Raw genomic sequence first — 115,343 nt, 5'->3', positions numbered from 1 at the left:
ATGGGCTTCCGGCTTGCAGCTTCATAAGAGACAGGTAGGACGAGTCTCATCTATCCAAGTTATGACCTCATCTTCAAACCAGCCAAAATACGCTTTTAAGATCGTACCTATCGGCAGATGATCCGCTAGTGGTGTTACCAGTTGCAGGCGCAGAGTATTCAACCTCCCTGTAAGGGGTAGCATCTCCGCGACGCAGAAGTCTGGTCGCCCGTCGATCTCAGCAGCGAGAGCCTTAAATACTGCTTCCTTGGCAGAAAAGGCGATTGTGATCAGCTCCGTTTGCCGAAGTAGCGGTTCTCCCTCCAACCAAGTACGTTCATTTGCGTTCAACGCAAGTGATGATACGGCCTGCAGTTCTGTCCCATGTAAGATTTCCTGGACATCCACCCCCAAGCGGCGGTTTCGTACCCCCTCAATTAATGCCACACTTTGAGCGATATGACTGATGGCACCTGTTCGGCCAACAGGCCAGACAGGTGCACCAGTTGCTCCACGCGGCAGTTTATGAATTCCGATTGCGCAACGCGCCAAGCAACGCCCTGCATAGAATTCAATCTGACGTTTCCGTACCGCATGAGAGAGACCAGCTTGAGCAATGATTTGATTGAAACCTTCGGCAGTGGTGTCAAATCGGTCAGCATCGAACTGCGCAAAACACAGTGTAACATCAGGCGAAATAGAACCTAGAAAAAGTGATGTGAAAAAGGGCAACGAGTTCTCACACGCCTGCTCTCTCATAGGAACGAGAATATCGGTTAGGATGTGCTGATGGACTTCAATCATATATATCTCGAACACTTGCCGATAATTTTTCTCTAAGCGCTCTTCGAGACCGTTAGGTCAATGGCTGATGAGGTTACCCCTTTTCGCCGTTAGCAGAGTGCCCGAATGACACTGGAGTGCGCCATTAGGCCGAACCCAGTGTGTTGCGCTTCAGAATTTGGATTCTGGCCGGTGGATACAACTCATCGATGACATCGAAAGCATCAAGGGTCTTGATCGGGAACTTGTGGGCGTGCATGAGCATGCAGTTATAAAACAAGCTGCCTATCAGCATGGGACCGACGCCACCGACTACAGGGGCAAAATATCCTGCCTTACCCTTAATCGCTGCCGCATTGACAGAGCCTTTTAACAACGGCAGCTTCTTGTCCGGATTCAATGGGTGGTAGCGTTCTCCGACCATGCTGGCAAGAAAGTCGACCACAATTGCTCCAGGCTTAATCCAATTATCGTCGAACCAGTGAATCTCGCGGCTAGTAACAAAGATTCCGTCAGCTGTCTGGCATATTCGTCGCGCGTCGGAGTAATCAGGCGCAATCAACGAAATTGTTGAGTTAGGAGGCAGAGCACCGACGGATGCAGCGCGAATATTAGTGCTGGCTATAATGTCGCTTTCGGACAACTCAGTCTGCGCAAGAATGACCCAATGTTTGCCAGATTCATAAAGTCCGTAAGCACTGAGGAGGAGTTTCAGTGCTTGTGGAACGCAGATGTCAAAATCGAACGATTGGAGGCTGGTCGGAAAAAGGCGGGCAAGGTTAGTAGGGTGCAGACCCTCAGCTTCCTTCTCCGGAAGGATCGTATTTATCACCGAGACGACGTCAATTGCGACCGGCAACGGTTGCAACACCAAGATCGCTGTAATGCTCTTGCAGACATTTAACTCGCTAATGCGAGAGCAAAGTTGTTTCTGGGACGTGTCGTCCGGGAGATTGATGTTTTCTATGTCACACCCGGCACGACTAGCGCAAATTCTATGCAAATCCAACGCGGTTTCAGTCATCAAATTGCCATTGGCAATGGAAACAATTGCCAGCCGAGGCCGGGAACCGAATTGATTGAAAATTGTATCGTTTTGCTGTTTGACCATTTGCAACAGGTCGGTCGCAATCTTGTTGCCGTCTAGCGTAAGGGTCATTTTAAAATGTCCTTTTTCTTCGGCCCAACCACTAAATTGGCGATGAAGATAGCGGCGGCGGCCAATGGCACCTGAACGACTGTTCCAGCCAGAAAAGCCAGTACTGCTTGGGGCAGTGTCATGAGACCAATATTGACAGTGTGCCATGCGAACAATCCGCCCAACGGCAAGATCAAGACAATCGCACTCCAGAAGCCAGGCGAGATTTTGTGAAACACTGGCACGGCAAGGACATGAAAAAGCCCATTGGCGACGATAGCAGCAAAGGCGAGGGTAAAAAGTAGGAGAGCGGTAGTCTTGCCTGAACAGACCGCTATCAAAGCGACAGTACTGTAAGCGATCCAAAGCAGGAAGGTCGCTATGAAGAACGGTTTTTTCCTATAGCGTTGCGCGATCCGCGGTGGAAATTTTGCTGCCATCCACCCTTCGATGCCGACGGTTTCTTCAATATTGTGGATGGCAAAAACTATGATTGATACAATAATTAAATTGATAGAAAACGGATCCAGCATCATAATATAGCCTCCGTGTGTGGCTGTTTAGTGAGCGGTTGCCACAGCCAATCGTCACTCAACAAAGCACGGAATTTATCTCGAGCTGACGCGATGTTCTCAGGTATCGTAAAGGCGGTATAATGATCGCCAGGTAGGTTTTCGATCCGCAAATATCCAGTAATATAATTCTGCCAGGCACTGTGTTCTACCGGAGCGATGCCGAGATTCTGCAGGATCAGTGGGCATTCTGACACTCCGACGTTGAAGAGAACAGTATTGACCGGGGCAGGATCGCGACGGCCAGGACCGCACAACATGGAATGGTTGACGACCCAAATTTGATAAAATCGAGCGAGATCATCAGCTTGTAATCCGATGGGAACTATACCTTCGGCGAGCAACCTATCTATCGCCGCATCCAATGACAGCCCACGATAGCTTTTGGCAATATCTTCTGTCGCAACAGTGAAACCACCGGTACGTATCATTACAGAGTGTATAATTAACGCAAATGTCTCGACCAGTTTTGCGTCACTAACCAGACTGGTTCCGTACGCATGCGGCGGATGGCTGTCAAACAGCATAATATTAGGCGAGTAACCGTATCTATCGGCAAAAATATGAGCCATTTCATAAGCGACATTCCCGCCAAAGGAATAGCCGCCCAGTATCAAGTTCTCCACTTTGAGGTTTTCATGGATAGCATCGACATAGCGGTGGGCGAGATCGGTGATTGTAAGATTGCCCGGCGAGACTAAAAAAGCTCGCGGGAACGGAATCCCATAAACGCTATACTCCTCTTCGCTGATCGTCTCGCAGAGATCAACATAGGTTGAAATCGTTCCACCTGCTGGATGCACCAGCACTATGCTGCGCCTTTTCTGACTAGGAACGATGCAAACAAGCTTCGCCCGCACTTCACTCGCCCCAGTGTCAGCAGGCACGGCTTTGGTCAACAATTCTGGAGGTGAGTCAGATACTTGAGAAAGCCGGTGATCCAGCTCCCTTGCAATGGCAGCCGGAGTGCCTAGTTGCATCGCTATGGATACGGGAATTTCGATGCCAAAACGCTCCTGTATATCGAACAGAAGGTCGATAAGCATAATTGAATCGCCGCCTTGCTCCGTGAAATCGACATGCGGCTGAATTTTTTCAGCACCAAGTCTAATAGTTGCAAGTTCCAGGAGGCTTGCCAGCGTGCCGCCTTGTGGGACTAGCTTTTGGCTGACCGGCTTATCTTTGTTGGGTGTGTCCGTGTCGTCCGGCTCAATCCAATATGATTTACGATCAAAACCATAGCCCGGTAAGGGTAAGCAAACTGTCGGGCATTCAGCGAACAATGACATGAAATCAGCGTCTGTACCACGGCACCAACGGGTGCCAAAAGCGGTAAGCGTGTCCGTCGTATCCGAAGGTACTCGCAACAAGAGTTGTTCCACCGATCGCAACTGGGTGAGCAGGTCATCAAGTGTTTGGGCAACAAATGCAACACGAACAGGCCAGAATGTCCTGCGGCATGCCAACGTGTATGCAATATCGATGAGCCGCCACTCATTATTCTCGATTATGGACGCTGTGCGGTTAGCAAGATCAAAAAGAGCTGTTTCACTTTGGGCTGAGAGAAGAAAAAGCTCACATCTATTACAGGGAGGGTATTGCCTGCGTGGAGGGGAGGCCATCACGATATGTGCATTCGTGCCACCAACACCAAAAGAGCTAACGCCAGCATGGCGAATGCTATGCTCTTGCAACATAGAGCCGCTCACTATGAGAAATCCCTTACCTTCCAAATTGAGGTCAGGATTTGCCGTGTCAAAGCTGGCCGCAGCAGGTATGGCTTGCCGGTCAAGCACCATAGCAGCCTTGATAACACCGGCAATGCCTGCTGCTGCATCAAGGTGACCGATGTTTGGCTTTAACGTGCCCAGTCGAACCGTGTGCCCCTTTCTGCCGGATAAGGCCATGGCAAGTGCCTCGGCTTCAACCATGTCTCCCAACTTTGTTCCGGTACCATGAGTTTCGATATAATCCAGTTCATCGACCGCAATTTCAGCCACCTCAATCGCCTCGCGAATGACTGATGCTTGTCCCCGGACTGTTGGAGACATGAAATTTGCCTTTTCACCGCCATCGTTATTGATGGCAGTAGCCCGGATCACAGCAATGATCTGATCGCCATCTGCGACAGCAGCTGTATACGCTTTGAGCAGTATGACACCGCAACCATTGCCCTTAACAGTGCCAGCAGCGTCGGCATCAAAGGCCCGACAACTCGGCTGATCGGAGAGAATACCTCCGGGTTTGTGGATATGACCGGCATCTTGTGGCAGGCTCAGACTAACACCGCCAGCAAGTGCCATCTCACACTCACCAACAAGAATGCTTTGGCAGGCGAGATGGGTGGCAACAAGCGAACTGGAACATGCTGTCTGGATCGTAATTGCGGGGCCGCGCAGATCAAGACTATATGAAACCCTGCTGGCAAGGAAATCTTTATCGTTATGAATCAGTATCTGGTAGTTATCCGCTGTTTCTCGCTGACAACTCTTGAGAATGTTATTGAAAAGGTATGTACTGAAACTCGTCGAGCCGAAAACCCCGACAGCGCAACCGGCAGTATTTCCAGCATATCCACCGTTCTCTAGCGCCTGATAGGCACATTCAAGAAACATGCGATGCTGCGGGTCGGTTAAAGTCGCTTCATACGCTGACATTCGAAAAAAGGGTGCATCGAAAAGGTCAATATCAGGAATTGGAGTCTGAACATCTACAAACCCCAACTGGGTTCCGTTTATTCGACCAGTCGGACGCATGACAGAGTGCCGCTTGGTTAGAAGTTTCCAGAACTCGTCAACAGTTTCAGCTTCAGGAAAACGACATCCAATTCCAATAATAGCTATTTCATGAGAAGTTGTGGTCATAGCAATCCTCCGCACTTTCGAGAATGGTGTCGCCGTGACAGTCGCTGCTGGGCTCTACTCTCAATCGCAAGGGATGTGTCACATAGAGTACTTAAGCTACGAATAAGCTCTACCTGGGCATGGATCGTAGGGCGGTCCAGCAGCATTGCGACATTCAGCTGTTGAGCAATTTCTTGAGGTAGAAGTTCCCGCAGACGTGGTGTGAGTATATTCATCATTAATGAATCTCCCCCCGCATCAAAAAAGCCGGTTTGGTGCGAAGGTACGTCATGGCCGAGCACAGCGCTCCATATTGACGCTATTTGCAAAGCCAAATCATTATTCTTGGCGGATGGCATAGAAAGCGTGGACTGCTTTAAGGACGCAAAAAAATCAGCCTCAAGATAAAGCTGATCTATTTTACCGTTTAAAGTCATGGGCAATTCGTTCAGCGCAACGAAATACGCTGGGATCATATAGATTGGCAGATGTCGTCTCACCCTCTCGCGTATATACGCAGGATCAAACCAACTTTTGGTAACATAGTGAGCGACCAGCCTCTTCTCACTATTGGGAAATGTAAAGCAGTTAACACTGCATGCTCGCACGCCAGAAATCAGAAGGAGCGCGGTCTCAATTTCCGACAATTCGATCCGATAACCACGCAATTGCACCTGTCTATCGCGACGACCAATATAATGAACCGTACCATCCGCAGCGTAACGAGCGAGGTCTCCTGTGCGATACATCAATGAAAATCGTAAAGGCTCGACAGGATTTGGAACGAACACATTGTCCTGATACTGTGGCTTAACCAGATACCCTTGACTGACACCGGGGCCTGCCACCGCAATCTCACCGACCTGATTGATTTGAGCCAAAGTACCGGCATCATTTATAATATATAGGCTGAGATCCTGAATAGGGCCGCCGATATTACTGATCGATCCGGCGATATCGGTTATTGTAATGTCATGATGGGTGACATGAATCGTTGTCTCGGTAATCCCGTACATGTTTGTGAGACGCGTACGTTCCAGGGGGATACTTTCAATCCATTCCGCCAGAGTATTCGGATTGAGCCTTTCCCCGCCAAAAATCACCTGACGCAACGCCATTTGGTTAATCTTCGGATGAGACAAAATACTCTTTGAGAGGTGAATAAAAGCGGTTGGTGTCTGATTCAGCACCGTCACACCCTCAGCAATCAAGAGACTGGAAAGACTGTCGCAATCTTTACAATCATCAGAGTCAGCGATGACAAGTCGGCCACCAAAAAGAAGAGCGCCGAAAATCTCCCAAACAGAAAAATCAAAAGCATAAGAGTGAAATTGCAGCCAAATATCCTCTTTTCCAAAACCAAATCTGTTCGCAGTTGCAGAGAAAAGCCGTGTGACATTCCCATGCGAAACCTGCACACCTTTCGGGCGGCCAGATGATCCGGAAGTGAAGATCACATAAGCAATGTCTCCAGGCGTTACAGCGGCAGAAACGTAGCTCTCAGCAGCCAAGTTCTCAAAAAGAAAGACATGATCTCGCGGCAGGCTGGCGAATTTCTCCCAAAAAGCAGATTGTGTGACGACGGGAGGTAGATCTAAATCTTCGAGAATATAATCCAGTCGGTCTGTTGGTGTTAGAGGCTCTACCGGTACGTAGGCACGTCCGCTTTTCAAAACACCAAGGATTGCGGCGATCTGTTCCGGCCCGCGATCCATACATATGACCACTTTGTGCTGATTTGAACTCAGATGCGCCGTCAATCCTGCCGCATAACTGTTAGCGAGTTTATCGAGTTCACGATAAGTAATGTGCCGTCCCCGATGTGTCACCGCAATCAAGTCAGGGGTGCTCACAACCTGACGTGAAAACACATCAGGTATGGTTTCTGTCGGGCTCTGTTCCTGAGCGAAAAACTGCTTATGGAACGAATTCACTGCACCATAAAGCAATATATCGTCGATACGCGTACATGCACTAAAAGCAATTGCAACTGACCGCACATGCGCTTCCAAATCGGCAGCTTGAAAAAGTACGCTAGATGAGTTGATTTCGATGTGAATGTTATCACCAACATCCCAAGTGACCCAGCTAATCGGATAGCTAAAATTGGGAGAGGCTAGCGGTAATACTCGCGTGGTTACCTGTGGGAAAAATGGAGCCATTTCGCTGGAATAATATGTGAAGACTGCATTATAGATTTGTCGCAAAGCACCAATGTTTTTTTCCTGGAACAATTGGTCAGCATGATCTTCAATCGTTATGTGCTGATGCCGCATGAGGAAGCGCAATTGACAATCAATACTGGCACAAAGTGCCTCGATTGTCTCACTAGCATCAAGATCGACGAACAGCGGTAATACGTTCACAAAGCAGCCGAGAAAATTCTTGTTATTCCGAGTACGACCGCTAAAGGGCAATGTGATCACAAATTGCCGCTGTCCGCGCACACGTGCGCGGACGAGTGCAAAATAAGCAAGGCTTAGAGTGCTCTTTCGGATATGAAGGCGCTCAGCACAGTCGCAAAAAGCGGTCTTTTCAGTTTTATTCAGCAACACAACTGTTCGGCGACATGACTCAACATTTGGTGCATCTGCATCTGCATTGAGCACACCGCTTGTCGCTCCATTGATAAATTTTCGAAGAGCTTCAACAGACCGCGCAATACTATCCGGTTTCGTCGCGTCCTCATCTGTCTCGCTGGCAATGTACGGGTTGATTAGAGCACCCGTTTTTCTTGCAGTGTAGACTTCAACAATTTTTCTAAAGTGAGAATAAGCGCTAAAGGCATCTCCGATAGAGTGATGGAGAACAAAAGCGACATAGAAGCTTTGTGAACTATGCCAATAGAAACGCAACCGAATGAGAGGGTCGTTGGTTAGATCGAAACGTTTTTTAAGTAAAATTTGTGCATCCGAAGTCACGAATTCATCTGCATCGCGTTCATAAAGCTGAGATATATCCATATCATCAAATTGCAGCCGTAAGCGATCATTCCGTTCAATCTGAACTATATTCTTACCATCAAGAACAAAGTTTAAACTATATATGGGTGATGCGCTGATAATTTCTATTACGCTTTCCTTGAACATCAGTAGATCGAGTGGGCCGCAAAAATGTAAGCACAACCCCATATTGTAGGTGGGATCGTCTTGATGCGACAGAGAATAGTGAATGATCTTTTCTTGAATGGTTCTTATACGCATGGCTGCGCCTCCCAACGGCATCCATTCGCTTTCGTTGAAACCTTTCCTCTTTTTAAAAAGGCATGTGATGAAGAATATACAGCATCTTTGACGGTATAAATATTGAATGAAATAGGGATAACAGGATTGCGATGTTAGTCGCACCACCTCTAAGGATAAGCTGAAAATACGTGTAAAACCGGTTCAATAACTTACGTTTGGAAAACCCGACCGGGTTCAATTGAGACAGCTAAACATACCATTTAGCCCTCAGCCGGAACCGACCCCACCAACGCTTCATTTTTCCTTTTCGCAAGCATATTTTCCATTACCTGTGCAATATATGCACAGTGAGGTTCCGCAGGCTGCCACGCAATCTTGCCAAGTCTTGTATTGACAGATTGCTGGCTTAGCGGCTTCCGGCTTTTCTGTCGTTGCCAGATGAACGATGGTCTCAGCTGGATCAGACGATGGTAATGTGGACGCGCTCTTTAATGCTGTGTTTGAACCCGCATAAGCAGTTGAGGCATTCATTAACACCAATCCAACAACAACCAAGAGTGAGTACGGTTTCATGATGGTCTCCTTATACTGTTTATGGGGAGTCCCCGTTCTCATATTATGCGCTCATTGTTGTGCGAACACACACCCAAGTCTGCGTGCCGCGTGTCGCCGCAGCCTAGCTGACCACCACTTTACCGGCTGCATCAGGCTTTCAGCCTGCGCGTTTTGTGAAATGCCCTGTTTGCAACAGAACCACTGTTCAGCAGACACTGCGAATGCAACCGTACGACGATCAGCAAGGCGGTTCAGCAGGGGCGACAGCGTACAGAGACAGCCATCTTGCCAACCGAGCCGCTTGTGCAAATGGTTTCGGCTATTTTGTGGGGTTTGACCGAGAATAACAGCAAATTCGTGCACGGCAGAAAACGGGTAAGGGAAGACATTCAGTATCTAATTCAGCGCCAGTATGCAGGCCGAAAACTAAATAATTGCAATTACCGTTTAATTTTCAGCGGTGAAACCGAAGCTGATTTGAAAGAACAGATTGACGAAATTTTTACTGAGATCAACCGTTTGGCTGACTGACGGGAAAGTTGGGCGGAAGAAATGCAGGTTGCGTTGGAGTGCCACGGTGTGGGGTAGTTGGTTGATCATCGGACGCTGGAGGTACAGCGAGACGAGGCGTTTGATCGGGCGCAGGGCGATGAACGCACGGAGCTTCAACAGACGGTGCGAGCACTGTCACTGGACCGGAAACCGTTGCCACAACTGCCCAGTAGGCGTGGTATCTGAAGGAGCGCGGCGACGATGTGGAATCCGTTGTCGAATGGCGGCGTGTCCGACAGGCCGCACAGGAAATCAAGGGCAGCGCAAGGCATGGACATTAGCGGCTATAGTGAGCGCGCCCGCGATCTCGCGCAAGGGTTTCGGAGCGGAGATCGGGCTGACTTGCGCGAACAGCAGGAGGCTGAAAAGCAATGCCAGAAGCAGATCGAGTAGGAGCGCGAACGGCTGGATTTTGATCGTGGGCTGAGCCTATGACTTGTAGCAAGCGATTCCCACAGTGCGGCCCTACAGCGCGATATTTAATGGCGTGGGGCCGCCTATTTGGGGGTAAATTGGGGCCACTAAAATAGGATGTTTTAGAAATTGTATGACTGCTACTCTTCCGGGGTGCTTAATCTATATTGGGAGAGAAATATGCGTGAATTGACGCTTGAAGAAATGATGGGGTTGTGTTGCAAACTTTTCATCAATGGATGAACTGATGGTATCTTGGCTTTTAGTTAGCTGAGTATTTTGGATGTTTAAAGGTCGTCATTTTGATAAGTCTGTCATTCTTCTATGTGCGCGGTGGTACCTGGCTTACAATCTGAGCCTTCGCAATCTGAAAGAAATGATGGCGGAACGTGGCCTCTATTTGGATTATTCAACCGTCCATCGTTGGGTCATCTGCTTCAGCCCCAAACTGCTTGAGCGTTTCTATCAGAAGAAGCGTCAGGTCAGAGGCGAGTGGCTGTACTCATATCGTGCGATCGACAGCAACGGGGATACGGTTGAGTTCTACTTCAGCAAGGAACGTGATTTAATCGCCAAATGCTTTATACGCAAGGCGCTGGCCCGCTACGGCAGGCCAGTGCGCATTACCATTGATGGTAGCCAAACCAACAGAACAGCTATTCTACAATGTGATGCAGAGAACCAGCTCAGTCAGGCTGGCAAGCCTATTGCCGTTCGCTCCAGCAAATATATGAACAACACGATTGAGTAGGATCATCGCCGCATCAAACGACGCACTCGCTCCATGCTAGAGCATTTCCTGTTTTTCTTGAACCATTGGAAATGCTCTATCTCTTTGTTTTTTCGCATTATCCGACGCAAAACCGCTTCGCACTTTTGCTGGAAATGCTCTAGGTTTCAAATCCCAAACCGCAGCCAGCATCACGCTCTCTGGCATTGAACTCATTCACATGATGCGCAAACAACAAGGCATCTTTCCAGCTGCGGCGGCGCTCTCAATCAAACAACAGTTCAAAGCACTCGCGGCATAATTGCCTCCAGAGTTAAGCCATGCTGCATTCAAATCAAATTTTTGCAACACAACCGTGCGGCAATGATGCATGAACCATTGAATTTTATTTTTTCACGAATTATGGCTCGAGTTGACGACCCATAGACATGCATTGGCTCGCGGCGCTGTATGCATACTTTCAGCCGGTGATCACCTTAACCTCCGTAAAGTCTTCAAATCCCCATTTTCCGCCTTCACGACCGTTGCCGGACTGCTTGTAGCCTCCAAACGGGCTGCCGGAACCAAGCGTGGAGCCGTTGATATGCACCATGCCAGCGCGGAGATTCCGCGCAAGGCGTTTGGCGCGATCAACTGATCCGGTTTGCACATAAGCGGATAAACCATAAAGCGTGTCATTCGCGATAGTGGTGGCCTCCTGTTCGTCGGTAAAGGGAATGATGACCAATACTGGACCGAATATCTCTTCGCGGGCAATCGTCATATCGTTCCGTACATCCGCAAATATGGTCGGGCGGACAAAGTTGCCAGCGTTAAACCCGTCGGGATGACCGAGGCCACCCGCAACCAGACGGGCGCCCTCATCAATGCCTGCTTGGATTAGACTTTGAACTTTGTCAAAATGCGCTCTCGATGACAGCGGCCCGATATGGTCGCCTTCGAGAGCTGGATCACCGACCTGCGTCTTATTGGCGGCATTAGCGGCGAGCTGAACGACTTGATCGTAGACCGAATTCTCGACCAGCAATCGGGTAGGGGCATTGCAGGATTGACCAGTATTGTTGAAACATTCAGCAATGGCACGCTCTACCGCGCTTTCGATGTCACTATCCGCGAAAATCAGATTGGGGGACTTTCCTCCGAGTTCGAGCGAGACGCGCTTGACCGTGTCTGCGGCGCCGCGTGCGACCGCTGTGCCCGCACGGGTCGAGCCGGTGAACGACATCATGTCGATGTCCGCGTGGCGTGACATGGCTTCGCCCACGATCAGACCGTCACCATTGACAAGATTGAATACTCCTTTGGGGAGCTCTGCTTCGTGAATGATTTCGGCAAAAAGCATCGCTGACATGGGCGCAATTTCGGAGGGTTTCAAAATTACCGTGCAGCCGACTGCGATCGCGGGAATAACTTTCAAAGCGATCTGGTTCATTGGCCAATTCCATGGAGTAATCAAACCGCAGACGCCAATTGGTTCGCGCACGATCATGTCGCTGGAATTATCTGTTCGTCTTTCTTCAAAATCGAAGTTTTCTAGCGCCTGGGTGAAAGCATTGATGTGATACAAGCCTGCAGCGGCCTGTTGATCGCGGGCCATGGTGATAGGCGCACCCATTTCCAGCGAAATGGTTTTGGCCATATCTTCGAGACGCGCCTCATATATTTCTGCGATTTTGCGCAAGAAGCGGATGCGCTCCGCAACCGGGGTTTCGCTCCACGAAGAGAACGCCGTACGGGCGGCCGCAACCGCTCGATCAACATCCTGAGCAGTGCCTGCTGAAATTGTTGCATACGGCTGCTCATTGGCAGGGTTGACGACGGCAATGGTGTCGGTACCGAAAGGTTTGGTCCAAGTGCCATCGATATAAAAGTCAGTCTTGATGACATCATTTGCGAGCTCAACATTTTGAAGCATCTTATTCGCTTTCTGGTGATAGCGGCGACGTCTATTTGCTGGTTGCAAGGAGGACCGCCGAAGTGACTGGTAATTGTTCATTTTGCAGGCTGACCTTGAATATAACGGTCTCCGCCGGGCACGATCTTGTTTCAGTATCCGAGAAATTGCACCGGCTGCTTGCTCGGGAAGTTGCGGATGGCGGCCCGGAAATCCTGCGTATAAGTGGCTTCCATGAAGGCCGCCTTTTCTGCCTCAAGTTGAGCCGCCAACGAAAGATCGGCAGCAAGCAGTTGCTTGAACAGTCCAAAGGCTCTTGTTGGGCCAGAAGCAATTTTTTGTATCAGGGCGGAAAGCTGTTCCTGGTAACTGCTATCCTCAACCACGTCGTTGACAATCCCGATTTCTCTGGCCTGACTGGCATTGAGTTTGCCACCCTTGAGCATAAGGGCAAGGGCAGCACGCGGCCCCAGCTTTTGCCGAAGATACCAGGTGCCGCCGCAATCGGGGACCGTTGCCAGTCGATCATAAGCAAGAATGAACTCCGCTGATTGACTGCAGATGGCATAATCTGCCGACAGAACCATGCTCAATCCGGCACCAGCTGCCGGTCCGTGTATTGCAGCGATGACAGGCACAGGCAATTGCTGCAGGATTAACAAAGCTGGGTGCATGTGGCGCAATATGCGCTGTAAGACAAGATCAGCCCGATCCGGGTCAGCTGCAAAAGCTGCCACATCTCCACCCGCCATAAAAGCTTTGCCTGCGCCTTTGAGAACGACACAACGTATGCTCTTGTCGGATGCTATGGCTTGCACGGCCTCATGAAAGGCTGCTGCCATCGCCTCGTCGATAGCGTTGTATTTTTCCGGGCGGTTGAATGTGATAGTGCTGACGCCGGTTTCTTTATTTCGGTCGACAAGGATTGGGGTCGTCATTTGTGGGTCCCTTGTTACACTTCTGCAGATTCGGTTGCGGATCAATGCGGCTGGTTTTGATGGTCAATGTGACGCTGCCCAGAATGATGAGTGTGCCGAGAATGGCATTGAGACTCGGATGAATGCCCCAAAACAGCCAGGTGACTGTAATCGACCAGATCAGCCCCGAATAACCGAAGGGGGCGAGGAGGGCAGGTGATGTCATGCGGTAGGCTATGGCGCTCAAACCTATGCCCATGCTGGAGAATGCCGCCGCAGCACCAAACTGGGCAAGGTGCGGGACTTGTAGTCCACGCCAATGCTCAATGGCGAACGGGGCGACAAAGAGCGCCGAAAAGAACGCGCCGAAAAACGAGATCGTCCACAGGTTGTCTTCGGACGGAATCCAACGCGAACTGATAGCATTGATGGCGTAAAACACGCTCGATGTACCAGCCAGTCCCATAGCGTAACTGAAGTTGGATGCCCGTGGATTGATCGCCACAACCACGCCGAGGAAACAAAAGCAGATCGACAACCAAGTGCGAAAGTTGACATTCTCCTTGAGCAGAAAACGAGACATCGCGGTGATAATGACGGGGGTCATGAAGAGAATGACTGTAGCCTCAGCCACAGTCAGAGTTTTCAGGGAAGCGATGTATAAATAGGCGGCGATCAAGCCAAAAGCTCCCCGCAACGCATGGAGACCAATTCTGGCCGACCATATCTTGCTCCGACCGGTTGACCGCACATGAAACAGATAAAGAATTGGCAAAGCCATCAAGCTGCGGATCAAAATGATCGATGATACGTCATAGTCGCCGATGAGAAACTTGGTCGTCGTGTCATTCAAGGTAAAAGCAAGACTGCTTACACAAAGAAGGACGGCACCAAAGAAGCGCAGTGGGATCATGCTGCCCCCTTCAAGCCGGTCGCGATCTGAAAGTATCCGCAAGAACAGCGCTTACGGTAGGGAAGGGCTGTCGCGCCAAGTTTAGTTGCGGTGGTAGGTACGTCACCCATGCCGGTGAGCCATAACCGCGACAGGTTGCCGCTCTGGAGACCACCCCCGAATTATCAAACCCGCTATCTGCGATAGGAGATTCGGGGTTCTTACGTGCTGGTCCGGGGTTGGTAAATTCGACGATGTGAAGCTGTATTTTACACTACGCCATTGATATGTCGTGATCTTTCGCGGTTTCATGGTGTTCGCCTCTCCAACTGGCCCTCTTCATGGGACCCTGACGAAATCATCGTGTTATATCTGCATGTTAATAAAAAGTTGGACGTTCAGCAAATTTTTTGTTTGACTTAATCCGCAGCGAATTTCAGTATCTAATCATGAGGTTTGATTGCAGCAGGGAGTGGCGCGTGAAGACCCGAGTAACTGAGCTATTGAAGACAAAATACCCGATCATCCAAGGTGGAATGCAATGGGTAGGTCGCGCCGAACTTGCATCAGCCGTATCGAATGCTGGCGGCCTTGGAATCCTAACAGCATTGACACAAGCCAGCCCGAAAGCGCTAAGCGAAGAGATCGCTCGCTGCCGTCTAATGACCGACAAACCATTTGGGGTCAATCTCACCATTCTCCCCACCACAGCGCCTCCGCCTTATGAAGAATATCTTGATGCGGCGCTGCAATCGGGTGTGAAGGTGATAGAGACGGCTGGACGCAGCCCGAAAGAGTTCATTGAGAAAATAAAGGCGGCCGGTGCGGTTGTCGTTCACAAGTGCACGGCTGTACGACATGCACTATCAGCGGAACGGGCTGGTGTCGACGCTATCTCCATCGACGGATTTGAAGCGGCTGGACACCCGGGTGAAGACGATATTGGCGGTCTGGTCCTTTTTGCTGCTGCAGCCATGCAGGTAAAAATTCCATTGATCGCCTCGGGCGGTATCGGCACCGGCGAAGGCATGGCAGCCGCTTTTATGCTCGGTGCCGAAGGCGTGAACATGGGTACGCGCTTTTGTGCCACCAAAGAAGCTCCCATCCACGAGCATATCAAACAGGCGCTGGTCAATGCTGGTGAGCGGGACACCAATTTGATCTTCCGAACATTCAGAAACACCGGACGTGTTTTGAAGAATGCAATCTCCGATGAGGTCGTCGCTATCGAAGGTCGGCCGGGTGGTGCGGAATTTACAGATGTTCGACCGCTGGTTTCGGGAGAGCGAGGTCGTCACGCGTTGACAACCGGTGAACTGGACAGCGGCTTGGTCTGGGCAAGTCAGACCCTCGGGCTGATCAAGGATATTCCCAGCTGTCAGGAACTTATCGAGCGCATTGTCAGCGATTGTCACCTTGCTATGACAAGGGGGCTACACGCATTTTCCAACTGACTTTTGTCAGCGGAATACCGAAGAAGGTGCTTTGGAGGAAGTGCCTTTGCCGGTTGTTGCATACAAAAAGACGCGGCTATTGAGCCGCACAGGGAGGAGGAACAATGAAAAAGACATTCATACTGGGTGCAGTGCTTGCCATGGCAGCCGGTTCGGCTGCGGCTGAAGAAAAGGTCAGTTATGCGTCCTACGGCGGCGCTTATCAGGAAGGTGTGCGAAAAGCCATTCTTGACCACTTGCCCCAAGACCATGGCATGACCGTAGTCGATTACGTTCTGGCTGGTGGTATCCGCGATATCCGTACCAAGGTACGTGCAAATGCGGTCGATATCGATGTGGCAGAACTCTATGGCGGTCTGTGTGATCTGGCCGGTAAAGAAGAGCTTCTGGTTCCACTCGATTATTCAAAAATTCCCAATGCTGCCGGGATACCGGAACACCTGCGCTCAAAATATTGGGTAGGCTTCACTGCTTATACGTCGGTCCTTGCCTATAACAAGAACGTTTATGGTGACAAGGGACCGCAAAACTGGACTGACTTCTTCGATACGGAAAAGTTCCCCGGCAGTCGCGCTATCTCGGGCAATTCGCCAGCGACGAATATGGAAATTGCCCTGATGGCCGACGGTGTGGCCAAGGACAAGATCTATCCCATTGATATGGAGAGGGCGATGGCCAAATGGTCTACGCTGAAACCGAATATCAGTGTTCAGTGGGCCACGGGCGCACAGGCGACCCAGCTCGCAACTTCCGAAGAGGTCGATATGTTGGCGATCTGGGCAGCACGTATAGACGCTGCCATCAAGGAAGGCGCACCATATACCTATAAGCTTGATGACGCGGTGATGGATGTGGAATGCCTGGTCATTCCCAAAAATTCACCCAATCCAGAAGGTGCAATGCGCCTGATCAACCATCTGCTCGATCCCAAATATCAGGCGAACCTGCCAAACTATATCGCCTATGGGCCGATGAACCAGGATGCGTTCAAACAGGGGCTTGTGCCACCCGAAAAGGCGGCAAGCATTGTCACGAGCACTGAGAATATCAAGAAGCAGCTCATCACCAACATGCCGTACTGGGCCGAAAATCATGAAAAGGCGCAGACCATGTGGGACAAGGCAATGATGCAATAGCCGGTTATGGTGGATTGGAGGCTTTGGCCTCCAATCCGGGAATTTTCTTCATGGAGCCCAAGATTACAATCTGTAGCTAACACCGCTGCGGTGTCCTGTTGTGCGCTGATGGAAAGCAGAAATGAAACACTCCTCGACGACGGCTTTGCCGGTTACGATCCAATCACTGTCCAAACATTACGGTTCGGTCCGGGCGGTTGACGATGTATCGCTGGCGATTAAAGCCGGTGAATTTCTCACATTGCTCGGCCCATCCGGGTCCGGAAAAACAAGCCTTCTGATGATGATTGCGGGCTTTTCCCGTCCGACGGATGGTTCGATCAGGATTGGTACACAGGAAATCGTGCATCTCCCGCCCCATAAGCGCAATATTGGCATGGTTTTTCAGAACTATGCCTTGTTCCCGCATATGTCAGTATTCGAGAATGTCGCATATCCGCTGCGTTTGCGTAGGGTCGGCCGTGCCGAGATCGAGGAGCGGGTCAGGAAAGTGCTCGATCTGGTGCAGCTCGGTGGCTATGGCGAGCGCAAGATTACTGAATTGTCCGGTGGTCAGCGCCAGCGTATAGCCCTTGCGCGCGCTATCGTGTTCGAACCGCGCATTCTGCTGATGGATGAACCCTTGTCGGCGCTTGACAAGCAACTGCGCGAAACCATGCAGATCGAAATCCGCAAACTGCATGACCGTCTGGATATGACGACCATTTCCGTCACGCATGATCAGCGTGAAGCGCTCACCATGTCGGACCGGATAGCGGTATTTTCGAAGGGCAAACTGGCCCAGATCGCGTCGCCGACCGATCTTTATGAACACCCGGAAAGCCGCTTTGTTGCTGAATTCATTGGAGAAACCAGTTTTCTGCCGCTCCGGCGTACAAACGCAGGTGTCAGCTATGGCGATCAGGGCGTGAACTTGTCGGATGATGTTGGCGAACTGCACGACGATATGTTGCTGAGCATGCGCCCCGAGCGCTTGCGTTTCGCCACAGATGAAGCAGCTGCGCGAGCATCGGGAGCCAACTTGTTTTCCGGCCAGGTTGTGACGGCCATTTACCAGGGTGAATGTCTGCTCTTCGAGGTCATGCTGGATGGTGGCAATAAGGTATTCACAAGGATTGCCAACCGATCGGAAAATCTGCGTGCGGTGCCTAAGGTTGGTGAACGCGTGGCGCTGCGTCTGGAACGGGCGGACGCGCGGCTTGTACGCGCGGAGGCTTGATGATGACAAAAGCTGTTGTCTCTTTTCCAGTTGCAGACCCCAAGCCGGTGACGCGAGCCGAACTGAATGAAAACCGCCGCGCGCTGAACCGCCAACAAAAATACGAAAGCTGGTCGATGGTGCGCCTCACCATCCCTGCGCTCGCTATCGTTGGCATTTTGATGGTGGCACCGCTGTTGTGGCTGCTGTCGATGTCTTTTGTCGACGTCAATGGAGAATATGGTCTCGGCAATTTCCGACTATTCTTTTCGGAACCTGTCTATATCGAGATGTTTCTCAATACCTTCAAGATCGCGCTCATCGTCACCGTTATCTGCCTGCTGCTCGGCTATCCGGTTGCCTATCTGATGTCTATTCTGGCACCTAAATGGGCAGGATTACTGATGTTGGCAGTGCTGGTGCCTTTCTGGACTTCCGGGCTGGTGCGCACCTTTTCATGGCTGATCATTTTGCAGCGCAACGGCGTGGTCAACAAGTCATTGCAAGGCCTTGGCTTGATTAATCAGCCGCTTGCATTGGTCAACAACACGACCGGTGTGGTCATCGGTATGGTTCATATCATGATCCCGTTTCTGGTGTTGCCGCTTTATGCTTCGATGAAGGCCATTGACGCCAATCTGATGCGCGCTGCCGCCAATGTGGGGTCGTCACCGACGCACGCTTTCCTGCGTATCTTCTTTCCGCTTTCAATGCCTGGATTGGTCGCCGGCGCCATAATGGTGTTCGTCATGTGTCTCGGCTTTTACATAACGCCCGCACTGCTCGGCGGTGGCAAGGTGAAGATGATCGCGCAGCGCATTGAGGAGATGATCTCGCTCTACCCGACATGGGGCCCTGCGGCGGCTCTTGCGGTATTGCTCCTGGCAATGACGGCTCTTTGCTTGTGGATCAGTCTGGTGCTGGTGCGCCGGCTGTCGTCGGATCGATAGGTGGTATGATGGAAGCTCACGTTTCTCACCGTGCACGTCTCTGGCTCTACATTCTTGTCGGACTGGTGCTGTTTTTCCTGATCGTTCCGACCCTGATCGTCATTCCGGTCTCGTTCAGTTCAACGACCTCGCTCATGTTTCCACCACCAGGCTGGTCTACACGCTGGTACGCATCATTTTTCGGTCAGGAAAAGTGGATCAGCTCGCTGTGGGTATCGTTGCGGGTTGCATTTGGGACCATGATCGTTGCCACTGTTACCGGCGTGGCAGCATCCTATGCCCTTAATCAAGGTCGCATCGCTGTCCAGGGCCTCTTGAAGACGGTGCTGGTTGCGCCGCTGGCAGTGCCTTCGATCCTGATCGCCGTTGGCATTTTCTTTGTCTATGCCAAGATCGGTATGCTGCTGAACACCATTTGGGGCATGATCCTCGGCCATTCCGTGGTTGCGATGCCGTTCGTGATCCTGACTATGCTTGCGGGCTTCAGCAGTTATGACTCATCGCAGGAAATGGTGGCACGCAGTCTCGGTGCCAATAGGCTAAAAGCTTTTTTGACTGTCACTTTGCCACAGCTCAAGCTTTCAGTCGCCACCTCGATGCTGTTGTCATTCCTGATCTCTTTTGACGAATTGATCATTTCGCTGATGGTGGCATCGGGGCCAATGTCGACATTGCCGAGAGTTACCTTCTCCACTCTGCGTGATGATCTCGATCCTACATTGGCGGCGGTTTCAACACTTATGCTGATCGTCACATCGCTACCGCCGCTCCTGCTGCACATTTACAGCCAGCGAACAGCAAAGAACGGTGGTTGATATGATTGCAGAACTTAACCGAGAAATGGATGGCTTTGTTCATCTTGAGAGGCACGGACCCGTACTCGAAATCCGTATGGTCAAGCCAAAGGTCAATGCGATCTGCCGCAGTCTAAGCCGCAATCTGGAGAAAGCAGCGCTCTATCTGCAAAACGATCCCGATCTGCGCGTCGGTATTTTGTCGAGCGGGTCAGAGCGTGCCTTTTCAGCTGGCTATGATTTCAAGGAAGGAACGGATCAGAACACTGGTGCGAGCATTAAAGGCGCAAAAGAGGGCGGCTTCGGCGGCATCACGACGCTATGGTCGCTCAAAAAGCCGCTGATCGCTGCTATCAACGCCCCTGCTATTGGCGGAGGTCTCGAAATATCGTTGGCTTGCGATATTTTGTTAATGGCAGATGACGCCTTCATCCAGTTGCCCGAGCTTGAGCGGGGACTGCTGCCCGACGGTGGGGGACTGCAACGCCTGCCGCGCCGCATTCCTTATTATGTGGCAACTGCAATGATCTGGACCGGCGAACGCATGAGCGCACAGGAAGCGCAGCGTTGGGGTCTGGTTTATCGCACCGTGTCACGAGAAAATCTTATGCCGATGGCATTGGAAATAGCCCGGAAAATTGCGTGGTCCGCACCACTGGCACAACAGGCGTTGAAAGAAGCGCTGCGTGCCGTGGACGGCATATCAGACCGTGATGCCATGCAATTGCGAGCCGATGACAATCCGGAGCTGTCCACCTTTGCCGCTATGCTGTCCTCGGAGGATATGATCGAAGGCCAAAAAGCCTTCCTCGAAAAACGACCACCGCGCTGGCGCGGACGCTGAACCAATAACTGAATGACAATTGAGACTGCCCAATCCTTGGGGCTGGGCAGAAAGGGAGAGCTATGTACAAATTTCTGGAAATTGAACGTCATGACGCGGTGGGCGTTATAGCGCTCAACCGGCCGGAGGCGCGTAATGCGCTCGGTATGGGGATCACCATAGAACTGCGCAAGGCACTAAAGGAAGCGGCTGCTGACCAAAGTCTGCGCACCCTTATTCTGGCTGGACGCGGTGGTGCCTTTTCAGCTGGTGCAGACGTGAAAGAATGGGCGGCGGGCAGAACGGATTGGCCGGATATGAACTGGGTGGAGGAGTCGCTGCGACTGGTTCAGCAGGTTCATGAAATGCCCAAGCCGGTTATTGCCATGATTGACGGTGCTGCCGTGGGCGCCGGTCTTGATATGGCTCTGGCCTGCGATTTCCGCTACGCATCCGAAAAGGCCAAGTTTATCTGTTCCTATACCAATGTCGGTTACAACCCCGACTGTGGTGGAACCTGGTTGATGCCACGCGTGATCGGTCTCGAGGCTGCAAAGCGTTTTGCCTATACGGGCGAATTATGGACCGCGCCGGTCGCGCTTCAGAACCGGCTTGTCACCCATGTCAGCAGTTCGGACAATCTATGGCAGGACACGCTCGCCTTCGCTCGTCAATTGGCAAGCGGGCCGACGGTGGCCATTGCCCAAACCAAGAAACTGCTGAACAGCGCCCATGCGCGCAGCCTTTCCGATCAACAGCTGGAAGAAGTAGCTGCGGGCAAGGTCTGCGGACAGACAAAAGATCACAAAGAAGGCCTGGCTGCTGCCAATGAGCGCCGCGCCCCGAATTTCATCGGCGCGTAAAGGGGGAATATCATGGATTTTGCATTAAGTTTCGAACAACAGGCGCTCATCGACTCGTTGGAAGAGTTCTGCAAGCGGGAACTTTACCCGCACGAGAATCTTGTTGAGGAACTCCGGTATGTTCCTGAGGAGATCAAGAAAGAAATTCAGCAAAAATCGGTCGAAGCGGGCTTTGCCGGGATGAACCTGCCGGAAGAATGGGGCGGCCCGGGTCTCGACAAGCAGACCAAGATGCAGGCTGAACGCGTACTTGGCAAATCGAGCGCCGCGCTCACCATGTGCATGAACCGCGGCGTTACCGGCATCCTTTTCAAATGCAAGGGCGAACAGATTGAAAAATATCTGAAGCCAGCCATCCGTGGTGAACGTAAGGATGCCTTCGCTCTCACAGAACCGGGTGCGGGGTCGGACGCTCGCGGCATTACGACCAAGGCCGTGCGCGACGGAGATCATTGGGTCATCAACGGAGTGAAACAGTTCATCTCTCACGCCGATATTGCAGATTTCATCGTTCTCATTGCCGTTACCGGCGTGGATGAAACGCCGCGTGGACCACGCAAGCGCTTTACAGCCTTTCTCCTCGACAAAACTTTGCCGGGACTGCGTGTCGAACCGATGAAGTCGATCGTCACCCGCGGCTATAATCCGACGATGGTCTATCTCGAAGATGTTCGCGTTCATAGCGATGATATTCTGGGCGAAGAGGGCAAGGGCTTCGACACTGCCAATGAGTGGCTCTACGATGGCCGGGTTGCTTTGGCCGCCCATTGTGTCGGTCGTTCTGAACGCATCTTCGAAATGACCAAGGAATGGGCCGGAACCCGCAAGGCGTTTGGCAAAACAATTGGCGAATTCCAGGGGGTCGGTTTCAAGGTTGCCAATATGGCGGTTGATATAAAGCTCGGCGATCTTATGGTGAAAGAAGCCGCGTGGAAAATTGAGAATCAGACGATGAACCGCACTGAAGCGTCAATGGTGAATTACTGGTGCTCGGAAATGGTGTTCCGGGTTGCGGATGATGCCGTGCAAATCTTTGGTGGCATGGGTGTCATGGAAGAATTCCCCATCCAGCGTTTCTGGCGAGATGCGCGTATTGAGCGTATTTGGGAAGGTACCTCTGAGGTTCATCAGGATATTATCGCAAAGGATCTGTTGAGACCGTATCAACAATAAGTGTCGCCGTTAGTTATCGGCCTTCGAGAAGGTAAAGAATGCGGAAAGCTGTCAAAAAGAGGCAAACCAACGAAATCAGACGACAGGATCTGATCCTTGCGACGCTGAATTCAATAGTCAAACATGGTTATCTGAATTCAACGATCAACACGATCAGTGAAGAATCTGGTTTTTCACGTGGATTGATAAACCACTATTTTGACAGCAAGGAAGATCTGCTGACTGCAGCACATCGCTATTACCTTCAAAATGGGGACGATTATTACCGGCACCTTGTATCATCGGTGAAGACCGGGAATTTCGATACGCTATACTTTGTTGCCTGTGGGCCATTTTTCCACGGACGCGGATATCAGCAGGTTCATATTCACTACAACAGTGCCGCCTGGATTGTTCCAGAAATCATGGCACTGCACCGCGAACTTTGGGGCAAATATCGGGCGTTTCTGGGACGCCGGCTTGCCAAGGTCGCGGCAGAAAAGAATATGGAAATTGATGTCCGCCTGGCGGCCATCGCTCTTACGCAATTGGCGGACGGGCTATGGCATGGCTGGGCCATGGAAGAAGCCTATTCGGCCGAAGATTGCTGTATCATCATCCGCAAATGGCTATGCGATCTGTTTGGCGAAAATCCAGCTGATCATCCGCTGCTGCCCGATTTTGATGTGGAGAATTTCCCGACGTCTGCACCTCTTACCAGTCAACTTGGAACAAGCGCTGCCGTGGAAGATTAAGCCCGCTGGGTTGGCAGTGCCTTAAGTTAAGAGGCAGAAGAACATGCTACAGGTGAGTACGAGCGTGGAGGAGGGCCGTATCAGCCCTACGCTGCGAGAGAATTTTGCTCGTCTTCTCGCGCCCCGCACCATGGCTTTCATTGGTGGTGGCCAGGTCGAAGCAACATTGAAAACCTTGCGACAGCAGGACTATGCCGGGGACGTCTATGTGGTGAACCCCAAGCGCAGCGAAATTGCCGGATATAAATGCATTTCGTCGATTGCTGATCTGCCTGTTTCGCCCGATGCGGTATTCCTGGCCGTTAATGCCGATGCGACCATTAATGCGTTGCGTGAATTATCGGCCATGAAGGCAGGTGGTGTCGTTTGCTATGCTTCCGGTTTCTCCGAAATTGGCGCGGCGGGTTTTGAACGCAATCTGGCTTTTGTCGAAGCTGCCGGGAACATGGCGGTGGTCGGCCCGAACTGCTATGGCCTCGTCAATTACGTCAATCACGGCACGATCTGGCCAGCGCTTTACCCGAAACTACAGAGCAGCCGGGGTGCGGCAGTCATTTCACAGAGTGGCAACGTTACCGGGCATCTGGTCTCCAACGGTCGTTCGGTGCCTTATTCCTATCTGATCAGCGCGGGCAACCAGGCCGTTCTCGGCTTTGAGGACTATATTGATTATCTCATTGATGACCCGAACGTGACCTGTTTGGGTCTGTTTATGGAGGGCATACGCGATGTGGCCGCGTTCTCGCAGGCCGCCTTGCGGGCGCGTGTAAAGCGTATTCCGGTCATCGTCTGCCGTTCCGGGCGTTCAGAACTTGGTGCGGTGATGGCTGCCAGCCATACGAGTTCGCTGGCCGGGCAAAATGAATATTATGAAGCATTGTTTGCCCGTCTTGGCGTGATCGAGACCGATACGGTCCCGCAATTCCTCGAAATGATGAAGCTTGCTTCGATCGCTGTGCCACTTGAAGGCGAGCGCATCACCGTGTTTTCCAGTTCCGGCGGCGATAACGGCCTGGCTGCGGATTATTGTTCCTTTGCTGGCCTGCAATTGCCGCAGCCAAATCAGCAACAAAAAGATATCATCAAGCCGACGTTGCCTGACTTCGGCCATGTGTCCAACCCGCTCGATTTCACTGCAGGCTATTGGGGCAGTGAGGAACTGTTGACACCCATGTTCACCACCATGCTGAACGGAGACTACGATGCCGCCATGCTGGTGATCGATTATCCGCCGGTCGGATCACCCTATAAGGATAAATCGGCGCATCAGGCTATGGATCGTGCTCTGGCTGCTGCTGGCAAGGCTGCGGGCAAGCCGGTATTCCATGCGTCGGTGAATACGGAAAGCATACCGCCAGAAGATGCCGAAGCGCTGATCGCGCAAGGGATCGTGCCATTGAATGGCCTGCATGATGCTGCGCAGGTCGTCGCGAAATGGGCGACCTATTGCAAAATGGTTGGGCGCGACAAGCGGCAAGGCGATGCTACCTTGGAACCCAAAGTCCCTTTTGCAGTCACCGCTTTGCCTTCAAACGGCGTGACAGTGAATGAAGCGGAATCCAAGCGGCGATTGAGTTCTTATGGACTTAATGTGCCAAAAGGCAACATATCGTCCATCGAGGCGATCCGCGAACTGCCGGAAATCTTCAATGCCCCGATAGTTCTGAAAGTTCTGCACGATCAGTTGGCGCATAAGACAGAAGTTGGCGGTGTTGCTCTCAATATCCGTAGCCGATCCGATGCTATCACCGCAGCCGAGCGCATGGTCGTATCGGTCAAACAGCATGATGCTTCAATCGAGCTTACGACATTTCTGATGGAGCCGATGCAAGCGGCCCCGCTTGCTGAACTGATCGTCGGTGTGAAACGCGATCCGCTGTTCGGATTAGTTCTCGTCATCGGCGCGGGCGGTATTCTGGTGGAGCTGTTGAAGGACGCCACACCCCTGCTGTTACCGGTGAGCCGTGCAGACGTTGAAAATGCACTGCGCGGACTGAAAAGCTTCGCGCTCCTCGACGGTTTTCGCGGCAAGCCAAAGGTGCAACTGGAGCCGGTTATCGATGCGATCATGGCGATTGCCGCCTATGCTGGCGATCATCGGCATAATCTGCTCGAACTCGATGTTAACCCGTTGATGCTGGGAGCCGACAGCGCCGTCGCAGTGGATGCCCTCATCATAGAGATAGAGCATCGTTAGAATGAAGCCGCTGGCCGCCGTCCTCGTATGGCGGCCATGTTCACTCAAGTCCGACTGGAAACATTATGAACAGACCGCATCTTACTGGAGCGGAAGCGCTCGTCCATAGTCTTGTTGCCGCCAAGGTAGATACCTGCTTTGCCAATCCCGGCACGAGTGAAATGCATTTTGTCGCGGCGCTCGATCGGATACCCGGCATCCGGTGCGTGCTGGGTTTACAGGAGAATGTGGTGACCGGTATGGCTGACGGCTATTTCCGCGTCACGCAGCGCCCGGCAGTAACACTGCTGCATTGCGGTCCGGGCTATGCCAATGGCATTGCCAATATTCACAATGCTCGTCGTGCTGGCAGCGGCATGCTTAATATTGTTGGCGACCACGCAACCGATCATGTTGCGTATGACAGTCCGTTGACCGCTGATGTGGAAGCGCTCGTAGGTGGTAGTTCTGAATGGCACCGCTTCGGCACAGAACCCGCATCGATCGGTGCCGATGCCATGGCTGGTTTGAAAGAGGCCGCTTATGGATATGGCCAGATCGCTTCTCTGGTCCTGCCAGCGGACGTGTCATGGAGCGAGGGAGGTGAAACGGCTGAACTCGAAAGCGTCGAAGGACCATATCCAGTTGACCCGGCCGTCGTGATGCAAGTTGCCGATGCACTGAAATCTGGGCGCAAGGCTGTCATCATTCTCGGTAATCCGGCTGTCGTCGAAGAGTTGCATCCTTTACTTAAGGGCATCGCCGATCAAACCGGCGCTGAACTGATGGGAAGTTCAACTATTTCCAATATGCCGAAGGGCAAAGGACGGCTGGTGCTGCCAGCCGTGCCTTATGTGGTAACGGAAGCGCTACAGTGTCTTGACCCTTATGATCTGGTTGTGCTGGTCAATTGCCCACCGCCAGTCGGTTTCTTCCGCTATCCGGGTCTGCCGAGCCTGCTGCATCGCGCCGATGCCGAGGTTCTGACTCTGACGACCGCTCATCAGGACGCGAAGGGCGCGTTGACTGCTTTGGCCACAGCGCTCGGGGCTCGTGAAAGCGACATCGCCATCCAGAATGGAGAGATCGAGGTGCCGGTGGATGGTCCGGTAACGCCGAATTCTTTGGCCCAGATTGTAGCGCGTCAGATTCCGGAGAACAGCATCATCGTCAATGAGGCGCTGACCTCAGGAGGTGGTTTTGCTGCGGTCATGCCATTGGCTGCTCCATGTTATTGGCTGACTGTGACAGGCGGTGCAATCGGAGGAGGACTGCCGCTAGCAACGGGCGCTGCCATAGGGGCGGAAGCTGTTGGCGACAAGGGACGACGGGTCATCGCTTTGCAGGCTGATGGTTCCGCCGCCTATACGGTACAGGCATTGTGGACGCAGGCCCGCGAAAACTTGCCCGTCACCACATTGTTGCTCGACAACCGCTCCTACGCCATTCTGCTCGGAGAATATGCCAAGGTTGGTGCTGAACCGGGCCCGACAGCGCTCGACATGATGAGCTTGGTTCGCCCGGAAATTGACTGGGTATCGATTGCACGGGGCTTTGGCGTCGAGGCGGTGACGGTGACGACCAATCGCGAACTGGATTTAGCCTTGAGCAAAGCTCTGGCCGAGGACGGGCCGGTGCTCATTGATGTACGACTGGACTGAGATGACGACATGCAGAATCTGATAGCAAAAGTCGCGGGTGCCGAGGCAACCGGAATAAAGAAAGTCGGGATCATTGGAGCAGGCGCCATGGGTGCGGGTATTGCAGCGCAGTTTGCCGATGCCGGTATTGCGGTTGAACTGCTGGATATTGCCCGCGGCGACAACCGTATCGAACCAGCGGAAACCGGAATTTCCCGCCAGCTTAAATTGGGCGGGTTCACGACGCCGGACGCTGCAGCCCGAGTACGTCCCGGCAATATTGACGATCATCTCGCCCGGTTGCAGGATGCCGACTGGGTCATTGAGGCGGTGGTGGAAAAACTCGACGTTAAACGCGCGTTGTTCCGGAAAATCGCACCCTGTCTGAAACCGTCGGCAATTCTTTCATCGAACACATCGACCATCCCCCGTCATGACATGGTAGCGGGTATGGAAAGCAGTCTTGCACGCCGTTTTGCTATTACGCATTTCTTCAATCCGCCGCGACTGATGCCGCTTCTGGAAGTTGTTGTCGACGATCAGGCTGAGCCTGAACTGCGCGATCGGTTGCATCAAGCGGCCAGAATATTGCTGAGCAAAACCCCGATTGATTGCCATGACACTCCTGGCTTTATTGCCAACCGTATCGGCTGTTTCTGGATAGCAGTGTCGGTTACGGAAGCTTGTCGTTTTGGACTGGATATCGAAACCGCCGACGCTGTGCAGACGGTACTCGGTGTTCCAAAGACCGGTGTTTTCGGGTTGCTCGATCTGATCGGTATTGACCTCGTGCCAACCATCTGGGGCGGATTGATGCAGGCGCTGCCGACAGATGATGCTTTGCAGATCTATAATCTGCCGGGCAATCCGCTCATCACTGAGTTGCTGGCGAAAGGATCGTTTGGGCGCAAGGCGGGCGGCGGGTTCTATCGCAAGACGGCCGATGGACAGTTTGAAGTGCTCGATACAGACAAATTGCTTTATCGTGCCCCCCGTCCGGTACAATTGTCTAGGGAACTGCAGGAACTGCTCAGCGAACAAGGTCCCGTCGGGAACTATGCGCGTTCGGTGTTGCGCAAGCTGATTAGCTACTGTGAGACACATCTGTCTGAGATTGCATCGGATGCCAGTGCAATCGATACCGCTATGCAGCTTGGCTATTCCTGGCGCGAAGGGCCCTTTGCACTTGCAGCCAAAGCTGTAGAAATCATCGAATGTTAATGTGATTTACCCCAGTTCTCATCAACCAGACCAGAGCGAGATGTTCGCATAGACGGTAGCCGTCCAGTTGGTCCCGATTGTGTCTGGTGCCGGTGGAATGGGGCAGAAAAAATTCAAAGGAGTAAGGAATGAAAGTCCTTGTCGCAGTAAAGCGGGTTGTAGATTACAACGTAAAGATCCGTGTTAAGGGAGATGGTTCGGGCGTTGAGCTTGCGAACGTGAAGATGTCGATGAACCCTTTTGACGAGATTGCGGTTGAAGAAGCGATCCGTCTGAAGGAAGCTGGCAAGGTCACGGAAATCATCGCGGTTTCGGTCGGTCCGGCACAGGCACAGGAAACGCTGCGCACAGCCCTTGCCATGGGTGCTGATCGTGCGATCCTCGTGAAGACCGATGACACCGTTGAGCCGCTTGGCGTTGCCAAGGTGCTGAAGGGCGTGGTCGAGGCCGAACAGCCGGATCTCGTTTTCCTCGGCAAGCAGGCCATTGATGACGATGCCAACCAGACCGGCCAGATGTTGTCCGCATTGCTCAACTGGAGCCAGGCGACGTTTGCCTCGAAGGTGGAACTGGGTGACGGTTCGGCCAAGGTAACGCGTGAAGTCGATGGCGGTCTTCAGACCATTGATGTGAAGCTTCCTGCCATTGTCACGGTTGACCTTCGTTTGAACCAGCCGCGCTATGCATCGCTGCCAAACATCATGAAGGCGAAGAAGAAGCCGCTTGATGAAAAGTCGCCTGCCGATTTCGGTGCTGATATTGCGCCGCGTCTCAAGGTCCTGAAGACCGAAGAGCCGGGTGGCCGCAAGGCTGGCGTGAAGGTCGGTTCGGTCTCCGAACTGGTCGAGAAGCTCAAGGCCGACGGCGTATTGTAAGAAATCGGAAGGGACAAACACATGGCTATTCTTCTTATTGCCGAACATGACAATGCAAGCCTTTCCGATCAGACCGCAAAGGCACTGACAGCCGCCGCTCAGATCGGTGGTGATGTTGATATTCTGGTTGCAGGCAAGGGTGCAAAGGCTGCGGCTGATGCGGCTGCAAAGCTTTCTGGCGTGCGCAAGGTTCTGCTGGCTGAAAGCGATGCGTTGGAAAATCGTTTGGCTGAGCCACTGGCTGCAGCCATCGTTGAACTCGCAGGAAACTACGACACGATCATTGCACCAGCCACCACGTCGGCCAAGAATGTGCTGCCGCGTGTGGCAGCACTTCGATGTGATGCAGTTGTCGGAAATCATGGAAGTGGTGTCCGCTGATACGTTCAAGCGTCCGATCTATGCGGGCAATGCGATCCAGACTGTGCAATCGACCGATGCCAAGAAGGTCATCACGGTTCGTACCGCTTCGTTCCAGGCCACCGGCGAAGGCGGCTCGGCTTCGGTTGAAAGCGTGAATGCGGCGAGCGATCCGGCGCTGTCGAGCTTCGTTGAAAACGCGCTTTCGGGCGGTGATCGTCCGGAACTGACTTCGGCCAAGATCATCATTTCGGGCGGCCGTGCGCTTGGTTCGTCAGAAAAGTTCCAGGAAGTGATCCTGCCTGTGGCTGACAAGCTTGGTGCTGCGGTCGGTGCCAGCCGTGCGGCAGTTGATGCGGGCTATGCGCCAAACGACTGGCAGGTTGGCCAGACCGGCAAGGTGGTTGCACCGGATCTTTACATTGCAGTCGGCATCTCGGGTGCGATCCAGCATCTTGCGGGCATGAAAGACAGCCGCGTGATTGTTGCGATCAACAAGGACGAAGAAGCACCGATCTTCCAGGTGGCTGATTATGGGTTGGTTGCTGATTTATTCCAGGCTTTGCCTGAAATGGCTGACAAGGTTTGAGAAAGTTCATCATGAAACGTTCAGTGGTTATTGCTTCCGGGGTTCGCACGCCAATCGGAGATTTTGGTGGCTCCCTTGCAGGTATTCCTCCGTGTGAACTGGGAGCCGCAGTGGCTCGCGAAGCGATCACGCGTGCTGGCATCAAGCCCGATCAGGTTGAGCAGACAGTCTTCGGCAATGTCATTCATACCAGACCGGAGGATATGTATATTTCGCGCGTCGTTGCGGTTCGTGCCGGGGTTCCTCACACCTCACCTGCGTTGACTTTGAATCGCTTGTGCGGTTCGGGCCTTCAGGCTGTCGTTTCCGCCGCCGAACAGATTGAGCTCGGCAAAGCCGATATCGTGCTCGCTGGCGGTGCAGAAAGCATGAGCCGCTCTGGCCATTTATTAACGCAGGCGCGCAACGGTCAAAAGATGGGCGATGTAACGGCTATTGACATGATGGTGGGCGCTTTGACTGACCCCTTCGGTCATGGTCACATGGGCATGACTGCCGAGAATATTGCCGAACGGTCTGGTATAGATCGGGCAAAGCAGGATACCTTCGCGGTTGAATCGCACCGCCGCGCGGCTGCGGCGATCGCAGATGGCCGCTTTAGCAGTCAGATACTGCCAATTACCGTCAAAAACGGTCGGACAGAAAAACTGTTTGATACGGATGAACATGTGCGCAGCATTGTTTCCCTTGAGGATATGGCCAAGCTGCGTCCTGCTTTTAGCAAAGATGGCACCATAACGCCGGGCAATGCTTCGGGTCTCAACGATGCTGCAGCGGCTCTGGTACTTATGGAGGAGAGTGTCGCTAAGGCCCATGGCGTCAAGGCATTAGGCCGCATTGTCGCAACCGGCCTCGGTGGTGTCGCTCCAGAGGTCATGGGGATGGGGCCTGTTCCAGCCAGCCGTCAAGCTTTGCAGCGGGCAGAATTGACCGTAGCCGATATGGACGTTATCGAATCCAACGAGGCGTTTGCGGCGCAGGCCTGTGCGGTTAGTGCGGAATTGGAATTTCCAGAAGAGAAGGTCAACCCGAATGGTGGTGCAATTGCTCTCGGTCATCCGGTAGGGGCGTCGGGAGCCATCATCCTCATTAAGCTTTGCTATGAACTGCAACGTATCGGTGGCCGTTATGGGTTGGCAACAATGTGTATTGGTGGCGGGCAAGGTATAGCGATGGTGATCGAGCGGGTCTAAGAAACAAAGTCGGAAGCGAGGAGGCTTTCCTCAACGACGACCAGTTCTGGTCTGAAGGCAATCCATGACAGAAAAACATTCTCATCGCGGGCTTGTTGTCGCCGCGATTATGGCAAGCATGGCCATGATCGCCGTCGAGGTAACGATTGTGTCGACCGCAATGCCACAGATTGCGGCGCAACTGGGCCAACTCAATCTTTATTCCTGGGTTTTTTCGTCATTTCTTTTGACTCAGACAGCGACGACCGTTGTGTTTGGAAAACTTGCGGATATCTATGGTCGTAAACCGGTCCTTGTTTCAGGTATTGCCTTGTTCCTTGCCGCTTCGATACTGGCGGGCTTCGCTTGGTCGATGCCTTCGATGATTGTCTTTCGATTGTTGCAGGGCATCGGGGCAGGGGCGATTCAGCCCGCCGCCATGACGGTGGTGGCGGATCTTTTTCCAGGGGCACAGCGCAGCAAGGTTCAGGGATATCTTGCCAGTGTCTGGGCATTATCAGCGGTTGTCGGCCCGTTGCTTGGTAGCCTAATCATTCACAACTTGAGCTGGGCTTGGGTGTTTTGGATTAATGTGCCGGTTGGTATTCTGGCGGCATCGGGCTTTCTTCTCTTCCTGCATGAAGAGAAGCGGACAAAGCCGGTATCGATCGATGTGCTTGGGGCAGCACTTTTCGCCGTTTCGATTTCCTCCATGATGATTGCGCTCACGCTGATGGAGCGCGCGGTTTCGCTCGAGGGAATTCTCGCGTTCATTCTCTTTGCTCTTTCACTGATTGCCTTCATCTGGCAGGAACGTCGGGCGAAGGAACCCATGGTCGCACCGGACCTGTGGCTGAAACGCCCTATCGCTTTCTCCAATCTGGCAGTCTTTCTGGCCAGCATGTCGATTATGGGACTGACGACATTTCTGCCGATGTATGTACAGACAGTCCTCGACCGTTCTCCTGTAGTCGCGGGATTTGCCCTAACTATGCTTTTGCTGGGCTGGCCCTGCGGGGCCACGATTGCATCACGGCAGTTTCTGCGGTTCGGATTGCGCCCGATCATGATTGCCGGAAGCATTTTTATCCCGGTTGGCACCTCTCTTCTTGTCATGCTGACCCCGTCAAGTTCAGCCATACTGGCTGGGATCGGTTCCCTGGTCATGGGCTTCGGCATGGGACTGCTCAACATTGGGGCGCTCATCCTGACACAGGATAGCGTGAGTTGGTCGGAGCGCGGCAGCGCCACGGCATCAAATGTCTTCTCGCGCAATTTGGGCAGTACGCTTGGAGCGGCCATTCTGGGTGCAGTACTGACCTATAGTCTTGCCAATGCCAATCATGGCGAAGCGATTACGTCAGACCAGCTGCGGGACCTGCTGAATGGTGCGGAGATGTTGATTGATCAGCGTGAGCTTCGGTTGGTGCTTCAACATGCGCTGCACGCAACATTCGTAGCGATGATGCTTATCGCTGTTTTGATCGTGCCAGCCTGCCTTTGTGTGCCAAACACCAAGAAAGAGTACGAGAGCGACTTGCAAGAGGTGTAAACCTAACCTTGAGATTGCCAAACCTTTCAGGTTTTACGGTTCTGTCTTCAAGTCTCAACATCTTGGGCGGCACGCGGTAATTTTGAAATTGCGAAGCGATATACGGTCTATTGTTTGGAGTGCACTGAGATGCTTGATTTCTATTGGACAGACGGTATCGAAGATTCTGACTGACAATCAGTCGACCATGCCGAGCGCTAGCCAATGACCATTTTGCACCTTCACCATTTCGGTGATGGGCTTACCTCATGAGTTTTGGCTTATTTTGAACCGTCATCAGGTGATGCAGATCAACAGGCTCAGCGCAAAAATCCGGAACATTCCAGTTTTCCGTGGAACAAATTCGAGAGGCGACTCACAAATTAAGATGACTTCAAAATTATCCTACAACACGTTACGAAGATGTATTTGTTCATCTACCTTTGCTGATTTGCGGCTATTGTTTTCCTCGTGCCACGCTCGGTAGCGTCGCAAAGTTTTGAGACGTGTAGAAATGTCGTTATTTCTGTACGCAGTTATGCTGCGAGTTCCGCAAAGATTTGGAATGGTGAGCGATTATCGTTGTCGAATTGGTTTTTGCGGATCATGTGAGCCATTTCAATCCCTGCGAGCGTGGCTGAAACGGAGTGGGAGGCTTGAAAACCCATCATCGGCTTGGTGATCCGTTTGATAAACCGATTATCCTGCTCAAGGACGTTATTGAGATACTTGATCTGCCGGATTTCAATCATAGCATCCGTTCCAGTGAATTTCAGGATCGTGTTTACGGCCTGCAGCCCAGCCAGATTGGTTCCACTCATTATCAATGAGGGCCTTCTCTGGAACACCATTGGTTGCAATGGCTCGGTACAGATAGGTCCATTTACCTTTGATCTTTATATAAGTTTCATCAACACGCTACGAACCGGTCGTGGGCCGCTTAGGCGTCTGAGCCAGTATGACGATCTGCGGTGAGTAACGGACAACCGATCAGTTCAGGGTCGCATGATCGACGGATAGGCCGCAGTCTTGCAGGATTTCCTGAAGGTCACGATAGGAAACTGCTCGCCCTTGAAATCCACCGTCATCCGCTTCCGCCTCACCCAATTACATGCACTGACTGGAGCAGAACTCACCAGAAGTGAAAATTTTGCGACACTACCCACCACCAGTCAGATCTAATATTTAAGGTAATGGTGTCCGATCTGCACATGAATACGCATTTTTTTGACTAGACAACCCTATTAAGCGATACATAAAGACGCCCGCAATGAAGGAAATTGATACGGAAATTACCATAAATATATATAATAAGTCCCATTAATGGCAATATTGATTGGTTTAATAAGACAAGTACAGATGGTGTGCTTGCATAATTAGATCTTGGGATTATCTCCGTACGGATTATTCTAAATATATTTCCAGTAAATACTTTTCCTATTATAGAATGGCGGGCCTGATTGAGCCAAGCGAAGGACATATCCTTCTGGGGGATACAGATATCAGACAAACGGGCTTCTGAACTACAGAAGGCAAATCGCCACGGTATTACAGGATGATCAGCTGTTTGCCGGAACCATCGCGGAGAATATTTCCTGCTTCGATACTGACGCCGATCAGGCATGGATTGAGGAATGCGCCCAGATAGTTGCGATGCGTGATGAAATCATGTCCACGCCCATGCGCCACAATTCACTTATCGGCGACATGGGGAGTTCACTTTCTGGTGGGCAGAGCAGCGGTTATTTCTGGCACCTGCTCTCTACCGACGGCCTTCAATCTTATTCCTCGACGAAGCCACACGTGCGCTTGATGAAGCGAACGAAAACCGCATTAATGCCGCTGTTTCAGCTTTAAGGATTAGCCGTATCCTCGTTGCTCATCGACCATCTACAATTGCACAGGCATCAAGACACATAGTGTTATGAACGCTTGAAGATGGAGCAGGCCTTAACTCTGGACACAGTTATACTGTGAGAGCTTCGAATTGCTGTTTGAGGGATGGCACCTATGGTGATGAAAAGGTGCCCTGATACTTTTATCAGTGAACCACTGTACAATAGAATACTAGTATTACGATGAAAATGCTTCTTTGCGATTCATCCTCTCAACAAGAGAAATTAACACTATGGGCAATAAAAAGAGCCAAGATCTTATCGATTCTAATCATCCTAGAACTGTCGGCGCAGATAGCAACCTGCAATGGAACTCGATAGTGTTTGATAGCATGTCGCCGCAATCCGTTGCTCAATTGGCAGGAAACGGCTTGAATATGTTCAAGCTGACACTTTTCTTGACCCCCGTTCATGATAACGGCGCAGGCGCAAAAACCCCCGTTTATGTTTCTCCTGAGGACTTAAGGCAATCAATTACCTTGATTGATTATGATCAGTCGCAAATCACGGCTCTTACATATTTGCCTTCAGCGCCGACAATCGAGAACCTACCGCGCTTTTCTGGTTGGGCTTATACGGATGGGCCCAATGATTTTGTTGTTAATCCATCTTCTGGATTTGATTTGGCAGAAGAAGCTACAGGATCTGAAGCTGACGCGAGTGGTCAACAGGCGATAACATTCTACGTCATGTGTAAAAGCCAGACAGACAGCAATATTCGGATCGGCTATCAGATTCAGCCGACGGATGGTGCGAAGATCAGCGACTATATTAATGGAACCAATGGGTTTAAGGGGCACTATGTTGAGGCGCAGGCGTCAGCAGAGGAACATTATACCCAGAACGACCTCACAGCTACACCGCAATATATGCCGCATCCTGGCGATGACGATGATTTCTCAGCATCAACGGAGATGCCTGACGGATTACGCTGGCGACAATACAACTACACTATTGATATAAATCAATATTCAGGCCCTATCTATTACACGGTATCCCCTACAATATCATACTATAGCGTTGATGATATTGATATATATCAAAGTTGTAAAAGTATAAATAAAAATGGATACCTTTCGAGCCTATACATATGGAATGCAGAAATGTCTGGCATGCAATATGTCCCGATATCTAACGTTTCCGATGGCCACCAGATTGATATTGGTGAAAACCCGAGAAATAGAACATTCATAAGAATAACGGTTATATTTAGCAATCTGATTGGCAGCTATTATCCGTCCTCAACTGATAATAACAATATTATTACATTTTATGATTCAACGGGGAAGTCAGGCCAATTCTCGATATCGACAGAATTACCTAATTATGTCCAATTACGATATCCACAACAGGATAGTTCAAGTTGGAATCCGATTGCACCACCGCGAGGAGACCAAGAGCCTACAACAGCGGATAATGCGGGCAGTTACTATCTAATATCGGACTCATTGACATACCTTGGGTGTAATGCTGACAATTCAGTCGTCATTATAAACAACATAACAGACAAGAACGTAAATACATCATTCTACAGCTTAACTGATGAATTAATAAGGTGTGTCAAAAACGACTATTACTTATGCATATCGAACCCATATCAAGATCAAACCAATTTCCCCGGATCATATGAGATCATTTCTGCATATCAAATAACTAATAGCTCCAATTATATTAAATTTACATTCAAACCGATATGGAAATTACAAGCTTTCGGTATATTTAGCAATGTACGTCCCTTATATCTGGGTATTGATACGGTTAATGCAACGGGAACGAACGGGCAGTATCAGGCATATCTGGGCTCCCCTTCCGCTGCGAGTTTCACCAGTAATTCGGGCAACAATAACAACTCAAACAATCCCGGCACTGTTGTCCAAGGAAACATGATCTGGCACTTGAGCGCGCGCAACTGAGTTATACTCTCCAAGACGACCGCATACTTATAGTCTATTTTAATGCGAACGTGTTTAGCGGCCAATGCTGTTGTTCGGCTGGGATAACATACTGCTATTCCCTGCTTATCTTTTTGACGAGATTTTTTCATGAACACACCGAGCGCCTTTTTTTCACTTGCCTATAATTTTGCCAGTGCCGTCGCTGGTGGTGTTGATCCGCGAACCGGACAGTTTAACATCACGCTGACCCTTGCCAACCTTACATCTAACAACGGTCTGGGCCCATCAGTGCCGATTGAACTAAACTATTCGCCAAGCTCCGGAACCGACATGGGGTTCGGGGTTGGTTTCGACCTCGGGCTGACAACCTATAATGCAGGATCGGGGAACCTGAGCCTATCGACCGGCGAGCAATATCAGGTCTGGGCAAGCCAGAATAGCGGGGCAATGGGCATTCAGCAGACGACACTGAAACATGTGTCGATCCAAAGAACTCCCGACGGTCAATATTATCAGGTGACCTATCGTGATGGTACAATTGAGTTACTCGATGGCCCCAACAACGCGGGTGATCTGAAGCAACTCAGGCAGATTATCTCTCCATCAGGGCATAACCTCTATTTCCAGACAGATGCAGCGGGGCGTCTTTCAACGATTAAAGACGATGATCTAAAAGTTCTGGTTTCTATCAGCTACTCGTCTGCACGATCTGTAAATCCGATTATTTCCATCCTACCCGGCTGGTCGGAAGGTTATGACGTTTTTCTGGACCTGCAAGGCAAATATCTGGTGGGTATCAGCAGCAACGCGCTCGGCGCGGCTGACACCTCGCTGAAATGGCTGATTAATTATACCGATATGAGTTTTTTGGGTCCCTGGGGGTTATGGGCGACAAAGCTAATCGCGCCGGGCGGGCTGGTTGAAGAAGTTGCGTACAGTCCCAACGCGGATTTGGCGCATCGCTATGTGGAATCAGCCTCGGATATGCGGTCAGTGCGTATGCCCTATGTCGTGCAGTTGACGACAACACCAGGGGGTGGACAGCCCGCAATTTTACAGAATTATGCCTTCAGCTCCGCCAATTTCTTAGGCTGCGGGGCCGGTACGAATTGGAATCCTGCACTTGATCCGCTTTATGATTGCAGTTTCGACTATAAGTACAAGTCAACAGTCACGCATATTGATGACGCAAACATTGAGACCGCGGTTGAGCGCACCTATAACTGCTTCCATCTGCAGGTAAAGGAAGCAACGCGACGCGACGATCATGTGATCATCGAGGAAACCACCTATTATGCAACGCCAGGCATGGGTTTTGCTGCTCAGGATCCCCGGTTCCAGCTTCCCCGCCTGCAAACAATCAGCTGCAGTTCTGGCACCTTAGAGCCTGATGGGCAAGTATCACGCAAAGCGCAGATCCAATACAACTATGATCTGTTCGGCAATCAATTGTCGCAAGCGAAATATGTTACAGACGATAATGGCGCGCTGATTGCGCAAGGCGCCATCAGTTGGGACTATTATCCGGCTGCGGGGCTGGCGAACGATATTGTTAATGGCTTTGGCTGCCCGCCAGATCCGAATACTTATAACCGGCAGAATAGCGTTCCACGCTTCATCAAAAGCATGACGACGACACCGGCGCAATCCGATTACGGCGACGAGCCGATAGTTGTGACACGCTATCGCTACCAGCAATATGCTTACCCTGCCGGTATCCCGGCTCTTGCCGGGGCTTATACAGTCTTCAACTGTGAACAAAGGGCTTTCTCCGACACACACGTGACGGCAAGAACGACCTTTCAATATGCTGCTGCCAGCCAGGGCCATGAGTTCGGGCGTCTTGTTGCATCAAGCCGCACTCATTACCCTGACGGGAACCCTGATCATGGATATACTACCACCAGCACAATGACCGCGCAGCTCTCTGGCGAAAAGCTTACACGCACCACCACTCAGGTTACGCATGATAGCATCACGACGACAGCCTCCAAGATCACCTCGCGCTTTACCGGGCGTGTTACAGAAACCATCAACAATCTGGGAGTTAAAAACACCGGGAGCTACGACAAGCTTGGCCGCTTGACCTCCGTGACTACAGCTTCAGGCACCGACTTTGCCAATACGCGTGACTTTGCCTATACGATTGGTTCGGCTGCGACGGCACCTTACATTATCATGGCAACCGACGCGCTTGGTAATCAGGTACGAACCAGCTTCGATGGTATGAAAAATGCCCTCAAGGGCGAGGTTCAGCTCAAAGATGGCAGTATCTGGCAAATACTTCAGACCAGAACATATGATAACGCCGGGCGCCTTCAAAGCACAGTCAGTCAGGACTTCAACAGCAATACCAGCACTCCTTATGCATCGCTTTCTTCAGACCTACATTATGACAACTGGGGTCAGAGCGATTGCGCGACCGGCCCGGATGGTATTCAAAGCTTCAACATCAAAGATCCGGTTCTGTTGACAAACACGGCCTATGATCTGAGCGGGCGGCCCGATCCGGCAACTGGTCAATTGTTGCAAACGAGCAGGACTGTTCAGTCCTATGACGTAGCGCGTCGGACTGTAACGACAAAGACCTATGCCGCCGGAAGTGCTATCGATAGCACGCCATACAGTACAACCAGTGCCAAATATGACGGGCTTAATCGCCTGCGCAGCATGATTGATGCATTGGGGCGGGAAACGAGCTACGTATACGATGCCTTTGGCCGTGTCATAACGGCAATCCTGCCGAAAACCTCGAGTCAGCAAGCACCAACCGTTGTTGCCCGAATTTATAACGACGACACGCCGTCCGCTGTAATGGTCAATATCACGGTGGATGATGTTTCCATGGGTACGCGTATAGTTGATGGTATGGGGCGTATCACGCAGCAAGATGTGGGTGGGCATCTCTGGCAAGCAGAATACGATCCTGTTTGCGGCAGCCTGACCTCGCCCTCGTCCATCACCTCACCTTATGGTGTGACTGTCAATTACAGCTATCAGCCTGAGTTGAACGGCAAACTCATCAGCAAGAGCGTCGGACCCGATCCGGTACGCGGCACGGTCATCAACCATGATAGTCTATCCCTAAGTTACAATGCGATTACCGGGAAGCTGGCTTGCGCTACCAGTTTTGCAAGCTCACGTGCTGTCAGTATTGCCAATACGTTCGATGTTAACGGGCGCTTGTCTGCGGAGACATTCTCGCAGGGTGGTGGGACAACCAGTTACCAGTATACGACGGCAGGCCAGATCAAAAGCTATACTGACGTCACCGGAGCCAAGCGGGAAGTCACGGCACGCGATGCCTACGGGCGCCCCACGCAGGCCAGCGACCGGGACGTGCAGCTTGATGTGATCTATGACGTATTGGGCCGTCTGTCCAAATGGATCGCAACGGATCTGTCGAACACCTCACACCCAACATTGACCACCACAATCACATGGGACGATCTGGATCGTGAAGCCTCCCGCAAGGTAGAAAGCAGTCATGGCAGTGCGTGGATTCTGGAACAGTCCTACTATAAAAGCCATCAGCTCCAGAGCAAAACTCTCAAACGTGGCACAACGGGAACCACTGAAAGCGGTTTTACGATCGCACGTCAGGAAAGCTTTCAATATGACGCGCGTAACCGTCTGATTGCCTATGAGGCCGAAGGGCCGGAACTGCCAGCCAACTCTAAAGGAAGGCGGCTCAAAAGCCAGCGCTTCGTCTATGATGCTTATGACAACATCACTAGGGCCGACACTGTCTTTGACGATGGTTCCAGCGATATCATGACTTGCCTCTTTACCCCCAAAGATCCTTGTCAACTAAGGATTATCAGGCATACGCATAGTGACTATCCGCTTAAAACGACACTGACCTATGACGCTGCAGGCAATATTATCAATGATGGCCAAAGCCGCAGCTTCAGTTATGACCACGCCATCAATTGCGGCTATCTGCGATCCGTGACGCAATATAACGAAGATGGCATCCGTACCGCCACAAGCGGTTTTTTCTACGATCCTCTGAACCGCATGATCGATGAGAATGGTACAAATCTGTTCTATCGCGGATCCAGACTGGTTAATCAGATCAATGGTGACAACAAGGTGCGACTTGTGCCTGGTCCAACGGGAAATCTGGCGCAGGTTCGCGAGGGTGCTCATACCGGTATTTGGTTGAGTGGCGTCGATGCCAGCGGATCAGTCCTCAGTCTTAACAATGACGACACCCGGCAGACCATGGCTTATGGCCCACATGGCGAACAACCGGCCGACGATGATCAGACCAGTATTCTTGGCTATAATGGTAGGCGCAAAAGCGCAGTTCTGGAAGGTTATCATCTGGGCAACGGATACCGGCTCTATAGTCCTGAACTACGACGCTTCATGGCGCCTGACAGTTACAGCCCTTTCGGGAAGGGCGGCATCAATCCTTATGCTTATTGTGCAGGCGACCCAATCAATAACACAGACCCCACAGGGCACTCATGGAAAGGGGTTCTAAAATTTAGGCATGAGGTTATGCATGTAGCGACGAAGCCATTACATCTTGCCGAAAAAGGTATTCATAAGGCTGAGGTCGCTATAATGCCTTCAAAGATCGAGCGGATAATCGTGAATACTGCCATTGTAGTCGTGGCATCCATTGAAGATCCAGTTATAGGAGCCGATGCCGCGGAAACTGCTGGCGATGATCTTCTCGCAAAGGGCGGAAAAGACGCCGTAAAGGGTACAGAGGATATTGCTATCGACGCTCCAAAGACGGTTGAACCATCTGCTCCACCCATGGAAGGACCGTCAGCACCGCCATTGGAACATGAGTCACTACAGGGAGCCGGAGAACAAGCACCTCAACATGCATTACACGAAATATTCGGATCAGAGCCTGACCTTGATGATTTGATAGGACATCGAGAAGAAGAAGAGAATTTGGAAAGGTTCAGAGACGCGGATGAGGACGAACTCGAAGAACAGATTAGAGACCGTTTTCGTGAAAGTGTTCGCCTTGATCGTCGGATGCGCGCAAACGCGGAACTTCGCGAGCGTATGATGAATGAGATGCCGGACGAAGGTTACTCTGAGGATAACGATGACAATACCAGAGGAATTGTTGCAGACAGACAAGCAATGATCAATAATATTTTTGAAGAAAATAGAGGATTAAGAATAATTAGAAACAGGTTAGATAGAGAGAGGTATATATTAAGCGGATATCGAAGAGATCCATTTTAATATTAAGATAAACATTTGGGTTCGCCACAGATTGTGAGTATTATAAAATACCGTATTCTTCATTCCTGAAATTGTAGCACGGCTTGACACCGACGCATCTGCCGCGCGTGCCCGAGCCCGTCTCATCGCTTAAGTTTGTCACAAGAGATGGGACGCTTCACGACAGGTGGTTATTGCCATTCTCGCTTCTGAGCATACTTTTACGATTATGCTCATGTCCACATTCTTTCCCCTAATCTGGACGACTGAGATTCGTTCCAGCGCGTATGTACAAGTCGGATCGAAACAGCTCAGTCTGGCAGGGGGTCTGGACAGACGTTCGATGCCTGAAAACGACTACTGTGGGCCATTCGCTCGCGCCGAGTTCTAGGCCGTGCACTCATGAATAGGCTAGTTATTTGAGTGGATTAATGATTCTAATGCCTCTGAATAAGAGCTCTTTGATGTCACGACGCCGCTGTGAACTCACAGAACGGGAATGGTCGATTATTGCCCCCCTGTTGCCGTGCAAACCGCGCAGCATTCCCCGGGTCGATGATCGTATGGTTCTCAATGGTATTCTGTGGTGCTTCCGCACCGGGTCATCATGGTCAGAAATCTCTGAACGCTATGGTATTGCAACAGCCTGTTACAACCGGTTTGTTCGCTTGCGTCGTGCTGGTGTCTGGGATCGTCTGCTGGAGGCTGTCTCTCAGGCCTATGATGGCGACATCGTGATGATCGATAGCACCTGTGTTCGTGTTCAGCAGCACGGATCCGCAGGAAAAAAGGGGGTGTTGACGAACGTTTCCGAGGACGTATCGTGACCTGGCGGTCAAACTATCTGCCTGAGGGTAAGATGAGCCGGTTGGTCGTTCATCAGGCTCTGGGATCACTAGGCTTATGCTGCGCCGACCTGTGCTCGGCGATGGTTATTCTAAAAGCTGCCGTTTGAGCAGGGTTTCGAGCCAATTGGTAAAGACCTGCAAGCGCCGCGAGAGGTGCTGCCGGTGGGGATAAAGTAATGTCATGGGCATGGGTTCGGCGCGATGATCTGGCATGACTTCGATCAGTTCCCCAGCCTCAAGATGGATACGCACGTCATAAACTGGGATCTGGATCAGTCCGAGCCCAGCCAGGCAGCATGCGATATAGGCTTCGGCGCTGTTAACAGTCACGCGCCCACGTAACGACATAGTACTGAGCACCCCGTTTTCGATCCACTCCCAATCCTCGACGCGCCCACTGGACGGTGAGGCATAGTTGACCGCCCAATGGCTTCCGAGATCATTGGGCGTGCAAGGCGTTCCGTGGTTCCTCAGATAATCGGGGCTCGCAACATTGATGAGCGGTAGTTTGCCGATTGGTCGCGCGATCAGTGCGGAATCGTTTAAAGGGCCAACGCGCAGCACACAATCGACGCTGTCTTCCACCAGATTGACTGAACGATCGGTCACACCAAAATCGATATCAATCTGCGGATAAAGTTCGAAAAAATCGGGTAATGCTGGCGCAATGATCAGGCGTCCAATCCGCCCCGGAACATCGACCCGCAGGCGGCCTGATGGCTGTGCTGCAGTCTGGCGGAACAAGTTTTCTGCGTCCTCGACATCGGCGATTACGCGCAGGCAGCGTTCATATAAGGCGGCACCATCCTGCGTCGCCGAGACCTTGCGCGTCGTGCGATGGAGTAGCCTCGCACCAACACGCCCCTCCAGTTCCTGGATTGCCGCCGAGACGGAGGAACGCGGTACACCGAGCGTATCGGCGGCGCGGGTAAAGCTCGAACATTCGACGACACGGGCGAAAATGCGGAACAGGTCTATGCGGTCCAAAGTGTGGGGCTTTCCAATTGTGCAGCGTTTCTGACAAGTGATGTCAGAATGGGCGTCTTTATCATGCAATCCTAGGCGATAAAGTTTCAAGTTGAAAGCGGTCGCCAATGCGATCGCATGCCGGCGAAGGAGCCCCCATGACCGACCACAGCATTAAAGGAAAAACAGTCATCATCGCTGGAGGTGCAAAAAACCTTGGTGGTCTGATTGCACGCGATCTTGCAGCTCATGGCGCGAAAGCCATTGCGATCCACTACAACAGTGCAGCGTCCAAACCGGAGGCGGACGCGACTGTTGCTGCGGTCAAAGCGGCAGGTGCTGAAGCCATTGCGTTCCAGGCGGATCTGACCACGGCGAGTGCCGTCGCCAGGCTTTTCGCTGATGCGGTCGCCGCTATTGGTAAACCGGACATTGCCATCAACACGGTCGGCAAAGTGCTAAAGAAGCCGATCGTCGAGATTTCCGAAGCTGAATATGATGCGATGAGTGCAGTCAATGCCAAGACGGCCTTCTTCTTCATCAAGGAAGCGGGCAGACATCTCAATGATAATGGTAAATTGGTGACACTCGTCACATCACTGCTCGGTGCATTTACTCCATTTTACTCGAGCTATGCTGGCACCAAAGCACCAGTCGAGCACTTTACGCGTGCTGCATCCAAGGAATTTGGCGAGCGGGGTATTTCGGTGACTGCGATCGGTCCCGGACCAATGGACACATCGTTTTTCTATCCAGCTGAAGGCGCGGATGCAGTTGCGTATCATAAAACTGCAGCTGCTCTATCGAACTTTTCGAAAACAGGTCTTACCGACATTGAGGATATTGTGCCGTATATCCGATTTATGGTTTCGGATGGATGGTGGATGACTGGTCAGACTATTCTCGTCAACGGCGGTTATACCACGAAGTAAGAACAGATGATCGGCTTTCCAGCTCGGGCAGGCCGTTCATCACATCATCGCGACAACGGGGATGCGTTCATGCATATGTTGCTGGTCATCTGCGGGGGCATTGTCCTTTTGGGTGTGTTTGCTCTATTTGGAAAACTCTGGGGCGGCGATGCGGCTGGTATCGCGACGGGACTGAAATTCTTTATCCCGGTCTGGCTGATGATCTCACTTGCCAATATGTGGGTTGGCGTTGCCAAAGCCGGTTATACGGTTGCGCAGGAATTACCGGTCTTGCTTATTGTCATAGCTGTCCCGGCAGCGCTCACGTCGATCCTCGTGGGGCAACTGACAAGGAGCTGAAAATGGCTGTTGAAACGGTTTCTCACGCCGCTTAAGCCGCTGCAGTCCATACTCTAGTCTGGACCCATTGTCGTATTGCTGGGGGCGTCAGTCGCCGTTCGTGATCATCCTGCATGACCGGCTAATGCCGAAGTTGACTCCGTCCATGGAAGGTGTCGAGGCCGCAGGAAGTTGAGGGTTCTTTCAGTGGCGTGTCGGGGTACATATTATTTGTCCGAGACGATTATGACGCGTCCGAGGATGGATGTATTTTCGGCATAGGCGTGGGCTGCAGCGGCGTTTGCGAGTGGGAATATCTTGTCCACAACCACCTCAAGATCACCAGTCGCTGCCAGCTCCAGCATCCGGGAGATCGTGGCATGGACCTCTGGCTTTTCCAACTGAGTTCCCATAAATACGCCGAGAAGCGATTGGTTCGCCTGCAGTGCTGGCCAAAGATCGATGCTCAGTACCGAACCACCCGCGTTGCCGACAAACACCAAGCGCCCCTCCGAGCGAAGCGCCGCAAGGGAGTTTTGCAGTGTCGCGCCAACCGGGTCGATGACCAGATCAACGCCACGCCCACCAGTTAGGCGCATGACCGTATCGATGACGTCGACCGAATGGTGATCGATAACATAATCCAATCCGAGACCGATAAGACGTTCGGCTCTTTCAGCGCCAGACACCGTCGCGAGCACCGTCGCGCCTGCTCGGTGCGCGAGTTGGATGGCAGCGACACCTACTCCACCTGCGCCCGCCTGAATGAGAACGGTTTCGCCGCGATTTAAATTACCTCGTGCGAACAGGCAGTGATGAGCAGTTCCGAATGCGATAGGCAACGCAGCAGCGGCAGGCATGTCGAGGCCTTCCGGCACCAGCCAGGTCCGGCTCGCGGCAACCGCACGTAACTCCGCGTGTGATCCGGCGAGATCAAAACTTGTCACCTTCTGGCCCACATGACGATCTGATACGTTTTCTCCAATCGCAATAATTTCACCAGCGGCCGCAAACCCAACGATGAAGGCTGGGTGAGGTGGCTGCGCAGACGCGCGATTGATCAGGTCACCGCCCTCGATAGCGGCGGCCGCTACACGGATCAAGACGCCATTGCTTGGACAAATTGGGTCAGGCACATCAGAGTAGCGCAGGACTTCTGGAGGGCCAGGATGGTCATAGATGGCTGCTTTCATGATTATCTCACTGTAAGATTGCTCACTTTGGGATGAAAGGTGCAGCTGACGTATTTCATATTCACTGAAATCTGAGTGCGCCACTAACGAGGCGGCGGAACATCAGCTGACGTTTATGATGGTCCTTCTCATCAAGAGAGAAACTGCCGGATGGGGCAGCAATTGTACGTTTGGGCAATAGCGCCATTAGCAAATATCTCACTCCCAGCCATAATGCTGCGGCTGAGCGGCAGACTAACTGTGAAAGTGGGAGGTATTGAGTATTGCGGGGCCGCAGGTGGGATCACGGGTAATCGCGCACATGATCGGGGTTGTTTCGTTAGATAGCTCCCAGTGAGGCGAGGGCGACGAGCGCCAACAAACAGGCGTTTCAACCCTCGCCGAAATGTTTGCCATGCCGGTCGAGATCAGCCAGTTACGGGCGTGTTGAGAAGCTGCTGTTCCCAAAGATACGCAATACCGCTGCCACCGAAATGTTGGATGAGAATCTCGGTCAGTGCATCGACATGTTCGGTGCGGGCCCAATCGCGTTGCCATTCACCAGCGAGTGCCATCACGGTCATCACGTTTGCACCAGCCACAATCATCCGCTGGATGGCAACTTCGTGAGACTCCTTGGAAATCCCACCCGACGCGTCGGTAATCACGGTCACGTCCCAGCCTTCGCCAGCAGCCTGGATCACGGGCATTGCGACGCAAACCTCGGTCCATAGGCCTGCGATGATCAGCTGCTTGCGGCCGGTCGCCTTGACGACGTTCACCACATTCTCGTCCTGCCAGGTGTTCACCCAGGTGCGATCAATGACTTCCTGGTCCGGAAATACGTCGGTGATCTGCTTAAAGAGAAGTCCGCCGCGCCCCGCGATCACGCTGGTCATAATGGTCGGAACATCGAAGGCTTTTGCCAGCTTCGCCAGTGCGGTTGTGCTGTTGACCACAGCTTGCGGGTCGTGGCTGTTAAGGTTGGCCAACTGGTAAGGCTGGTGATCGATCAGCACGAGGACCGAATCTTCGGGGCGAAGAAGAGAATCGAGGCCGTTACGAAGGGTCATCAAGACTTCCTTTCTCTGCCGTCATGAACGGCGATGGGTTCAAGTGAGACACGCGTCAATGGGTGACGTTGCCTCGACGCAATTTGCTGTTCCTTTTGGGAGGGTGGTAGTGCCATAGTCCGGCAAACTGTGTCGCGAAACAAGGAACGTCGAAATGGACATCGAAGATCTACAGACATTTGTTGCAGTAGCCGATGCCGGGGGTATATCTGCTGCTGCGCGTCGTCTCGGTGTTTCGAAGTCGATTGTCAGCCGACGGCTCTTTCGAATTGAAACGGAGCTTGGTGTGCAGCTTCTTGCGCGAACGACTCGTGGTGCAGCGCTTACGGAAGCAGGTGTGACATTCAGAGACCATGCGGCCAGAGCAAGCGCTGAGATCGATACAGCCAGGGAAACGATCCTTCCTGCTGGTGAGTTGCGCGGCCGCTTGAGGGTTGCCATGCCGCTTACCTTAGGTGCGACCCACTTTGCCCCCGTGCTCGCCGAAATGGCGCGTCTGCACCCAAAACTTCACATCCACACTTCCTATAGTGATCGCTTTGTCGATCTCATTGCGGAGGGTTTTGATTGCGCAATTCGAGGCGCTTACCTTCAGGACTCCAATCTTATCGCGAGGCGCGTTGGGCCGATCCATGGAAAGCTTGTCGCAAGCCCGGATTATGTCGAGAAAAACGGCTCACCTGAAGCCCTTGATGAGCTCGTTAACCATCAAGCCCTCATGCAGGGAACAGAAGCCTGGCAGTTCATGGATGGAAGCAGGATTGTTACGGTCCAACTACAAGGCAGATTCAAGGCCGACAGTGCTACGGCGCTCGCCGCAGCCGCTGCGGCGGGTCTGGGCATCGCCTGGCTCCCTGATTGTATTACACATGAGTATGTGGCCGCCGGTGCACTGGTTCCAATCATGACACGCTATCCAGTCCCCCCGGGGGGCGCCTATGTCGTGCGCCCGCCAGGCCAGCATCCCACGCGCAAAGTGCGGGTGCTCACAGAAATGCTGACCGAGCATTTTAAACGCAACCCCGAACTTTGGGGTATGGATGACTAGGCAAACATTGGTGGGCCTTGTGAGGGACCGGTTTGTAGCGGTCGTTCGATAGGGAGGGATCGGGCCCGCGTTCCGCTTGCTTTGTAGAAACCTCATCGCTCTTAGTACACAGGAAGACGTCTGAAGTGATCACACGTTTCCAAATCACCGTAGGCTGGCTCCTCGGGATCTTTTCCCGGCAGCTTTTTTTTGGGCATATAATTAGTCAGCGCGCACGTTCTGCTTCTGTGTGCCGAGGCCTTCAATGCCGAGTTCGACAACGTCGCCAGCCTTGAGGTAGCGCGGTGGTTTCATGCCCATGCCAACGCCGGGAGGCGTGCCGGTGGAGATGATATCGCCCGGCTGCAGTGACATGAACTGCGAGAGATAGGAAACCAGATGACGCACGCCATAGACCATGGTCTTGGTCGAGCCGTCCTGCATGGTTTCGCCGTTGACCTTGAGCCACATGCCGAGGTTCTGCGGATCGGCAACTTCGTCCTTTGTCACCAGCCATGGACCTGTCGGACCAAATGTGTCGCAGGATTTGCCCTTGGTCCACTGACCGGCACGCTCGATCTGGAAAGCGCGTTCAGAGACGTCATGCAGCGTGCAGTAGCCCGCGACATAATCAAGTGCATCATCTTCCGAAACGTATTTCGCGGTCTTGCCGATGACGATACCAAGCTCGACTTCCCAGTCGGTCTTTTCCGAACCGCGTGGGATCAGCAGATCGTCGTTCGGGCCAACGATGGCCGAGGTTGCCTTCATGAAGATAACTGGCTCTGGTGGCACAGCCATGCCGGATTCTGCTGCGTGGTCGGCATAGTTGAGGCCGATGCAGATGAACTTGCCGGTGCCTGCAACGCATGGGCCGAGGCGTGGGTTGCCTTCGACCTTCGGCAGCGCATTGACATCCAGTGAGCCGAGCTTGGCGAGCGCTTCAGGGTTGAGAGCCGCGCCGGAAAGATCGCTGACATGGGCAGACAGATCACGGATAGTGCCGTCGGCATCGAGAAGGCCCGGCTTTTCCTGACCGGTTTCGCCATAGCGAAGAAATTTCATGAGTTTACTCCTTGTGGGGATGCTGAATTAGTAACGATGGAGCGCCTAGGGTAGTTGAGATTCTGGTTAAAGGTACATGAGCACCGGAAGCGCAGAAAAGTGCCATTTGCAGGCCGCCAGAGCCTGAATATCGACTACCCTAGATCGTCCAGCCTCCATCAATGTTATAAGCCTGACCGGTCGTGTAAGTTGCACCCGCGAGATAGACCGCAAGATCGGCGATTTCTTCCGGCTGACCGATACGGCCAATTGGCTGACGCGCGATGAAGGCCGCGCGCTGCTCTTCATAATCGCCCTGTGCGCGCAGACGGTCCTGCAGCGATGGGCTTTCAACCGTGCCGGGGCAGATGGCGTTGCAGCGGATGCCCTTGGCAACATAGTCGGCAGCAACAGCCTTGGTCAGACCGATGACAGCCGCCTTGGTGACGCCATAGGCAAAGCGGTTCGGCACGCCCTTCACGCTCGAAGCGACCGACGCCATGTTGACGATGGCACCGTCCTTGCGTTCCAGCATGCCCGGCAACACGGCCTGAATGGTGCGGATCATCGCCTTGACGTTGAGATTGACGGCAAAGTCGAGGTCTTCGTCCTTCATCTCAAGGATTGAGCCGCCATGGACAACGCCTGCGCAGTTGAACAGGATATCGACTTGACCGATCTCGGCAACGAGTACCTTCACTTCTGCCTCGTCAAGCACATTGAGCTTGCGCGTGATAATGCCGGAGACGCCTTCGAGTTCCTTGAGCGCTGCCTCGTTGATGTCGGTCGCATAGACCTTGGCGCCAGCTTCTGCAAAAGCCAAAGCACTTGCACGGCCAATGCCCTGAGCAGCAGCCGTGATGAGTGCGGTTTTTCCATCAAATCGTATCGTCATGACAAACTAACCCGCATAACCACCATGCCACCAGTGTTCCAACGGATTGGAATGCAATATACGTTCGATTGTGCTTTCGCTGATGCGAGGCAGATTTGTTCCCTCAATCTGATCGTTGATAGAACGAAGCCCCTGAATGGATTCTTCAACGGTTGTCCAAGGAAAATCGGTGCCCCAGAAGATCTTGTTACGTTCTGTGATCAGATATTCCTGCGCACAAACCAGGATATTGTAGAACTGCCAGGGGCGATAATAGAGTGCGGAGACTTCGCAATAAACATTGGGTTGTTTGCGAGCCACGATGATGCATTCTTCATACCAGGGGTGCCCCATATGGGCCATTACCATCTTTAAATCCGGATAACGTGCCGCGATTGTGTCGACGTCGAGAGGGCGGCCATATTGAACAGGCGCATTGGCACCGAACGTTGTTCCCATGTGCATGGTGAGAGGCAAATTTTTGCGCTGTAAATATTCGTAAACCGGTTCCAGACGTGGATCGAGCAAAGAAACACCATTGTAGATCGGTCCGAACTTCACGCCTTTGAGACCGAGGTCTTCAATCGCATGAACCAAAAGGTCCATGAAGTCCGGGCGACGTGGATCCATAGCGGCAAAGCCGATAAACTTGTCGGGATATTTTGCCACTGCGGCGGCGGTAACTTCGTCGTCGCCGTCAACGCCGATAGCATCTTTGTATCGAAGCGAGAATATGATGGCCTTATCGACGTCGGCCATAGCTTTGTAAATTGTATCTGCATCAGCAGCCATTCCCATCGACCCGGGACGCGAGCTCGGCGTCAGGCTATGGAACAGCGGCAGTGTTTGTTCCGGGTTGAATATGTTCACATGGCAATCGACGATCATTTTTGGCTCCCATTTGATGACATATAACGTTAAATATTCTTGGCAAATTTCTGTCAAGTATTAGCCGCATTAAATTTGGCAGACGGCGACGTATGCAACTTAAAACAGAATTTATTGGACCATATTGACATCATTTCCAAAAACCGATTAGCTATATATAACGTTAAATGTAATTATAAGAATTTTCGGGAACTCATCCATGGACACAAAGAGAGAACTGCGCAGTTCGCAGTGGTTCGGTACAGCCGACAAATATGGGTTCTACGCCCGCAGTTGGATGAAAAATCAGGGTATTCTCCCGGAAATGTTCGATGGGCGTCCGGTGATCGGGATATGCAATACCTGGTCGGAGCTCACTCCATGCAATGCACATCTTCGCGGGCTTGCCGAACACGTCAAGAAAGGTGTTCTGGCCGCTGGAGGACTTCCGCTCGAATTCCCGGTCATGAGCCTTGGAGAGTCCCTGGTGCGACCAACGGCGATGATTTATCGCAATCAGGTCAGCATGGATGTGGAAGAAACCATACGGGCCAACCCGATTGACGGGGTTGTGTTGCTGGCGGGTTGCGACAAGACCACGCCAGCGCTCTTGATGGGGGCAGCCAGTGTCGATGTTCCCGCAATCATGGTTTCTGGTGGCCCGATGTTGAACGGGCGGTTCAGGGGACGTCAGCTCGGGTCCGGAACCGACGTCATTCGCTTTGATGAAATGCTGCATACCGGAGAGATGTCCACGGCAGAGTTCCTCGATGCCGAGGCCGCGATGAGCCGGTCAGCTGGCTCATGTATGACGATGGGAACCGCATCAACCATGGCATCTCTTGCCGAGGCCATGGGTATGGCGTTGTCGCAAAATGCTGCAATCCCGGCAGTAGACAGTCGTCGCGCTGTTCTCGCTGCGCAGTCTGGCAAGCGTATTGTTGAGCTGGTGAAGAACGATATCCGGCTCTCGCATATCTTGACCAGGCAGGCACTGGAAAATGCGATTATCGTGAACGGTGGCATTGGCGGTTCAACCAATGCGGTGGTGCATCTTTTAGCTATCGCCGGGCGATTGGGTATCGACCTCACACTTGACGATTGGGATCGTCTTGGAAAAACCGTGCCTTGTCTTCTCAATCTGATGCCATCTGGCACATATCTGATGGAAGATTTCTACGATGCAGGCGGTTTGCCTGCGCTCATGCGAGAGTTGCTGCCGTTGATGCACGGTGATGCGATGACCGTTTCCGGGCGCACGATCGCGCAGGAAGTAGCAAATGCGGCTTGTTACAATCAGGATGTCATTCGACCATTTGAAGAACCCTTCAAGGCCCGTGGTGGAATTGCGGTTCTACGTGGAAATCTTGCGCCTGACGGTGCAGTTATCAAACCCTCTGCGGCGTCGCAAGAGCTGATGCAGCACCGGGGCAGGGCGGTGGTATTCGAGGATATGCGGGATTTCAAGGCCCGGATAGACGATCCCGAGCTTGACGTGGATGAGAGCTGCATTCTCGTTCTCAAACATGCAGGCCCGGTTGGTTATCCCGGCATGCCGGAGGTTGGCAATATGACATTGCCGAACAAGTTACTCCGCAAAGGCGTGCGTGACATGGTCCGTATATCGGACGGGCGAATGAGCGGCACTGCTTTTGGAACTGTCGTTCTTCATGTTGCCCCTGAATCTGCAATTGGCGGCCCTCTCGCCTTCGTGCGCAATGGTGACATGATTGAACTTGATGTCGAAGCGGGTCGTCTTCATCTGGATATTACGGATCAGGAAATGGTGGCGCGCCGGGCCGAATGGCAGCGGCCTCAGCCCCATTACGAACGAGGCTATGGCCGGATCTTCATCGACAATGTGATGCAGGCCGACAAGGGAGCCGATTTTGGCGTTTTGGTGGGCTCCAGTGGCAGTGCCGTTCCAGCGAAATCCGTTTGAAACAAAACTACTATCAATCAACCTGAAGAGAGAAGATTATGACAGCCAAGAAACTTCCGGATAATTACCACCTGCTTTTTTCAGCATTGGTTTCCGATGCGCTTGATGCAGTGGGCGCGCGCGATTGCGCGATGCCTTCCTATATACGCCCACTTGATGAATCCCTTCAGCTTTGCGGACGTGCGCGCACTGGAATCTATATGGAGGTCGCTCATGTCGAAGAAGGTGTCAATCCATATGAGCTTGAAATAAAGCTGGTCGATGATCTGAAGGTCAATGATATTGCAGTGCTCGCCTGTGGTGGGTCCGGCAGGATTGCTCCATGGGGCGGATTGCTGAGCACTGCCACCGTAGGCCGAGGGGCTGCTGGCTGCATAACCGATGGCTTCGTTCGCGATATCAAAACAATCCGTGAGCTGAAATTGCCGGTTTATCATGGCGGCATAGCACCACTTGATTCCAAGGGGCGTGGTCAGATCATGGCCATCGATGTTCCGGTAATCTGCGCAGGCGTACGCGTGAAATCTGGTGACCTGATCATTGGTGATGCTGACGGCGTCGTGGTCGTGCCGCAAGAAATTGAGGATGAGGTGCTGGCTGTCGCGTTCAACAAGCTGGAGGGGGAAGATCGTTCAAGCTCGGAGCTTCGCAGTGGCGGCTATCTTCGCGATGTCTATGCGCGATACGGCGTGCTTTAGAACGAATTGAAGTCCCCGGTTACGGGGTTCGACAAATAAAGCAGTATCACCTCGTCGGGATACGCTTCAAATTATCGATATGCGGACATGAAGGCGCTGTGATCGCGTCTTGGCACTTCCGGCAGCCAGCTGTCCTTGACTGCTGCCGGAATTGTTCCCAGAGAGGCATGATATGCAGAGCAATCGAGACGACAAACTTCAACAAGCGCTGCCATTACTAGAGCAGCTACTTGGTGATCGGGTCACCACCGCTCATGCTGAGCGAGACAGGCATGGACGAGGAGAGGCTTATCACCCCGTCTTCCCACCCGATGCGGTGTGTTTTCCTCGTTCAACCGCAGAAGTCGCGGAAATTCTCCGCATATGCCATGCAATTGAGCTGCCCGTTATAGCTTTCGGTGCAGGTACTTCGCTCGAAGGTCACGTTGCAGCATTGCATGGAGGATTAAGCGTCGATCTTTCCCGTATGGATGCGGTACTTAATGTCAGCGCTGGCGATCTCGATGCTACAGTTCAGGCAGGGGTTACCCGGCAACAGCTAAATAGTTACTTGCGTGATACCGGACTTTTCTTTCCCGTAGACCCCGGTGCTGAGGCGACCATTGGTGGTATGGTTGCCACCAGAGCATCCGGAACAAATGCTGTGCGTTACGGCACTATGCGCGAGAATGTCGTGCGACTAACCGTTGTACTGGCTGACGGCCGCATCCTGCAAACAGGAAGCAGGGCGAAAAAATCTGCAGCAGGCTATGATTTGACGCGCCTGTTTGTCGGTTCCGAAGGTACGCTCGGTATCATCACCGAGATCACTGTCAGATTGCATGGTCGCCCGGAGAGTGAAGCAACGGCCATATCTGCGTTTCCTACGACACAAGCGGCAGTTTCGGCGGCCATTTTGATTGTGCAGTCGGGGATTGCAGTTGCACGAATGGAACTGGTTGATGCTAATGGCATCATTGCTTCGAATAAATATTCGAAAACAACGTTCAACGAGACACCGACACTCTTCTTCGAGTTTCATGGCACGCAGGTTGATGTTGATGATCAGGCTGAACGTGTTCGTAAAATTGTAGTGGAAGAAGGAGCAACGGACTTCGTGTGGGAACGCGATGTTGAAGCCCGTGAAAAGCTCTGGCATGCTCGTCACAACCTACATTACGCTATCAGTAACATGCGCCCAGGTGCCAGATTGTGGGGTACAGATGTTTGTGTCCCGATTTCCCGCCTCGCTGATTGCATAGCACTTGCACTCGAAGACAGCCGCGAGATGCCATTCTATGTCGCCGTTGTGGGGCATGTCGGCGACGGCAATTTTCATGTGACCTATGTCATTGATCCCGGGAAAAAGGACGAGATGCGCGCCGTTGGCGTGCTGAGCGAACGCCTCGTACAGCACGCCATTGCTGCTGATGGAACCTGTACCGGAGAGCATGGTATCGGCTACGGGAAAATAAAATATATGGAAGCGGAACACGGCGCGACAGCGGTAGATGTCATGCGAACCATCAAGCAGGCACTCGATCCGCTGAACATTCTAAACCCCGGCAAAATTCTGCCTGAAGGTTAGCGTGTATCGATCTGATTAAAGCAGATCAACACTCTTGAACATATATATTCTGGAAATCGGCTTATGCGTATAAAGGCTTCGGATCATATGACCCGAAGCCTTTTGGAAAGGCGGGTATCGCGCTATAGCTCCCGAAAAGTGCGAAGCGGTTTTCGGAAAAAGATGCGCGTAAAGACACATGGATTGAGCTTTTCCAATGGTTCAATCAAAACAGGAAATGCTCTAGCCATCTTGTTTGGGCGATGAGGTTCTTGTTTTCTTCAGTACGGCAACAAGTCCGAGCAATGCCACTGATCCGAATGTAAGAAGGGTTGAAACGGCAGCGACAACGGGCGAGACATCGAAATCCAGATCCTCGAAAATTTTGCGTGGCAGAGTTTTGTCGCGCACACTGGAAAGAAAGAAAGACACCACCGGCTCATCGAAGGATACAATGAATGCGAAGATGCCGCCTGCAAGGAGCCCGGGCAGTATCAGTGGTAGTGTGACATGGCGAAATGCGTTCCAGCGAGAGGCCCCGAGACTCATCGCGGCAAGTTCCAGATCCCTGTCCGTGGCGGCAAGAGCAGCAGATACTGTTATGATCACGTAAGGTGCTGCAAGTGTGGTGTGTGCCAGAACGAAGGCCACAGTCGAACCAGCCATCCCCATTTGCGAGAACATCAGATACATGGCGACACCAACAACGATGTTGGGCGCAATAATTGGCGCAAGCATTCCCATTGAGATCAGTTGTTTCCCCGGCAGGCGTCCCCGTGAAAGCGCCAATGCGACCATGGTGCCGAAAACCGTTGAAATGACGGCTACGGTGATCGCAATCTTGAAGGAAAAGAGGGCGGGCCCAAGCCAGGCAGGGTCCGCAAGAAGCTCCCTATACCAATCAAGTGTGAAGCCGCGTGGTGGAAAACGCAGATAACGGTCAGGACCGAAAGAGATTGGTATAACGATCAGTGTCGGCATCAGCAGGAATGCGAGGCCGAAGATGCCCGCCACCCGCGTCAACAGGACAGGCAGCGGCAAGCCCGAGAGAATACGGTTCATTATCGTTGATCCAATTGGTTCAGCTTCATGAAGCGGTTGAAAATCGCAATCAGTACGAGAACGGCAATGAGCAAGATCGCGGAAAGTGTCGCGCCCCGTGCCCAGTCGAATTTCTCGGTAATTTCATTACTGATTGCCGTCGCAAGCATCATCGTCCGAGGTCCGCCAATGAGAGCGGGTGTCACGAAAGCCCCGAGCGATACAATAAAAACGATCAGGAAGCCCGCGGTAACCCCTGGCCGTGCAAGTGGCCAAATAACATGGCGAAATACTGAACCATGTGAAGCGCCAAGGCTGAGTGCAGCACGCGGCAATTCTTCAGGAATGGCGCGCAGGGATTGATAGATGGGCATGACCATGAAAGGTAGCATCACATGGGCCTGAGCGACGATGACAGCGGTTTCATTGTATAAAAAGCCTATCGGTGCATCCGTGATTCCCGTCCACTGCAGAAACGTATTGAAAACACCATTGCGCTGTAAAAAGACAGTCCATGCAAAACTGCGAACCAGAACACTGGTCCATAGCGGTATCAGCACACATGCTCCAATGATGGTCGCTCCCATAGGGGATGCATTTCTCATCAGGTTCGCGATGGGGAACCCTATAATCAGAGCCAATGCTGCAACAAGAAAGCTGACCTTGAACGTACGCCAGAAAATGATCAGCGTGAAATCGTCTGAAAGCACGGCTTGATAATGACGAAGTGTGAAATCAGGATCGAACAGGCTGGTTGCTATCAATCTTAGGATCGGCCAGAGAAAAACCACGAGAAGAATGAGTAGCAATGGCAAAACAAGCATCAGGCTTGATGACAGAGACAAGCTTCGACGGTTAGTTTCAGCACTCATTGCGTGGCGCCTTCTTTAAGAAAGCAGGTGGCGCGGCCTGGCTGGACTGCCAAGAATACCGTCCCATCGCTCGGAATATTCGCCGCCGCGTCCAGCCCCAGTCGGGCTGTAATACGCACATTGGCTTTCGTCCGGCTGGTGACTACGATTGACGCCCCGGTAAAACTCTTGGAGACGATACTGGCTTCGAATGTTCCCGGCGATGCGTTGGACGATGCGATGATATGTTCCGGCCGCACGAATATCTCGACAGCAGAGCCTTCGTTTACGGAGTTGCCTGAAGGTAATATCGCCTGCACATCGCCGCCGCCATCTAAGGCCACGAGTACAGAGCCGGCTGAGTTTTGTTTTACAGTGCCCGGCAGGCAGCTTGTTTCGCCAACGAAACCTGCCACGAACCGGGTGGTCGGTTCACGATAAAGCATGTCGGGAGCTGCAATCTGCTCGATCCGCCCATGTGTCATCACAGCAATACGATCAGACATCGTAAGTGCTTCTTCCTGATCATGTGTGACGAATATAATGGTCAAACCCAGCTTGCGTTGCAGTTCTTTGATCTCGATCTGCATCTCTTCCCGCAGTTTCTTGTCCAATGCAGAGAGTGGTTCATCCATAAGCAACAGCGGTGGACGAAAGGCGATTGCACGGGCTATCGCAACACGTTGTTGCTGGCCGCCGGAAAGCTGATCGGGCATGCGATCGGCGAGGCCAGAGAGCCTGACTGTAGCCAGCGCTTCTTCGACAACGGCGTCGGATTCAGCCTTTGCCATACTGCGCATTTTCAATGGAAAACGTACATTCTCGCGCACACTCATATGGGGAAAAAGCGCATAGCGCTGAAATATGACCCCGATCTCACGCTTGTTCGGTGGTAATGCGGTTACATCCCGCCCACCGATGTCAATCGTTCCGGAGGTTGGAACCTCAAATCCGGCGAGACACATCAATATCGATGTTTTCCCCGAACCACTCGGCCCGAGCACCGACAGAAACTCTCCTGCATCTACTTTGAAATTCGCATTATCAACCGCTGTAACATTGCTTCCATATCGCTTGACCAGATTTGTGATCTCGACCTGGGCACCCATTCTAGACATCAAAATTCTCCGGATTGAGCCTTGTCAGGCACATGAGAGCGGTCCACTCAACGTAGAGCCGTGGGAACCGCTCTAATTCGATTTTCCATAACTGTGATGTTTCTGGATTTATCGACTGAGAAACTCAATCATGCGTTGACGCATTGCAGCATCATTTTCTGCAATCCATTTCCAGTCAGGATCGATTTGTACAGCCATATTGGCCGGGTCTCCGCCACGCGTTTTCCGCTCTTCCGGACTGATCAGATCCAAAGCCTTGCTGTTCGGCGTCTCGAAGGGGAATTCTTTGGAGAAGGCTACGTGTGCTTCAGGGTTGGCGAGGAAGAAATTGATAAACCTGATCGCGCCCTCTTTGTTTTTCGCATTTTTGAGGACAGCCCACATGCCGGTGTCCTTGATGCCCTGATTCCAGGTAAATTTGATAGGCTCGCCGCTGGCGATCAGGGTGGAGGCGCGTCCGGATCCCATCATCGACATGACGACTTCACCAGTACGCAAGATATTTTGCGACTGGTCTGCGGTCTTCCACCACACGACAATATTGGGTTTGATCTGTTCGAGTTTTGCGAATGCCCGTTCGACGTCGAGCGGGAAGAGCTTGTCCTTAGAAACACCATCGGCTTCAAGTGCAGCAATCAGCAACCAGGGCCAGTAGCTGGCGTCAGGCATTGCGCGGGGGCCAGGGAATTGTTCCACATTCCAGAAATCTGCCCAATTCTGCGGCTGCTTTCCGTCAGGAAAACTGTCCGTGTTCCAATCCAACACATTCGCACCCCAGGTGCGCAGGACAGCATGACCCATGCATGTTCCCTCGATAGCAAATTCTGCCGCGTTCGAGAGTTGATCGCAAGTGATCGGTTCCAGATATTGCGCTTGGGCAAAATTGTCGTTGGGCAGCGCGGTTACGATGTCCCACTCCGCTTCAGGCAGGCTGGCCATTGCTTTGACTTTGGCCCACTGGGCTCCCAGGCCCGATGCGACGGAGATAACTTCGATGCCGGTTTCTTTTGTAAATGGCTCGAAGAAGTTCTTCTTCATCGCTTGTTCGAATACACCGCCGGCTGTTACGACAACGATTGACTTGTCATCCGCAGAAGCTCCGGCCACCCCCAGAAGCAGTCCGGCGGCCAGCACCGCGGATGCGGCAATTCCATGCATATGTTTCCTCATGCAGAGTTCCCCTATTTTTTGAAATGAACCTACTCTTTTCGAAGGTTATATTTAACGTTACATATTGCGTGTTGCCTGTCAATTTCCAATATTAGATGGATATGTGAGCCAGATTGTTTCTCCATATTGCTTTTTTCTATTTTACGTTATAGTTCCATGGCTTGACGCTACGCCGCTTTGCGTGCTCCCTTGCCTGCAGGTTGAGGTTGCATTCAGCAGACAAACAAAAGCGGATATCGCCGCCAGCGTTGAGATGGCTGTTGAGCGGGAACTATGGAAGAAAAGCAAAAATGACATCCGGCCCTGCAGACACAAGAAGACGTCGTGTAACCATCAAGGATGTGGCAGCAGCAGCTGGCGTCTCACCCATGACCGTTTCCAATGTCATTAACGGCAGACACAAGTTCGTCAGTGAAAGCACGCGCAAAACCGTTGAAAAAGAAATCCTACGCCTGAATTATCGCGTGCAAGAGAGTGCACGTGGCTTGCGCATGGCGCAAAGCAGGGCAGTTGGCGTTATTATCGTCGATGAAACGCGCTCATTCTTATCGGATCATTTCAATGCGCATGTTGTGGCAGGACTGAGCAACGTCTTGAGCAATCGCGAGCACGCCCTGACACTGCAAGGCATTCCATTGGAACAGTTCAGCAAGTCATTCGCTGTCCGCAATTTTTCCGTAGACGGTTTCTGTGTCATCCTGTCTGGCCCGGAACAAAAACGCCAACAGATCATCGAGGATCTGATCCGTATGGACCAACCTGTTGTGTTGTTACAGGAACCAGCGCGCATCAATGGTGATATCTGCACGATACGACAGGATGACTATCGCGGCGGGCAGATGTTGGCCGATCATTTTGCTGCGCGCAGGTTTAAGCGGATACTTATCATCAGGCCGAAAACGGATTGGCCAGCTGTAGAAGCGCGTATTGCCAGCTTTTCTGCGGAAATCAAACGGCTGTCTCCGGAAGCGTCCGTTGATATCATCGACTCGCCTTCTGAAGATTTTGATACGGCGCAGAAGGCGCTGACCGAATATCTCGATCATAATCCACTTCCGGAAGCCATTTTTGGTGCCAATGATCGTCTGGCGATAGGCGCGATGTATTTACTTCAATCAAGAGGGGTCTCGATCCCCGGTGAGGTTGCGATTGCAGGCTTTAACGGGTTTGAGTCACGACGCTACGCGCGCCCTTTGATTACGACCGTCATATCTCCCGCCTATGCAATCGGTGAAACTGCCGGGCAGCAATTGCTGGACCGGTTCAGTAACGGTTATTTCAGCGAAGCTGAAATTGTGCTTCCGGTTTATCTCGAGACAGGCGAGACGACATAGAAATTCTTTTCAAGGGCTGCCGAATTAAGCTTTATTACTTTTTGGAAGAAGCCATCTCATAGATGGGGTAACCGACATGGCGGCCCATCCAGATGATCTCAAAGGGGTATCATGTGATCCCCAGTTGCGGCCTGCTCTATGAAGCGGCGCAGGTTCTGCTGGCGTGAGTCACGAGGTGGTCGACAACCTTCTCATCCGCTGTTTTTCAGCGAGCCTGATTTCTCTCAAAGGCGGTGATCTGAGGCAAAAAAGCCAATTGTAGGGGCACGTTTACTGTCATTACAAATCAAGGGCCGATATCATGAGCTCCACTGCTGACGATATTGGTGCTATAATAGGAATTTCGAAGCGAGATCGCAGATATTCGGCTGCTTCACCGAGAGGGCCTCCACCGATTATGACAGCTTGTGCCCCGTCAAGAACACAAAGGTTTACTGCCTTCTCCAATTCCTCACACAATTGATCGTTGTTGCTGGCAAGCTTTTGCGGATCGCCGAGTGTGCAACGTATTCCTGTGTAGAGCTGCGTCAATCCAAGACTATCTGCCCGAGCAGCTATTGCATCCGCAAGGTCTGGAGTTACGGTCGCCACGCCAAACTTGCGATCCCTTCCTGCTGCCGTGATCATCGAAGCTTCGCAGATGCCGATCACAGGTACGGACAATTTGTCCTGCAAATGTGTGACCCCCGGGTCTCCGTAGGCGCTGACAATCACCCCGGCACATGCTGAGGCATGGTTGATGCCAATTTCTATAACTTGCGCTGCAGACGCTATCAGTTGTGGTTCATTGGTGATCATTGGTGGACTGCGGTCTGCCGTGGCGGCTTCAAGCTGAAGCCGCCCGGCGGCCGTGCGCCGCGCAATATTAAGCATCATCCCCGTCGTGGCTTCTGAACCGTTCGGGTTGATCAGCAAAACATAAGGAGACAATGCCATTATTGTTACGCCTGTTCTTTCGCAGTTTTAAGTGTTGTTGAGTGAGGGGTATCTGCTTCCGCAGGCTGAGTCAGATCCTCCATGGAACGACGATAGGTCTCTGGTCCGAGCTGGATGCAGAATGCAAAGACGGCGTACATCGATGCCGCCAGACTAAACACACCAATCATTCCGAAACTGTCAAACAGTGCTCCGGCAATGGTTGGAACGAAGGAGCCTGCCGCCGAACCGCTCGCCAGGATCAGAGCCACACCGAAACCGCGGATGCGGGTCGGATAAAGTTCCGGCGCATAAATCCAGATTGAGGTATTGAGAAGCAAGACGAAAAATTGGAACACCGCGCCGAAGAAGAGTACTAAATACAGGCTTGTTCCAAGATAAATGATAGCAAGTGCCGCTACGCACGCACATACCGAACCCAAAGTGAGAACTTTCTTACGCGGGAAATAATACCCGAACGCCGACGCTGCAATCGCGCCCAGAACGCTGCCGCTTTGGATAATCATGCTGTAAAGAAGGCTGCCTGAAAGCGTATATCCCATTGAGATAAAAATCATGGGCATGAGCGTCAGAACGGATAGCTGAGCGCCGTAGCTCATGAGGATGGCAATTGCCACCGGGATAGTGCGGCCGATAAATGGAGGGTGGAAAAGTTCCTTCCAATTGCCTTTTGTCGACTTGACTTCGCTCGCTTCCTGCGTAGAAAGATATTCTTTCACTTTCAGATTCCTGGGCCTCAATGTGCCCGACGCCAAAATTGAAAGTACTTTGTTGGCTTCCTCGATCTTGCCTTGCGAGGCCAGAAATCGCGGAGTTTCAGGAACATAGCGTCGGAAAAAAACCACGAGGAAAGCAGGAATTGCAAGAACAGCGAACAGCCAACGCCAGCTGTTTTCCCCAGGGAATAGTGTGAATACCAGTAGGCCGAACGCGGGAGCGAGGAAGTTCCCAAACCCTCCAGCGCCGACATTGACAAGTCCTGCAGCTGTTCCACGAAATTTCGGTGAGCAGAATTCGGCCAACATTGTCACCGCTGTTGAAATTTCTCCGCCTACACCAAAGCCCACAATCGCACGCGCCACGCACATCCATCCGAAGCTTGGCGCGAGAGCACACAAGGCTGAGCCCAGAGTAAATAGCAGCAGATTGATGCTGAGCATCACACGTCGGCCATAACGATCTCCGAGAATACCGGACAACAGACGACCCGCAGCAGCGCTTGCAAATGTGATTGTGTTCAGAAAGCCGATATCTGTTCCCGACAGACCCCATTGTTCCCGTAGGATTGGCCCAACCAGGCCAATGGTGTTTTGTTCGAAGCTATCGAAGAGACATCCAATCAAAACGAGTAGCAGAATTTGCTTGTGGGCACCCGTGACACCAATCGTCCCGAGGGCCTCCTCCATCTGCCGGTTTGCTGGCGACGTTGCGCCAGATTGTATCATTTGTTCCCCTGCCATAACGGTCTAACTCCTTTGTTCAGCCGTATGAAATTATTTTTTCATATTGAAGCACAGGAAAATCAATTTTGACAACAATTTTTTTATTATTTGAAATCAAATGGATAGCCGTGCCAGCGTTTGATCAAAAAGAATGCACTCTCCTTGAAAATCTGCTAATAATTCAGGCAATCTGAAAACTGGATTTCAACTTGCACTCATGAATGCTGCCCCACGATCATTCCTCTCGCGCGTGAGAGATGTACTCAAGGATCTGCCTCCAGCGGAGAAGAGACTGGGCGATTTCGTCTGTGACTTTCCGGGCGAACTTGCAAGTTATTCAGCTTCCGAACTTGCATCTCTCGCTCATGTATCCAATGCGACGGTCACCCGATTTGTTCGCCGTTTGGGTTATGAGTCTTATGAAGAATCCAGAAGACATGCGCGGGAAGAAAAGCAGACCGGCTCACGCCTTTTTCTGTCCAGCGTGACAGATCAAGCCGAAGGACAATCTCTTGCAGCACATATTGGTCAGGGGATAGCGAACCTTGAAAAAACGTTTCTGTCTATTCGCGATGCTCAGATTGATGCCGTAATTGAAATACTGTTAACAACCCGCAAGACCTGGGTTATGGGTTTTCGCAGCAGTCAGCCCTTTGCCTCATACCTGCAATGGCAAATGATGCAAGTTGTCGACAATATTGTTGCAGTTCCTGGCCCGGGACAAACATTGGCCGAGTATATAGCTGCAATCGCACCGAATGATCTTGTGATTGTTTTTGCGCTTCGCCGACGGGTTGCAAAGATGGACGACATCCTTTCGGTGATCGAAAAACGGGGCGCAAAGCTACTCTATATTACTGACGAAGGTGCCCCATTGCGTTCGTCAGCACAGTGGCATTTTTATTGTCAAACCCTCGCGCCGGGGCCGCTGTTCAACCATGTTGCCGTGATGGGGCTTTGCCATCTACTGGCGACGCGAGCCATTGAAAAAGCCGGTGTTGCGGGCCGCAAACGACTAAGGGACATTGAAGCATTCGGGGATGTCTTGGAGGAACTTTAGTCATTATTTGGCAAAAACGCGGTGCCGCGTTACACGATAGGTAAGGGCCAAAGATAATTCTTGGATAAGTTCTCATTTATAACGGTATTAGAGCAGTGAGTTTTCGGGAATCTTAAATATGTTTGCCACAATGAATTTGGATCAGCAGACAATGTTTACGATCAACGCTCTTTTGCTCGTGGTTTTCGCCATCGCTTTTTCATTCGCGGGGCTTGGAGCAAAGGATCGCACTTACTGGCTTTATATGGTGGCTTCAAATATCGTTCTTGCTGTTGCCTTTTTTATGTTTTCTCAAGAAATGGGTGGAAGCGCCAACAGCATTATCCTGCCAAATTTGCTGCTTTTTGTAGGATTGAGTTTCCGCTGGATCGCAATCCGCGTATTTTTTAGCCATTCTGTGCCGTTGAAGGTTATAACCTTAATTCCTCTGGCAGCGTCTTGCGCCTTCCTATTGAGACCCTTGTTGGGTAATGGCCCCGTATTCGGTGTCATCAATCTGTTGATTGCGATGCAGATCCTCGCAATTATCTGGACTATTGTCTTCGAAAAGGAAGATCTAAAATCAAGGTGGGGCTTATGCATTAGTTATGCGATGCTCGTTCCGTCTTCATTTTTACGTACTTTACAAGGATGGATATTCGATCCCTCCATGGACTCCTTGTTACCCATAGATATCTTTTTGCAACTTAATCTCATTGCTGCGGCCATCCACATTAGCGCGAGTGGAGCGTTTTCCTTATTGATCGCTTACGAGCGTAGTGTGAACAACCTGCGGGAAATAGCGTTGCGTGATCCTCTGACGGGTCTTCTGAACAGATGGAGCATTGAAACATTCTCAGGTTCTATGCCGGGAACAAAAAAAACCAGCCTGATGTCGGTTATCATGATCGACATTGACCATTTCAAGTCGATAAATGACACATATGGTCATTCTGCCGGCGATGCTGCCCTCAAGCATTGCGCGAAGGTGCTCAAAGAAACCTTCAAGGAAAATGACATGATCGCAAGAGTGGGCGGTGAGGAATTCATGATCCTTGCTCCAGGGCTACCATCCGGTTCAAGTGCAGACCTGTGCGAGATTTTTCGAACAAACCTTGCCGCAAGGCCTTTTAGTCACAACGGCATACCTGTTCCGTTTACGGTGAGTATCGGTATTTATTCGGGTTACATGAAAGAGCGCACAGAACTCGATATATTCTGGGAGAATGCAGACAAGGCGCTTTACAAGGCCAAATCGCTTGGCCGGAACAAAACTGAGCTCTTTGAGGAAAATGATGCTCTCCTCTGATGCAGCCCGAACGCTTTAAGCTTTGAGTTCCACATTGGCGAATCGAGGCGAAGTGATACGCTTCACGCCATGAGCGTCTCTGCGAGAGTGTTGTCATTTGGCAACGTTTTGAGGAAATCAACGACGATTATCTGTGCAGGGGAGCCTTCTTGAAGATGCGCCTGGCGCTGAATATGACCGAAAAACATGACATTAAAGCACAACTTTATGATTTTGGGTGGTTAGGCCACTTGGAAATCATCTAAATATCTATGCTTGCAAGGTAATTTGGCTGCTCGTAGGAAATACACAGCCGATCAATTGTGATCGCCAGAAGTGAAATCTGTTTCCTTATGACCGCAAGAACGGACGAAATTGCAGCGCTATACGTTGCTGAACATGACAGGCTTGAGCGACAGATATGTCGGCGGGTGGGATGTCGTGCAACCGCATGCGATTTGGTTCACGACATTTTTCTGCGTATCTGGGAGAAGGCGACAGAACGTAAGGGCAATCAGTCGGCCTATCTGACGCGGTGCGCTCGAAATGCAGCAATTGACCATGCACGCTCTGAACGCAGCCGCGCGAAATTCGTAAGTGGCGTATTGCCAGAGCAATATGCTGCCGATCCGGCTACCCCTCTCGAGATACTGGCAGTCCGACAAGAACTCTGCAGCATTGACGAAATGCTGGCAACTCTTCCAAAGCAGACACGGCATATCTTCCTGCTTAACCGCGTTCACGGCAGAAGCTTTTCCGAAATAGCTGCTGTACTGGGCATTTCGCAGCGTGCCGTTGCGAAGCATATGGCAAGAGCGGTTGCAGCCTGTGATAAGATCGCTTAACGATCCACGCGGATTACAGTAAACAAAGAAGCGCGTGTTTTTGCGGTTTTCGTCAAGTCAGGTTTACAGGAGCCTATGAGTTTTAACGACCATTTGCCACCAAACACTGCCGAGGCCGCAATCCGAAAAGCCGCGAGGGAGTGGTTTGTGGCTCTGCTTGACTCACCATCGGCCGCTAAGCAAGCAGAATTTGAAAACTGGCTCCGATCCGATCCCGCCCATTATAAAGCGTATCAGGCTGTTGAAAGCACATGGCATGCAACGGAGCGTCCGGGAGAAATACTTGCTGCAAGGGAAGCCGAAGAGCTTTCCGTTTATCTCCGGGCGATGGACCGGACGAAGAAACAAACAAAGACATTTCGCCGTTTGTCAACGCTGAGTGTGATCCTCCTGTTGTTGCTGGCGGGCGGGGTATGGCTGGAGCGCCCCGGCCTGCTTGAGGATCTTACTGCCGACTATACGACGGTCCGGGCTGAACGTCGTACGATTACAATGGAAGATGGATCAACGATTGAGTTGGACGCCGATAGTGCGTTGTCTAGTGAATATGCACAGAATGAACGACGGGTAAAACTGATACGGGGAGGGGCTTTCTTTAGCGTCGTTCCTTCAACGATCCCTTTCATAGTGGAAGCTGCAAGCGGGGAAGTTCGTGTGCTGGGTACGCGCTTTGACGTCAGGCTCAGCGAGGATGGAGCTTCAGTGACACTGGAGCACGGCCGAGTAGCTGTAAGCATGGCGAACCAGACTGACACAGCTGTTCTCGATCCCGGCCAGCAGGTTCATTTTGGTGCAGCGGGAATAGATCCGGTCCGCATGGTTGATGTATCTGATGCGCTCGCCTGGCGTGACGGGCGATTTGTCTTTTACCGAGCCCGCTTATCAGACGTCGTTCGGGAAATTGAGCGTTATCGTAAGGGTCGTGTTGTCATCGCGACGTCAAAACTTGCTGATGAGCTTGTAACCGGAAGCTTTGTCTTGTCTGAACCGGATGCTGCACTTGCCTCGCTTCAGGCAAGTGTCGGTTTTCGGATAAACACGATCGCTGGTCGATTGACCATTCTCCGCCCTTGAAATTCCGATGGCCAAATAAAAAGGCGTTCTCTGGAAAAAATATGAATCCGGGGTTCAGTGATTGACCGTCTCATCCGTGAACGTATCAGAAGCACGGATGAGGCTGGCATTGACTGCCATCCGCGCTCGAAAATGTTCAAGCGTGAGAAGGGCAGGCGGAAATGATGGTGTACGGGGTTCGTAGGGTAAGCTTTGTTTTGGCAGCAGCACTGTTGGCAGCGACAAGCAGTGTCTCAATTACTATTGCGCAAGCTCAACAGCAGTCAGCCCAACGTCAGATCAGTTTCAACATTCCCGCCAAGCCCGTTACACAGGCAGTCAATGATATTGGTCGGGTTGCAGGCCTGTCGGTTGTGTTTCGCGAAAACCAGGCCATTACTGCATCGGGTCGCGCTGTGCGGGGCACTATGACCGCCGAAGCAGCTCTTTCGATGTTGTTAACCGGTACAGGTCTGACGTATCGCTTCAGCAATGCTACGACCGTTCAGATTTTCGATCCATCAGCATCTGCATCGAATGGCGCTGCAATCTCTGCAGACGGCACGACAGTTCTGAATACAATTACAGTTGAAGGAAATTCACAAAGTGCTTGGGGACCAGTTGACGGTATAGTTGCGACGCAAAGCTCGACAGCGACCAAAACTGACACGCCATTGATCGAAACCCCGCAATCAATATCGGTGATCACGCGCGACAGAATGGACGTGCAGGATGTTAACCGTTTGGACGAAGCTGTGCGCTACACGGCGGGCGTTCGATCTGATTATGGTGGTGCAGTTGTCGCTGCCGATAATATTTTTATCCGAGGACAGTACATAAACACCTATACCGATGGCCTCCGCGAAACGCCGTTCAGTTATTTCGGTATAATGGCGACCGAGCCCTTTGCGGTTGAGCGTGTTGAAGTCCTGAAAGGTCCGGTCTCGGTTCTATACGGACAGAACCAACCGGGGGGAATGATTAATCTGGTTACGAAGCGGCCAACTGACTTTGCGCGTGGCGAAGTTCAGACATCGATAGGGACAAACAATCACAAGCAGGTTGCGGTCGACGTGAGCGGTCCGTTGAATGACGAAAAGACCGTCCTGGGTCGGTTCGTGGCATTGGGTCGTCTCGCTGACGGTACTGTCGATTATACAGACGACGATCGGTTGCTGATTGCGCCAAGCATCACGTTTAAACGCGATGAAGAAACACAATTGACGTTTTTTGGCTCGTATCAGCGTAACAAAGCATTGGCAGTCACTAATTTCCCTTGGGCGGCGGTCAACGGATCGAGCTCTTTTGGTCGGATGCCAATGCATCGGTTTCTTGGTGAACCCGGATTTGACGCGGAAACGCAGGAAAAGGCGAGTTTTGGTTATGAATTCTCGCATCAGATCAACAGCAACATCTCTTTCAAGCAGAATTTCCGATATTCCAATTTCGAAAATCAGGAAAACTATCTGGCGAGGAATAGTGGGCTTCTCTATAGCGACGTCACGGGTGGTGCGACGGCCATTGCACGCAACTGGCAGTTCCGACACGCTTTTGGCGACACTGTGGGTTTAGACAATCAGTTCAATGTGAAAGCAGAAACGGGTCCATTTGAACACAATGCGTTGTTCGGATTTGATTATGCCTGGAGCCGGGCGACCCGTGATGAAAAATGGGGTACCGGGCCCCGCATTGAGAATATCTTCTCGCCGCAATATGGAAGCCCAATAGACTTTTCGTCTTGGAACTCTTGGGTGAATGGTCGCACAACGACCAGTCAGTACGGTCTCTATGCGCAAGACCAGATAGCCTATGACAAGTGGCGTCTGACTGTGGGTTTGCGACAGGATTGGATCAACGCCAAGGTTGACGATCTCTGGGATGGCGACACTGGCACCTCGTCTCGGCCGAAGTCTGCCACAGCACTGCAGGACAGCAGCTGGAATGCGCTTACGGGTCGGGCAGGACTTACCTATCTCTTTGACAATGGGATTGCTCCCTACATCAGCTATTCGGAATCGTTCAATCCCGTCGTTGGCGAAGATAGGTTCGGCACTGCTTTTGAACCGGAGAAAAACCGACAGTATGAAGTTGGCGTCAAGTATCAGCCCGAGGGTTGGGATGGGTTCTTTACAGTCTCCGCATTTGATCTCACTCGTACAAACGTCACAACCGCAGATCCGGACGATCTGACCAAGTCAGCGCAGATTGGCGAAGTTCGTTCGCGGGGCTTTGAATTTGAAGCAACCGCTCAACTCAGTGACGGCCTTAGCCTGATCAGCGCTTACACCTACCTTGACTCGAAAGTCACCAAAGCCACTGCCGAAGGCAGTTATGCGACTGAAGGCAAGCAGCTCATTCGCGTACCCAATCACATGGCCTCGGCATGGCTCGACTATGAAGTACAGTCCGGAGTTCTCGAAGGATTGGGAGTTTCCGGAGGGGTAAGATATACCGGATCGTCGTGGGGTGACGCTCTTAATACTTTCAAAACACCGTCCTACACGTTGGTTGATGCCGCTCTGCGCTACGATTTTGGCAAGAAAAATCCTGAGCTCGAAGGCCTGACGGCCAAAGTCAACTTCACTAACCTCTTTGATAAATATTATGTTTCGAGCTGTTTCTTCACGCTCGCCTGTAATGTTGGCGAAGGGCGCAGTGTTGTCGGTACACTTCAGTATAAGTGGTGAGGATGGTCCCACACCAAAATGGCGGCGAATTTTTCGCCGTCAGTTTCCGTCGGCATTGGGTAAATTTTTGATATGCTTCTCAACAGGCGTATAGTTCTGAGCACGATTGCCACTCTGCTTCTCAGTTCGAGAGCGGCTGCTGAGGCGATCACACGTGAGAGAGTCATTGCGCTCGACTGGGCGTCGGCTGAGACTCTTTTTTCTCTGGGTATCCAGCCTTTGGCCATCACGGAGAAAGCCCGGTTCCAGAGTTATTTTGGAGATACACTGGCTGCGCAGGAGGTTCTGGATCTGGGGCCACCGTGGGAGCCCAATCTTGAACTCATCGAAATACTCAAACCCAGTCTGATTTATACGAGCAACTATACCCACCTGATACAGTCGCAGCTGATGAAGATCGCACCAACTGAGGTTTCGGATCTTCACGGCGGGCGCCGGGATCAAATGCAGCGCTGTGTCGATTTTGCTGTGAAGATTTCAAGAAGGCTTCCCTCCTCAGCCACATCTGATCGGCTAACATCACTGGTGAGTGGTTTAAAACGCACGAAAGACATGCTGCGTTCCACAGATCGGCGCGACGCGGTATGCATATATCTTCATAACAATGCTCGTTTCGCAAATGTATTCGGTCCTGGAAGCTTTCCAGGAAATGTACTTGAGCATGTTGGCCTTAAGAATGGCTGGCGCGGTCCCTCGAACGACAATGGCTTTGCTTATGTCGGAATAGAGCGACTTGCTGCGCTAAAAGGCACGCGATTATACATCCTTGGAGATGGCGACGTTACGCGCGTAACGCTTCGTAAGCTAGAGTCCAGTGCAATCTGGAACGCCATCCCGGCAGTGCAACAACAAGAAGTGGTGTTACTCCCGAATATCCCGATGTATGGCGCTCTTTCCACGGCTGTAAAACTGTCTGAGCAGCTCGTGGCAGGTATCAAGCCTGATCAGAATGGGCGTATTTGAAATGCGAAGCGCAGCAGGGGTTGGATTTCAGCGTGGTGCAATATTAAAACTGACGATTGGGCTCTCGCTTTTTGCAGCAATTCTCAGCTTTATCAGTTTGAATCAGGTGCTGCCATACGAGCAATGGTATTCAGCCCTCAAAAACGATCATGCATCTGAGATTCCGGCAATCCTGTTTTCCTATGCTTATCTGCCGCGTATCGCAGTGAGCATTCTGGCAGGTGCAGCCCTTGGGCTATCGGGATGTATTTTCCAGCAAGTTTTACAAAATCCATTGGCTGAGCCGACCACTTTAGGCGTTTCTACCGGCGCACAATTGGCTCTTGTCCTATCCATGCTCTGGTGGCCCGGATCCCTTGAATATAGCCGCGAGAGCATTGCGATCGCCGGATCCCTTTTTTCTGCCTGCCTCGTTTTTATAATCGCCGGGAGGGACGGCCTCTCCTCAATATCGTTGATCATGGCAGGTCTTGTCGTCAATATGACGCTTGGCTCGCTGGCGGCTATTACAACGCTCTTCAATCATGAGTTCCTGTCCGAGCTTTTTGTCTGGCAATCGGGCCGGCTTGAACAGGATGGATGGCATCAGGTTCAGTTTCTCGGTAGCAGACTTGCGCTTGCGTTGGTGATCGCTTTGGCATTTTTACGGCCCCTTAGTCTCATGGAGATTGGCGAGGAAAGCGCTTTGGGATTGGGCTTGCGAGGTGCCTGGGTAAGGCCTCTTATCTTGCTCGTTCCGCTTATGTTGGCAGCAAGCATTGTTTCAGCAATTGGGGTCATAGCATTTATTGGTCTGGCTGCTCCTGCACTTGCTCGACTGGCAGGTGCACGGCGTCTCAGAGAGCGATTAATTGGTTCAGCAATGCTTGGCTCAGCAATATTGTGGCTTGCCGATCAACTGGTTCAGGCGATCCCGATGAGCAGTGCAGTTGTACCAACCGGTGTCGCCACCGCCATGTTAGGCGCGCCGCTTCTTCTGCTTTTGCTTGGGCGAGCCAATACAATATCTGCTCGCCCTCAGCATGAGCGGCTCATCAAGTGGCGTGAACTTTCAAACCCTGCAGTCAAGTTGGTGGGGTTGTTGCTGATATTGCTTCTTCTGATCTTCTTTTCGGCCTGCATGGGGCGTGGGGAACATGGATGGGCTTTTCAGGGGGCAGAACACCTCGACTTCATTGGTCGGTGGCGAGCCCCACGGATCATCTCGTCGCTGGGTGCGGGGCTGCTTCTGGGTTTGGCAGGCGTGTTTGTTCAGCGAATGTTCGGCAACTCCATGGCCAGTCCTGAAGTTCTGGGAATTTCATCGGGTGCGAGCCTTGGAGTAATAACGCTGGTCTTGCTGTTGCCATTATACCAACCTGCTTCGGTGATCGCTGCGGCAGCGATTGGCGCATTAGGTACGACCGGCTTTGTACTGCTGTTGAACAACAGATTTGGATACTCGCCTCAGAGAACAATCCTGTTTGGTGTAGCGCTTGGAACTTTGCTTGGCGCGATATCGGAGTTCCTGATTGCAGGTGGAGGATCGGCGCGCACGCTTTTGCTTACATGGATGTCTGGCTCGACCTATCGCGCCGACTGGCCCACAGCTACATCGGTTTTAGTCGTGGCAGCGGTGGCATTGCTCATTCTGCCATTGTTCGGTCGTTGGCTCACACTTCTTCCACTGGGTGAAAGCACAGCTCGCTCAATGGGCCTTGATGTAAAAGGCGCGCGAGGGCTGATCATCCTGGCCGCCTCCTTAATGACTGCAGCTGCTACTATTGTAGTTGGACCGTTAAGTTTTATTGGGCTGATGGCTCCCCACATTGCACGGGCTGCGGGCTTCCGGAAAACTATGTCTCAATTATACGCCGCAGCCCTTTTTGGAGCAATCATTCTTGTCGCCGCCGACTTGCTCGGGCGGATTATAATTTTCCCATGGCAAGTGCCGGCTGGTTTGCTTTCAGCGCTCATTGGAGGTCCGTATTTCTTGACTATGATGTGGAAAAAATCGCATGGCTAGAAAGCTGGACAACCCTTTTGTCGCCAGAATTATCGGAAAGAAGTGGATCTCATCATCGATCATCAGACTTGTGTTTGGTGGGGATGGATTGGCCGGGTTCAAGTCGCTCGGTATTGCAGACGAATGGATACGGTTTGTTTTCCCAATTGGGCATACCTACACCACTCGACCGTATACAGTGCGGTACTGGGATGCTCAGGCACTTCAAATGACCGTAGATATCATCATGCATGATGGTGGGATTGCGGCGGACTGGGCATCAAGTGCTTTGATAGGCTCACTGATTGAATTTACCGGCCCAGAGGGACGTTACCAACCACCTGACGGTGTGTCTTGGGTTCTCTTACTCGCAGACATTACCGGATTGCCCGCAGCAGGGCGGATTATTGAAACATCGCCGCGATCCGTCGTGATCCATTCCCATATTTGCCTGCCCGACATGCGGGATATGCAACGCGATCTGGAACACGAGCATTCAAGTCTTATCACGTGGCACAGTGATACGCATGGCGGTCCGGCCGCCGCACCGCTATCGCAGATCGCTAAGAATGTCGTGTTGCCCGAAGGTGAGGGTTATATCTGGATTGCTGGTGAAGCCAATCAGGTCGCAGATGCACGCGCTCATTTTCGTGATGAAAAAGGTTTCGACAAGAATAGGATAACAGCCATCGGTTATTGGTTCGAAGGGCGCCCCAGAGAGTAGGGAACCATGCCCACCAATGGCTGTCTGCGGTCAATCCACGTTTTGGATTGCGCCACCGATATCGCCTTCACCCAAGTGCTGCGCCGGATCAACGCCTGTCCGCCCATCGTAACCGCTTTGCCGACGCAACCATCTGTTTAGCTCAGCAGCTTCTGCAAGCTCCCTGTCGCGAGCAATTCATCAGCCAGAGCCATCATTGGCGGCAGAGGATAGTGATCACCATTGTCGCGCAAGACACGGATATGGCTTACGGCCTTCTCGAAATCGGGAAAAGCGGTTGGGTCTTTCAAATGCAGGTAGAGGGCGAGCACCGCAACTGAACGGGAACGACCGCCACGGCAATTGACCAGCACATTGCCCGCACGGTGAGCCGGATAATAAGGTTTGCCCGGACTCGCCTGTGTTACCAGCCCATCAAGAGCCAGCACTGCCGCGGCCAAATGCGCTACATTGTTACCTTCACCGTCGATAAGCCCGACTTTCGCCCGTCGCACATGAATACCATCGGGCAGTTGTACTTCCGGCACATGAATATTGAGTGAAACATTCAAAGAGGAGGTTACATTTTCAGCGAGCATAGTTTGGGGATCAGAAGCGCCGGTCAGATTGCCGACATAAAGCGTGCATGTTCTGCCATTCTCAAGTGTCAGCGTGTGAACCGGCACCAGAATGGCATCGTCATTTTCGGCGCGTTCTTTTGGCGTTTCTTCAATGTTCATCATTACTCTTTTTATCCCGCGTATCACTAACATCAATGATACGGTTTACATTCCAGTAGGCGTCGAGGCCGTTGTTTAATTTGGGGGCATCAGCCAAATTGCCAAAGGCCGGAACCATGATGTCGGCTTTTGTGATTGCACGCAGCCAGCCATGATCGCTGACGCGCGGATGCACATTCCAGCTGGTGCGAGAACCTTTGCCTGAGGCAATCAGCTTATTGGCGCGGCTGTTCGGAGCAATATGGCCGGTGAAGACAAATTTCCACGGTCTGCTGTTATCATCACTGAAATCCTGCAACAGATTATTTGATTTTTCGCTGTCGGCCAAAATAATTACCGCATCATCATCCGCACTTTCCGGCGTTTGAACAATGGTCAGTTGCGGCAACACGGCCTTGATCTGCGCTTTTGTCGAAGGCAGGACTGCGTCGGTTTCATCGGTAGATAAGACCAGCATTTCCTGTCGGATCTGCATACAGATCGAAACCTTCACACCGGCTTCATGCAGGCGTAATGCCATTTCAGTGCCGCGTGCCATAATCGGAACCGGGAAAATTGTGCCGGGTTTTGCAAGGTCTGTGAGAATTTCAAACTGTTCGCATAGTGGCTGATCGCGGTCGAGATAGGAAATATCCGTCTGCACGATTTTTGCCGGTGGCGGATTGTCAAAAGCGAGAACGGTGGATTCCCTACTCCAGTCGGCCATATAAATCACACCGCCATCGTTCTCAAAATGTATCCATTGCCCACCGATGGCATGGCCGGAGCGCCCGAGCGTGACATCCAGATCAAGAATGTGGGCGCGGCCCATCAGCGGCAGAAGATGACGGGCATGTTCCGGCAGCGGTAACCCCATGACAGATAAAGCGGAGAAAGTTTCGGCACTGGCATAGACTGGCGGCTTGCCTAAATTTTCCCAAAGATCAATTGCACCCACATGGTCGATATGCCCATGCGACAGGAAAATGGCATCAACATAGTCGACACCTGAAAAATCAGGACGCACGCCAGGTTCCGGGCCTTCACCGATATCGAGTAAAATCCGTTTACCCTTAATATCGAGCAGAAATGCTGCCGGTAATTTGCCGTTGAGGCCGCTGACGCAGGTTAAAATTGCCATGGCAGAACTCCTTTGGGCAACCAACGCGAGAATACAACCGATAGCAACATCAAAATCAGAATGCCGAAGATCATCAGACAGCCGACGGCTGCAGCAAGGGTCGACGCACCACCTTCTTCAAGGAAGATGATCATCGGGCCGATTGTCCGTGTGCTGGACGAGATGAGCAGGATCGATGTCTGTATTTCATTTATCGCGCTCATAAATACGATGATCGCACTAGCAATGGAAACTGGTGCAATGATCGGCCAGATAATATCCTTCATTCGGCGTAAGAAACCTGCACCGGATATCTGAGCGGCTTCTTCCAGCGAGCGGTCAATCTGCTGGTAGCCCGACAAGACAGGTCGCAAGGCCACAGCAAAGAAGCCGGAAATGTAAGCGGCCAGAATAATCCATGGGGTTCCGTAAATCGAGATATCGATAACCGGTACAGGTCTGAGAAACAACAATATCATCGCCACACCCAATGTAACGCCGGGCAATGTATAGGTCAGTTCAGCACCGATATGCAGGAAGCGCACTAGTTTGCCGCGCTTCCATGTCAGAAAATAACCCATGAACAAGGCGCAGATGGTCAGGAATATCACCGCAATTGTGGTCAGCCACAGTGAGGTCAGGAATGCATCGCGCAAAGAGGCATGACTGAACAGTGCGGAAGTGTAATTTTTGAGTGTGAATGTTTCAGTCGTCAGCGCCATACCATAGGCTGGCACCAGCGAGGTTTGTAAAAGCGCACTGAAAGGCAGAACCATGCTGATAATGAGATAAAGCCAGACAATCGCCGAAATTGGACGCTCATATCTACCCAGCGGCATATTGAAACCACGACCGCCCATGTCAACGCGGCTGTCACCACGGTTCATACCGAAATTTGCCAGCACAATGGCGGCAATGGTCAGTGCTGCCAGCACGAGTGACAGAGCTGCCATGTTCGGCAGTGCGTTGGGTCCAATATTGTTGATCTGCTGATAGATCTGGGTGATCAGCGTGGGAACTCGTGCCGGTATTCCGAGCATTGCCTGAATACCGAAATTGCTGATCGCAGATACGAAAGACAAACAGGCTGCAGCAATCAGCCCGCCTCGGGCAAGTGGCAGGATAATGGTAAGCAAAACACGTATCCGGCTGGCGCCGGCAGCACGGGCTGCCTCAGTCAGGTTAACCGGAATGCGTTTAAGACTACCCTGCAAAGCCAGATAAACCAGTGGCGCATTGTAGATGCCAAGTACCAGAACAATTCCGCCGATTGAATAAAGCGGATGTTTGCCGCCCGGTGCCACAGAAATTCCGAGCAGATTAAAAATCGGGCTAGATGGAGAAAAGGCTTGCAACCAAGCCATCGCAATCACCTGTGGCGGGATCATCAGTGGCAGCACAAAGGCGAAAACTGCAGCGGACTTGGCGCGTAAATCGGTCTGGATCACCAGCACCGCGAATATCGTGCCGACGACCAGAGAGAAAGCTGTTGCGGCAACGGCGATAATCAGCGTGTTGATGATCGCAGCACTGGTCTGGCTGCGCAGGAATAGCTTGCTGAGACGGTCAAAAGCAAAGCTGCCATCATCTAAAAGCGCAGACACGACCAGTCGCATTAATGGTGCTATAGAAACCAGAACCACCAGTAAGGTCAGCAAGATCAGAACAGTTGTTTGCGACGACAGGCGTAAAGATGGAAAATGCGCCAACCATGATTGGCGCATTTCCTGTGTCTTAGTGTGAGCATTCATTGAATTCAGCCACCAAAAATATTGATGAATTTCTCACGAGCTTCAGCATCTTCTTTGACAGCTTTGTCTACATCGAGCGACATTAGCTTTACATCCTCAACGGAAGGCATGCCTTCAGGGGAAGGGATGCTTGGCAGTACGGGAATGTAACCCTGCTGCGCCGCCAGTTTCTGACCATCTTCGGAAAGCACGAAAGCGACAAATTTCTTGGCGGCTTCCGGAACGGAAGTTGATGCCATGATGGCTACCGGCTCTGAGAAGAAGCTTGAACCTTCTTCCGGATAGATAAATTCAACTGGAGAGCCGGCTTTTTTTGCGCGCAGAACATCCGCATCGATATTGATGCCATAGTTGACCTGGCCGCCAGCAACAGCCTTCAGAACGGGGCCGTTGCCGCCTTCAGGAACAATGTTCAGCTCATTGAGCCGGTTATAATACTTCCAGCCCCATGCCGGATCTTGCAACTGGCTGTGCATGTGGACGAGTGCCGCGCCGGAATAAAGCGGGCTGGGAGCTGCGATCTGCCCAGCATTTTCATCCACGAATAGTTCAGCCCAGCCCTTCACAGGTTTGGAAGTCTTCGTATTATATACAATGCCGGTCGTTGAGAGCTTGGTTCCGAAAAAGGTTTTATCCTGATCGTAGAGTTTAGAGTCAATATTTTCTACCGGGGCTTCAGGCCATGCGAGCAACTGGCCCTCTTTTTTCAGAATGCCCAGATTAATAGCATCGGCAACCAGCAATACGTCGGCCTTCACTGCACCGGCCTGCCGCTCGGCTGTGAGAATATTCATCAGCTGTGATGTGCCGTTGCGCATCCATTCGACTTTAATGTCGGGATTTTTTTCCATGAAGGCATCAACAGTCTGCTGTGCAATTTCTGGCGACTGGGACGTGTACAACATAAGGGTCGACTGCGCATAAAGTGCAGAAGAACTCATGAGAAGTGCAGCGGTTGCGAGAACTAGACGCATTGTAATTGCTCCTGGGAGGTAAGGCTTAACTTCTGTTGGTTCTGGGAGGAATTTTGCTCATTTTGTGCACCGGGAATGCACCAGAGATCGGAAAAGGAAATTGAGGCCAAATGACCGATTTCCGGAATGAAATCGGCATTATCATTCACCTCGGCCTGTATGCTCAGCTCAGGCGCATCATGCGGGGAGACGGTGATTGACCAGAAGCCGCCGCGATAAACACGATTGGTCACACGTACCGGTGCGCCGTCCGCATTATAATCCTTGATGCGGATATCCTGTGGGTGTACGCACGCCTGCGCTTCGGCACGTGGCTGCTCATTAGCGCTACAGCGCATCGTTACCTGATGGCCGAGAAATTCACCACTCGCCTGACCATTGCCGTTGAGGCGGACATTTTCAATAGGCAGCACCATGCCGTTACCGATGAAGGTCGCAACGGTTGCATTTGCGGGTTCACGATACAGCGTGATCGGTGAGGCATATTGCAGAATATGGCCTTTATCCATCACCGCAATCCGGTCAGCCAGTGCCATCGCTTCCGACTGATCATGGGTGATATAAAGTAGCGTCGCGCCGCTTTCCTTATGGAAACGCCGGAATTCGTCTTCCATGGTTGAGCGCAGATGTACGTCGAGATTGGCGAGCGGTTCATCGAGCAAAACGATACTGGAACCGGCGGCGAGACAGCGGGCAAGGGCAACGCGCTGACGTTGTCCGCCGGATAAATCAGCCGGGCGGCGTTCGGCAAACGGCCCCAAATTGACCTTGTCCAATGCCTGCGCGATACGGGCCTGACGCTCGGTCTTTGCAATGCCTGCAACTTTCAAAGCATAGCCGACATTCTCAGCGACCGACATATGTGGCCACAGGGCGTAGTTCTGGAAAACAATACCGATATTGCGATGTTCAGGTTGAACTAGTGTTCCGGCATCGTTGGCAACGATCTGATTTCTGATCTCGATCTGACCGCTATTGTTGCTTTCAAAACCAGCGATCAGGCGTAACAACGTGGTCTTGCCACAGCCGGAAGGGCCAAGAACAGCGACAAACTCGCCTTCATTAATTTCAAAATGAATATTTTCTAAAACAGTTGTTTCAGCATATTTTTTACTGACATTCGTCAGACGTAATCCAGACACCAAAGCAACCCTTACTGGTTATGTTGGGCGCTGAATATGCAGCTTATGTGAACGTGGCATGACGCCGCGATGAAGAAATTTTGAAACTAAAGTGCTTGGGATGGCGTTGCGTAATCTTTGTTGAGTTCGCAAACGGTACAATAGATTTTCCGCATCATGGCAAGAAAACGGGGCCACAGGGCCCCGCTGCATGTTCAGGCATTGAAGATGCTTATCGCAGTTGTATTACCGGCCTGCGGCCTGCTGCGCAAAGACATAGCTGTCATAGGTATATTCAGCGACACGGAACCACTCGAAGCCTTCGTCACGGAATTTCTTCCAGCTTGGATAGATTTTGGCCCATGCTGGATTTTTCTCGTTGTACTCTGCGTAGAGATCAAAAGTCACTTTGTATGCGGCGTCGAGCACATCACGCGGCAGCGGCTGAAGTTTGACCCCCTTCGATACCAATGACCGGATTGCAGTTGTGTTCTTGACGTCATAAAGCGAGATCATGTTCTGAGTGGCTGCTTCGGCGGCCGTATTGAGCGCTACCTTGTAAGGTTCCGGCAGGCTTTCATATTGCTCCTTATTGATGAAGAAATGGACGGAGGCGCCGCCTTCCCAGAAGGCAGGGTAATAGTAATAAGGCGCGATCTGATAGAAACCGAGCTTTTCGTCGTCATAAGGCCCTACCCATTCTGCTGCATCAATAGTGCCGCGCTCGAGTGATGGGTAGATATCGCCGCCGGGCAACTGCTGTGGTACGACGCCCAGACGTGACATCACTTCACCGGCAACGCCTGCGATGCGCATCTTGAGTCCCTTGAGGTCGGCGAGGCTTTTGATTTCTTTTCGATACCAGCCGCCCATCTGCGCGGCTGTGTTACCGCCAACAATCCCCACAACGCCATAGTCTGACAGAAACTCGTTATAGAGTTCATTGCCACCGCCGTGATAGAGCCAGGCATTCTGGAGGCGGGTATTCATGCCGAACGGGATCGCGGTGCCGATGGCAAAAGCCGGATTCTTGCCGGTAAAATAGTAGCCACAGGTATGCGCCATTTCGACAGTATTCGCCTGCACCGCGTCGATTGCCTGTGGTCCTGGTACGATTTCTCCAGCCTGGAACACCTGGATCTGGAACTTGCCTTCTGTCATCTTTGAAACGGCATTGGCCATATAAACTGCGCCGCCATAAATAGTATCCAGGTTGTTTGGAAAACCTGAGGTCAGGCGCCAGCGCAGCGTTGGCAGTTCTTGCGCTATGGCTGGTGTAGCAAGCGACGCTCCACTGGCTGCAGCGGCTGCGCCAATGGCAGCGCCTTTTGTTAGAAATGTTCGGCGGTTTAAGTCCTGTTTCATGTCTTTCCTCCTCTAAGACTCTTGATTATGTGCAGTGGTGACAGCGGTTCCATTTGAGACTGGATCGTTGGAACTACTGTAACTATTTGTTTTTAAGCATTATCTTACGCAAAACCGCTTCACGCTTTTGGCTCCGCTGCTTTAGCGTCGCCGTCACTGATCCGGTTTTTCCTGTTGGTTTGAACCCTGGCCGAACGAAGGCGGGGAGGGCGTGCCGAATGATGGTGCGGGCAACGGTTCACCCGGAGAGGGCGCAGGCGCACCAAATGGGGCTGGTGCATCGCCAAATGGGTTTCCTCCACCTGCATCTGGCATCGGCACATTGATCTGGATGGTCGACGGGTCCAGCTGTTTATGGTTGCCCTTATAGTGGGTGACGATGCCGGGAAACCCTATGATGATCCCGACCATGACGAGCTGGATTATCAGAAACGGTATCGAGCCAACATAAATCTGCCCGGATGTAACAGGTTGGATTGTCGCTCCCGTTACTTTGTCCTTGTATGGTCGGGACGGTGCAACAGAACGTAAATAGAATAACGAAAAACCAAATGGCGGATGCATGAACGATGTCTGCATGTTAACCGCCAGCATCACGCCGAACCAGACAAGATCAATTCCAAGACTATCTGCTACAGGTGCTAAAAGTGGAATGATGATGAAGGCCAGCTCGAAGTAGTCGAGAAAGAATGCCAGAAAAAACACCAGCAGATTGGCAACGATCAGAAATCCAACTTCGCCGCCAGGAATTGACGTCATCAGGTGTTCAACCCACACGTGACCGTTAACACCATAAAATGTAAGCGAGAAAACACGTGCGCCGAGCAAAATGAAGATAACGAATGAAGACAGTTTTGCTGTTGCGTAGAGAGCGGAAGTCAGCATCGGCAGATTAAGGCGACGATTAATGATAGCAAGAAGCAACGCCCCGACCGCTCCCATGGCGCCGCCTTCCGTTGGCGTTGCCAGACCGATAAAGATTGTTCCAAGAACAAGAAAGATCAACACAAGCGGCGGTACTAATGAGAATACGACACGCCGAACGAGCTTCCAGCCCTTCAACGTCCGTGCGTGCACTGGTAACGCGGGAACAGTATTGGGTCGCAAGATCGACATACCGATGATGAAGGCACAGTAAAAGCCGACAAGCATCAGTCCCGGGACGAGTGCCCCTTTGTACATATCGCCTACCGAGCGTCCAAGCTGATCGGCGAGAACAATGAGGACAAGGCTGGGAGGGATGATCTGCGCCAAGGTTCCGGACGCCGCAATTGTTCCGGCAGCGACTTTCCGGTCGTAGCCATAACGCAGCATGATCGGCAGGGAAATAAGTCCCATGGAAATGACAGAGGCTGCAACCACGCCGGTCGTTGCTGCAAGCAACGCACCAACAATAATGACAGCAAATGCGAGCCCCCCGCGTACAGGTCCGAAAAGCTGCCCGATCGTATCAAGCAAATCTTCTGCCATGCCGCTTCGTTCCAAAATCAACCCCATAAAGGTGAAGAATGGAATGGCAAGCAACGTCTCGTTCGACATCTGCCCAAAGATGCGATCAGGAATTGCCCCGAACAGATTGACCGGTAACAGGCCCAGTTCGATGCCGATAAAGCCGAAGACGAAGCCAACAAAGGCAAGGGCAAAAGCGACCGGATAGCCCAACAGGAGCACGGCCACCAGGGAGAGAAACATAAGGGGAGCGAGATTTTCCGTGAAAAATGCAATCATATCCATCCCTCTCAAAGCGCTTGCGCTTCGGCATCTTCAACGGCGACCTTATCGGGGATCTGCCCTTTGAGTATGGCGATACGCTTGATGAGTTCGGATATGCCTTGCAGCGCCAGCAAACCGAAGCCGATGGGAATCAGGATCCAGACCGGCCAAAGCACCAACCCGCCTGTATTATTGGAGGTTTCGCTGCTGGCCAGCTTTGCCTCGACGATTGGCCATGAGAGGTAGATCGTGATGAGGCAGAATGGCAGAAGAAAGAAAATCGTACCGAATATCTCGACCAGCAACTGGGTTCGTCGTGAATAACGACTGTAGAGAAGGTCGACTTTGACGTGCTCGCTGTGCAGCAGCGTGTAGCCTGCGGCAAGCAGAAAAACCGCAGAGAACAGATACCACTGCGCTTCAAGCCATGCATTGGAACTGATGTTGAAAAGCTTGCGGGAGACAGCATTGATGGCACTTATAAGAACCGCCACAAGTATCAACCAGGATGCTGACTTTCCGATGAAATTATTGGCCGCGTCAATGGCGCGCGACAACGCCAGCAAAACTGACATCGTTCCTCCCCTTCTTTTCCGCCTCCTCAAGCGGTTTTGGAGGATACTATGACCGGGGATTCATCGCGGCAAGACGACTATAGATCAAAGCAACAAAGCTCTACCCACTAGTGGGTAAGCAAATTGTTCGTTGGGGGGAACTAGAGCATAATCCGACCCGAGTGAAACGAGGATCGATAAGATTATGCTTAAAATAGAAGAAGTTAGAGCGCCGATCTGGTCCAATCAGATCAAAACGCGCTCTAATGCGACGAGAGGCTCAGTCTGTTTTCAATGACATAGCGTGTGAGACCAGCAGTGCTGGCAATTCCGAGCTTCTTCTTGATATTCTTGCGATGTGTTTCAACCGTTGCTTCTGAAATCCCCAGTCTGGTCGCAATCTCACGATTGCTGCCACCTTCGGCGACCAGTACCAGCACATCGGCTTCGCGCGCCGACAGTCCTTCAGATTTTTTCTCGCCTCTTTCCAAGAGCGCTTCGGAAACGCCCGAAGAGAAATATGTGCCGCCAGATGCAACAGCATGAATTGCCGTGACAATTTCTGTTGTTGAAACATCTTTCAAAACATAGCCTGATGCACCACGCATAATAGACGTGGAAATGTATTCGCGACTGTCATGCATGGACAACATGAGGATACGAATACCGGGCAGTTGCTTCTTGAACAGTTCGATCGCATCAATGCCATTGAGAAGCGGCATATTGATATCCATCAACACCACATCGGGACCAACCGATGACGCAAGCTCCAAGGCGGTGCGGGCATTTGCAGCAGCGCCAACTATTTCAATATCGTCATAGGTTTCAAGAACCGCACGCAAACCGTCCAGAACCAGAGGATGATTATCGACCAGCAATACGCGAATTTTACATTCGTTCGTCATGCGACTCCTGATTCCAGCCTTTTTTCTGTGACCGACTTCGGCAACCGTGCGGTGAGTTGCGTACCATTTACGCCTGTTTCAACCAAGAGCACACCGCCAAAATGTGCCATACGTTCTTGCATATTCCGCAAACCCAGTCCCGATAGTCCATCCTTCAGCTCACGTGCGGTGAAGCCGTTGCCATTGTCGGTAATTGTCATTGTTATTTTGCCTTTCAGGCCGCGAAGCCGGATATCGACCTGGTTGGCACCCGAATGCCGCTCAATATTGGTAAGAGCTTCCTGCACAACCCGATAAAGCGCTGTACTTGGTTCCGGTTTCACCATTTCGCTCAAGCCACTTGCTTCAAAATGCGTCTCTATGCCCGTGCGTTCTGAAAAATGTTCGCAAAGTGCTTTCAAAGCTATCGTCAGCCCCAGGTCATCGAGAATACGCGGACGCAGATCATGTGAGAGACGGCGCACTTCCTTGATCGCTCCGTTGAGGGCGTCTGCTGCTTTTTCGATTGCCTGTGGAGCTCCGCCACTCGCTGTTCCGACCTGACGACTTGCAAGATCGATGGCATAGCGTACCCCTACGAGGTTCTGCGATATGCCGTCATGCAGTTCGCGTGCCAGCCGTGCTCTTTCTTCTTCCTGTGTATCGATGATGCGTTGTGCCAGCTCTTTCAGTTTGGTGTCGGCCATTCGCCGTTCCCGCAAGTTGAGCAGCATGCAGGTAGCGAAGACGAGCATCACTGCCGGGACGGCAATTAGGCTAACGATCAGGAATGTTGTGCGGATATTGGCTCGGAAATCCGCATTTGCTGCGGCGGTTTGTGCGTAGACATCATCGAGATAGACGCCCGTTCCGAGCATCCATTTCCATTTGTCCAGCCCCACAGCGAAGGATAGCTTATCAGCCATTTCGGCACTGGAGGGCTTTTCCCATTTATACTGATGCAGGCCACCTCCTTCCTTTGCCTTGCCAATCAGATTGGCGATGACGCGATCCCCATCCGGATCGACGAGATTGAGCCAGTTGTGCCCCGGCCGAAACAATTGGCGAGGATGAACTACGTTGTTGCCGTCATAGTCATAAACGAAAAAATAGCCGTCACGGCCGTAATCGAGCGACGTTAGGATCGCCCGCACTTTTTCCATGGCTTCCGCATCATCAGGACCGGCGTCCTCATAGATTTTCTGAATGGATGACAGTGCGAGATTGGTGAGGTTCAGCAGCTCCGTTTCCTTAGCCTTCAGCATGTTTTGCTCAAAAGTGGCAATGCTACTTTGCACAAGCTTTGCTGACTGCCATGTGATGAAGGCAGTTACGGTGAGGATAGCCACGATAAGCGGCACGATTGCCAATGCAACGATCTGATAACGTAGCGTCAAGTCCGAGCCTCCGACTTCATCGCACATGACTTTATCTTTAGATTGCTGTCACGTTAAGCGAAAGAGGAGTAACCCGAGTGTATCTCCCAAAAGTGCAAACCGGTTTTGGCCGGTTTTGGGATGAGGAACGGCTGCCCGGTCGCATCGATTTCAGTAGAGTCTGCAAGGTATGTTGGGCCATGTTGGAGCTGAACGCATGCATTGGCCCCCTATCCATTCACCTCTGCTCGCGTAACTGCTCAGCTGTGAGCGTTACGGAGCCAATCGGCGAGTGAACGGCGGCTGCCGGAGCGGCCGCGCATGGCCTCGGCTGCGCACATAGAGTTGAGCACGGCCTCCTGTGTAGATTCGGTTGCGGCACGAAAAAGAATATCGATGCGGTTTTCGTTAAGCGCTGCGAAATTCACGATATCGTTTGGTTCATCGTGGTCGAACGATACAGCTGTTGAAAACCCGACAGCTATGTCCCCGCTACCATGTCCCCAGAAAGCGCCAAGCCGTGCCAGGCCAGCACCACAGCGGCGCGTGACACGTTTTAACTGGCGATATTCCATCGGAACATCGGTCGCAAGAACGAGAATGACAGAGCCTTTTTCCGGTTGAGGCTGGGTTTTGGGGGAAGGCATACGCCCATCCGGCAGAACCAGATCACCCGCACGGCCAAAATTGGTGAGTGCCAAAACGCCCAGATGATACGATTTGCCATCTAGTTCGAACTGGCGTGAAGACGTGCCAATGCCTCCCTTGAAACCAAAACAAGTCATGCCTGTCCCAGCTCCGACGTTGCCTTGAGCAACACAGGAGCCTGAATTGAGCAGCGCCAGATGTGCATGTTCTTCGGTAACCGCCATTGCCTGAATGTCACTGAGGGGCCCATCATTGCATTCAAGCACAACCGGATTGACGGTTGCTGTCGTGCGGCCAATATCGGGATTGAACGCAATCGCTTCACGGATCAATGCGTTGGCGCAGGTCCCCACACCGAAGGTATTTGTGAGGAGAATTGGAGTTTCAAGAGTTCCCAATTCCTCAATTTGCAACAGACCCGTGCTTTTGCCGAAGCCATTGATAATATCGCAGGCAGCCAGCACCTTTCGGCGATACATGTTCCCGTCATGCGGGATGATAGCAGTAACGCCTGTATTGATATCACCCTCGCGCAACGTATGATGACCAACACGTACGCCCGGAACATCGGTGATGGCGTTGTTTGCACCTGTCGGCAAAATGCCACAAACGATGCCGAAGTCGCGTGCCGTATCAGTCATTTTTGTCTCCGGTTCCCGTCTTTTCCTAAAGGCGTCCAGCTTCTATAATGCGTTTGAGGAATGTCTGCGTACGTTCACCCTGCGGATTGCCGAAAATCTGCGAAGGTGGGCCTTCCTCATAGACTTTACCGCTTTGCAGAAAGCAGACCTTGTCTGCGACCTCGCGGGCAAAGCCCATCTCATGGGTGGCAAGCACCATGGTCATGCCTTTTTTGGCCAGATCACGCACGATATCAAGCACTTCTGATACAAGTTCAGGATCAAGTGCCGAGGTAATTTCATCCAGAAGCAGAAGTGTCGGATCCATCAGCAGGGCACGTACAATGGCCACACGTTGCTGCTGACCGCCGGAAAGACGGTCAGGATATTCCTTCGCCTTGTGATCAAGGCCAATGCGGGCGAGCAATGCCAGTCCCTTTTCCTCGGCTTCTTTGAGGGGCATGCCGAGAACTTTAGTCGGGGCCAGCGTCACATTTTCCATTACAGTCATATGAGGAAACAGGTTATATCCCTGAAAAACGATGCCGATCTCGCGACGTAACAAGTCAAGATCGACGCCCGGACCCGTGACCCGGTCACCATGGAGACGAATTTCACCTTCATCGATCGTTTCCAATCTATTGATGCACCGCAGCAGAGTAGATTTTCCGCATCCGGAGGGACCAATCAGGCAAACCACCTGATGTTCCTCGATGTCGAGAGAAATGCCGGATAGCACTTCCAGTGCGCCATAACGCTTATAAGCCTTATCAATTTCAATCAGTGCCATTTGTCTGGTCCTTTCTCACAGGCTCGAACGTGTTTTCCGACGATCCCGTTCGATCAGACGATCGACGAAACGCGCCTGTGGGATGGTGATCAGGATGAACAGAATGGCCACCGTGGTGACGGCTGAGAGATTGAAATAGTTGCTGGCGATGATCTTGGACTGGTTGAAGGCGTCGATTGTGCCGATGATGGCGACCAATGCAGTATCTTTTTGCAGGCTGATACAGTTGTTCATAAGTGGAGGGATGATCCCACGCACTGCAAGTGGAATTACGACATAGCGCATTGTGCGTGTATAAGAGAGGCCAAGCGAGCGGGCAGCCGCAATCTGGCTTGGGTGTACGCTTTCAATGCCTGCCCGGTAGACCTCTGACGTATAGGCGCCGTAGGTCAGCGTTAACGCGATAATCGCATAGGAAATTGAAGACAGATCCTTGATGATCGGCAGCCCTGTCAGTGGAAGGCCGAACCCAATGAGATAGATGGTTATGATAGCGGGCAAACCACGGAAAAGATCACAATAGAATGTTGCAAGCACGCGGATAGGTCTGCCAGCCTTACCCGGCAGCGTTCGGGCAATCGCTATGACCAGTGCCCAAACGAGGATCAACAAGGCCGCAATGAAGAAGATAATGATATTCGTGCCAAAGGCCTTGAGCACAGTGCCAGAGGATTTCACTATAAGACTGACGTCGAAGAACGTGCGGCTGACGGCAGCGTCATTGGCGATGAGAAACCATGCGCTCGCGCTGATGATCAGCAATGCCACAGCATAGGAAATAGCTTGCCAGGATATATCTGATGCCTGAGCGCCGAATGCCCGTCCCTGATAGATATCGGTATTGTTTCCGGCCTTGCTGGAGAGTTGAACGGCCCGCCAGGCAAACCAAAGGACGCCAAGCGGAGCAGTAAGAATAGCCAAGCTGGCCGCAATAATCGGTGTTGAAGACCAACCCTGGCTTATTGTGTAACTGGCAACACTATATGCGGTTTGTGCCATCGCCAGAAAGGTGAGGAACGAAAAGGCAAAAGCAAACAGAGATCGCCCACCATGGGTGTGGACCTTGTTGCGGTCGCGCCATTGTTGGGCGCGTTGCGCGCTGGCTTCAGGTGCCAGATGGGACATGACTTTACTCTCGATGAAACAGGTCAGGGCCTCACTTTATTCACCGCCGGATATGCATCCCGAAGAGTAAGAAACGGCTTTCGGGATGCGTGTCAAAACGAACAGTTAGAACACTCATCTGATTCATTCAGATCAAAACATGCCCTATATGCGGTGTACGAAGCGGAAACCCTCACTTGACCAGGGTCGTATTTGAATATTGACCGGGCTGCAGCCCTAACGCCAAGCTGCAGCCCGAAAGATCGGTAGTTTACGGCTTCCAGAGTGGGATATTATCGGGAGATGTACCCCATGACGGTAGCAGGTAAGCTTCCTCGAGTTTCTTGAGCGTACCATCCTTGTGCATGTCTTCGATCAGCTGATCGATGACTTTGCCATTCGGCGAACCCTTTGGATAAATGCCAGCGGTTTCACCGCTCGATTCATATTTACCCACCACAGCGAGCCTGCCGTTGGAATTGTGTGCCTGACCGAGCGTGATCGACAGATCGGTCATGACAGCATCGACCTTGCCTGCCGCAAGTGCGGTAAACATGGATGCGGTATCGTCAAAAACGTCAAGGCTTGCGACTTTGAGCGTGTCTTGTGCGAAAGGAACGAGTGTTGTTCCTGCTTGTGTACCCACCTTAACCGTTTTGATATCGGCTTCAGTCACAGGCTTATCGGCACGCGCCGCGACGCCGTAGCCCGAATTCATGTAAGGCGCAGAAAAGTCTACAACTTTCTTTCGTGGCTCTGTAACGGAAATCAGCGCCAGAGCGATGTCATAGTCCTTGTTCTGCCCAGCTACGATGGAGTCAAACGAAGCATTGACCAGTTTTACTTTATCGAGGCCCAGACGATGGGCAACATTAACCGCCATGCAGAATTCATAGCCGTCTTTGATCGTATCCGGCGTGTCGCCATTAAACTGGCCGACTGCAGGCAGATTGATGATGACTGTGAACTGGTCCGCTACTGCCGGTTCTATCTTCGCTGTGCCTTTTTCGCCGATCAGCGGACAGTCGCCATAACCCTCAGTGGCGGCAGATGCTGTGCTGGCATAAGTTATGACGGCGGCACTTGCAAAAAGTGCTCCGTAAGCGGTTTGTTTGAAAAGTTTTTTTATTGTCATGTTTCCCTCTTTTTATCCTTTGTTTGAAGGTTACTGTTGAAAAACTGGCTCACTCCCGGTGCGTGCGAGGTCCAGATAGACTTGCTGCAGACGACGTGTGATCGGCCCCGGCTTGCCGTCTCCGATTGTATGATCTTCGATGCCAATGATCGGCGTTACAAAGCTGGAAGCGCTGGTCAGAAATGCTTCCTTTGCACCCTTCGCCTCATCAACTGTGAAAAGACGTTCTTCGATGCTGAGGTGCTGCTCTTTGGCAATTTGCAAAACCGCCCGGCGAGTGCAGCCCGGTAAAATTGCATGCGAGTTCGGGCGGGTAATCAGCACATTCTCGTTGGTGATAATGAAAGCAGTTGACGAGCCGCCTTCAGTGACGAAACCATCCTCAATCAACCAGACCTCGTGGTAGCCCTTGGTCTTGGCTTGCTTCTTGGCCAGCACCTGCGCCAAAAGCATTACGGTTTTGATGTCGCGGCGCGCCCAGCGTGTGTCAGGGGCAACATCGACGCGTACGCCGTGAAGCACAGCAGGAGAATTCGCGAGATTTTTTGCCTGTGTCAGCATGACGAAGTTCGGCTTCATGTTGTCGGCGTAAACGAAGTCGCGCTCGGCTTCGCCGCGTGTAACCTGCATATAGACGACGCCTTCATGCAAAGCATTACGGCGAATTAGTTCTGTTTGAGCCTCGCGAATGTCACCGAGTGATGCAGGGAGCGGAATACCTATCTCCTTCACCGAACGTTCAAGGCGTGCGAGATGCAGATCATTGTCGACTAGACGTCCGTCGAGAACCGCACTGACTTCATAAATGCCGTCACCAAAAAGAAAGCCGCGATCAAAAACCGAAACTTTCGCTTCGCTCTCTTCTACGAAGGCTCCATTCAAATAAATTACCCTAGCCAAAACACGCCCTCGGACATTTCATTTTTTGTTGAGGGGGACGGTAAGTAAAAAGAATTTGGCAGGCCAATGCTATGTTTTGCAATCACTATGCAAAAAATGCATAACAGGTTTTGATGGCGATATCGTGCTCAGAGATTCCTCTGTAATGATGCTGTAAAGCCGAAATTTAAAGTGCGGGGCAGGTCGAAAATGGAACTGAAATGGCTTGAAGACTTTATCGCGCTTGCAAATACGTCGAGCTTTTCGCGCGCCGCTGATACACGCCATGTTACGCAATCTGCATTCTCGCGGCGGATCAAGCAGCTTGAGCTCTGGTTGGGGGTGACGCTTGTCAATCGGGCGGTTTTTCCCGCAGAACTTACGAAAGAAGGCAGGACTTTTCTGTCCATTGCGCAGGATACGGTTCGACAGTTTTACAACACCCGCAAGGCGTTCCAGCCAAATCGCGAAGTCAAAAACCCGGTCATCACCTTTTCGGCTCTACACACACTGACGGTTACTTTCTTCCCGCAATGGCTCAAGCAGATCGACGAGGAAATTGGCACTATACGCTCGCGGCTCAGTCCGGATCGGGGAGGGTTCGAAGATAACATCGCCACACTCACCGAAGGTGAGGTTGACTTCTTTCTCACCTATGCGCATCCGTCTGTGCCGATACTCATTGATCCTCAGCAATTTCCATCAATCGTGTTGGGTACTGACAGATTGATACCTGTTTCACGCCCTTCAGAAATTGGTCCAGTGCTGGATCATGCAATCGCCAACGGGGAGGCATTGCCTTATCTGAGTTACGGCGATTTTTCATTTTTCGGGGCGGCTCTTTCTCAAAAATTTTTCGTTGGACCCGATTTCAAACGACAGGTGATGCATGAGAACACGATCTCCATCGGGCTGAAGGCAATGGCGCTGGCGGGTTGGGGAATGGCGTGGCTGCCCGAAAGTCTTATTTATGATGAGGTGCAACAAGGAGAACTGGCGCGTGCTTCCACGGATTCCTATTGGGATCTCACCGTTGAAATCCGCATCTACCGTCACGATACTCCGCTTCAAAAGCACGCTGAAAGCTTCTGGGAATTCCTATGCGCAAAACGGAAGCTTATTTCAGAGCAAGGGATTTGATACGCAGCGACCAGATGTTCAGCAAAAGGCATCCAAGGTTTGGATGGCGGGTGATGGTAAAGCCGGCGTGTGACGGAATTTCGGTTTCAAACCAGCGGTAGTCTCAGATCCGGGCTGAATTGCTAATGATGTCATTGCGGAGATCAGCTTCGCATTGACCTTTCATAGCGTTGTCATCTAAGCAACGCTGCGTTCCTCCGGGGATGGCTGGTGCTGGAGCGCAAACTGATCATACTTGCCCGAAAGCGCGTATGAAGAAACCACAAGGAGAGCCGCGTGAAGGGGAATAACGTATTTGCTTTGCGACATATCTGGTTGCATGCATTTGTGCTGCTGATCATTTCTATTTCAGAACTGATAGGCATCCAAAAATTATCCATCGGTATTGGTGCTGTCATCTTTTTGCCTATGCTTTACGCATTTGCTTTAGGTGTCGTCTTTAATCCCAATATTCTTAAGGTAACCGGCAAAGTCCTGAAATCGGATTCGGTTAAGCTTTCCGGCACAATGATCACCATTGCCATTATGCCGTTTATTGCCAAGTTTGGCACAACGGTTGGCCCGCAGATTGAAAACATCATTGCTGCCGGTCCTGCTCTGGTATTGCAGGAAATTGGTAATTTGGGCACCATCGCGTTGGCGTTCCCGATAGCGGTGTTTGTGCTGCGTATGGGACGTGAAACCGTCGGCGCAACCTACTCTATCGATCGTGAACCAAATCTGGCTTTGATTGCCGATAAATATGGACTTGATAGTCCCGAAGGTGCCGGTGTGATGGGCGTTTATGCGACCGGCACTTTGATTGGTACATTCGTTTTCGCGCTGTTGCCGCCGATCGTTCACAGTTTCGGACTGTTTGATTTCCGCGCGCTTGCCATGTCATGCGGCGTGGGTTCAGGCAGCATGCTCGCCGCCTGTACTGGCGGATTGGTCAGTGTAATTCCGGAACAGAAGGATCTGATCCTGGCTTTGGCTGCAGCCAGCAATATTCTCACTTATGCGACGGGCCTCTATGTCGGCTTGTTCGTGGCGCTGCCTTTGACGGAATGGCTCTATAAGAAGTGCCGTCCTGAAGAATATCGCGATGCTGCATAAGGGGACGAGAATATGACTTCCGATTCTATGAAAAACAAAATCGACACTCTGACCCTGTCCGTTGAGACGACCGATGAGCGTAAGATTGATATCGTCGAAAATGCACTGCTGCTGATAATCGCCTGTTTTCTCGGGTTGGTTGCCAACTGGATTGGCACCGGTGTTACACCGGTACAGGCTCTGCCTGGCATGGCGATTCTTTATGCAGCGTCCATCTTTGGTTTGATGCTGGCCCGCTTCATGCCATTTTATCTGCCAAGTGTTGCATGGGTTTCGCTGATTGCCATCATCATCACCATTCCGGGTGTACCGGGCGCTGATTACGTGGTGGCCAAAGTCGCTGACCTGAACTTCCTGGCACTCGCGACACCTGCGCTTGCCTATGGCGGTCTGGCACTGACCCGCAACGAGTTTGAGATCGCCCGCCGCTCGGGCTGGAAGATCGTTATCGTTGCCATCTGCGTGATGATCGGTACTTATCTTGGCTCAGTTATTGTCGCGGATCTGACATTGCGTATAACGGGATAAAAGGTTTCCGGGGCAGGTTCATGAACCTGCCCCGGTTAGATGTCTCACATAGGGAATATTCATATGGCTGTTTTTCCGTCAGAAGCTGATATCGCGGAAGCGCTTGCATGGCGGCATGATTTACACCGCCATCCTGAATTGGGTTTTGAGGAAAATCGTACAGCCGGGTTCATTGCTGACAAGCTCGTGCAATGGGGCTTTGCCGTCAGGACGGGCTTTGCCCGAACGGGTGTCATTGGTAGTTTGACGCGTGGTACATCCAAGCGCTCCATTGGTATCCGTGCTGATATGGATGCATTGCCGATTGTCGAGAAAAGCGGCGTAACCTACGCCTCGCAGACGACAGGAAAGATGCACGCCTGTGGGCACGACGGGCATGTAACAATGGCTCTTGCCGCCGCGAAAGCAATCAGTCAGCTCGAATTTGATGGCACAGTGCATTTCATCTTTCAGCCAGCAGAAGAAAACGAGGGCGGCGGCCGTGAAATGGTTCGTGAGGGTCTGTTCACAGATTTTCCTGTTGACGCGATCTATGGCCTGCACAATTGGCCAGCGCTTGATGTGGGCACATGTGTAGCGCGTGACGATGCCATGATGGCGGCGTTTGGCACATTTGAGATCGAAGTCACAGGCAAGGGTGCTCATGGAGCCATGCCACATGAAGGTGCTGACCCTGTGGTTGCAGCAGCTCAGATCGTCACTGCTCTGCAGACCATCGCCAGCCGTAACGTATCACCGCTTGAATCCGCCGTTGTTTCCGTGACGCAGATACATGGTGGCGACGCCTGGAATGTCATTCCTGAGAGCATGACGATCCGTGGCACGACACGCTGGTTCTCAACTGAAGTCGGAGCCACGATCTCTCGTCGTATGCAAACGCTGGCAGCGTCGATTGCAGAAGGTTTTGGCTGTACGGCGCGTGTCATATACGAAGAACGCTATCCATCGACAATCAATACAGCGGAGAATGCCCGCAAGATACGTGAACTGGCTGCTTCGCCTGATCTTGGTCTTAAGGTGCTTGATGTGGCACCAAGCATGGCTGCGGAAGATTTCGCGTTCATGCTCCAGGAAAGCCCGGGCTGCTATTTCTGGCTTGGCAGCCGCCGTGATGGAAATAATCCGGGCCTGCATTCGCCTTATTATGATTTCAACGATGCGCTTTTGCCAATAGGTGCCAATTTCTGGATCAAGCTCGTCGCGACTGAACTGTCTCCGGAGTAATGATCGTGTTGCGATATCCGGGATGCGTGTTGACCAACGGTGGCTGCTGAGCAACATACCGGTATGGAAACGCTCGACGCTAAAGAATTACGTATGTTCATAGCGGTGGTCCGGATCGGTTCGATCCGGGGTGCTGCCGAACACATGAACGTCGCGCCTTCGGTGGTGAGCCGCCAGATTGCGGATACAGAACGCAATATAGGCTTGCCGTTGTTTGAACGCAACGCGCGTGGCATGGCTTTGACCGAAGCGGGTGAGCTGGTTCTTGAGCATAGCAGGCGTGTCCTTGAAGAAAGCAGCCTTTTGACGGAGCAATTAGGCCTCCTCAAAGGTGTGCAACAGCGGCGTGTCCGCATCCTGTGCGGAGAGGGGTTTCTGGCCGATGTGCTTGAGTATGGACTTGGCTCTTTTGTAAAAGTTTACCCGGACGTTCAGTATGATCTGCAACTTGGCAGCACCGAAAGCGTTCTTGATGGTATTGCCAATGGCGATGCGGATATTGGTATTGCTTACAATCCGCTGCTGGATACGCGGGTTCGTTCGCTGGCTATTTCACGACAGCCGCTGTGTGTAGTGACGCCGCCTGAGCACCCGTTGCTGAAAAAAGACCGATTGCATCTTGCTGACTGTGCAGGCTTGCCCAATGCGCTTTTGCGCCCGGGGCATGGCATCACGCAATTGGTCACGCGTGTTGCCGCTGATCGCGGTTTTGCTATTGCCCCCTTGGTGGAAACGACATCAATCGATGTTCTGCGACGGTTTGTGATTGCCGGCCTTGGCATATCTTTTCTGCCTCGCTTTGCAGTATCCACCGAGCTTGCGCGTGGCGCGGTCGGAATACGCGAACTGTCGGACCCGCCATTAGCTGAAGCGAGTGCGCATTTGATGGTGCGCGCACGCCGCCGCCTGCCGCTTTCGGTTGAACGCCTCAGCGGTTTCCTCGCTGGCAGCATGGCGGCCTTCAGGTAAGATATCCATTCGACTGTTGCTTGCGGTGGGACGCTGCGTTGTCCGCAATCCGGCTATGCGCTGCCCCCCATAGGTGCGAGCTTTCCTCCATTGAATTTTGACTGGCCCCGGCCGGTTTGATAAAAATGGAGATGCGGAATGTCGCTACAAGAAAAACCGGTGATTGGCGTTGTGGGCCTCGGCAGTATGGGGCTGGGCATGGCGCAGACGCTTGCGGCGAAAGGGTTTGCGACGCTGGGTTTTGATTTGTCTGCCGAACGTAAGGCGCTGGCGGAAAAGGCGGGTGTAACGCCGTCTGACACGCTGGACCTCCTGTTTGAGAAGTCGAACTTTCTTGTTTTCTCCCTACCGACGGCACGCGATGTTGAAAACGTCGTCAATGCGCATAGTCATCTGTTGGCAAATACCGATCGCGGTCGTGTGATCATTATCGACACTTCCACATCTGAACCCGATGTAAGCCGCGCGCTTGCGGCCAAGCTTGATGCCATGGGACATGGGTTCCTTGATGCGCCCGTCAGCGGTGGACCGGCTGGTGCGGCCTCAGGCAAATTGACCATGATGATTGGCGGCAGCGATGCCGATCTGGCGCTCGCCCAGCCCGTGATCGAAACCATGGCCGCCAAAGCACTGCATGTCGGCCCAAGCGGTGCAGGTAATGTCGCAAAGCTCGTCAATAATCTGTTGGCGGCCGCGCATATGGTGACCACCAGCGAGGGGCTGAAGCTGGCGCTTGCTGCCGGAATAAGCCCGGAATCCGCATTGCGCGTGCTGAATGCTGCATCAGGGAAGTCTATGATAAGCGAGGTCCATTTCCCGACCTGGGTAATGAACGACCGGTTCGACAGCGGCTTTTCGATGGGGCTGATGCGCAAGGATGTTCGTCTTGCCCAGGAAATGGCCGTGCGCACCGGTGCGGAAAACCCGCTGACATCGGTTGTAGCAAAGCTTTGGGCTGGTGCTGATCACCTCAAAGACAGTGATGATTTCACCCGCATGGGTGCGTTTCAGCCTGAATCCTCCAAATGAAGAGCAATATGATGACCCAACCGATTGACCCACAGGCACAGGCTGCCCGCATCTCCGAGATTTTCAAAGGCTTCTTTCCAAAAGGCGAAATAGGCAGTTTCGTAAACGGGGAAATAATCGCAGGCAGTGGTGCCGATCAGTACCTCACCGATCCAGCGACCGGCAAGGTCTTCGCGTCGTTTAAGGACGCAGACCAGTCGATCATCAATGCCGGTATGGATAGTGCTGCCCGCGCTCAGAAAGAGTGGATGTCACTAACGGCGTCAGCACGCGGTCGTGTGATGAATGAAATCGCCCGGCGTATTCGCGAACATGCGCCTTTGATTGCCGAAATTGAAAGCCGCTCCGCAGGTCGTCCGATCCGTGACATTCGTGGCGAGGCCGTACGTGTCGCCGAAATGTTTGAATATTATGCCGGTTGGTGCGACAAGCTTTACGGCGATGTTATTCCTGTTCCGAGCAGTCATCTCAATTATACTCGTCACGAGCCAATTGGCGTTGTCACACAGATTACGCCATGGAACGCACCACTTTTCACCGGCGGCTGGCAGATTGCACCGGCAATCTGTGCAGGCAATGGCGTCGTAATTAAACCCTCCGAACTAACGCCTCTTTCCACGCTCATTCTTGGCTTGATGTGCGAGGAGGGCGGAGCGCCACGCGGATTGGTCAACGTTATTGCGGGGCAGGGACCGACTGCGGGTCAGGCTGCGGTTTCGCATCCGCGCACCGGTCTTGTCGTTTTTGTTGGCTCGGCACAGGCAGGTTCTGCCATTGCAGCAACGGCTGCCAAAAATGTTGTTCCCTGCATACTTGAGCTCGGTGGGAAGTCCGGGAATATCGTCTTTCCGGATGCCAATATCGAGCGTGCAATTGTCGGCGCACAGTCGGCAATCTTCAGCGGTGCCGGTCAGAGCTGCGTTTCGGGTTCACGCTTGTTGGTACATCGTTCTATCCATCAGCAGTTTGTAGAGCGCTATGCCGATGCGGCAAACCGGATCGTTGTCGGTAATCCATATGACGACAATTCGCATATCGGTCCGATTAACAACGAACGCCAATGGTCAAAGATCGATCAGATGGTGCGTGACGGCGTTGCCGACGGTGCTGTTCTTGCAGCAGGCGGCAAAAAGCCTGAACAGCTGGAGGAAACAGGCGGATATTATTATGCCCCGACGATCCTCGACCGGGTTGAACCGGGAATGGCGATCGCAAAGGAAGAAGTGTTCGGTCCGGTTGTTGCCGTAATGCCTTTCGATGACGAAGCAGAAGCGATTGCCCTTGCAAATGACAATCCTTACGGGCTTGCTGGTGCTGTGTGGACAGAGAATGTAGCGCGCGCACATCGGGTGGCTGCAAATGTGCGGGCAGGCACCTTCTGGATCAATGGCTATAAAACCATTTCGGTCATGTCCCCATTCGGTGGTTTCGGGCGTAGCGGTTACGGACGCTCAAGTGGCAAGGATGCACTGATGGCCTACACGCAGGCTAAGAGCATATGGGTCGAAACGGCAGAAAACCCTGCCGTGACTTTTGGGTATTCGCCCGAAGCTTAAAGCGCATAGGCTTGCGTTCATCTGACAGTAAAGGTGATGATAAAGAGTATCTGACAAATACAGTACGCTTTATCATCATCCCGAATTCCGATTTTTATTGTGTTATAAATTCTATTTTGGATCACGAGTTTTAGCTTTTCACCGATTTAAGATAATTTCAGCTGCTTTCTCCGCGATCATGATAACTGGTGAATTTGTATTGCCGGACACAATCTTTGGCATGATCGATGCGTCGACAACACGCAGCCCCTCAATGCCGCGTACTCGCAAATTATCATCGACAACCGAGTTGGTGTCACTTCCCATCTTGCATGTCCCGACCGGATGGAAAATCGTCGTCGCGATGTCTCCAGCACGCTGAACCAGCTCATCATCACTTTGATGTTGAATACCTGGAAGCATTTCAAACGGCTGGTATTTTGCAAGTGTTCTTGTTGCCATCAAATTACGCGCGTGACGAATGGACTTAGCCGCGACCAGTTTATCTCCAGGGGTTGAGAGATAATTGGGTCGGATATGAGGTGAAAGTTCTATGTCTGGCCCAGCAATATGAACCGAACCTCGGCTTTCAGGGCGCAAATTGCATACAGAAACGGTCACAGCCGGATAACGATGCAGTGGCTCGCCCAGCCGGTCTGTGCTAAGTGGCTGAACGTGATACTCAAGATCCGGCGTTTCCAGAGAAGTATCGCTCTTTGCAAAAATTCCGAGCTGGCTTGGGGCCATTGAAAGAGGGCCGGAACGGCGAAAAGCATATTGCAGTCCCATACCTGCACGCTTGAAAAGATTATGATAAAGCTGGTTCAGCGTGCTCGCACCTTCGATGCGAAACACTGTACGGATTTGCAGATGATCCTGCAAATTCTCACCAACACCGGATAAGGCATGTTTGGGTGTGATGCCGGAGTTTTTGAGAATGTCGGGATTACCAATGCCTGATAGTTCAAGAATTTTGGGTGAGTTGATCGCTCCGGCAGACAGAGTAATTTCTCCCTTGGCCGTCGCAATGCATGACTGTCCATTTTTGCGGAAGCGAACACCAGTCGCACTTTTCCCGTTGATTTCAAGCCCCTCAACTTCAGCGTCAATGATCACGCGTAGATTAGGTCTTTTCAGCGCGGGTCGAAGAAAGGCTTTCGTCGTGTTCCAGCGAACGCCATCCTTTTGATTGACTTCAAAATAGCCGGAACCTTCATTGTCGCCGCCATTGAAATCATCGGTTTTTGGAATCCCTATTTCTTCTGCAGCATCGCGAAATGCATCCAGAATCGGCCAAGAAACTCGTTGTTTCTCCACACGCCATTCACCGCCCGCCCGGTGCAGGGGTGTATTTCCGCGAAAATTGTCCTCTGATTTTAGAAAATAGGGCAGTACCTCATCCCAGCCCCAACCTTTATTACCCGCCTGCTGCCAGTTATCATAATCGGCTGCCTGTCCACGCATATAAATCATGCCGTTGATGGAAGAGCAGCCACCCAGCACTTTGCCGCGCGGATAGGCAAGCGAACGTCCATTGAGGCCCGCTTCGGCTTGTGTTCTCATCATCCAATCTGTGCGCGGATTACCCATACAGTAAAGATAACCGATCGGGATATGTACCCAATGATAGCGATCATTTTTGCCGGCCTCGAGCAGCAGAACGCGGTTTTGAGGGTTGGCCGATAAACGATTGGCCAGAACACAGCCTGCGGACCCTGCACCAACAATGATAAAATCGTAAGTGCCTTCATCTTTCAGAGGTTGATTGACGCTGCTTTTCACGCCGCTTCCTCCGTCGCTGCTGGTTCAACTGCGGCCATGCGCTTCCATATCGGTGCCATTGCATCAGCGATATCGCGGTAAAGCTGATAACGACGGGCATAATGTGCAGCGCGTAACGCGTTAGGTTGATAGTTGCGCTCGCTACGAACCATGGCATTGGCTCCGGCTTCGAAGTCTGCAAAAATTCCGACAGATGTTCCTGCAGCAATGGCCACACCCAACGCTCCCGTTTGGTTGGAATGAGTTACTGTGACAGGAACGCCCAATACATCGGCAAATATTTGCGGCCAGAGCAGGCTGCGCGAGCCGCCACCGGAAATCACGGCTTCATTGAAATCAACACCCGCTATGCGCAATGTTTCAATATGCTGACGATGACCAAAAGCCACGCCTTCTAAGAGTGCGCGGATCAGATGACCTTTTGTATGCCATCCCGCAACGCCGTAAAAGCCAGCCCGTGCATTACCGTTTTGCTGCGCACCATAAAGAAACGGATGGTAGATCGGATCATTGGCGGCAGGCTCAATTGCGCCAGCCAGTTCGCAACAGATATCAAACGGGGAGCGCGGATCAGCGTGCTCGTCATGAAAAAACTCGCGCACCAGCCATTCCAGATTGGCTGCCGACGTCGCACTCGACTCGATTGCCATAAATCGTTCACGGTCAAAAGTTGACGACATGAAGACTGGCCTTTTCAGAATTGGTTTGTCAGTAATGACCTGATTAATGCTCCATGTGCCAACAATAATGGATGCCGCATTGGTTCGGGTTACGCCAGAACCAATGGCTGAGGCCACAACATCAAAAAGTCCGCCGATAACCGGCGTGCCAACTGCAAGTCCGGTTTGTTCTGCTGCGCTCTCAGAGACCGTTCCGGCGATATCGGCGCTTTCAATAAGAGGTGGCAGCAAATCCATGCAATCACCAAGGCCGTATGCACACATTAAGTCGTGATCATATTGTCGTTTGGCGACATTGAGTAAGCCGCTGCCGGCCATATCGGACGTCTCGCTCACTCGCTGGTCGGTCAGTCTATTGACGATGAAATCCTTGCAGAAAAAAACTGTCCCGATTTTTGCAAAGAGTTCCGGTCGCTTTTGTTTGATCCATGCGAGCAGCGTTGGTGTTTGCGAAGGCCAGGGGCGCTGGAGCGAAATCGGATAGGTGCGATCGCCCACATTTGCGGATTGCCATTCTTCGACAAGATCTGCGGCACGTGTATCGAGCGATTGGATGGCCAGCAATGGTTCGCCCTCCCGATCAAGCGTATACAACCCGTTGCCATGTCCCGCACAGCCAATAGCGGCAATCTGCGTTGGGCGTATGCCCGCATCAATGATTGCCTGTTTAATCACCGCACGGGCATTCGACCATAGCTCTGTGAGGCCGCGCTCCACATGACCGGGATGCGGCATACGGCTATGTCCCTCCTCTGCAACGGATGCAACTTCATTGCCGTGCAGGTCAAAGATCACGGCCTTGATGACGGTGTTGCCGGCATCCAGCCCTAAAAGATACTCTCCCAAACTGAACCCCTCCCAAGGTTTTGTTCTTATATCTAGCGATTTGTTTCCGACATTTGCATCCGTCAGTTACAAGCGTTGAGCAAATGTCGGGATCAAATATCAAATTCAATCCACTAGCCTTGTTGGTAGAGAGTGTAGGCATCCTCACCCTTTGCATCGTTGTGGATGATTGCCATTAACCCGCGCACAACTGCGCCCGGATTTTTATGCTGGTAGATATTGCGCCCGTACACCATACCGACAGCACCCTGCTGCATCAGCGCTGCGGACTTTTCAAACACAGCGCGTAGATCTTCCTTACCACCACCACGCACCAGAACGGGGCAACGTGCGGCCTCTACCACGCGGTGAAAATCCTCTGCATTGGTCGTCGGATCGGCTTTGATGATATCTGCGCCCATTTCGCGGGCAAGTCTTGTCAGGGTCACGATTTTATCGGCGTCACCGTCGACCATGTATCCGCCGCGCTCCGTCACCGGCTGCATGACCAATGGTTCAATCATCAATGGCATGCCATATTTATCGCAATCAGCGCGCACACGCGCAATATTCTGCACGCACTGACGGAAAAGATCAGGCTCGTCCGGCACCATAAACAGATTGACGACCACGCAAGCGGCATCCATTTTGATAGCGCCGATCAGCGGTTCAGCTTCATTTTGCAAAACGGCCCACATGGCCCGATGGCGGATATGATTATAGGGATTTCCCATATCAATACGCATCACCAGTGCCGGTTTGTCTTTGCCTTGCACATCCTGCAGCAGATCAGCCTGACCATAATTCATCTGAATGGCATCAGGAGCTGCACTGATCAATGCCTTGACAATCGCTTGCATGTTTTCAAGCCCGTCCAAAAAAGAAGGCTCGTTGCAGACACCGTGGTCAATCGCCACATCAAGGCAGCGTCCGCTACCAAAAAGGCGGTTCATCCGTACTTTAGAATTACCACGCATGATGTACTCCCTGTTTATTTCTGTCGTTAAGAATATCGAGGCCAACGCTATGGCGCTCATGGAGAAGCGTGAGAAACCGGCTACGCTCGTTGCTTTTTTGTGTTGGTGGCCAGCACTTTTCTTGTGCCAGCAGATCAAGCGCGGCATCCGTCATCTCGAGGGATAGTTGCCCGCTGATGGCCAAAGTGGTGCGTCGCAACAAAAGATCATCAAGATGTTCGACCGCTTCACTTTTGATCAGGTAGCGTAACTCGCGAACTGAATAATCTGCACATGGGAGTAGCTGATCCGGCTCTTGTCCGATGAACTCCGCTATTGCCTGAGCATCAGTGCCATAGCGTTGAAAAAGCTCTGCTATTCTCGTTTCTGGTAGGCCAGTTTTGGCGATCAGATGCGCAATCCACGCGTCTGAATTTGCCGGATAATTCCGCCCGCCACCAATCGCACGATCAGTTGTACCTACAAGCCGAGGTCTGTTGAGACGCTGCAAAACCAAGTCGGCGGCCAGGGCACCAAAAGAGCGAAATGTCGTCCATTTGCCACCAATCATGCATAGGATCGGCGGATTAACTCCTGTGTGTCCTATACCCGTGGGTTCTATAAAAGTGCAGTAATGCTCGCGTGGAATGCGACCGGTGAAATTGTCTTTACTGGCGGGTAGCGGTCTCACACCGGAAAACTGAAACACAATGTCCTGCGGTTCAATTTTAATATCGGGCAGCACAAAACCCAGTGATTGAAGAATATAATCCCGCTCATCGGGACTGCATATGGCTTCTTCCGGATTATCAATGCGGATATCCGTAGAGCCGACCAGTACTTTGCCGAGATATGGAAAAAGGATGCAAATGCGCCCGTCTTCGTTCTCGTAATAAAGCATGTGCTCGCCCAGTGCGTTGCGTAAAGCATCATTCTCAATAATCAGATGCGAGCCTTTTGTTCCACCCAACAGCGGTGCCCCATGAGAAGCCTCAGGCAACAGGTTTTCATTGGCAATATCAATCCAGCCACCGGTAGCGTTGACAATCAAAGTCGGTTGGATGGGGGTTCGTGTCCCATTGATGTGGTCGAGTACTGTAAAGCCGCCATTTCCTTGGCTTTGCAGTTCAGCATAATTCAGTGCCCGCGCATTTGGGCCTGCCGAAAACCCGTCCTGTAAAAGTTCAAAACCAATGCGTTCCGGTTGTTTAACCCATGCGTCGTAATAGGTTGCCGAGCTTTTGACGGTAGGATTAAGCGCTGGCCATTTATCAAGTGTTGCCCGCCGCCCGCGAAAGTGATGTTTGGGCATAAGTGCACGTTTACGCGTAAGATAATCGTAAATACTCAATCCTGCTTTAACGACAATTGCGCCTCGTCGGCTTGGCTTACGGCTCAATCCAAGAAAACGCACAATACTATTTGCGAGCCCCGAAAAGACACCAAACACCGGAACGGTGGTTGGTAACGGGTGAACCAGATGCGGTGCGTTGCGCAATAGCCGGTCACGCTCCACGAGAGATTCTTTCACCAGGTTGAACTCACCGTTTTCGAGATATCGCAGACCGCCATGCACCATGCGCGACAGAGCCGCACTGGCACCTGAGCAATAGTCGTGCTTCTCAACAAGCACAACGGAGAGTCCTTGCAGCGTTAGTTCACGGAACACACTGATCCCGTTAATACCACCGCCAACAACGCACACGTCTACCTTCGGACTTTCATGAAGTCCGCTCAATATCTCTTCACGGGTCATGATGGGTCCGTTATTTGTCCAGATTGGTCAGCTTTGCTGCGATGGTCGTATCGATGACATCAAGATCATGCTGATCGAGTCTGATTGTCCCAGCCTTTGCATTTTCCAGTGCCTGTGCCGGATTACGCGCTCCGCATAAAGCAAATGTCACGCCTGGTTGTGTTAGCGTCCAGGCAATAACGATTTGCGCAATGCTTGCCTGATGCCTGTCGGCTACAGCCTGAACGCCTTCAACAAAAGAACTTATTTTCAGTCGGTTAGCTTTTGAAAACCGAGGATTATCTTTGCGCTGATCATCCCCCGAGAAAGTCCGCTCCGCATCCATTGTTCCAGCAAGCAGACCAAGCGCTAGCGATGAATAACTCAGGGTTGAAACATTGTTTGCCTGCGTCAACGGCAAAAGCTCTGTTTCAATCTCCCTGTCTATCATGCTGAATTTTTCCTGTATTGCATCCAGAAAACCGGTTGCCATATAGACCTTCAGCTCATCTGCATTGACATTGCTGGCACCAATTGAGCGGATTTTTCCGGCTGTACGTAAGTCCTCAAGCGCACGCATGGTTTCTTCAATCGGAGTGGTGGGGTCTTGCCAGTGGGTGATATAGAGGTCGATATAGTCTGTATTGAGACGCCTCAGGCTTTCCTCCACCTCATGCATAATCGCATCTCGTCCGAGATAGCGATGTACAGACTGGGTGCCCTGATCAAAAAAATACTGACCTCTTTGTGTATGCCATACGAGACCGCATTTGGTTGCGATGATAGCCTTATCGCGCCGCCCCTTGAGTGCCTTGCCGACAATCTCTTCAGAGCGGCCAAGTCCGTAAGCGGGAGCGGTGTCAAGGAGTGTCACCCCGGTATCAAGCGAGGACTGAATGGCGGCGATTGACTCCTGCTCATCTGTGCCACCCCACATCCAGCCACCAATCGCCCAGGTTCCCAGCCCGACAGCAGATGCTTCCACACCCGATTTTCCAATTGCGCGTGTTAATTGTGTGTGGCTCATCCCCGTGCCCCTTCTGCATCTGCTATGTCAAGAATACGTTGTCCCGTCGCCTCATCTGTAATCAGCACATCAAGATGATTGCCGCGCAGGATGCTCAAGATCGGCCAAGCTTTGTTTGGCCCGCTTGCTAAACCGATTTTTGTTGGTATGGATTTGAATTCTTCTAGCTTCAGCGACACCAATGAATCATTGAGACTATAACCGCAGACACGGCCATGATCGTCCAGCAGGTGTGCGAGAAGTTCGCTGCGTGCGCCTGAGCGTTCAATCGCGTCTCGATCCATGCTGGAAGATGGATGCAGATCGTAATAACTCGAATCGTCAGTCAAAATGGACCCAATACCAACGACGGCAATGTTCGCTTCCTTCGCACGGCTGAAAACATCTGCGACCGAGCGCATGTTTATCAGCATTGTGCATTCGGCAGGACTGTCTGCAAAGAGTGGCGCATGGATTTGATAAGCGCGACCACCGAGCTTCTCAGCCATAAGCGTCGAGACGTGGTTCACATCGGTATAGTGTTTGCCCTGTACGCATCCGGTCAGCGGGATAACGTCAACATCAAAGCGACGAGGTGCCTGCAAGCCTGCAACGACTGCGCTCACTCCTTTGCCGCCGGTGATGCAGATCGTATCGCCATCAGCGATTTCTTCGATCAACAGACGCGCGGCTGCTTCACCTACTGCCTGAAGTGCCGTCTGCGGGTTGTCCGAAACAGTTGGAACTACGATAGCGCGCTGAATTCCGCCTAACGCCAATAAGCGCTCTTCCATATCAACCAGTGGTTCAATGGGGGAAGTGATTTTAATTTCCACTAACCCTAATTGACGCCCACGTTTGATCAAGCGATTGACTGTTGGCTGTGAAATGCCGAGCCGTTCCGCGATCTGTGCTTGTGTCAGTCCTTCCAGAAAATGCAGGACCAAAGCCTGATGCATCTGGCGTGCAATTACAATTTCTTCGCGTGGCGCAGTGACAGTTTTGGGCTTCATCCGTACAATACTCATGATCAAGCCGCCTTTCGCTTATGTAGAAAATGGTCAATCGAAACGGCAGCGAGAAGAATGCAGCCTTTTATCATGTCCTGCCAATAGACAGACACGTTGAGCAATACCAGTGAACTTGTGACCAATGAGAGTAATGCGATACCAAGGATCGCACCAAGAATGGTTCCCGAGCCACCATTGAGCGATGCACCACCTATGACGGCTGCTGCAATGATATTGAGTTCCATGCCAACACCAAAAGTAGGGGTGGCGGCACCGAAACGCGACATGTAGATAACACCGGCAACACCAGCAAGCGTTGAGCAAAGTACGGTGACCCAGAATTTGACTTGTTTGGTTTTAATGCCGGAATACAAAGCGGCTTTCTCATTGCTGCCCGTGTAAAAGACCTTGCGAAAGGCCGCTGCACGACGCAGTAGAAAATCAAACAACACAACAATCATCACGAAAATCAGGATGACATAGGGCACTCCATAAAAGTTGCCCTGTCCGATCATTTTAAAGGTTGGAGGTAGAGTGAATAGTGAAAGCGGTGTACCTTTGGTGATGATCAGACATAGGCCACGAACAATTACCATTGCGGCCAGTGATGTGATGAAATGATTGAGCCCCACAACTGTTACGAACAATCCCATCACACAGCCGATCAACCCACTGGCAAAAATACCGATGAGAGATGCACTCCATGGGTCTAATCCAGCAAGAAACAATGTTCCCGACAGCACCATTGCGAAACAGACGACCGAACCAACTGAAAGATCAATGCCGCCAACAATCAGTAGTATTGTCATGCCTACAACGACAATGCCTTCGACTGAAAAACTCATCAACATGGCGCGGAAGTTGCCAAAGGTGAGGAAATGAGGCGATACGAAACTCATGGCAATGCAAAGAACGAGAATGATCGCGATCAAACCCGCCTCGCGCATTGAGCCAAGGCGTTTCCACGGTAAACTGCGTTGATTGTTTGCCGGCATCGTATCTACTGTCATTTGACTGTCCCCTATTGTCTTTTTACGCGGCATGTTCTGTTGCATGCAGTGTTTTTTCCTCTTTCAGACCCGATGCGAGCCGGATAATGGCTTCTTCCGTCATTTCATCTGCACTCAGCTCGCCAGCCACGGTTCCCTCGCGAATAACCAGGACGCGATCACACAGTCCCAACAGCTCTGGGAGTTCAGATGAAATGACAATAATTCCGATGCCAGAGCTCGCCAGCTCACGAAGCAGCAAATGGATTTCTGACTTTGCGCCGACATCAATGCCGCGCGTGGGCTCATCCATTAAAATCACTTTCGGACGAACCGCGAGTTGCTTTGCTATTGCTACTTTTTGCTGGTTGCCGCCGCTTAACGCGGAGACAGGCATATCCACATCACTCATTCTTACATTGAGGTGTTTTGAGAAATCTTTCGCTAACTGTTTTTCACTCTTTGCGTCAATCAAACCAAATCGGGTGGTCAAGGATGCAAGGTTCAAAACTGAAATATTCTGCGCAATTGAGAGATCGAGAAAGATGCCGGAACCCTTCCGGTCTTCGGACAAATATACAATCCCAGCTTTCACCGCGTCGGCATATTGTCGTATTTCCCGCAGTTGATCATTCAGGCGGATTTCCCCCTGGGTAGTGGCGCGCAAACCACAAATACCTTCAGCAATTTCCGTTCTGCCCGAGCCAATCAAACCACCAATGCCCAGGATTTCTCCATGCATGAGGTCAAAGCTCACATCGTCACAGATACTACGTATTGATAACAATGGTTTGGTTGAACGCTCAGCGGGATTTTGCTTTGCGGGGTAGAGCTGAGTAATTTCACGTCCCACCATCAGCCGCACGATATCATCGGCAGTGATGTCTGCTATGTTTTCGGTTGAAACAAAGCAACCGTCGCGCAGAACTGTTACCCGATCACAGAGACTGAATATTTCGGCCATGCGATGGCTGATATAGATGATGGAAATACCTTGTGCTTTCAATTCGCGGATAATGCCAAACAGGATACGCGTCTCTGCTTCCGTTAATGCCGCTGTAGGCTCGTCAAAGATCAGAATCCGGCAATCCAGCGTCAGCGCTTTAGCGATTTCAACCAGTTGTTGACTGGAAATCGCAAGATCGCCAACTTTCCGCCGAACATCGATCGGCGCAAGTCGGTCCATGGTATTCTGTGCTTCATGCTCCAATTTGCGATAGTTCATCAGTAACGAACGCTGACGATTGGTTGCTGCCATAAAAATATTTTCAGCAACACTTGCATCAGGGCACAGTGCAATTTCCTGATGCACGAGACCGATGCCAAGTGCCTGTGCTACAGTGGGTGAAGTAATTTTTACGGATACATTGTCGATCAGAATTTCGCCGTCGTCAGGCTGCAGAATACCGGCAATGATATTCATCAAGGTTGATTTGCCAGCGCCATTCTCTCCGCACACTGCATGAATTTCGCCTTTTTCCAAGGCAAAGCTCATGTTCGTCAGTGCCTTTACCGGACCAAACTGTTTGGTGACAGAGCAGATTTTTAAGACTGGCTTCAACGTCAACTTGTCTCACTCCCTGAATAGATCGTTAGTTCTGAGACATGATTTAGAGAGATATTTCTATCCACTCTAAATCATTGCCACTCACATCCTCAGAAAACCAAACTCGTATGACTTACTCTTCTATACCTTTTGTACCGCGGCGTTTGAGATACTTATCCCAATAAAAATCATCGGCATTGGTGGCAGTAACGATGGACAATCCATTGTCCACGAAAGGAATACTCATGGGGTTGGAGCCAGCGCGTTTTGCATCATTCATTGGATCAATCAGCTCAGGGTGCTTGGCAAACCAAAGCATCAAAAAGCCCATGTAACCCTGCATGCCCTGATTAGGGTTGATCGAACCAAAGACTTCACCAGCTTTGATCATATCAAGAATATTCGCATTCACGTCGGCACACATGACAAGAACTTTGCCACCGCTTTCCTTGTTGGCTTGTGCAGCACCAATGGCCGAATTCGCTTCAGGCATGAACACAGCATTCAGATTAGGGTTGGCCTGAATAATACTCATCAGGGCCTGATAAGCTTTGGTCGGATCCTGATTTGATGCTGCTCTCCCAACCAGTTTCATGTCCGGCCATTTTTCCTTCATCCGCGCAGTAAATGCTGCCACGCGCTTATCGTGATTATCCTGACCAGGATTTTCAAGCACCGCATATTCGCCTTTGCCGCCCAGCTTTTCCGCAATCGCATCAGCGGCATAAGTGCCTTCACGTGTATTGTCGGATGTGATGAACGAAACCCGCTTGGAAAGTGGTGAATCTGCTGCGAATGTAACCACTGCTGTTCCCTGATCAACCGCACGATTGATAGGTTCGATGAATGGATCTGAATTCATTGGGTGCACAAGAATGCCAGCCGGGTTTTGGGCTAAGGCTTGATCGAAACTGGCGATCTGCTTGTTAACATCATATTCCGGGGTGCCAGTGTAGGCGGTCTCACAACCAAATTGCTGACCGGCTTGTTTGAACATTTCATAGACCGGGAACCAATATTCAACCCCGGACACCATCACGTTCATCACGTATTTTTCCCCCGGTTTGCAATGAAACGGATTTTCCGTTTCAGCATGCGCGGCAAATGAGAGAAGTGTAGAGGCAAGAACTGTTAGTGCTGTCGTACTCAGAAATTTGCGCAAGATTCAGAGGTGGTTCGGTTTGTCTGAACAGTTTCGGGCGTTTCGTTAAGTGGATTTCCGCCGCGATTATGCCGCCACCATCATTGGTGTCAGCGCGTTGAAGTAGACCTGATCCGGCGTCTGCCGGTCAAGGGATGAATGTGGGCGTCGGCTATTGTAAAAGGTCAGATATCGACCGATGCCGACGCGGGCCTCAGACACGGTCTTGTAGGCGTGGAGATAAACCTCCTCATATTTGATCGACCGCCAGAGCCGCTCGACGAAGACATTGTCCCGCCACGCGCCCTTGCCATCCATCGAGATGGCGACTTCCGCCTTCTTCAGCACGGTGGTGAAGTCAATGGACGTGAACTGCGATCCCTGATCTGTGTTGAAGATATCCGGCTTGCCATAGCGGGCCAGCGCTTCCTCAACCGCTTCGATGCAGAAGGCCGCTTCCATCGTGATCGACAGTCGCCACGATAAAACCTTGCGGCTGAACCAGTCCACGACGGCGCAGAGATAGACAAAACCACGCGCCATGGGGATATAGGTCAGATCCATTGCCCACACCTGGTTGGGCCGGGTGACCGCCAGCTTGCGCAGGAGATAGGGATAGATTTTGTGCCCTGGCGCTGGCTTCGAGGTGTTCGGGCGGCGATAGATTGCCTCAATGCCCATCTTTTTCATCAGCGTTGCGATATGAAGCCGCCCAGTTTCCAGCCCTTCTCCTCTCAAAAGCCCTTGCAACATCCGACTTCCGGCAAAAGGGTAGTCGAGATGCAGTTCGTCGATCCGCCGCATCAAAGCCAGATCGCTGTCCGACACTGATCGTGGAGAATAGTAGACGCTGCTACGGCTGAAGCCGAGAAGCCGGGCCTGCCTTGCAACCGACAGCTTGTGCGCGCGGTCAATCATTTTTTTCCGCCCAGCAATCCCGCCTTGCCGAGCGCACCGGACAAAAAATCGTTCTCCAGCGTCAGTTCGCCGATTTTGGCATGAAGCGTTTTGACATCAACGGTTGGCCCTGTCGGTTCCGCCTTGTTCTCATCACCGAAAACGCCGGTCGCCCCCTCAAGGAGCTGGTCTTTCCACTGCTTAATCTGGTTGGCATGCACGTCGAACTGCTGGGACAATTCCACCAGTGTCTGCTCGCCTCGAATGGCGGCAAGCGCCACCTTTGCCTTGAAAGCCGGGCTGTGGTTCCGGCGTGGTCGTCTCGTCATGGTATCTCCTGTTCTCGGCATCTAAGCCGAAGTCAGGCAGAAATTCCACTTATCTCCGCTGTCCAGATTTCCCGAACCACCTCTCAATGGAGAAGATGCCGGATCGACCGGCAGTCTACGCTATGGATACATCGATTTAGGCGGTCTTCGCATTGGGCTTGATCAGTCTGCTTTTATCTCTTTTGTTGGTTATCTGGGCGATGTTTATAATGATGATGTGATCCTAGCCGGCGGCTATCGTACCGGACTTATCAGTTATACCTATTCTGGCGGTAACGGCGTATCGGCAATCCTGTCGCTGGAACAGGGTAATAACAAGGATACTGATAGCAAATATGGCTATGACGGTACCATTAAGGATTACACTCCGCATGTTGTCGGTGGATTAAAATATGCCCAAGACTGGGGTTCGGTGATTGCCGTTGCTGCCTATGATGCGCGTAACGAGGAATGGGCGGGTAAGCTACGTGGTAATCTCAATATCACGGATCGACTTTCACTGTGGGTGATGGGTGGCTACAAGTCCAACAAAGACACCTATATGGACGTCAAAGATGATAGTGGTCAGGTTGCCGGCCAAGTGCGTGCGATCAATAGTTTTTACGGTCAATGGGGCGGCGATTGGGCTGCATGGGGCGGGGCGGCCTATAAGGCAACTGACAAGACAATCTTAAATGCTGAACTCGCCTATGATGGTACGAAGACTTTTTATGCAACCGCTAACGTCGCCTATGAAATGGTCCCCGGTTTCACCATCAACCCGGAAGTGTCTTATGTGCGGTGGCGCGATCATAAATCTGTCCAGAATGGTACAGATGCCTGGCAGGGCTTGATAATGTTCCAGCGGACTTTTTGAGGTAGAAATCAGCATCTGATGAGGTGCTTTCTGCTGATAGGTTTGTGACTATTAGAGCGCCGATCTGATTCAATCAAATCGGCGCTCTCAAATTTCGGTATTTTCTCGCGCTTTAGGCAAGAAAATACTTTCGTCGATGGCTTTGCGCTGAACAGCGCATTCCCGCGCCAGAAAGTCGATCAGTGTGCGCACCGAAGGCAGCAGGCCACGCCGGGATGGAAATACCGCATGGACGATGCCTGCGGCCGGGCGCCATTCGGGCAGGACAGGCACCAATGTACCTGCGGCAAGGTCCCGCCAGATCATCATGGTCGGTAGCTGTACGATCCCGGCACCGTCGAGCGCTGCATCGCGCAAGGCCGCCATATCGTCAGTCAGGAAGCGGGGGCGGTGGGGAATGACGGCCTGCTCGCCATTGTGCTTCTCAAGCCGCCATTCATAGTTGTGAGAGGCTGATGTCCATGCAAGGCTTGGCAGCCCCACGAGATCTGCCGGTGTGGTCACAGGTTCATTGAGGAAGCCGGGCCGTGCAACCAGATATTGCGAACTGTCGTCCAGTTTACGCATCAGAAGATCGGTTTGCTCCAGTGGCGGAAACCGTACGCGGATGGAAACATCGAAACGTTCGCCGATCACGTCAACACGGCGGTTGGTGCTTTCCAGATGCAGGTCCACCTTCGGATAGGCTGTGAGAAACTTGGCAAACAACGCCCCGAACTGGAATGAAATCAGCGCGGTCGGACAGCTTAACCGAACCACACCTTGCGGCTCGTCGCGATGCTGCGCAATGAAAGCAGTGGCAGCCTCGGCTTCGACCAGAACTGCCAGACAGCGGCGGTAATATTCACGCCCGATATCGGTGACGGAAAAATGGCGCGACGAGCGCTGGATCAGGCGGACGCCCAACCGTTCCTCCAGAATCGCGATACGGCGGCTCAGTTTCGATTTTTGCAGGCCTATGGCGCGGCCTGCCTGCGCGAAGCCGCCATGATCAACCACCTGCACAAAGTAATAAAGGTCGTTCAGGTCTTCCATCGTTCCATTAATAGAACGCAGCGTCGATTTTGACAATCTTTTGCGCTTTTCGTCGCTGAGATAGCTTTCTCTCATTCCACCAACGCCAAACGTTACACGAATATACGGGTGGTGATCTATCCTCTGACTTCCTGAAAGGAAATGTCGATGACCAAGCCATATGTACGCCTCAACAAGGATGATGTTGCTGTTCTTCTCGTCGATCACCAGACTGGCCTGCTGTCGCTGGTACGGGATTTCGACCCGGACAAATTCAAGAACAATGTGCTGGCGCTCGCCGATCTCGCCAAGTATTTCAAGCTGCCGACTGTTCTGACCACCAGTTTTGAAAACGGCCCGAATGGCCCGTTGGTGCCGGAGCTGAAGGAAACATTCCCCGATGCGCCCTATATCGCTCGCCCCGGCCAGATCAACGCCTGGGACAATGAGGAATTCGTCAAGGCGGTGAAGGCTACCGGCAAGAAGCAACTGCTCATCGCTGGTGTTGTGACCGAAGTCTGCGTGGCTTTCCCGGCATTGTCCGCTATCGAAGCCGGTTTTGACGTCTTTGTCGTCACCGACGCGTCGGGCACCTTCAATGAAGTAACCCGTCATTCGGCATGGGACCGCATGAGTGCAGCCGGTGCGCAGCTGATGACCTGGTTCGGCGTTGCCTGTGAACTGCACCGCGACTGGCGCAACGATATCGAAGGTCTGGGCACGCTGTTTGCCAACCACATTCCAGATTATCGCAACCTGATCACCAGCTACAACACGATGACGTCCGGCAAATAAGCCGCCGCGACAATTCCGGTAAGCGAGCTTTGCTTGTCGGTTGGAACGTTGCAATAGAACGCCGGGTACATAGCCCGGCGTTTTTGCTTTTCTAAATGATTACACTTCAGAGGCGGTTATTGCTTCGCGAAGAACAGAGCGTAGCCAGGCAACTGCCGGATGCGCCCCGAAAGTATTGTGCGACAGCATGTTGATCTGCGTGGCTGGCAGCGGATAGGGCGCATCATGCAGCACGAGACCGTAAGTATCTTTGTACGTTTCCGCGACACTGCGCGGTAACAGGGCGATCATATTGGTCGCCGCGACAAGCGGTGGTACGGCAAGAATGAGGGACGTCGTTGCACCGATGCGGCGTGACAGGCCGGCTTCTCGCAGCAGCCCCTCAAGAAATAGCGGATTGCTGGTTACAAATGCACGTTCAAGGCCTTCCTGCTCTTGCATACCGGCAGCTTCCATTGCTGCGCGGCCTGACAATAGGATGTCAATGTGCGGATAATTCCCAAGTGTTTCAATCGTCAGCGGTCCAGAAGAAGCCGGATGGCCCTTGCGCATGATCCAGACATTATCGACGGATACGAGCAGTTCCCGCCTGAAACGGCTGGGAACACGCCCGAAGGCCCCAACAACGAGATGCAGCGTTCCGCGATCCAGCTCTTCGACCAGATTGAGATCGTTAAACAACCGCAACCAAAGTCGGATGCCCGGCGCTTCACTTTCAAGCCGCTCCATGACAGCTGGGAAGAGGGTGCTGATATAAAAATCGGAAGTGGCAACCACGAAGCTCATATCTGCTGTGGCGGGATCGAACTGAACTGGTGAAAGTGCTGCCGATATGTCGGCAAGGGCCGCACGCAGCGGCTGTGATAGCTCTTCGGCGCGTGGCGTTGGATGCATACCCTGCGGACCGCGCACGAACAGTTCGTCAGACAGAATATATCGTAATTTTCCAAGTGCGTGACTGACTGCCGACTGGGTGAGATTGAGCCTCTCCCCGGCCTTGGTCACGTTCCGCTCTTCCATCAAAGCGTTGAAGACGCGGATCAGATTAAGATCGATATTATGAATTCTGCTCATGATTCAGATTATAACAAATCATTTCAATCATGAAAGGGGGCGTACCATATTCGCTCCATCAAACGGCTTTGATTTTCACAAGCCAAAACAAAGTTTCAAGGAGACAGAAAATGAAAAAGATCGCTTTTGCTATTACCGCAATTGTTCTCAGTACCGGTGCTGCTCTGGCTGAAAACCCATTCGTCGGTCAGCCCGAAGCCATGGCTGAACAGGACAAGGCATTTGTTCTGCCCGGACGGGATGTGAACTTTCCTGTTCGCAAGCTCGACTTCACCAGCACGGCGGCGATCACCCCTGCAACACAGGTGAAGGAAGACGGTTCGGCTCATCGCTTTGGTGATGCTTCACCTTCCAGCTTCCAGAACTAACCAGATCCGACTTGCCGTGAAACTGAAGGCGAAGCCGCGGCTTCGCCTTTTGCTTCTCACAGTCGGATATCGATTCAGACAATCAACTTAGGAACTGCGTGTTATGAACAAGCCAGTTGTTCTCTTTCAGCAGCCAGCTCCAGTCACGGATAAGTCGGAGCCCGCTAAAGCAGC

The 115,343-nt window shown here is 51.9% G+C and carries 93 protein-coding genes and 6 pseudogenes (1 of these 99 only partly in view); 48 read left to right on the top strand and 51 right to left on the bottom strand.

What is annotated here, in order from left to right; translation table 11 throughout:
• Positions 1-21: 21 nt before the first annotated feature.
• The 7 genes from C9380_RS21360 to C9380_RS21330 form a co-directional block, all read right to left on the bottom strand.
• Complete coding sequence (locus C9380_RS21360; protein WP_128094594.1) at positions 22-783, bottom strand: 4'-phosphopantetheinyl transferase family protein; 762 nt, start codon at positions 781-783, stop codon at positions 22-24.
• A gap of 124 nt (positions 784-907) precedes the next feature.
• Positions 908-1,921 carry a bifunctional 5,10-methylenetetrahydrofolate dehydrogenase/5,10-methenyltetrahydrofolate cyclohydrolase gene (locus C9380_RS21355; RefSeq protein ID WP_164844708.1) on the bottom strand — a complete coding sequence of 338 codons (1,014 nt, stop codon included), beginning with the start codon at positions 1,919-1,921 and terminating at the stop codon, positions 908-910.
• Entirely contained in the window at positions 1,918-2,436 is a 519-nt protein-coding gene (locus C9380_RS21350) for an HXXEE domain-containing protein (RefSeq protein WP_128094592.1), read from the bottom strand. The genes C9380_RS21355 and C9380_RS21350 overlap by 4 nt, the downstream gene beginning before the upstream one ends.
• Positions 2,433-5,336, bottom strand: coding sequence for a beta-ketoacyl synthase N-terminal-like domain-containing protein (locus C9380_RS21345; protein ID WP_128094591.1), 2,904 nt, complete (start codon positions 5,334-5,336; stop codon positions 2,433-2,435). Before C9380_RS21345 ends, C9380_RS21350 begins: the two co-directional genes overlap by 4 nt.
• Positions 5,333-8,518: a non-ribosomal peptide synthetase gene (locus C9380_RS21340; RefSeq protein WP_164844707.1), complete on the bottom strand. Its 3,186-nt coding sequence runs from the start codon at positions 8,516-8,518 to the stop codon at positions 5,333-5,335. Before C9380_RS21340 ends, C9380_RS21345 begins: the two co-directional genes overlap by 4 nt.
• A gap of 276 nt (positions 8,519-8,794) precedes the next feature.
• Entirely contained in the window at positions 8,795-9,073 is a 279-nt protein-coding gene (locus tag C9380_RS21335; protein WP_128094589.1) for a hypothetical protein, read from the bottom strand.
• Positions 9,074-9,502: 429 nt separating this feature from the next.
• Entirely contained in the window at positions 9,503-9,724 is a 222-nt protein-coding gene (locus tag C9380_RS21330) for a hypothetical protein (RefSeq protein ID WP_128094588.1), read from the bottom strand.
• A gap of 84 nt (positions 9,725-9,808) precedes the next feature.
• Here C9380_RS21330 and C9380_RS21325 point away from each other — a divergent pair, with 84 nt between their 5' ends.
• The 3 genes and pseudogenes from C9380_RS21325 to C9380_RS27710 form a co-directional block, all read left to right on the top strand.
• The gene (locus C9380_RS21325) at positions 9,809-10,000 is read left to right on the top strand and encodes a hypothetical protein (RefSeq protein WP_128094587.1); all 192 of its coding nucleotides are present in this window, start codon (positions 9,809-9,811) and stop codon (positions 9,998-10,000) included.
• Between the two features lie 304 nt (positions 10,001-10,304).
• A pseudogene (locus C9380_RS21320) lies at positions 10,305-10,769 on the top strand (IS6 family transposase); the annotation flags it as partial.
• A gap of 142 nt (positions 10,770-10,911) precedes the next feature.
• Positions 10,912-11,052, top strand: a pseudogene (locus C9380_RS27710) (IS6 family transposase); the annotation flags it as partial.
• A gap of 159 nt (positions 11,053-11,211) precedes the next feature.
• Here C9380_RS27710 and C9380_RS21315 read toward each other — a convergent pair.
• The 3 genes from C9380_RS21315 to C9380_RS21300 form a co-directional block, all read right to left on the bottom strand.
• Positions 11,212-12,666: an aldehyde dehydrogenase family protein gene (locus C9380_RS21315; RefSeq protein WP_128094586.1), complete on the bottom strand. Its 1,455-nt coding sequence runs from the start codon at positions 12,664-12,666 to the stop codon at positions 11,212-11,214.
• A 131-nt stretch (positions 12,667-12,797) separates the two neighbouring features.
• Positions 12,798-13,583 carry an enoyl-CoA hydratase/isomerase family protein gene (locus C9380_RS21310; protein WP_128094585.1) on the bottom strand — a complete coding sequence of 262 codons (786 nt, stop codon included), beginning with the start codon at positions 13,581-13,583 and terminating at the stop codon, positions 12,798-12,800.
• A complete protein-coding gene (locus C9380_RS21300; protein ID WP_235822449.1) occupies positions 13,552-14,475 on the bottom strand; it encodes a DMT family transporter in 924 nt (307 codons plus the stop codon). Before C9380_RS21300 ends, C9380_RS21310 begins: the two co-directional genes overlap by 32 nt.
• Before the next feature lie 428 nt (positions 14,476-14,903).
• On the opposite strand from C9380_RS21300, the gene C9380_RS21295 reads away from it, so the two are divergent.
• The 16 genes and pseudogenes from C9380_RS21295 (at position 14,904) to C9380_RS21220 (ending at position 33,164) form a co-directional block, all read left to right on the top strand.
• On the top strand, positions 14,904-15,908 hold the full coding sequence (locus tag C9380_RS21295; RefSeq protein WP_235822450.1) for an NAD(P)H-dependent flavin oxidoreductase: 1,005 nt from the start codon (positions 14,904-14,906) through the stop codon (positions 15,906-15,908).
• A 104-nt stretch (positions 15,909-16,012) separates the two neighbouring features.
• Complete coding sequence (locus tag C9380_RS21290) at positions 16,013-17,044, top strand: ABC transporter substrate-binding protein (protein WP_105535496.1); 1,032 nt, start codon at positions 16,013-16,015, stop codon at positions 17,042-17,044.
• 121 nt (positions 17,045-17,165) lie between these two features.
• Entirely contained in the window at positions 17,166-18,263 is a 1,098-nt protein-coding gene (locus C9380_RS21285; protein WP_105535497.1) for an ABC transporter ATP-binding protein, read from the top strand.
• A complete protein-coding gene (locus C9380_RS21280) occupies positions 18,263-19,192 on the top strand; it encodes an ABC transporter permease (protein ID WP_100558259.1) in 930 nt (309 codons plus the stop codon). Before C9380_RS21285 ends, C9380_RS21280 begins: the two co-directional genes overlap by 1 nt.
• The gene (locus tag C9380_RS21275) at positions 19,147-20,007 is read left to right on the top strand and encodes an ABC transporter permease (protein ID WP_247877711.1); all 861 of its coding nucleotides are present in this window, start codon (positions 19,147-19,149) and stop codon (positions 20,005-20,007) included. The genes C9380_RS21280 and C9380_RS21275 overlap by 46 nt, the downstream gene beginning before the upstream one ends.
• A 1-nt stretch (position 20,008) precedes the next feature.
• A complete protein-coding gene (locus C9380_RS21270; protein ID WP_128094584.1) occupies positions 20,009-20,830 on the top strand; it encodes an enoyl-CoA hydratase-related protein in 822 nt (273 codons plus the stop codon).
• 62 nt (positions 20,831-20,892) lie between these two features.
• A complete protein-coding gene (locus tag C9380_RS21265; RefSeq protein WP_128094583.1) occupies positions 20,893-21,672 on the top strand; it encodes an enoyl-CoA hydratase/isomerase family protein in 780 nt (259 codons plus the stop codon).
• 12 nt (positions 21,673-21,684) lie between these two features.
• Positions 21,685-22,845 (top strand): acyl-CoA dehydrogenase family protein, encoded by a 1,161-nt coding sequence (locus C9380_RS21260; RefSeq protein ID WP_105535499.1) that lies wholly within the window; start codon positions 21,685-21,687, stop codon positions 22,843-22,845.
• 38 nt (positions 22,846-22,883) lie between these two features.
• Positions 22,884-23,579, top strand: a complete 696-nt coding sequence (locus tag C9380_RS21255; RefSeq protein ID WP_100558262.1) for a TetR/AcrR family transcriptional regulator — start codon at positions 22,884-22,886, stop codon at positions 23,577-23,579.
• Between the two features lie 43 nt (positions 23,580-23,622).
• On the top strand, positions 23,623-25,776 hold the full coding sequence (locus C9380_RS21250) for an acetate--CoA ligase family protein (RefSeq protein WP_128094582.1): 2,154 nt from the start codon (positions 23,623-23,625) through the stop codon (positions 25,774-25,776).
• A gap of 65 nt (positions 25,777-25,841) precedes the next feature.
• Positions 25,842-27,416: an acetolactate synthase large subunit gene (locus tag C9380_RS21245; RefSeq protein WP_128094581.1), complete on the top strand. Its 1,575-nt coding sequence runs from the start codon at positions 25,842-25,844 to the stop codon at positions 27,414-27,416.
• A 9-nt stretch (positions 27,417-27,425) separates the two neighbouring features.
• Positions 27,426-28,616, top strand: a complete 1,191-nt coding sequence (locus tag C9380_RS21240; RefSeq protein ID WP_128094580.1) for a 3-hydroxyacyl-CoA dehydrogenase family protein — start codon at positions 27,426-27,428, stop codon at positions 28,614-28,616.
• 128 nt (positions 28,617-28,744) lie between these two features.
• Positions 28,745-29,491 carry an electron transfer flavoprotein subunit beta/FixA family protein gene (locus tag C9380_RS21235; protein WP_128094579.1) on the top strand — a complete coding sequence of 249 codons (747 nt, stop codon included), beginning with the start codon at positions 28,745-28,747 and terminating at the stop codon, positions 29,489-29,491.
• 21 nt (positions 29,492-29,512) lie between these two features.
• A pseudogene (locus tag C9380_RS21230) lies at positions 29,513-30,440 on the top strand (electron transfer flavoprotein subunit alpha/FixB family protein).
• Positions 30,441-30,451: 11 nt separating this feature from the next.
• Complete coding sequence (gene bktB / locus C9380_RS21225) at positions 30,452-31,633, top strand: beta-ketothiolase BktB (protein ID WP_100558502.1); 1,182 nt, start codon at positions 30,452-30,454, stop codon at positions 31,631-31,633.
• Positions 31,634-31,697: 64 nt separating this feature from the next.
• Positions 31,698-33,164 (top strand): MDR family MFS transporter, encoded by a 1,467-nt coding sequence (locus C9380_RS21220; RefSeq protein ID WP_128094578.1) that lies wholly within the window; start codon positions 31,698-31,700, stop codon positions 33,162-33,164.
• A 515-nt stretch (positions 33,165-33,679) separates the two neighbouring features.
• Here C9380_RS21220 and C9380_RS21215 read toward each other — a convergent pair.
• Together C9380_RS21215 and C9380_RS26945 are read right to left on the bottom strand one after the other, a co-directional pair.
• Positions 33,680-34,208 (bottom strand): annotated as a pseudogene (locus C9380_RS21215) (IS6 family transposase); the annotation flags it as partial.
• Positions 34,209-34,691: 483 nt separating this feature from the next.
• Positions 34,692-34,832 (bottom strand): hypothetical protein, encoded by a 141-nt coding sequence (locus tag C9380_RS26945; RefSeq protein WP_164844706.1) that lies wholly within the window; start codon positions 34,830-34,832, stop codon positions 34,692-34,694.
• A 439-nt stretch (positions 34,833-35,271) separates the two neighbouring features.
• Here C9380_RS26945 and C9380_RS21205 point away from each other — a divergent pair, with 439 nt between their 5' ends.
• The 3 genes and pseudogenes from C9380_RS21205 to C9380_RS21195 form a co-directional block, all read left to right on the top strand.
• A complete protein-coding gene (locus tag C9380_RS21205) occupies positions 35,272-36,951 on the top strand; it encodes a hypothetical protein (RefSeq protein WP_105642869.1) in 1,680 nt (559 codons plus the stop codon).
• A 129-nt stretch (positions 36,952-37,080) separates the two neighbouring features.
• Positions 37,081-42,153, top strand: a complete 5,073-nt coding sequence (locus C9380_RS21200) for an RHS repeat-associated core domain-containing protein (protein ID WP_128094577.1) — start codon at positions 37,081-37,083, stop codon at positions 42,151-42,153.
• Positions 42,154-42,596: 443 nt separating this feature from the next.
• Positions 42,597-42,932 (top strand): annotated as a pseudogene (locus tag C9380_RS21195) (transposase); the annotation flags it as partial.
• Positions 42,933-43,064: 132 nt separating this feature from the next.
• On the opposite strand, the gene C9380_RS21190 reads toward C9380_RS21195, so the two are convergent.
• Entirely contained in the window at positions 43,065-43,967 is a 903-nt protein-coding gene (locus tag C9380_RS21190) for a LysR family transcriptional regulator (RefSeq protein ID WP_128094576.1), read from the bottom strand.
• Between the two features lie 137 nt (positions 43,968-44,104).
• Here C9380_RS21190 and C9380_RS21185 point away from each other — a divergent pair, with 137 nt between their 5' ends.
• Together C9380_RS21185 and C9380_RS21180 are read left to right on the top strand one after the other, a co-directional pair.
• Positions 44,105-44,878, top strand: a complete 774-nt coding sequence (locus tag C9380_RS21185; RefSeq protein ID WP_128094575.1) for an SDR family oxidoreductase — start codon at positions 44,105-44,107, stop codon at positions 44,876-44,878.
• A gap of 69 nt (positions 44,879-44,947) precedes the next feature.
• Positions 44,948-45,217: a hypothetical protein gene (locus C9380_RS21180; RefSeq protein ID WP_128094574.1), complete on the top strand. Its 270-nt coding sequence runs from the start codon at positions 44,948-44,950 to the stop codon at positions 45,215-45,217.
• Positions 45,218-45,423: 206 nt separating this feature from the next.
• Here C9380_RS21180 and C9380_RS21175 read toward each other — a convergent pair whose 3' ends face one another.
• The gene (locus C9380_RS21175; protein ID WP_128094573.1) at positions 45,424-46,389 is read right to left on the bottom strand and encodes a quinone oxidoreductase family protein; all 966 of its coding nucleotides are present in this window, start codon (positions 46,387-46,389) and stop codon (positions 45,424-45,426) included.
• A gap of 407 nt (positions 46,390-46,796) precedes the next feature.
• Complete coding sequence (locus tag C9380_RS21170; RefSeq protein WP_128094572.1) at positions 46,797-47,441, bottom strand: hydrolase; 645 nt, start codon at positions 47,439-47,441, stop codon at positions 46,797-46,799.
• A gap of 154 nt (positions 47,442-47,595) precedes the next feature.
• On the opposite strand from C9380_RS21170, the gene C9380_RS21165 reads away from it, so the two are divergent.
• On the top strand, positions 47,596-48,489 hold the full coding sequence (locus C9380_RS21165; protein WP_128094571.1) for a LysR family transcriptional regulator: 894 nt from the start codon (positions 47,596-47,598) through the stop codon (positions 48,487-48,489).
• Positions 48,490-48,690: 201 nt separating this feature from the next.
• Here the strand turns inward: C9380_RS21165 and C9380_RS21160 are convergent, their stop codons facing one another.
• The 3 genes from C9380_RS21160 to C9380_RS21150 all read right to left on the bottom strand — a co-directional run bounded on the left by C9380_RS21160 (position 48,691) and on the right by C9380_RS21150 (position 51,274).
• Positions 48,691-49,533 carry a fumarylacetoacetate hydrolase family protein gene (locus C9380_RS21160; protein WP_128094570.1) on the bottom strand — a complete coding sequence of 281 codons (843 nt, stop codon included), beginning with the start codon at positions 49,531-49,533 and terminating at the stop codon, positions 48,691-48,693.
• A 139-nt stretch (positions 49,534-49,672) separates the two neighbouring features.
• Entirely contained in the window at positions 49,673-50,407 is a 735-nt protein-coding gene (locus C9380_RS21155; RefSeq protein ID WP_128094569.1) for an SDR family oxidoreductase, read from the bottom strand.
• Between the two features lie 6 nt (positions 50,408-50,413).
• Positions 50,414-51,274 carry an amidohydrolase family protein gene (locus C9380_RS21150; protein ID WP_128094568.1) on the bottom strand — a complete coding sequence of 287 codons (861 nt, stop codon included), beginning with the start codon at positions 51,272-51,274 and terminating at the stop codon, positions 50,414-50,416.
• 199 nt (positions 51,275-51,473) lie between these two features.
• Between C9380_RS21150 and C9380_RS21145 the strand changes: the two genes are divergently transcribed.
• From C9380_RS21145 to C9380_RS21135, 3 genes are all read left to right on the top strand, one after another.
• Entirely contained in the window at positions 51,474-53,195 is a 1,722-nt protein-coding gene (locus tag C9380_RS21145; protein WP_100559813.1) for an IlvD/Edd family dehydratase, read from the top strand.
• Positions 53,196-53,233: 38 nt separating this feature from the next.
• A complete protein-coding gene (locus C9380_RS21140) occupies positions 53,234-53,893 on the top strand; it encodes an RraA family protein (protein ID WP_128094567.1) in 660 nt (219 codons plus the stop codon).
• 172 nt (positions 53,894-54,065) lie between these two features.
• Positions 54,066-55,460 (top strand): FAD-binding oxidoreductase, encoded by a 1,395-nt coding sequence (locus tag C9380_RS21135; protein WP_128094566.1) that lies wholly within the window; start codon positions 54,066-54,068, stop codon positions 55,458-55,460.
• A gap of 222 nt (positions 55,461-55,682) precedes the next feature.
• Here C9380_RS21135 and C9380_RS21130 read toward each other — a convergent pair whose 3' ends face one another.
• From C9380_RS21130 to C9380_RS21115, 4 genes are all read right to left on the bottom strand, one after another.
• Positions 55,683-56,501: an ABC transporter permease gene (locus C9380_RS21130; RefSeq protein WP_128094565.1), complete on the bottom strand. Its 819-nt coding sequence runs from the start codon at positions 56,499-56,501 to the stop codon at positions 55,683-55,685.
• A complete protein-coding gene (locus C9380_RS21125) occupies positions 56,501-57,352 on the bottom strand; it encodes an ABC transporter permease (RefSeq protein ID WP_100559819.1) in 852 nt (283 codons plus the stop codon). The genes C9380_RS21130 and C9380_RS21125 overlap by 1 nt, the downstream gene beginning before the upstream one ends.
• Positions 57,349-58,449 carry an ABC transporter ATP-binding protein gene (locus tag C9380_RS21120; protein WP_164844705.1) on the bottom strand — a complete coding sequence of 367 codons (1,101 nt, stop codon included), beginning with the start codon at positions 58,447-58,449 and terminating at the stop codon, positions 57,349-57,351. The genes C9380_RS21125 and C9380_RS21120 overlap by 4 nt, the downstream gene beginning before the upstream one ends.
• A gap of 108 nt (positions 58,450-58,557) precedes the next feature.
• Positions 58,558-59,607, bottom strand: coding sequence for an ABC transporter substrate-binding protein (locus C9380_RS21115; RefSeq protein WP_164844704.1), 1,050 nt, complete (start codon positions 59,605-59,607; stop codon positions 58,558-58,560).
• Positions 59,608-59,909: 302 nt separating this feature from the next.
• Between C9380_RS21115 and C9380_RS21110 the strand changes: the two genes are divergently transcribed.
• A complete protein-coding gene (locus C9380_RS21110; RefSeq protein ID WP_100559825.1) occupies positions 59,910-60,953 on the top strand; it encodes a LacI family DNA-binding transcriptional regulator in 1,044 nt (347 codons plus the stop codon).
• Between the two features lie 279 nt (positions 60,954-61,232).
• Here the strand turns inward: C9380_RS21110 and C9380_RS21105 are convergent, their stop codons facing one another.
• Together C9380_RS21105 and C9380_RS21100 are read right to left on the bottom strand one after the other, a co-directional pair.
• Positions 61,233-61,883 carry an aspartate/glutamate racemase family protein gene (locus C9380_RS21105; RefSeq protein ID WP_210249785.1) on the bottom strand — a complete coding sequence of 217 codons (651 nt, stop codon included), beginning with the start codon at positions 61,881-61,883 and terminating at the stop codon, positions 61,233-61,235.
• Between the two features lie 11 nt (positions 61,884-61,894).
• On the bottom strand, positions 61,895-63,349 hold the full coding sequence (locus C9380_RS21100) for an MFS transporter (protein ID WP_164844702.1): 1,455 nt from the start codon (positions 63,347-63,349) through the stop codon (positions 61,895-61,897).
• 199 nt (positions 63,350-63,548) lie between these two features.
• Here C9380_RS21100 and C9380_RS21095 point away from each other — a divergent pair, with 199 nt between their 5' ends.
• From C9380_RS21095 to C9380_RS21060, 8 genes are all read left to right on the top strand, one after another.
• Complete coding sequence (locus tag C9380_RS21095) at positions 63,549-64,391, top strand: MurR/RpiR family transcriptional regulator (RefSeq protein ID WP_100559830.1); 843 nt, start codon at positions 63,549-63,551, stop codon at positions 64,389-64,391.
• A 118-nt stretch (positions 64,392-64,509) separates the two neighbouring features.
• Positions 64,510-65,679 (top strand): GGDEF domain-containing protein, encoded by a 1,170-nt coding sequence (locus C9380_RS21090; protein WP_128094562.1) that lies wholly within the window; start codon positions 64,510-64,512, stop codon positions 65,677-65,679.
• 332 nt (positions 65,680-66,011) lie between these two features.
• Positions 66,012-66,503 carry an RNA polymerase sigma factor gene (locus C9380_RS21085; protein ID WP_128094561.1) on the top strand — a complete coding sequence of 164 codons (492 nt, stop codon included), beginning with the start codon at positions 66,012-66,014 and terminating at the stop codon, positions 66,501-66,503.
• Between the two features lie 75 nt (positions 66,504-66,578).
• Complete coding sequence (locus tag C9380_RS21080; RefSeq protein WP_128094560.1) at positions 66,579-67,577, top strand: FecR family protein; 999 nt, start codon at positions 66,579-66,581, stop codon at positions 67,575-67,577.
• A 212-nt stretch (positions 67,578-67,789) separates the two neighbouring features.
• On the top strand, positions 67,790-70,243 hold the full coding sequence (locus C9380_RS21075; RefSeq protein ID WP_164844701.1) for a TonB-dependent siderophore receptor: 2,454 nt from the start codon (positions 67,790-67,792) through the stop codon (positions 70,241-70,243).
• Between the two features lie 72 nt (positions 70,244-70,315).
• Complete coding sequence (locus tag C9380_RS21070) at positions 70,316-71,206, top strand: ABC transporter substrate-binding protein (protein WP_486599428.1); 891 nt, start codon at positions 70,316-70,318, stop codon at positions 71,204-71,206.
• 1 nt (position 71,207) lies between these two features.
• The gene (gene fhuB, locus C9380_RS21065; RefSeq protein WP_164844700.1) at positions 71,208-73,211 is read left to right on the top strand and encodes a Fe(3+)-hydroxamate ABC transporter permease FhuB; all 2,004 of its coding nucleotides are present in this window, start codon (positions 71,208-71,210) and stop codon (positions 73,209-73,211) included.
• On the top strand, positions 73,204-73,914 hold the full coding sequence (locus C9380_RS21060; RefSeq protein ID WP_128094556.1) for a siderophore-interacting protein: 711 nt from the start codon (positions 73,204-73,206) through the stop codon (positions 73,912-73,914). Before fhuB ends, C9380_RS21060 begins: the two co-directional genes overlap by 8 nt.
• Before the next feature lie 137 nt (positions 73,915-74,051).
• On the opposite strand, the gene C9380_RS21055 is transcribed toward C9380_RS21060, so the two are convergent.
• The 15 genes from C9380_RS21055 to C9380_RS20985 form a co-directional block, all read right to left on the bottom strand.
• On the bottom strand, positions 74,052-74,636 hold the full coding sequence (locus tag C9380_RS21055) for a protein-tyrosine phosphatase family protein (RefSeq protein ID WP_210249781.1): 585 nt from the start codon (positions 74,634-74,636) through the stop codon (positions 74,052-74,054).
• Positions 74,623-75,753 carry an MBL fold metallo-hydrolase gene (locus tag C9380_RS21050; RefSeq protein WP_128094555.1) on the bottom strand — a complete coding sequence of 377 codons (1,131 nt, stop codon included), beginning with the start codon at positions 75,751-75,753 and terminating at the stop codon, positions 74,623-74,625. The genes C9380_RS21055 and C9380_RS21050 overlap by 14 nt, the downstream gene beginning before the upstream one ends.
• Complete coding sequence (locus C9380_RS21045) at positions 75,741-77,483, bottom strand: ABC transporter permease (protein WP_247877638.1); 1,743 nt, start codon at positions 77,481-77,483, stop codon at positions 75,741-75,743. Before C9380_RS21045 ends, C9380_RS21050 begins: the two co-directional genes overlap by 13 nt.
• A gap of 5 nt (positions 77,484-77,488) precedes the next feature.
• Complete coding sequence (locus C9380_RS21040) at positions 77,489-78,457, bottom strand: ABC transporter substrate-binding protein (RefSeq protein ID WP_128094554.1); 969 nt, start codon at positions 78,455-78,457, stop codon at positions 77,489-77,491.
• The gene (locus tag C9380_RS21035; protein WP_128094553.1) at positions 78,448-79,599 is read right to left on the bottom strand and encodes an ABC transporter ATP-binding protein; all 1,152 of its coding nucleotides are present in this window, start codon (positions 79,597-79,599) and stop codon (positions 78,448-78,450) included. The genes C9380_RS21040 and C9380_RS21035 overlap by 10 nt, the downstream gene beginning before the upstream one ends.
• A 225-nt stretch (positions 79,600-79,824) precedes the next feature.
• On the bottom strand, positions 79,825-80,943 hold the full coding sequence (locus C9380_RS21030; protein WP_100559849.1) for a TRAP transporter substrate-binding protein: 1,119 nt from the start codon (positions 80,941-80,943) through the stop codon (positions 79,825-79,827).
• 153 nt (positions 80,944-81,096) lie between these two features.
• Complete coding sequence (locus tag C9380_RS21025; protein WP_105707257.1) at positions 81,097-82,671, bottom strand: TRAP transporter large permease; 1,575 nt, start codon at positions 82,669-82,671, stop codon at positions 81,097-81,099.
• An 11-nt stretch (positions 82,672-82,682) separates the two neighbouring features.
• On the bottom strand, positions 82,683-83,231 hold the full coding sequence (locus C9380_RS21020) for a TRAP transporter small permease subunit (RefSeq protein ID WP_105535225.1): 549 nt from the start codon (positions 83,229-83,231) through the stop codon (positions 82,683-82,685).
• 242 nt (positions 83,232-83,473) lie between these two features.
• Positions 83,474-84,115, bottom strand: coding sequence for a two-component system response regulator MctR (mctR, locus tag C9380_RS21015; protein WP_100559853.1), 642 nt, complete (start codon positions 84,113-84,115; stop codon positions 83,474-83,476).
• Positions 84,112-85,491, bottom strand: coding sequence for a two-component system sensor histidine kinase MctS (gene mctS, locus C9380_RS21010; RefSeq protein WP_100559855.1), 1,380 nt, complete (start codon positions 85,489-85,491; stop codon positions 84,112-84,114). Before mctS ends, mctR begins: the two co-directional genes overlap by 4 nt.
• 239 nt (positions 85,492-85,730) lie before the next feature.
• Positions 85,731-86,759, bottom strand: coding sequence for a DmpA family aminopeptidase (locus tag C9380_RS21005; protein ID WP_128094552.1), 1,029 nt, complete (start codon positions 86,757-86,759; stop codon positions 85,731-85,733).
• Positions 86,760-86,784: 25 nt separating this feature from the next.
• A complete protein-coding gene (locus C9380_RS21000; protein WP_100559859.1) occupies positions 86,785-87,528 on the bottom strand; it encodes an amino acid ABC transporter ATP-binding protein in 744 nt (247 codons plus the stop codon).
• 15 nt (positions 87,529-87,543) lie between these two features.
• Complete coding sequence (locus tag C9380_RS20995; protein WP_128094551.1) at positions 87,544-88,653, bottom strand: amino acid ABC transporter permease; 1,110 nt, start codon at positions 88,651-88,653, stop codon at positions 87,544-87,546.
• Positions 88,654-88,903: 250 nt separating this feature from the next.
• Positions 88,904-89,767 (bottom strand): ABC transporter substrate-binding protein, encoded by an 864-nt coding sequence (locus tag C9380_RS20990; RefSeq protein WP_100559862.1) that lies wholly within the window; start codon positions 89,765-89,767, stop codon positions 88,904-88,906.
• A gap of 30 nt (positions 89,768-89,797) precedes the next feature.
• Entirely contained in the window at positions 89,798-90,649 is an 852-nt protein-coding gene (locus C9380_RS20985) for a D-amino-acid transaminase (RefSeq protein WP_105535219.1), read from the bottom strand.
• A 207-nt stretch (positions 90,650-90,856) separates the two neighbouring features.
• Here C9380_RS20985 and C9380_RS20980 point away from each other — a divergent pair, with 207 nt between their 5' ends.
• The 7 genes from C9380_RS20980 to C9380_RS20950 all read left to right on the top strand — a co-directional run bounded on the left by C9380_RS20980 (position 90,857) and on the right by C9380_RS20950 (position 98,187).
• Complete coding sequence (locus tag C9380_RS20980) at positions 90,857-91,786, top strand: LysR family transcriptional regulator (RefSeq protein WP_128094550.1); 930 nt, start codon at positions 90,857-90,859, stop codon at positions 91,784-91,786.
• Between the two features lie 276 nt (positions 91,787-92,062).
• Positions 92,063-92,881 carry a DUF3100 domain-containing protein gene (locus C9380_RS20975; RefSeq protein WP_105535217.1) on the top strand — a complete coding sequence of 273 codons (819 nt, stop codon included), beginning with the start codon at positions 92,063-92,065 and terminating at the stop codon, positions 92,879-92,881.
• Between the two features lie 12 nt (positions 92,882-92,893).
• The gene (locus tag C9380_RS20970; RefSeq protein WP_094542141.1) at positions 92,894-93,409 is read left to right on the top strand and encodes a hypothetical protein; all 516 of its coding nucleotides are present in this window, start codon (positions 92,894-92,896) and stop codon (positions 93,407-93,409) included.
• 63 nt (positions 93,410-93,472) lie between these two features.
• Positions 93,473-94,633 carry a M20 aminoacylase family protein gene (locus tag C9380_RS20965; protein WP_128094549.1) on the top strand — a complete coding sequence of 387 codons (1,161 nt, stop codon included), beginning with the start codon at positions 93,473-93,475 and terminating at the stop codon, positions 94,631-94,633.
• 39 nt (positions 94,634-94,672) lie between these two features.
• Complete coding sequence (locus C9380_RS20960; protein WP_247877637.1) at positions 94,673-95,602, top strand: LysR family transcriptional regulator; 930 nt, start codon at positions 94,673-94,675, stop codon at positions 95,600-95,602.
• A gap of 138 nt (positions 95,603-95,740) precedes the next feature.
• On the top strand, positions 95,741-96,631 hold the full coding sequence (locus tag C9380_RS20955; protein WP_128094548.1) for an NAD(P)-dependent oxidoreductase: 891 nt from the start codon (positions 95,741-95,743) through the stop codon (positions 96,629-96,631).
• Between the two features lie 11 nt (positions 96,632-96,642).
• Positions 96,643-98,187: an aldehyde dehydrogenase family protein gene (locus tag C9380_RS20950; protein ID WP_128094828.1), complete on the top strand. Its 1,545-nt coding sequence runs from the start codon at positions 96,643-96,645 to the stop codon at positions 98,185-98,187.
• A 138-nt stretch (positions 98,188-98,325) separates the two neighbouring features.
• Here C9380_RS20950 and C9380_RS20945 read toward each other — a convergent pair whose 3' ends face one another.
• From C9380_RS20945 to C9380_RS20895, 10 genes are all read right to left on the bottom strand, one after another.
• A complete protein-coding gene (locus tag C9380_RS20945; protein WP_128094547.1) occupies positions 98,326-99,948 on the bottom strand; it encodes a GMC family oxidoreductase in 1,623 nt (540 codons plus the stop codon).
• Positions 99,945-101,474 (bottom strand): FGGY-family carbohydrate kinase, encoded by a 1,530-nt coding sequence (locus C9380_RS20940; RefSeq protein WP_128094546.1) that lies wholly within the window; start codon positions 101,472-101,474, stop codon positions 99,945-99,947. The genes C9380_RS20945 and C9380_RS20940 overlap by 4 nt, the downstream gene beginning before the upstream one ends.
• A 113-nt stretch (positions 101,475-101,587) precedes the next feature.
• Entirely contained in the window at positions 101,588-102,430 is an 843-nt protein-coding gene (locus C9380_RS20935) for a class I fructose-bisphosphate aldolase (RefSeq protein WP_128094545.1), read from the bottom strand.
• Entirely contained in the window at positions 102,420-104,165 is a 1,746-nt protein-coding gene (locus C9380_RS20930; protein WP_128094544.1) for a glycerol-3-phosphate dehydrogenase/oxidase, read from the bottom strand. The genes C9380_RS20935 and C9380_RS20930 overlap by 11 nt, the downstream gene beginning before the upstream one ends.
• Before the next feature lie 10 nt (positions 104,166-104,175).
• Positions 104,176-105,171 (bottom strand): aldo/keto reductase, encoded by a 996-nt coding sequence (locus C9380_RS20925; protein WP_128094543.1) that lies wholly within the window; start codon positions 105,169-105,171, stop codon positions 104,176-104,178.
• A complete protein-coding gene (locus tag C9380_RS20920) occupies positions 105,168-106,178 on the bottom strand; it encodes a sugar-binding transcriptional regulator (protein WP_128094542.1) in 1,011 nt (336 codons plus the stop codon). The genes C9380_RS20925 and C9380_RS20920 overlap by 4 nt, the downstream gene beginning before the upstream one ends.
• A gap of 2 nt (positions 106,179-106,180) precedes the next feature.
• Positions 106,181-107,170 (bottom strand): ABC transporter permease, encoded by a 990-nt coding sequence (locus C9380_RS20915; protein WP_024896646.1) that lies wholly within the window; start codon positions 107,168-107,170, stop codon positions 106,181-106,183.
• A 22-nt stretch (positions 107,171-107,192) separates the two neighbouring features.
• Positions 107,193-108,716, bottom strand: a complete 1,524-nt coding sequence (locus tag C9380_RS20910) for a sugar ABC transporter ATP-binding protein (protein ID WP_128094541.1) — start codon at positions 108,714-108,716, stop codon at positions 107,193-107,195.
• A gap of 112 nt (positions 108,717-108,828) precedes the next feature.
• Entirely contained in the window at positions 108,829-109,857 is a 1,029-nt protein-coding gene (locus C9380_RS20905; RefSeq protein ID WP_100559888.1) for a substrate-binding domain-containing protein, read from the bottom strand.
• Between the two features lie 66 nt (positions 109,858-109,923).
• Positions 109,924-111,062, bottom strand: a protein-coding gene (locus tag C9380_RS20895) for an IS3 family transposase (protein ID WP_164844698.1) whose coding sequence is annotated in 2 segments (ribosomal slippage) — positions 109,924-110,804 and positions 110,804-111,062 — 1,140 coding nt in all. Because the reading frame shifts where the segments join, the coding sequence is not laid out codon by codon here.
• Positions 111,063-111,147: 85 nt separating this feature from the next.
• Here C9380_RS20895 and C9380_RS20885 point away from each other — a divergent pair.
• A pseudogene (locus C9380_RS20885) lies at positions 111,148-111,918 on the top strand (porin); the annotation flags it as partial.
• Positions 111,919-112,005: 87 nt separating this feature from the next.
• Here C9380_RS20885 and C9380_RS20880 read toward each other — a convergent pair.
• Positions 112,006-112,953: a LysR substrate-binding domain-containing protein gene (locus tag C9380_RS20880; protein ID WP_128094827.1), complete on the bottom strand. Its 948-nt coding sequence runs from the start codon at positions 112,951-112,953 to the stop codon at positions 112,006-112,008.
• Between the two features lie 147 nt (positions 112,954-113,100).
• Here C9380_RS20880 and ycaC point away from each other — a divergent pair, with 147 nt between their 5' ends.
• Positions 113,101-113,727 (top strand): isochorismate family cysteine hydrolase YcaC, encoded by a 627-nt coding sequence (gene ycaC, locus C9380_RS20875; protein ID WP_024896652.1) that lies wholly within the window; start codon positions 113,101-113,103, stop codon positions 113,725-113,727.
• Between the two features lie 99 nt (positions 113,728-113,826).
• Here the strand turns inward: ycaC and C9380_RS20870 are convergent, their stop codons facing one another.
• Positions 113,827-114,801 carry a LysR family transcriptional regulator gene (locus C9380_RS20870; protein ID WP_105535206.1) on the bottom strand — a complete coding sequence of 325 codons (975 nt, stop codon included), beginning with the start codon at positions 114,799-114,801 and terminating at the stop codon, positions 113,827-113,829.
• Between the two features lie 110 nt (positions 114,802-114,911).
• Here C9380_RS20870 and C9380_RS20865 point away from each other — a divergent pair, with 110 nt between their 5' ends.
• Together C9380_RS20865 and C9380_RS20860 are read left to right on the top strand one after the other, a co-directional pair.
• Complete coding sequence (locus tag C9380_RS20865; RefSeq protein ID WP_105535205.1) at positions 114,912-115,169, top strand: hypothetical protein; 258 nt, start codon at positions 114,912-114,914, stop codon at positions 115,167-115,169.
• A 103-nt stretch (positions 115,170-115,272) separates the two neighbouring features.
• Positions 115,273-115,343: the 5' end (the start) of an HlyD family secretion protein gene (locus tag C9380_RS20860; RefSeq protein WP_128094538.1), read on the top strand. It continues 1,081 nt past the right edge of the window; the window shows 71 of its 1,152 coding nt (coding positions 1-71); the start codon lies at positions 115,273-115,275; its stop codon lies off the right edge, out of view.

The sequence above is a fragment of the Brucella pituitosa genome (assembly GCF_003049685.1).
Taxonomy (GTDB): Bacteria; Pseudomonadota; Alphaproteobacteria; order Rhizobiales; family Rhizobiaceae; genus Brucella; species Brucella pituitosa.
This window is presented reverse-complemented; position numbering and strand designations above follow the sequence as displayed.

Bases quoted from the DNA above. Each gene is read 5' to 3' on its own strand.
- C9380_RS21360 (WP_128094594.1), bottom strand. From the start codon at position 783: ATGATTGAAGTCCATCAGCACATCCTAACCGATATTCTCGTTCCTATG.
- C9380_RS21355 (WP_164844708.1), bottom strand. From the start codon at position 1,921: ATGACCCTTACGCTAGACGGCAACAAGATTGCGACCGACCTGTTGCAA.
- C9380_RS21350 (WP_128094592.1), bottom strand. From the start codon at position 2,436: ATGATGCTGGATCCGTTTTCTATCAATTTAATTATTGTATCAATCATA.
- C9380_RS21345 (WP_128094591.1), bottom strand. From the start codon at position 5,336: ATGACCACAACTTCTCATGAAATAGCTATTATTGGAATTGGATGTCGT.
- C9380_RS21340 (WP_164844707.1), bottom strand. From the start codon at position 8,518: ATGCGTATAAGAACCATTCAAGAAAAGATCATTCACTATTCTCTGTCG.
- C9380_RS21335 (WP_128094589.1), bottom strand. From the start codon at position 9,073: ATGAAACCGTACTCACTCTTGGTTGTTGTTGGATTGGTGTTAATGAAT.
- C9380_RS21325 (WP_128094587.1), top strand. From the start codon at position 9,809: ATGTGGAATCCGTTGTCGAATGGCGGCGTGTCCGACAGGCCGCACAGG.
- C9380_RS21315 (WP_128094586.1), bottom strand. From the start codon at position 12,666: ATGCTTCAAAATGTTGAGCTCGCAAATGATGTCATCAAGACTGACTTT.
- C9380_RS21310 (WP_128094585.1), bottom strand. From the start codon at position 13,583: ATGACGACCCCAATCCTTGTCGACCGAAATAAAGAAACCGGCGTCAGC.
- C9380_RS21300 (WP_235822449.1), bottom strand. From the start codon at position 14,475: ATGATCCCACTGCGCTTCTTTGGTGCCGTCCTTCTTTGTGTAAGCAGT.
- C9380_RS21295 (WP_235822450.1), top strand. From the start codon at position 14,904: ATGAGGTTTGATTGCAGCAGGGAGTGGCGCGTGAAGACCCGAGTAACT.
- C9380_RS21290 (WP_105535496.1), top strand. From the start codon at position 16,013: ATGAAAAAGACATTCATACTGGGTGCAGTGCTTGCCATGGCAGCCGGT.
- C9380_RS21285 (WP_105535497.1), top strand. From the start codon at position 17,166: ATGAAACACTCCTCGACGACGGCTTTGCCGGTTACGATCCAATCACTG.
- C9380_RS21280 (WP_100558259.1), top strand. From the start codon at position 18,263: ATGATGACAAAAGCTGTTGTCTCTTTTCCAGTTGCAGACCCCAAGCCG.
- C9380_RS21270 (WP_128094584.1), top strand. From the start codon at position 20,009: ATGATTGCAGAACTTAACCGAGAAATGGATGGCTTTGTTCATCTTGAG.
- C9380_RS21265 (WP_128094583.1), top strand. From the start codon at position 20,893: ATGTACAAATTTCTGGAAATTGAACGTCATGACGCGGTGGGCGTTATA.
- C9380_RS21260 (WP_105535499.1), top strand. From the start codon at position 21,685: ATGGATTTTGCATTAAGTTTCGAACAACAGGCGCTCATCGACTCGTTG.
- C9380_RS21255 (WP_100558262.1), top strand. From the start codon at position 22,884: ATGCGGAAAGCTGTCAAAAAGAGGCAAACCAACGAAATCAGACGACAG.
- C9380_RS21250 (WP_128094582.1), top strand. From the start codon at position 23,623: ATGCTACAGGTGAGTACGAGCGTGGAGGAGGGCCGTATCAGCCCTACG.
- C9380_RS21245 (WP_128094581.1), top strand. From the start codon at position 25,842: ATGAACAGACCGCATCTTACTGGAGCGGAAGCGCTCGTCCATAGTCTT.
- C9380_RS21240 (WP_128094580.1), top strand. From the start codon at position 27,426: ATGCAGAATCTGATAGCAAAAGTCGCGGGTGCCGAGGCAACCGGAATA.
- C9380_RS21235 (WP_128094579.1), top strand. From the start codon at position 28,745: ATGAAAGTCCTTGTCGCAGTAAAGCGGGTTGTAGATTACAACGTAAAG.
- bktB (WP_100558502.1), top strand. From the start codon at position 30,452: ATGAAACGTTCAGTGGTTATTGCTTCCGGGGTTCGCACGCCAATCGGA.
- C9380_RS21220 (WP_128094578.1), top strand. From the start codon at position 31,698: ATGACAGAAAAACATTCTCATCGCGGGCTTGTTGTCGCCGCGATTATG.
- C9380_RS21205 (WP_105642869.1), top strand. From the start codon at position 35,272: ATGGGCAATAAAAAGAGCCAAGATCTTATCGATTCTAATCATCCTAGA.
- C9380_RS21200 (WP_128094577.1), top strand. From the start codon at position 37,081: ATGAACACACCGAGCGCCTTTTTTTCACTTGCCTATAATTTTGCCAGT.
- C9380_RS21185 (WP_128094575.1), top strand. From the start codon at position 44,105: ATGACCGACCACAGCATTAAAGGAAAAACAGTCATCATCGCTGGAGGT.
- C9380_RS21180 (WP_128094574.1), top strand. From the start codon at position 44,948: ATGCATATGTTGCTGGTCATCTGCGGGGGCATTGTCCTTTTGGGTGTG.
- C9380_RS21175 (WP_128094573.1), bottom strand. From the start codon at position 46,389: ATGAAAGCAGCCATCTATGACCATCCTGGCCCTCCAGAAGTCCTGCGC.
- C9380_RS21170 (WP_128094572.1), bottom strand. From the start codon at position 47,441: ATGACCCTTCGTAACGGCCTCGATTCTCTTCTTCGCCCCGAAGATTCG.
- C9380_RS21165 (WP_128094571.1), top strand. From the start codon at position 47,596: ATGGACATCGAAGATCTACAGACATTTGTTGCAGTAGCCGATGCCGGG.
- C9380_RS21160 (WP_128094570.1), bottom strand. From the start codon at position 49,533: ATGAAATTTCTTCGCTATGGCGAAACCGGTCAGGAAAAGCCGGGCCTT.
- C9380_RS21155 (WP_128094569.1), bottom strand. From the start codon at position 50,407: ATGACGATACGATTTGATGGAAAAACCGCACTCATCACGGCTGCTGCT.
- C9380_RS21150 (WP_128094568.1), bottom strand. From the start codon at position 51,274: ATGATCGTCGATTGCCATGTGAACATATTCAACCCGGAACAAACACTG.
- C9380_RS21145 (WP_100559813.1), top strand. From the start codon at position 51,474: ATGGACACAAAGAGAGAACTGCGCAGTTCGCAGTGGTTCGGTACAGCC.
- C9380_RS21140 (WP_128094567.1), top strand. From the start codon at position 53,234: ATGACAGCCAAGAAACTTCCGGATAATTACCACCTGCTTTTTTCAGCA.
- C9380_RS21135 (WP_128094566.1), top strand. From the start codon at position 54,066: ATGCAGAGCAATCGAGACGACAAACTTCAACAAGCGCTGCCATTACTA.
- C9380_RS21130 (WP_128094565.1), bottom strand. From the start codon at position 56,501: ATGAACCGTATTCTCTCGGGCTTGCCGCTGCCTGTCCTGTTGACGCGG.
- C9380_RS21125 (WP_100559819.1), bottom strand. From the start codon at position 57,352: ATGAGTGCTGAAACTAACCGTCGAAGCTTGTCTCTGTCATCAAGCCTG.
- C9380_RS21120 (WP_164844705.1), bottom strand. From the start codon at position 58,449: ATGTCTAGAATGGGTGCCCAGGTCGAGATCACAAATCTGGTCAAGCGA.
- C9380_RS21115 (WP_164844704.1), bottom strand. From the start codon at position 59,607: ATGCATGGAATTGCCGCATCCGCGGTGCTGGCCGCCGGACTGCTTCTG.
- C9380_RS21110 (WP_100559825.1), top strand. From the start codon at position 59,910: ATGACATCCGGCCCTGCAGACACAAGAAGACGTCGTGTAACCATCAAG.
- C9380_RS21100 (WP_164844702.1), bottom strand. From the start codon at position 63,349: ATGGCAGGGGAACAAATGATACAATCTGGCGCAACGTCGCCAGCAAAC.
- C9380_RS21095 (WP_100559830.1), top strand. From the start codon at position 63,549: ATGAATGCTGCCCCACGATCATTCCTCTCGCGCGTGAGAGATGTACTC.
- C9380_RS21090 (WP_128094562.1), top strand. From the start codon at position 64,510: ATGTTTGCCACAATGAATTTGGATCAGCAGACAATGTTTACGATCAAC.
- C9380_RS21085 (WP_128094561.1), top strand. From the start codon at position 66,012: ATGACCGCAAGAACGGACGAAATTGCAGCGCTATACGTTGCTGAACAT.
- C9380_RS21080 (WP_128094560.1), top strand. From the start codon at position 66,579: ATGAGTTTTAACGACCATTTGCCACCAAACACTGCCGAGGCCGCAATC.
- C9380_RS21070 (WP_486599428.1), top strand. From the start codon at position 70,316: ATGCTTCTCAACAGGCGTATAGTTCTGAGCACGATTGCCACTCTGCTT.
- fhuB (WP_164844700.1), top strand. From the start codon at position 71,208: ATGCGAAGCGCAGCAGGGGTTGGATTTCAGCGTGGTGCAATATTAAAA.
- C9380_RS21060 (WP_128094556.1), top strand. From the start codon at position 73,204: ATGGCTAGAAAGCTGGACAACCCTTTTGTCGCCAGAATTATCGGAAAG.
- C9380_RS21055 (WP_210249781.1), bottom strand. From the start codon at position 74,636: ATGATGAACATTGAAGAAACGCCAAAAGAACGCGCCGAAAATGACGAT.
- C9380_RS21050 (WP_128094555.1), bottom strand. From the start codon at position 75,753: ATGGCAATTTTAACCTGCGTCAGCGGCCTCAACGGCAAATTACCGGCA.
- C9380_RS21045 (WP_247877638.1), bottom strand. From the start codon at position 77,483: ATGAATGCTCACACTAAGACACAGGAAATGCGCCAATCATGGTTGGCG.
- C9380_RS21040 (WP_128094554.1), bottom strand. From the start codon at position 78,457: ATGCGTCTAGTTCTCGCAACCGCTGCACTTCTCATGAGTTCTTCTGCA.
- C9380_RS21030 (WP_100559849.1), bottom strand. From the start codon at position 80,943: ATGAAACAGGACTTAAACCGCCGAACATTTCTAACAAAAGGCGCTGCC.
- C9380_RS21025 (WP_105707257.1), bottom strand. From the start codon at position 82,671: ATGATTGCATTTTTCACGGAAAATCTCGCTCCCCTTATGTTTCTCTCC.
- C9380_RS21020 (WP_105535225.1), bottom strand. From the start codon at position 83,231: ATGTCAGTTTTGCTGGCGTTGTCGCGCGCCATTGACGCGGCCAATAAT.
- mctR (WP_100559853.1), bottom strand. From the start codon at position 84,115: ATGACGAACGAATGTAAAATTCGCGTATTGCTGGTCGATAATCATCCT.
- C9380_RS21005 (WP_128094552.1), bottom strand. From the start codon at position 86,759: ATGACTGATACGGCACGCGACTTCGGCATCGTTTGTGGCATTTTGCCG.
- C9380_RS21000 (WP_100559859.1), bottom strand. From the start codon at position 87,528: ATGGCACTGATTGAAATTGATAAGGCTTATAAGCGTTATGGCGCACTG.
- C9380_RS20995 (WP_128094551.1), bottom strand. From the start codon at position 88,653: ATGTCCCATCTGGCACCTGAAGCCAGCGCGCAACGCGCCCAACAATGG.
- C9380_RS20990 (WP_100559862.1), bottom strand. From the start codon at position 89,767: ATGACAATAAAAAAACTTTTCAAACAAACCGCTTACGGAGCACTTTTT.
- C9380_RS20980 (WP_128094550.1), top strand. From the start codon at position 90,857: ATGGAACTGAAATGGCTTGAAGACTTTATCGCGCTTGCAAATACGTCG.
- C9380_RS20970 (WP_094542141.1), top strand. From the start codon at position 92,894: ATGACTTCCGATTCTATGAAAAACAAAATCGACACTCTGACCCTGTCC.
- C9380_RS20965 (WP_128094549.1), top strand. From the start codon at position 93,473: ATGGCTGTTTTTCCGTCAGAAGCTGATATCGCGGAAGCGCTTGCATGG.
- C9380_RS20955 (WP_128094548.1), top strand. From the start codon at position 95,741: ATGTCGCTACAAGAAAAACCGGTGATTGGCGTTGTGGGCCTCGGCAGT.
- C9380_RS20950 (WP_128094828.1), top strand. From the start codon at position 96,643: ATGACCCAACCGATTGACCCACAGGCACAGGCTGCCCGCATCTCCGAG.
- C9380_RS20935 (WP_128094545.1), bottom strand. From the start codon at position 102,430: ATGCGTGGTAATTCTAAAGTACGGATGAACCGCCTTTTTGGTAGCGGA.
- C9380_RS20930 (WP_128094544.1), bottom strand. From the start codon at position 104,165: ATGACCCGTGAAGAGATATTGAGCGGACTTCATGAAAGTCCGAAGGTA.
- C9380_RS20925 (WP_128094543.1), bottom strand. From the start codon at position 105,171: ATGAGCCACACACAATTAACACGCGCAATTGGAAAATCGGGTGTGGAA.
- C9380_RS20920 (WP_128094542.1), bottom strand. From the start codon at position 106,178: ATGAGTATTGTACGGATGAAGCCCAAAACTGTCACTGCGCCACGCGAA.
- C9380_RS20915 (WP_024896646.1), bottom strand. From the start codon at position 107,170: ATGACAGTAGATACGATGCCGGCAAACAATCAACGCAGTTTACCGTGG.
- C9380_RS20880 (WP_128094827.1), bottom strand. From the start codon at position 112,953: ATGGAAGACCTGAACGACCTTTATTACTTTGTGCAGGTGGTTGATCAT.
- ycaC (WP_024896652.1), top strand. From the start codon at position 113,101: ATGACCAAGCCATATGTACGCCTCAACAAGGATGATGTTGCTGTTCTT.
- C9380_RS20870 (WP_105535206.1), bottom strand. From the start codon at position 114,801: ATGAGCAGAATTCATAATATCGATCTTAATCTGATCCGCGTCTTCAAC.
- C9380_RS20865 (WP_105535205.1), top strand. From the start codon at position 114,912: ATGAAAAAGATCGCTTTTGCTATTACCGCAATTGTTCTCAGTACCGGT.